Genomic DNA, 114,443 nt, shown 5'->3' with positions numbered 1-114,443 from the left:
GCAGGGCGGTGTCGCGGTCGCTGTCGCCGGTCTTGGCGCTGGCGAGGTCGACGGTGACGTCGAACTTCGAGGCGTCGAGATGGGCCGGGTCGTAGGCGATGGCCGCATCGAACTTCTCGAAGTGGCCGTCGAAGCCGGCGCCCTGGAAGGTGCCGTGGAAGGCCAGCGTGCTGCCGGCGGGCTGCACGGTGTAGTCGGTGGCGCTGGCCAGTGCCGGCAGGGCCAGCGCGAGGACGATCAGGGCGAGACGTTTCATCGGGGAGGCTCCTTGCGGGGATTCAATTGCGCGGACGGCCGAACGGCAGCATCCGGCGCAGCACGTTGTCGTTGTCGAACACGTGGTGCTTGATGGCCGCACCGACATGCGCCACCAGCACCAGCAGCAGCGCCCAGAACAGGAGCTCGTGGGCCTCGTGCGCGACCTTGGCGAGGTCTTCGTTCTTGGCGGCGATCGCCGGCAGGTTGAACCACTTGAAGTACTGCAGCGGAAAGCCGCGCAGCGAATTGAACCACCAGCCGGTGAGCGGCAGCGCCGCGATCATCAGGTACAGCACGCCGTGCACCGCGTGGGCGGCGAGTTGCTGCCAGCGCGGGCCGGGCTCGTCCTTCGGGCGACGATCGAACGCACGCCATGCCAGCCGCAGGGCGAACAGCGCCAGCACGGTGAGGCCGATCGACTTGTGCCAGGCGTACACGCTGATCTTGCTCATCGACGGCGTCATGTCGGTCATCAGCAGGCCCCACACGCCGTTGACCAGGATCGCCAGTGCCATGATCCAGTGGAAGAACCGGGCGACGCTGCCCCACTGGCGGTCGGTGCTGCGAAGACTCATGGTGTGTTCCTGGCGGAAGTGGAAGAAGCGGGCTGGGCGCCGTCGTCGCGGATCGCCTCGATCTCCAGCCGCACCAGCACCTGGTCGCCGATGGAGTTCTTGAAAGCGGTGATGCCGAAGTCGCGGCGGTCCAGCGCGGCGGTGGCGGAGAAGCCGGCGACGGTATGCAGGCCGAAAATGGTGCGGGCGAGCCGGTTGAACTGGAACGGCACGTCCACCGGCTTGGTGATGCCGCGCAGGGTGAGCTGGCCGTGGATCACGCCGTGGCTGGCATCGGTGCGCTCCACCGAGGTGCTGGCGAAGTGCGCGTAGCGGTGGCCGGCGGCATCGAGCAGGGACGGCTTGAGCACGGCCTTGTTCCAGTCGGCGTCGCCCATGTCCAGGCTGTTGAGATCAATGTCCAGCGCGGTGGCCGAGCGCTCCCAGTGGTCCGGGTCGAAGCGCAGCCAGCCGCGGGCGATGTGGAATCGGCCCCAAGGGCGCGAGTAGCCGTCGTGGGTGATGTTGAACAGCACCTGGCTGTGCACGGTATCGAAGCGGTAGCTGTCGGTGGCGGCATACGCCGAGGTGGCGAAAGCCAGGGCGAGGCCGGCGAGCAGCGTCGGGACGGTCAGGCGCGTAGACATGCAATGAGTCTGGCCGAGAAACCGTTACCGTTCCAGCGCTCCGGCCGGAACGGAGTGTTCGGCCAGCGCGCTGGATCGTCCCTGCGCGCGGCCCGGCCTCTCAGCAGAAGCAGAGAAAGGCGGCGCCGAGCAGGCCGCGCTGATTGGCATCGCCGCCGCTTGTCGATGCGAGGCGTTGGCCGGCCGCATTTAGGATGTCGTTGCCGCGTACTTCCAACAGCGCCGTGCCGCCCCGATACACCTTGCCGTCGCGTACTTCGGCCAGCTCCTGCCCCTGCAAGTTGCTCAGCACGTTGTCGCGGATGCGGCCGACGGTCTGGCCCATCAGGTTGCGGATCTCCGCGCCCTCGAGCCGGAGCAGGACCTGACCCGAGCCGTTCTTCAATTCGATCATTGCCTTGTCTCCGATGGGAAAGACGATCTGCCAGCGGGCCTCAGGTGAAGCCTTTGCGGATCGACTGGGTCGCGCTGACCACGAGGTACACCGCCATCAGCACCACCAGCGCATCCCACAGGCTGGCGCTCGGCAGCAGTCCGAGTTTCTCGCCTGCGGCCCAGAACAGCAGTGCTGACTGCAGCACCCAGAAGCAGATGATCGCCGTGTCGGCGATGAGCGCACGCAGGAACTCGTCCGCGCGGCGCCAGATGCCGATGTTCCACCATGTCTGCAGTGCGAACAGCACTACCAGCGTGCCCATCGCAGCGACGCGCACGTCGGTCGATGCGGCCGGCAGCAAGCCGGCCAGCACAGGCAGGGCCAGCAGCAGCCCGGCGAGGATCAGCACGAAGGCCTGTGCGCGGTAGAAGCGCATCTGCTCCGGCGTGGCCGGGCGCGGTTCGCCCGGGTCGACCATCCGCCCGGCCAGGCGGCGGTGCGAACCGGCGGTGGCGATGAAGATGCCCGACACCAGCATCCACAGGCTGATCGCGAGTGCGCCGATGTCCGACCACCCCAAGTGTGCGCCGGCGGGCACGCCGTGTTTGAGGAATCGACCGAGTCCGAATCCGGCGGCGGCGCCCACCAGCATGCCGGCGAAGGACAGCGCAGCGATGTTGCGGATCTTTCTCGACTTGATGGCAGCATCGTCAGTCATGGGGAAGGGCTCCCGTGGTGGTTTTGAGGTCCGGTCGGAACACCGCTTCGACCGTCAGTCCGAATACGTCGGCGATGCGGAATGCCAGCAGCAGGCTGGGGTCGTGCTTGCCGGTCTCGATCGCGTTCACGGCCTGCCGCGAGACGCCGATGCGGTCGCCCAGCTCGGCCTGGCTCCAGCCCTGTTCCGCGCGCAGCACGCGCAGTCTGTTTTCCATGAAGCGTCCTCCGGATGGGGCGGCGGGTGGATGCCATCGCCCCGGGGGCGGGTGCTACTGCACCCGCTCGATGGTGTAACCGCGTCGGGCCAGCAGCGTCTGCACGCTGTCCGGGCCGACCAGGTGTGCGGTACCGACGGCGACGAAGCTGGTGCCGGCTCCCCTCAGCCGCTCGTCCAGTTGGGTTGCCCATTGGCGGTTGCGTCGAACGATCAGGTTCTCGTACAGCGTGGGCGTCTGGCTTGCCATCTCCTGCGCGGTGATCCGGGCGATGCCGTCCAGGTCGCCGGCTTCCCAGGCGGTGACCAGCGCGTCGAGCCGCTTCGGGCCGGCGTCCACCTCGGCCAGCGTGGCGCGCAGCATGGCAACCTGGGTGGTCTGCGGCATGTCGGCGAAGAAGTGCAGTTGCTGGGTCAGCGTCTCCAGCCCGCGCACCGGTTTGCCCATGGCCTGCGAGCGCGCCTTGAGCCGGATCTCCACGCCGCTCTTCGGGTCGTAGCCGGCCTGCATCAGGGGCAGCGTCGCCAGCGAGAGGCTGGCCAGCCACGGCTGCATCGGCTCCAGCGCCTGCTCGCCGACCGGGATGCCGGCGCTTCGCGCGGCGGCGTCCACGCGCGCCACGTCGGCCTTGTCCAGCTTGGAGGAGAGTGGATGCGCGGGGTCCATGCCCAGCGTCCTGATCAGCGGCTGCATCTTCGCCGCGTTGTCGGCGTCGGGGACCTCCAGCCACAGGTCCTGGCTGGCGGCGAGCGCCTTGTCGAGTGCCGGGGTTTCCCACGGCTGGTTCGGGCGCAGCACGTGCACCGTGCCATACAGGTACAGGCTGGCGTGCGGTCCCTTGACCAGCCACAGCGCCGGATCGGCCAGTGCCGCGCCGGAGCAGAGCAGGGCGCACAGGCCGAGTGCGAGACGCAGCCGGCGCCGGACGGATTCCTTCGAGGCATGCATGGCGACAACTCCTGGTCAGATGGAAGCGAAGGCGGAGTCAGGTGTCGCGCCCAGCACGATGGAAGGTAGGCGCGACAGAATGACAAGTAAACCTTACACATCGCCCTAACGAGATGTCAAGCAAACCTGACAAATTGTCGTGTGAAGTTGACTTGTCGGCGATCTGCCCGGGGCTTCAGGCGCCCGGCGACGCGTCCGCGCCGGAGCGCTCGCCGATCGCTTCCATCGTCAAGGAGGCGAGCCGGCGCAGCCGGCTGCTGCTGGCGTCGGCCAGCATCGATTTCAGCCGCTCGCCGGCGTCGTGCTGGTCCAGCGCGTGGCGCTCGGCCAGCGAGCCGGCCAGGGCGCGTCCCATCGCATCGAAGATCAGCGCGTAGGCGAAGGCGTGCAGCACGCCGCCGCCCAGCGTGCCCAGGCCGGGGAAGGCCTTCAGCGCGTTGCCGGCAATGGCCAGCACGATGGAGCTGCCTGTGCGCACGGTGAGTTTGGCCTGGCGCACGAAGTCGTCGATCTGCACCTCGCTCACGCGCACGCCGTACAGCTGCGCCAGCTCGCGGGTCAGCGCGGTGGCCAGCGCGCCCTGGATCAGCAGATCGCTGCCGGGAGCCACCGCCGCCATTGCGCCGACCACGGCACGGCGGGCGTAGCGTTTGACGATACGTTCAGCCGCCTCGGCGCGGGTGCTCGCCTCCAGCGTGCCGGTGCGCTGGTGCAGTTCGGCCAGCACGGCGTTGGCACGGTCGCCTTCCAGCGCCTCGGCGCCCGGCGCGGTGAGCCGCGAGAGCGACTCGAGCAGCGGCGCGATGGCCGGTGCGCGGGCGCGTTCCACCTGCTCGCTGCCGCCGTCGGGAAGGGCGCGCACGAAGCGCTCGCGGCCGCCGGCGCTGATCGCCACCACGGCCGCGGCGGCGCCGTCGGCGGTGCGGCGCAGGCGCGCGAGCAGCGCCTGCAGGTCGTCCGCCGGCCACTGGTCGGCCTTGTTCAATGCCAGCACCAGCGGCTTGCCGAAATGCGCCAGCCAGCGCACCTCCTCGGCCTGGCTGCGGGTGAGGTCGCCGGCGCAGAGGTAGATCACCGCATGGGCGCGCAGCGCTTCGGCGCGGGCCAGCGCCTCGTGTGCCTCACCACCCGCCTCGCGGCTGCCGGGCACGTCGGCCAGCACCAGCGCGCGGCCGTCGGGCAGGTTGCCGTCGACGTGCTGCACCTGGCGCGTGGTGCCGCCGCGCACGTCGCTGGCCGCATCGGCATGCGGCGCCAGCGCACGCATCAGGCTGGACTTGCCGGTGGAGATCTCGCCGAACAGCGCCACGTAGACGCGCCCGCCGGCGCGGCGGCGGTCCAGCTCGCCCAGTTCGGCGCGCAGTGCGCCGGTGTCGGCGCCGCGTTCGTCCAGGGTGGCGATGCGCTGCTCCAGGCTGGCGCGGTCCGGCGCGGCGACCGGGCGTCGCTTGCGCGGTGGCCGCAGCAGCCACCACAGCACGGCGGCGCCGAGCAGGGCGAAGAACACCAGCACTGCACCCAGCGTCCACTGCAGCCAGGTCGGCAGGGCGAGAAAGCGCTGCGCCAGTGCCAGCGCGCGTTCGGCGGCGCCGAACAGCAGCCACAGCAGGGCGGCGACGGCGAGGGCGGAGAGCAGCAGGCGCAGGCGATGTGACATGTGCCCGATTCTAGGCGCACGCGCCGTCCTGGCGTGTCCCGACCGTGCCCGTCGGCCCGGACGGACATTTTTTGGCATCATTCCGGGCTTGCGCCGGTGATGAAGCGTGGCTCGTCCGCGTTGTCGGGGAGCCGGAAAGCGCCGCGCGCCAGCAGGGGATGCTCATGGTGTCGTTGTTGTTCGGATGGATGCTCGCCCTGGCCGCGACCGCGGGAAGCGCGCCAGCCACTGCCCGCCCGGCGGCTCCGCCGCTGGCTACGCCACAGTTCCGTCGCTACGGCATCGCCGACGGCTTGCCGGGAGCGGCGGTGAACGCGGTGATGCAGGACCGCGACGGCATGATGTGGTTCGGCGGCTCGGGCGGTGTGAGCCGCTACGACGGCGTCGGCTTCACCACCTGGGTGCACGAGCCGGACGATCCGGCTTCGCTGGGCAGCCAGGACGTCACCCAGCTGGTGGACGCGGGCGACGGCACGGTGTGGATCGGCACCGGCGATGCCGGCCTGGACCGGCTCGATCCGGCGACCGGTCGGGTGCGCCACTGGCGTCACGATGACAGGCGCGCGGACAGCCTGTCCGACGACGTCATCTATTCCCTCGCGCTGGCGCCGGACCGCAGCCTGTGGATCGGTACCGCGTCGGGGCTGGATCACCTTTCGGCCGATGGCCGCTCGCTGGCCCACGTATCTTACCTGGCGGCGTTCGACGGCAAGCCGGGTACCCGCGATACGGTGGTCGGCGCGCTGCGCGCGCAAGCGGACGGCACGCTGTGGATCGGCACCTGGTCCGGCGTGTTGCTGAAGCGCTCGCCGGACGGGCACATCGAGCGCGTGCCGGTGCACAACCCCAGCGACAAGCCGAACCAGATCTGGCGCATCGAGGGCAGCGGTGCCGACCTGCGCATCGGCACCAAGTTCGGCCTGTACCGGATCGTCGACGGCGTGGCGCAGCCGGCCTACACCGCGGCGCAGATGGCGCCGAGCTACGTGTTCGCCAGCACGCGCGATCGCGCCGGCCGCCTGTGGATGGCCACCCTGCACGGCGTGGTGCTGGACGATCCGCGCAGCGGACTGCACGCGTTCCACCGCCAGCCGCTGCTGGTCGGCGGCCTGCCCGGGGAGTGGACCTGGCGTGTGCTGGCCGATCGCGAGGGCGGCCTGTGGCTGACCTTCTACGACGGCGGCGTGGCCTATCTGCCGCCGAACTGGCAGAACTTCGCGCGCTTCACCCATGTGCCGGACGACCCGGACAGCCTCAGCGACAGCCTGGCCTCCGGCGTGGCTCCGGCGGCCGACGGCACGCTGTGGATCGGCGAGCCCGGACGCATCGACCGGCTCGATCCGGTCACCGGCAAGGTCGAGCACGTGCTGTCGGATCTGAAGACCGATCCGGTCGCGATGGTCGAGCAGGACGGCGCGCTGTGGTTCACCCTGCGCGGCCTGCTTGAGCGCTATGCGGACGGCCGCAGGCAGGTGGTCGATCCGCAGCGGCGCTGGCTGAAGCGGCCGGAGATCCTCGCCAGCGGCGGGCCGGGCGTGCTTTATGCCACGGTGTCCGGCGCGGCGATCGTGCGCATCGACACGCGGACGCAGGCGATCACGCCGGTGCCGATGCCGCCGGATGCGAACCAGCCCGACCTGCGCCCGGCCGCGCTGGGCCTGGCCGACGGCGTACTCTGGTACGCCAATCACGAGGGCGTGATGCACTGGGATGCGGCGCTGGGCCGGATGGCTTTCGTGCCCGGTGTGCCGCGCGGCGAGGACGTGCAGGGCCTGTCGTTCGACACGGCCGGCTTCTGGCTGATCCGGCAGGATCGGCTCGAGCATTACCGCTGGAACGATCACCGCGCCACCCGCGATCGCGTGGTCGATGCATCGAACGGCTGGCGGGCGCCGGTGGTGCGCGACGTGTACGAGGACGCCAGCGGCGCGCTGTGGATCTTCACCGAGACCGGCCTGTGGCGACTGGAGCCCGGCGCGACCCGGCTGCATCGTCTCGGCGCCGAGGACGGCCTGATGAACGGCGAGTTCCTCGGCGGCGTCGCACAGCCGGTGGCGGGCGGGCCGGTGTACGCCCCCACGCACGGCGGCGTGGTCGGCTTCGATCCGGAGCAACTGGACAGCCGCAGCGTGCCGACGCAGGCGCCGCCGGTATCGCTGGCGGCGATCAGCGTCCGCGGGCGGGATCCCCGCACGCTTTCCGGCGAGGGCCTGCGGCAGCTCGACCTGGGCTGGCGCGACCGCGACCTGCGCGTGCAGGCGCGGGTCGCCTCGTTCGTGAATCCGGCGGGTAACCGCTATCACTTCCGCCTGGTCGGGCTCGATCACGACTGGGTGGATGTCGGTGCGCACGGCGAGCGCGAATTCGCCGGCCTGCGCCCGGGCGACTACACCCTGCAGGTGATGGCGGCCGGGCCGGACGGGCCGTGGGGCCGGCTCACCGTGCCGCTGGCGATCCATGTGCAGGCACCGCCTTGGGACCGGTGGTGGGCCTGGGCGGGCTACGCCCTCGTCGCGGTGGCTGGCGCGGTGGCGCTGGCACTGGCCTGGCGGCGGCGCGAGGCGCAGCGGCACCGCATGCAGATGGCCGAGCAGCAGCGATTGCTGGCCGAGCAGGCGAACGCGGCCAAGACGCAGTTCCTGGCCACGCTGAGCCACGAGATCCGCACCCCGATGACCGGCGTGATCGGCATGGCCGAGCTGCTGCTGGCCACGCCGTTGCAACCCGGCCAGCGCGAGTACGCGCAGGCCATGCAGCGTTCCGGCACGATGCTGCTGAAGCTGCTCAACGACGCGCTGGATCTGGCCCGCATCGAGGCCGGCCGTTTCGAGCTCGAGCCGGCACCCTTCGCGCCGCGCCAGCTGCTGGACGACGTGGCGCGACTGGTCGATGGGCAGGCGCGTGCCAAGGACATCGATTTCCGGCTGGAGATCGCCGCCGACCTGCCGGCCTCGCTGATGGGCGACATGCTGCGCATCGAGCAGATCCTGCTGAACCTGGCGACCAACGCAGTGAAGTTCACCGAGCACGGCAGCATCACGCTGCGCGGGCAGCGCATCGCCGGCGGCGTGATGTTCAGCGTCAGCGATACCGGCCCGGGCATTCCCGAGGCCAGCCAGTCGCGCCTGTTCGGTCGCTTCGAGCAGGCCGAAGGGCCGCAGCGACGCGCGGGCAGCGGTCTGGGGCTGGCGATCTGCCGCGAGCTGGTGACCCTGATGGGCGGCTCGATCGAGCTGGAGTCGCGGCTGGGCCAGGGCAGCACGTTCCGCGTGCGCCTGCCGCTGGCCGAGCTGGCGCCGGGCGCGGCCGCGCCTGCGCCGGCGGCGTCGCCATCCCCGGCGTGGCGGGTCCTGCTGGTCGAGGACGACATCACCGTGGCGGCCGTGATCCGCGGACTGCTGGAGCGACAGGGGCACGCCGTGGTGCATGTGGCGAATGGTTTGTCCGCGCTTGCCGAACTCGAGCGCGGCCCGCCCGACGTGCTGCTGCTGGACCTGGACCTGCCCGGCCTCGACGGCTTCCAGCTGGCACGGCTGATCCGCCAACGCGAGCGTGACCGGGAGCATCTGGCGATCGTGGCGATCACCGCGCGTTCCGGCGGCGACGAGGAGCTGCGTGCTCGCCAGGCCGGGATGGACGGGTTTCTGCGCAAGCCGCTGTCCGGCGCCCAACTGGCCCGGGCGATGGAGGCGGCGATGGCCAGCGCGGCGGTGCCGGCGTGATCCCGGAGGCGGGTAAGGGAGCGCGCAATTTGGCATGATCGCGGTTGCGTCCCGGTCGTCCCGGGCGCAAGGGGATCGCATGTTCTTGTCGTTGCTGATGTCGATCGGTCTGCTCGCCGGTGGGGGTGTCACGCCACCGCACACGGCCGCGCCGGAGACATCGGTCGATGCGGGCGGGGCGTTGCCCACCCCGCAATTCCGTCGTTTCGGTACCGCCGACGGCCTGCCGAGCAGCAGCGTGTACGCGGTCGTGCAGGACCATGACGGCGCGATGTGGTTCGGCACCAAGGGCGGCCTGGCGCGGTACGACGGCGTCGGCTTCCAGGTGTTCCACCACGTCGCCGGCGACCCGACCTCGTTGCCGGACAACACCGTGGGCGCGCTGCTGGTGGATCATGCCGGCCGGCTGTGGACCAGCGGCCTGGAGGCGGGCCTCAACCGCTACGATCCCACCACCGGCGGCTTTCTGCACTGGCGGCACGACCCGGCCGATCCGGCCAGCCTGTCGATCGACAAGGTGTGGACCATCGCCGAATGCTCCGGCGGCACGATCTGGGTCGGCACCGAGGCGGGGCTGGACCGCATGCGTGCGGACGGACGCCATTTCGACCACATCCGGCCGCCCCAGGTCGATGGCCACCCCGGCAGGTTCGGAGCGGTGGGCGCGCTGTACGTGGATCGCCACGACCGGCTGTGGATCGGCAGCGCGAACGGCGTGTTCCGGCGCGATCCGGACGGCCGCATCCGCGCCATCAAAGGCCTGGATCCGGGGCTGCTGATCGATGCCTGGTCGATCGAGGGTGATGCCGACGACGACGAGATCCGCATTTCCTCGACCCGCGGCCTGTTCTTCGTCGGCGACGACGACGTGGCGCGTCCGCTCGATGTGCCGGGCCTGCCCGACACCAACATCATGACCAGCGCGCGCGACCGGGCCGGTCGCCTGTGGATCGGCACGCAGAAGGGGCTGTTCCTGCAGCCGGCACCGCACCAGCCGCTGATTCCGGTGATCGACCGGCCGGTGATGTACGGCAACCTTCCGGGCAGCTGGGTGTGGAAGATCCTGGCCGACCGCGAGGGCGGATTGTGGTTCGCGCTGTACGACGGCGGCGTCGGCTACCTCGCGCCGGGCTGGTCCGGCATGAGCCGCTACACGCACATCCCGGACGATCCGGACAGCCTGCGCGATTCGATGGCCACGGCGATGGCGCATGCCCGCGACGAGCAGGTGTGGGTGGGCGAGCGCGGCGGCCGGGTGGACAAGCTCGATCCGTCCACCGGACGGGTGCAGCACGTGATCTCCGGCCTGCATGGCGACGTGGTCGGCATGACCGAGGATGTCGATCACAACCTGTGGATCGCCACCAAGGGCTCGTTCTACCGCTACCGCGACGGCCACGTCGACCAGGTCGATCCGGAGCAGCGCGTCCTCAAGAATCCGCTGGAGGTGGAGGCCGGGCCGGACGGCCGCCTGTACGTGCGCACTTTCAACCAGGGCCTGTTCCGCATCGATCCGAAGACGCTGGCGGTCAGCCCGGTGGCGATCGTCGGCGGCGACGACCGCGCGCGCTGGGGCAGCCAGATGACGCTGCGTTTCGGCGTGTTCTGGTACGCCGGCGACGGCGGTCTGTACCGTCTCGACGCCAGCCACGACCACTTCGAGCCGGTGCCCGGCGTGGACAACAGCCAGGCGGTGAATGCCTTCGACACCTCGCCCGACGGCTTCTGGCTGGCCCGGCCCGATGGCCTGGAGCATTACCAGCTGGCCCGCGACGGCTTGCGGCTGGACCGGCGCGTGCTGGCCGACCAGGGCTGGCCGTCGATCAACGTGGTGGACCTGCGCATCGACGCGCATCGCCGCGTGTGGATCTTCGGCAGCGACGGCCTGTGGCGCTACAACCCCGATACCGGTCGCTTCCGCCAGATGGGCCTGCAGGACGGACTGGCCAACGGCGAGTTCTTCCGCGGCTACAGCCGCCTGGCCGACGGCACCATCTACGCGCCGACCTTCGGCGGCGTGGTGGGGTTCAACCCCGACCGCATCACCGAACAGGACGGCGCCGCACCGTTGCAGATCACCGGGGTGCACGTGCGCCGCAACGGTCGTCTGGTCGATCTGCCGGTGTCGGGCGTGCTCCATGTGGGCTGGCACGACCGCGAGCTTGGCGTGGTCGCGCGGCTCTATTCCTACATCGATCCGGCGGCCAATCACTACCGCTTCCGCCTGTCCGGGCTGGACGGCAACTGGGTCGACGTGGGCAATCGCGGCGAGCGCGAGTTTGCCGCGCTGGAGCCGGGCAACTACACGCTGGACGTGATGGGAGCCGGGGCGAACGGTCGCTGGACCGAGCTGTCCGCGCCGTTGAACATCCGGGTCGACGCGCCGCCGTGGGAGCGCTGGTGGGCCTGGTTCGGCTACGCCATCGGACTGCTGCTGTTGGCGATGCTGACGCTGAAGCTGTGGCAGCGTCGAGTGGACCAGCGTCATCGGCTGGACCTCTCCGAGCAGCAGCGTCAGCTGGCCGAGCAGGCCAGCGCGGCGAAGACCCGCTTCCTCGCCACGCTGAGCCACGAGATCCGCACGCCGATGACCGGGGTGATGGGCATGGCCGAGCTGTTGCTGTCCACTCCGCTCAAGCCCGAGCAGAGCGAGTACGCCCAGGCCATGCAGCGCTCCGGCGCGATGCTGTTGAAGCTGCTCAACGACGCGCTGGACCTGGCGCGCATCGAGGCCGGGCGGCTGGAACTGGAGCTGGCGCCGTTCGATCCCTACGAGCTGCTGCAGGATGTGGCCCGCATGACTGCGGCGCAGGCGCGCGGCAAGGGCATCGGTTTCACCCTGGAGGCAGCGGCGGGTTTGCCGGGCCGCCTGGTGGGCGACGCGATGCGGATCAAGCAGATCCTGCTCAACCTCACCGGCAACGCGGTGAAGTTCACCGAGCGCGGGCGCGTCACGCTGGCCGCGCGACCGCTGCCCGGGGGCGTGGAGTTCAGCGTGCGCGATACCGGCCCGGGCATTCCCGAAGCGAGCCAGTCGCGGCTGTTCCAGCGCTTCGAGCAGGCCGAGGGGCCGCTGCGCCGTGCCGGCAGTGGGCTGGGTCTGGCGATCTGCCGCGAACTGGTCACCCTGATGGGCGGCGCCATCGATCTCGAGTCGCGGCTGACCATCGGCAGCGTGTTCAGCGTGCGGCTGCCGTTGCCGTTGCCCGAGGATGAGCTGGCGGAACCGGTGATGCCGGTCGTCGACGCCGGCGGCCGGCCGTCCTGCCGGGTGTTGCTGGTGGAGGACGATGCAATCGTCGCGTCGGTGATCCGTGGCCTGCTGGAAGCGCAGGGTCATCGCGTGACCGGCGTGGCGCACGGCCTTGCCGCGCTGGCCGAGCTGAGCACGGCCAGCTTCGACCTGATGCTGCTCGATCTTGACCTGCCCGGCGTCGACGGTTTCCAGGTGGCCCGGCTGGTGCGCCAGCGCGAGCCGGTGGGCGCCTATCTTCCGATCGTGGCGATCACCGCACGCTCGGTGGCCGGCGACGAAGCCCGCACGCGTGCGGCGGGCATGGACGGATTCGTGCGCAAGCCGGTGTCCGGCGCCCAGCTGGCGCGGGCCATCGAGGACACCCTGGCGGCGGTGGCACTGCGCGCAGGCCGTGCCGATCAGCCGACCGCCTGAGGCGGCCGGCCGGTCACATGTCGAACTTGTTGACGGTGAAGCCCAGCCCGGCGTACTCGCGCCAGCGCTGCCGCGATCCCTCGCGTTCGGCCGGATCGGCTGCCACCACTTCCAGCACGCGCTCGTAGCGTCCTTCCGCACGCTGTTCGCGCAGGTTGATCAGCAGCGGGCGATCCGGTGTCTCGATACCCGGCGGCACCAGCAGCACCGCGGTCTGCGCGTCGTCGTCGTCACCGGCGAGCTGGTGCGGGATGAACGCGTCCTCGTCGAAATCCCACAGCAGCTCGTCCAGCGCCTCAGCCTGTTCGAAGTCCCGGCACAGCACCAGCGCCGGCTGCTGTGCCGCGTACGCGCGCTTGGCCAGCTCGCACACCAGCAACAGCGGCTGCTCGCGGAAGCGCGGCTTGTCGATCAGGTAGAAGTCGGCGCGGGGCATAGGGGCGAGGAGTGAGTAACTAGGAGTGAGAAGTGAGAGAAGAGCAGCGTGCGGCGAGCATGGGGCTTTGGGTCCGCAGCCTCGCTGCGTGGCGCGATGAAAGGGAGTGAGGCGTGGGACTGGCGTGCTGCTCTACGCCGTTCTCTCACTCCTCACTCCTCTCCACTCACTTCTCGCTGCGGTCCAGCAGCCACTGCGCCAGCAGCGGTACCGGGCGGCCGGTGGCCAGGCCCTTGCGACCCTCGTCCCATGCAGTGCCGGCGATGTCCAGGTGCGCCCAGCGCTGGCCCTCGGTGAAGCGCGAGAGGAAGCAGCCGGCGGTGATCGCACCGGCGCTCTTGCCGCCGATGTTGGCGACGTCGGCGAAGCCGGACTCGAGCTGGGTCTGGTAGTCGTCCCACAGCGGCAGGCGCCAGGCGCGGTCGAGCGTGGCTTCGCCGGCGGCGAGCAGCTCGGCGGCGAGGTCGTCGTGCTTGCTCATCAGGCCGGTGGCGTGCTTGCCCAGCGCGATCACGCAGGCGCCGGTGAGGGTGGCCGCGTCGACGATCGCCTGCGGCTGGTAGGTCTGCACGGTCCAGGTCAGTGCGTCGCAGAGGATCAGGCGGCCCTCGGCGTCGGTGTTGAGCACCTCGATGGTGAGGCCGGACAGGCTGGTCAGCACGTCGCTGGGACGGTAGCTGTCGCCGTCGGGCATGTTCTCCGCCGCCGGCACCACGCAGACCAGGTTGAGCTTCACGCCCAGCTTCACCGCCGCGACGAAGCCGCCGAGCACGCCGGCGGCGCCGCCCATGTCGAACTTCATCTCTTCCATGCCGGCACCGGGCTTGAGGCTGATGCCGCCGGAGTCGAAGGTGATGCCCTTGCCGACGAAGGCGTAGGGCTTGTCGCCCTCGGCGCCGCCGGCGTACTCCAGTGCCACCAGCTTGGGCCGGTTGGTCGAGCCGCGGCCGACCGCGAGCAGCGAGCCGAAGCCGAGCTTTTCCATCTCCTCGTGGTCGAGCACGCGGCAGCTCACCGTGTCGGCGTGCTCGGCCGCGAAGGCCTGCGCCTGGCTGGCGATGTAGGCCGGGTTGCAGATGTTCGGCGGCAGGTTGGCCAGCTCGCGGGCGAAGCGCACGCCCTCGGCGATCGCCACGCCCTGGTCCAGGCCGGCCTGTGCGTCGGCGTTGCCGGCGAACGCCATGCTGGCCAGTTCCGGCTGCGCGCTCTTCTCGCGCGGCTTGAACGTCGCGGTGTAGCGGTAGCTGGCGTGGTCGGTGGCCAGCACGGCGGTGCGCAGGCGCCAGGTCGCATCGCGACCGGGCACGTCGATCTCGCTCAGGTAGGACACTGCGCTGTCCACCGGCAGCCGGCCCAGCGCACGGGCCGCGTCGGCGTGGACGCGCTGGAAGCGGGCGGCATCGAAGGCCTTCTGCTGGCCCAGCCCGACCACCAGCACGCGCCGGGCGGTCACGCCGGCCGGCGCGAACAGCACGGCGGCACTGCCGCCCTTGCCGGTGATGTCGCCGCTCTCCACCTGCCGCTTGATCGCACCCTCGGCCGCGCTGTCGATACGCGCCGCGGCGCTGGTGAGCACGCCGCCTTCGTATACGCCGACCACCACGCAGGCGGTTTCGACGGTTTCGGGGGAGGCGGAGGCAAGGCTGAACTGGAGCGTCATGTAAGGGTCCTGCAGTAGGCGCCGGCATCGCCGGACAGGCTAGACTTGCGGTTTGCCGACGCCCCGAAGGACCCCGGCGCAAGCCCCCGATTCTATCGCATGCTGAGCATCCTCGACCGTTACTTCCTGCGTGAGCTGGGCCAGACCATGGCGGCCACCGCCATCGTGCTGGTCACGGTGCTGGCCGGCAGCACCTTCGCCCACGTGCTGCAGCAGGTGGCCAACGGCAGCTATCCGGCCAGCGTGATGTTCCAGGTGCTGGGGCTGAACATGCTCGACGGCCTCTCCAACCTGCTGCCGCTGTCCGGCTACGTCGGCGCGTTGTGGGCGATGGGGCGGATGTATCGCGAGAGCGAGATGCACGTGCTGGCCTCCTCCGGCATGGGCGCCCGCGGCCTGCTCCGTCCGGTGGCGATGCTCGCGGTCGGCATCGCGCTGGCGGTGGGCATGGTGTCGCTGTGGCTGGGGCCGTGGGCCTCGAACACGTCCGCCGCGCTGATCGACGCGGCCAACCGCTCGGTGATCGCCGCCGGCCTCGACGCGGGGCGTTTCACCGAACTGCCGGGCAAGGATGGGGTGATCTTCGTCGATTCGCTCAGCCGCGACGGCAGCCAGCTCGGCCGTACGTTCATCGCCACCGAACGCAAGTCCAGCGACGGCACCGTGCACCTGCGCCTGATCACCGGCAAGCACGGCCAGCTGTTCCAGGAAAGCGACGGCGGGGGCCGCTTCCTCGGCCTGCGCGACGGCTGGCAGTACGACGTGCCGCTGGGCGGCGACAACTGGCGGCGCATCCGCTACCAGGGCAACGATGCCTCGCTGAGCAACGTGCAGGACGACGGCGACGACAACAACCCGATCCACAACGTGGACACCCTGGCACTGACCCGCACCGACTCCAACGAGGCGCGGGCGGAGCTGGCCTGGCGCGTGGGTTCGCCGGTGATGGCGCTGGTGCTGATGATGCTGTCGCTGCCGCTGGCGAAGCAGAACCCGCGCGAGGCGCGCTACGGCCGGCTGCTGCTGGCGGTGCTGGCGTTCTTCCTCTACTACAACCTGCTGGCGCTGTGTAACGGGCAGATCAGCAAGGGTCACTGGCACGGCTCCGGCCCCATGTGGCTGGTCAGCCTGGTCGCCTTCGGCATCGGGGCGTGGATGTTCCGCAACCAGTATCAGCCGCGTCGCGTGCGTGCGGCCGCTGGGGCATCGGCATGAGGGCGCTGCGGTTGCGCCGGGTCGACTGGCTGATCGGCACCACCGTGCTCGGCTCGCTGTTGACGGTGTGGATCCTGATCGCCGGCCTGGACGCGCTGCTGCAGTTTCTGCGCCAGCTCGGCCACGTCGGCAAGAACGGCTTTACCGTGGCCGACGCGGCACTGTACGTGCTGGTGACCTTCCCACGCCGTCTCTACGAGAACTTCGGCTACGCCACGGTGATCGGCGGCCTGCTCGGTCTGGGCAGCCTGGCCGGCAGCGGCGAGCTGACCGCGCTGCGTGCCGCCGGCATGTCGCAGCTGCGCATCGCCGCCTCGGCGGCCGGCGTGGTGGCGGTGCTGATCGTCGGCGTGGTGATCCTGGGCGAGACGGCGGCGCCGTGGGGCGACCAGAAGGCCCAGGCGATGCAGCTGGCGCAGCGTTCCGGCGGACTCGGCATGGCCGGCTCCACCGGACTGTGGGCACGCGATGGCGACCGCGTCATCAACGCCAAGCGCAGCCTGCTCAAGGAGGTGGACGGGCACAACCAGGTGGAACTGGCCGACGTGCGCGTCTTCACTTTCACTCCGGACGGACAACTCACCCGTTTCGACTGGGCGAAGAGCGCGACCCACGACGGCCGCCAGTGGACGCTGTCGCAGGTGCGCAGCACCACGCTGGACGCCACCGGGACCCACACCACCACGGTGGCCAGCGAGCCATGGAGCGTGAGGCTCAACCCGCGCGTGCTGGAGCAGTCGCTGGTGCAGCCACAGTACCTGCCGATGCGCGACCTGCGCCGCAACATGCGTTACCTGGAGAGCAACGGGCAGAGCCCGGGCGTCTACGCGGTGGCGTTCTGGACGCGTGCGCTGTATCCGCTGAACGTGCTGGTGCTGGTGCTGTGCGCGATGCCGTTTGCGTTCGGCAGCCTGCGTTCCGGCGGCCTGGGCAAGCGGATCTTCATCGGCATCCTGATGGCGATCGCCTGGTACTTCCTGCAGCAGGCGCTGATCAATTTCGGCACCGTCTACGGCGTGCCGCCGATGCTGGCCAACCTGCTTCCTGCCCTGGTGCTGGCGTCGATCGCCTGGTTCTACTTCCGCCGGCATCGCTGAGGTCTGCGTCGTCCCGCCGCGCCGGAGCGGCTTGCAGCGGGGCCGCGGCCGTGGCCATGATGGCCTCGCGCGGTTTTCCGCCGATGCCGAGGACACGCCATGCAGACGCCGCTGATCGGTCGCTCGTTCTCCCTCATCGAAAAGGTCGGCCTGCTGGCCATCCTGGCGGCGACGCTGTTCGCCGGCTTCAGCGAGGTCCGGCAGATGGTCGTGGCCGGCCACGCCGGCGTCAGTGATCTGCTGCTGCTGTTCATGTACCTCGAGCTGATCTCGATGGTCGAGGTGTACTGGAGCGCCGGCAAGCTGCCGGTACGCATGCCGCTGTACATCGCGATGGTGGCCCTGGCGCGTCACATGCTGGTCGACCAGCAGCTGCCGGCGCTGGACCTGCTGGGCACCGCGGTGGCGATCCTGTTGCTGGCGGTGGCCGTGGTGGTGGTGCGCTACGGCCACCTCAAGCTGCCGTATCGCGACGCGATCGACTCGCGCCACCTGAGCTGACCGCGCCGGGCGCGCGGCTTGTCGTTGCCCCCGGTCGGCGGCATGCTCGCCGTTCCCTGAACGACATGAGGAGACGCGCCGGTGGCCTGGGTGGATCTGCGCAGTGACACGGTGACGCAACCGACCGCGGCGATGCGCGCGGCGATGGCGGCCGCCCCCGTCGGCGACGACGTCTATGGCGAGGACCCGACGGTCAACGCCCTGCAGGCGCGGCTGGCCGCCGACCTCGGCTTCGAGGCCGGCCTGTTCGTGCCCACCGGCACCCAGTCCAACCTGGTCGGCCTGATGGCGCACTGCGAGCGCGGCGACGAGTACATCGTCGGCGCCGATGCGCACACCTATCGCTGGGAGGGCGGCGGCGCCGCGGTGCTCGGTTCGATCCAGCCGCAGCCGATTCCGCAGGAGGCCGACGGCACGCTGCCACTGGACAAGGTGGCCGCCGCGATCAAGCCGGTCGACCCGCACTTCCCGCGCACGAAGATCCTCGCGCTGGAGAACACCTGGTGGGGCCGCGCGCTGCCGCTGGACTACCTTGCCGCCGCCCGCGTGCTCACCCGCGAGCGCGGCCTCGCGCTGCACCTGGATGGCGCGCGGCTGTTCAACGCGGCGGTCGCCTGCGGCGTGCCGGCGCGGGAGATCGCGAAACACTTCGACAGCGTGTCGGTGTGCCTGTCCAAGGGGCTCGGCGCGCCGGTGGGCTCGGTACTGGTCGGCTCGGCCACGTTGATCGACAAGGCGCGGCGCTGGCGCAAGGTCGCCGGCGGCGGCTGGCGCCAGGCCGGCCTGCTGGCCGCGGCCTGCCAACACGCGCTGGATCATCACGTGGAGCGCCTGGCCGACGACCATGCCCGCGCCGCGCGACTGGCCGAGGGGCTGGCGGCGATCCCGAACGTCAAACTGCTCGGCCACCACACCAACATGGTCTACGTCGACGTGCCGGTGGAGCGGCTGCGCGATCTGGACGTCCATCTGCGCGAGCGCGAGATCCGCATCGGCATCGGCTACACGCCCACGCTGCGGCTGGTGACCCACCTGGACGTGGACGACGAGGGCGTGGCGCGCACGGTGGAGGCGTTCGAGGCGTTCTTCGCCGCATAGGCTTCTGGACGGATGCGACGCAGCGGCTACTCTGGCCGGTGAGTTTTCATGGAAGAGGAATTCCCGATGCGACACCTGCGCACGCTTTGGCTCGGTGGAGCGGTGATGCTGGCCGCGTGCCAGCCGTCGAACGATGCGGCCGACGGGCGCCAGCAGGCGAGCCTGCCGCCGCCCGCGGACGCATCCGCCCACGTGATCGTGGCGCCACCTTCCACCACCACGACAGTCGCTCCTGTCACCGGTTCGCTGCCCGTGCCACCGCCGATCCGTGCGGCGACCACGGACGGAGCGGTCAAGCCGTTCGACTTTGCCGGGGCCTCCGGCGGCGTCGGCCCGGCGGTCTGTCGTTTCGAGGGGCTCCATCTGCCGCCGGGTACCAAGGTCTACGCCGCCGGTGGCTATGGCGGGGCGGCGCAGTCGTTCCAGATCGACCAGAGCGGGCACCAGGCCACCCGCATGGACGTGGCGGTGCACCAGCCGTCGGCACCGGTGGTGCTGATGCTCGGCAGCTACGAACCGACCGTGTGGAACGTGGGCTGGTCACCCGGCACGCGCATCCTCGCGGTGCTGGTCAGCGGCTACCACCGGCAGGTGATCAACGGCCTGCCATCCAGCGTGCCGCGCATCGTCAGCAGCCACGACAACCGCGGGGCCTGTCCGTCGTTCTCGCTGTCGGGCGATCGCCTCAACTCGCTCAACGCGGCCGCCCGGCAAGTCTTCGGACGCAACGTCGACATGGTATTCCCGGCGCGCAGCGGCAAAGCGCTGGTCAGCGAGAGCGGAGCCGAGGCGGGCAGCTGGGTGACCGACCGTGCGGCGCAGTCGACCGAGTCGTTCCGCCTTGCCGATACGCCGCTGGCCGGTGAAGCCGGCCTGGACGATGCGGTGCGCAAGGGCTATCTGCGGGAGGCGACCCCCGCCGATGCACGCGACTGGCAGAGGGCGGCCGCCGCGGCCCGCGGGCCGGGCGATGTGCCGCCGGTCTACGGCGGCACGAAGCCCCGGCCGATCGGGATGTACCACGCCTACGTCGTGCTGAAGCCATTCACCCTGCCGGCCGGCCTGTACGGCGCGCACAGCGCCACGTTTTTCGTGCCCAAGGGCGTGCCGCGCCCGAAGGGCACGCTGGGGCATTCCACCCTGTACGACTTCAACACGCTCAGCTGTGCCGGCGTGGCGTGCTGGCATTAGGCGAGCCGGTCGGCGGTCGAGCTGGCGGATGAGCTTGCGCGCCTGCGGTTGACCGTCTCGTGCCAGCTCCAGCCGATCAGAAGATCGACAGCCCGGTCAGGCTGGTGAAGCGCTCCAGCGCGAGGCTGCCGGCCAGCGAGTTGCCCTTGGCGTTGAGCGCGGGCGACCACACCGCGATCGCCAGCTTGCCGGGGATTACCGCCACGATGCCGCCGCCCACGCCGCTCTTGGCCGGCATGCCCACGTGGTAGGCGAAATCGCCGGCCGCATCGTAGGTGCCGCAGGTCAGCATCAGTGCGTTGATGCGCTTGGCCAGGTCCGGCGACAGCAGTGCCTTGCCCGACCACGGGCAGCGGCCCTGGTTGGCCAGGAACAGGAAGCCGCGGGCGAGATCCGTGCAGCTCATCGCCAGCGAGCACTGGTAGAAGTAGAAATCGAGTACCGCGTCGATCGGCTGGGCGAGGTTGTCGAAGCTGCGGATGAAGTTCGCCAGTGCCGCGTTGCGGTAGCCGTGCGCCTGTTCGGAGGCGGCCACTTCGGGGTCGTCGCGCAGGTCGGGGTTGGCAGCGCAGCCGCGCACCGTGGCCAGCAGGTCGGCCCGCGCGTCGGCGTGGCTGCCCAGCACCACGTCGGCCACCACCAGCGCGCCTGCGTTGATGAACGGGTTGCGTGGCACGCCGTGCTCCACTTCCAACTGCACCAGCGAGTTGAACGCGCTGCCGGACGGCTCGCGGCCGACCCGCTCCCACAGCCGCTCGCCGACCGACTGCAGGGCGAGGGTCAGCGTGTAGACCTTGGAGATGCTCTGGATCGAGAACGCCTCGTCGGCATCGCCGGTGCGGTACAGCTGGCCATCCAGCGTGACCACCGCCATGCCGAACTTGTCGCGCGGCACGCTGGCCAGGCGCGGGATGTAGTCGGCCACCTCGCCCTGCGCCAGTGCCGGGCGCAGCTCCTCGCGGATGACGTCGAGGATGCGCTGGTAATCCGGCGTGCTCATGCGCGTCGCGCCGTGCCGTGCGTGCGACGCGGCATCACGCCTTGCGCGGGTCGAACCGGCGGATGAAGTCGCGCACCTGCGGGTAGACCGTCTCGCGCCAGCGGCGGCCGCTGAAGATGCCGTAGTGGCCGGCGCCCTCGATCACCCGATGCGCCCGCGACTTCGCCGGGATGCCGCTGCACAGGTCGTGCGCGGCTTCGGTCTGGCCCAGGCCGGAGATGTCGTCCAGCTCGCCCTCGATGGTCAACAGCGCGGTGCGCTTGATCGCCGACGGATCGACCCGCTCGCCGGCCACGTCCCACACGCCGCGCGGCAGAAGGAACTGCTGGAACACCTTGGCGATGGTGTCGAGATAGAACTGCGCGGGCATGTCGAGCACCGCGTTGTATTCGTCGTAGAACTTGCGATGCGACTCGGCGTCGTCGAGGTCGCCGCGCACCAGGTCCTGGTAGAAATCCCAGTGCGAGTTGAGGTGGCGGCTGGGGTTCATCGCGATGAAGCCGGCGTGCTGCAGGAAGCCCGGATACACCTCGCGCCCGGCCCCCGGGTAGTTCGTAGGCACGGTGTGGATCACGTTGCCCTTGAACCAGGACAGCGGCTGGCGCGTGGCCAGGTTGTTGACGCTGGTGGGGCTGCGCCGGGGATCGATCGGACCGCCCATCATGGTCATCGAGCGCGGGGTGGTCTCGCCGCGCGAGGCCATCAGCGAGATCGCCGCCAGCACCGGCACGGTCGGCTGGCACACCGAGATCACGTGCAGCGATTCGGCGCCGATGTGGCGGATGAACTCCTGCACGTAGGCGACGTAGTCGTCCAGCCCGAACGTGCCCTGGTCCACCGGCACCATCCGCGCGTCGACCCAGTCGGTGATGTAGACCTTGTGGTCGCGCAGCAGCGTGCGCACGGTGTCGCGCAGCAGGGTGGAGTGATGCCCCGACAGCGGCGCCACCACCAGTACCACCGGGTCGTTCTTCATCTTTTCGATGGTCGCCGGGTCGTCGCTGAAGCGCTTGAACCGCTTGAGCTGGCAGAACGGCTTGTCCAGCGCCACGCGCTCGACGATGGCGATCTCGTGGTCGTGCGCGATCGCCTGGTGGATGCCGAATTCCGGCTTCTCGTAATCCTTGCCGATGCGGTGCATCAACTCGAAGCCGGCCGCCCAGCGCTCGATGCCCGGCCACTGCGCGAGCGGGCTGGAGGGATCGTTGAGCATCTTGGCGTTGGCGTCGGCGAAGTGGCTGAGCGGGCCCAGAAAGGCGCGCTGCCACTCGTGGATCTGGTAAAGCATGGGCAGGACCGTCGAACTCTAAAGTCCTGATCTTAGTTCCTTTCAAGCTGAATTGTGTTGCGGTGCCGCAAGAACTTGCACGGGCGGCCGGCACACAGGCTCAGCCGACGCGGCGTACCTCGGTGCCGGCGATGAGGTCGTGCAGGGCGCGGCGGCGCGGATCGACCAGGGCGACGGCGAACCAGACCGCCCAGATCGCGAGCATCGCCAGCGCGGCATCCCGCAGGCCGATCGCCGGCGACAGCCCCAGCGCCAGCAGCGGCAGCGCGGCGACGGCCAGGCGCAGCAGCAGGTGCGCCGTCGGCACCGTGGCGCCGACGGCGGACACCACGCGCAAGCGCCACGGACGCATGCCCACGGTCTGACCGCCGCGCCGCCAGGACGCCACGAAGTAGCCGCCCACGCAGGCCGCCTCGAAGAACGGGAACCACCATGCCGCCAGGTGCTGGTGCTCATCCAGCAGATGGCCGCCGGTCAGGGCCAGGCCGAGCATGTTCGCCACCAGCATGATCGCCACCACGATCAGCAGGTCGTAGACCAGCGCGATGAGGCGCAACCAGAGCGGAGCAGGCAGGGAATCGGCGGTGTCGGTCATCGGCAGCTTGCGTGATGTGCGCGCCACGTCGAGCATGGCGTGCATGAGAGAACAGGAATCGCCCCCCAGTATCGCCGAAGCCGACCAGCGCAGCATCGCCGCCTTCCTCGAGGGGGTGTGGTCGGAGGATGGCCTGTCCGACCGCACGCTGGACGCCTATCGGCGCGACCTGGAAGGCCTGGCGCGCTGGCTGGCCACGCGCGGGCGCAGCCTGCGCAATGCCCGGCGCGAGGACCTGTCCGCCTACCACGGTGCGCAGCCGGTGGCGGTGCGCTCGCTGGCGCGGCGGCAATCGGCGTTCCGCCGTTTCTATGGTCATCTCGCCCGGCACGAGCCCGGCTTCGAGGATCCGACCCGGCTGATCGAGCGGCCGAAGATGCCGCGCAGCCTGCCCAAGGCGCTGGCCGAGCGGGAGATCGAGGCGCTGCTGGAGGCGCCGGATACCGGGACCACCCTCGGCCTGCGCGACAAGGCGATGCTGGAGCTGATGTACGCCTGCGGCCTGCGCGTGTCCGAACTGGTGGAGTTGCCGTTGAGCGGACTCAACCCGCGCCAGGGGGTGTTGCGCGTTACTGGCAAGGGCGGCAAGGACCGGCTGGTGCCGGTCGGCGAGGTGGCGCTGGAGCGCATCGAGGCCTACCTGCGCGAGGCGCGGCCGGTGCTCGCTCGCGGCCGCCAGCCGGCGGCGCTGTTTCTCAGCCGCCGTGGCGAGGGCATGACCCGCCAGATGTTCTGGACCCTGGTCAAGCGCTATGCCGTGCGGGTCGGCATCACGCCCAAGCGCATCTCGCCGCACGTGCTCAGGCACTCCTTCGCCACTCATCTGCTCAACCACGGAGCCGACCTGCGCGCATTGCAGATGCTGCTCGGCCACAGTGCGCTGAGCACCACGCAGATCTACACCCTGGTGGCAAAGGAAGGGCTCAAGCGCCTGCACGCGCAGCACCACCCGCGAGGGTGAAGAGGCGTCGTCGCCGCATGACGCGGTCGCCGGAACGGTTCAGGCGGCTGTGCGAGAATCCGGGCTCTTTTCGGCGGCGCCCCGGGCCGTCGCATGCATGACGAGGTTGGCGCGATGTGGAAACAGCTGGTCCTGGCCCTGGGCTTGGGCGCGATGTCGGTGGCGGTCGCGGCGGCCGACGGCGGACGTGGCACCGGCGTGTCGCCGCAGGCGGAGCGCGCGGTCCGCGCAGCGATCGCCAGTTTCGGGCCGGGCGTGAAGATCGAGCGCATCGCGCCGGCGGAGGTCCCCGGCTTCTACCGCGTGATCGCCGCCGGCCAGATGGTCTACGTCAGCGACGATGGCAAATACATGCTCAACGGCGACCTGGTGCAGGTCGACGGCCACAAGAGCCTGGGTGATGCGGCCTGGGCCAGCTTCCGCAAGGCCCAGCTGGCCTCGGTGCCGGCGTCGCAGCGGATCGTCTTCGCGCCGCCGCATCCGAAAACCACGCTGACCGTGTTCACCGACGTCAACTGCGGCTTCTGCCGCCAGCTGCACGAGCACATCGGGGACTTCATGAAAGCCGGCATCGCGGTCGAATACCTGGCCTGGCCGCGCGAGGGGGTCGCCACCACCGCGGGTCGGCCCACGCCGACCTATACCGAGATGGTCTCGGTCTGGTGCGCCGCCGACCGCAAGCAGGCGTTCGCCGAGGCCAAGGAAGGGCACGAGCCCAAGCCAGCCACCTGCAACAACCCGGTCAAGGCCCAGTACGAGCTCGGCCAGCGGATCGGCGTCAGCGGCACGCCTGCGATCTTCACCCCGGACGGCCGCGAGCTGGGTGGTTACGTGACCGCCCAGCAGGTGCTGGACGACCTGGCCCGGCACCCCGGTTCCGGCAGCTGACCCGGGACGCCCCGGGGGGCAGGGCGATGCGGTGGTGCAGCATCGGGTAGAATGGCGGTTTTCCCGTACAGCGCCATTCCCCCTCGCATGATCGCTTTCGACGGGCAAAACGCCCTTTCGCCGTTCCGCCTCGACCGCCTCAACGCCCGCCTCGATGTGCTGCATCGCGGTGCCCGTGTGCAGGCATCCTGGTTCGTCTACTTCCTCGACGCCGACCACCTGCCTGAAGGCGAGCAGCGCAAGCGCCTGCTCGAGGTGCTCGAGGCGAAGGACGCCGAGCCGGAGGAAGCCACGCTGTGGGTGGTGCCGCGGCTGGGCACCATCTCGCCGTGGTCGAGCAAGGCCACCGACATCCTGCATGGCGCCGGCTTCGACGTGCGCCGCGTCGAACGCGGCATGGCGTGGCTGGCGGTCGGCCTGCCCGAGGCCGGTGCGCCGGACCACGAAGCAGTGATGGGCGTGCTGCACGACGCGATGACGCAGTCGGTGCTGACCGACCTTTCCCGGGCGCAGGGTCTGTTCCTCGCCGGTACCCCGGGCGACCTGGTGCACATCACGCTGGGCGGCGATCCGCTGGCGGCGCTGGCCGAAGCCAATGCGCGGCTCGGCCTGGCGCTGGCCGAGGACGAGATCGAGTACCTGGCCGCCCGCTACGGCGACCTGGGCCGCGACCCGACCGACGCCGAGCTGTTCATGTTCGCCCAGGCCAATTCGGAGCACTGCCGCCACAAGGTGTTCAACGCCAGCTGGACGGTCGACGGCGAAGCGCAGGACAAGAGCCTGTTCGCCATGATCAAGAACACCCACCAGCACTCGCCCGCGCACACGCTGTCGGCCTACAAGGACAACGCGGCGGTGATCCAGGGCAATGAAGGCAAGCGCTTCTTCACCGACGACGACGGCATCTGGCGTGCGCACGACGAGCGCATCGACTACGCGATCAAGGTCGAGACGCACAACCATCCCACCGCGATCGCGCCGTGGCCGGGCGCCGCCACCGGTGCCGGAGGCGAGATCCGCGACGAGGGCGCGACCGGCCGCGGAGCCAAGCCCAAGGCCGGCCTGACCGGTTTCTCGGTATCCGACCTGCGCATCCCCGGCCACTGGCAGCCGTGGGAGGTGGAGCGTCCGCTGCCGCCGCGCATGGCCACCGCGTTCGAGATCATGCGCGACGGCCCGCTCGGCGCCGCCGCGTTCAACAACGAATTCGGCCGCCCCTGCCTGGGCGGCTACTTCCGCACCTACGAGAACGAGCTGCCCGGTCAGGTCGGCTTCCGCCGCGGCTACGACAAGCCGATCATGATCGCCGGCGGCCTGGCCAACATCCGCGCCGACCACGTGCAGAAGCGCGAACTCAAGCCCGGTCACAAGGTGATCGTGCTGGGCGGCCCGGCGATGCTGATCGGTCTGGGCGGTGGCGCCGCCTCGTCGGTGGCCTCGGGCACCTCCAGCGCGGAGCTGGACTTCGCCTCGGTGCAGCGCGACAACGCCGAGATGGAACGTCGCTGCCAGCAGGTGATCGATGCCTGCTGGTCGCGCGGCGACAAGAACCCGATCGTCAGCATCCACGATGTCGGCGCCGGCGGCCTGTCCAACGCGATCCCCGAGCTGCTCAACGACGCCGGTGTCGGTGGCGAGATCGATCTGTCGACGGTGCCCTGCGACGACCCCTCGCTGTCGCCGATGCAGGTGTGGAGCAACGAGTCGCAGGAGCGCTACGTGCTCGGCATCGCCGCCGAGGACCTGCCCGAGTTCGAGGCCTACTGTGCCCGCGAGCGCTGCCCGTACGCGGTGGTCGGCACGGCCACCGAAGAGCGCCTGCTGAAGGTGATCGACCCGCGTCGCGACCTCACCGTGATCGACCTGCCGATGGACGTGCTGTTCGGCAAGCCGCCGCGCATGCATCGCGACGCCACGCGCATCAAGGCGCGCATCGACCTGGTGCCGGACCTGTCCGGCGTGGGCATGGACGAGGCGGTGCTGCGCGTGCTGCGCCTGCCGACGGTGGGTTCGAAGAACTTCCTCATCACCATCGGCGACCGCACCGTCGGCGGCCTCAACCATCGCGATCCGATGGTCGGTCCGTGGCAGGTGCCGGTGGCCGACTGCGCGGTGACCATCGCCGACTTCGACGGCTACGCCGGCGAGGCGATGGCGATGGCCGAGCGCGCCCCGGTGGCGCTGCTCAACAGCGCCGACGCGGCGCGGCTGGCGGTGGGCGAGGCGATCACCAACCTGGCTGCCGCGGCGATCGATTCGCTGGGCGAAGTGCGCCTGTCGGCCAACTGGATGGCCGCGGTGAACACGCCGGGCGAGGATGCCGCGCTGTTCGACGCGGTCAAGGCAGTGGGCATGGAGCTGTGCCCGACGCTGGATATCTCGATTCCGGTCGGCAAGGACTCGCTGTCGATGCAGACGGTCTGGATGGACGGCGAGCAGCGCCAGTCCACCGTGTCGCCGGTGTCGCTGGTGATCACCGGCTTCGCCCGCGTCAGCGACGTGCGCCGTACGCTCACGCCGCAGATCAAGCTCGACCGCGGTCCGTCCGACCTGTGGCTGGTCGACCTCGGCGGAGGCCGTGACCGCCTCGGCGGTTCGGCGCTGACCCAGGTGTTCAACCGCGCCGGCGGCGTGCCGCCGGACCTGGAGGACGCCAAGCGCCTGAAGGGCCTGTTCGACCTGGTGCAGGAGGCCAACCGCGCCGGGCTGCTGCTCGCCTACCACGACCGTTCCGATGGCGGCGTCATCGTGACCCTGCTGGAGATGGCCTTTGCCGGTCACTGCGGTCTGGAGATCCATCTGGACGGCTGGGCCGAGGCGACCCTGCGCGCGCTGTTCAACGAGGAACTCGGTGCCGTGCTGCAGGTGGCCGACGCCAACCGCGAGGCGTTCGAGGCGCTGCTGGTCAAGCACGGGCTGGCCGGGCTGAGCCATCGCATCGGCCGGCCGAAGGAAAAGCTCGGCATCAAGCTGTTCCTCGGCAACGAAGCCGCCTTCAAGTGGCAGTGGTCCACGCTGTACAAGGCGTGGAACGAGACCAGCCACGCGATGCAGCGGCTGCGCGACAACCCGCTCAGCGCCGATGCCGAGCTGGAGTGGCGGCTGGACGACACCGACCCGGGCATCACGCCGAAGCTCACCTTCGACATCGCCAAGGACGTCGCCGCGTCGTACCTGGAAAGCGGCGCGCCGCGCCCGCGCGTGGCGATCCTGCGCGAGCAGGGCGTCAATGGTCAGGTGGAGATGGCCGCCGCGTTCACCCGCGCCGGCTTCGACGCGGTGGACGTGCACATGTCCGACCTGGCCTCGGGCCGGATGAAGCTGGCCGATTTCCGCGGCTTCGCCGCCTGCGGCGGCTTCTCCTACGGCGACGTGCTGGGCGCCGGCCGTGGCTGGGCCACGTCGATCCTCTACAACGCCGATCTGCGCGCGCAGTTCGAGGCGTTCTTCGCCGATCCGTCGAAGTTCGCCCTCGGCGTGTGCAACGGCTGCCAGATGCTCAGCCAGCTGAAGGACATCATCCCCGGTGCGCAGCACTGGCCGAAGTTCCTGCGCAACGCCTCCGAGCAGTACGAGGCGCGCGTGGCGACGCTGGAGATCCTCGATTCGCCCAGCCTGTTCTTCAAGGGCATGACCGGCTCGCGCATCCCGGTGGCGGTGGCGCACGGCGAAGGCCGCGTGCATTTCCCCAATGTCTGCAGCCCGTCCAAGGCGCAGGCGGCGGTGCGCTTCGTCGACAACCGCGGCAAGCCGACCGAGAACTACCCGTTGAACCCGAACGGCTCGCCGGGCGGCCTGGCCGGCTTCACCGCGGCCGAGGGCCGGGTGACCATCCTGATGCCGCATCCCGAGCGGGTGTTCCGCAGCGCCCAGCTGAGCTGGTGCCCGGACAGCTGGGGCGAGGACTCGCCGTGGATGCGCATGTTCCGCAACGCGCGGGCATGGTGCGGCTGAGCGGCAGCGGATCCTCCCGCGCCGCCGCGATCCGCGGCGGCTGAGCCATGCGCGGCCTCGCCCTGCGCCGCACCTGGCCATTCGCGCTCTGGCTGATCGCGCTGGCGCTGGTGCCGTGGTGGCTGGGGCTGCCGCTGCTGCTCGGCATCGCTGCGGCACTGCTGGTGCAGGTGGAGCGCCTGCATGCCTGGCAGGGACGTCTGCGGCTGTCGCTGCGCTGGGGCTTGCCCGGCGTATCGTTCGCGCTGGGTCATGGCTTCGCCGAGGCGGCGCTCGGCTGGACCGTGGCCGCGGTGGCCGCGCTGGCAGGATTCACCCTGCTGGCCGGGCTCGAGGCCTGGCTGGACCGCCATCGCCGTGCGGAACGGGAGGCCGCCGGGACTCCGTCTGCCGGAGACGAATGGCCGGAGCGCGTGTTGGCGCCGGCGCCGGTGGGCAGCGGCATCATCGAGCTGGCGCCGCCGAGCTGGCATGCCTGCTCGGCAGGATTGCCGGCGTCCCCTGCGGGCCAGCCTGGCGGCCAGTTGCACTACGTGCGGGAGGCGGGTTTTGCCGGCTTCCGTTTCGATGACGGCAGCGACGTCGAGGCACCGCCCGGACGTTGCGCGATCGATCCCGGCGGCGGCTGGCTGGCAGTGGAGATACCACCGGGCGTCCTGCTCTGGGATCGTCGGGGCGGGCGCGTGCACCGGCTGCGCCGGCGCAGCCTGTGCGGCTGGTATGCGGGCCGTCCCTGGCTGCAGTCGGGCCCGGGCGAGATGCCGGTGCCGCTGGACGAGGCGCTGCGGCGCGAGCCGGCCGACTGAGCCGTTTTCCAATCGCCGCCACGCGCGCATACTTGTGCAGGTGAGCACCCCTTCTTCCCCTCCTGCGCATGCCGCGGGCGTGCCCGACGTGAGTGTCATCGTGGTCTCGGCCGACAGTGGCCCGGGGCTGCACGAGTGCGTGCGGCGCGCGCTGGCCTGTCCCGGCGTGCGCGAAGTGCTGCTGATCGACAACGGCTCGCGCGATGGCATGCCCGAGGCCATCGCCCGCGCACACGAGCAGGACCTGCGGCTCACCCTCATCTACAACCACGCCAACCTCGGCTTTGGACCGGCAGTGAACCGAGCGGCGAAACGTGCGAGCGGGCAGCGGCTGCTGATACTCAATCCGGACTGCCTGCTCGAGCCGGACACGGTGCCGCGGCTGGTCGCCGCCTTCGACGCACAGTCGCGCACCGGCCTGGTCGGTGCGGTGGTCTGCGATGCCGCGGGCCATCCCGATCCCGCCTCGTACCGGCGCGACCCGCTGCTCGAACGCTCGCTCAACACGATGTTCGACCGCCCCGGCGAGGGCGTGAACATCGACGGACCGATCCCCGACCATGCGGTCGAGGCGGAGGCCGTCTCCGGTGCGTTGATGCTGGTCTCGCGCCGCGTGTTCGAGTACCTGGGCGGCTTCGACGAAGGCTACTTCCTGCATTGCGAGGACCTGGACCTGTGCCGCCGCGTGCGGGACGCCGGCTACCGCGTGATGCTCGCCGGAGACGTGCGCGTGCTGCACGGCAAGGGCGGCTCCAGCCGTCACCGGCCGGTGTTCGTCAGCCGTCACAAGCATCGCGGCATGTGGCGCTGGTTCCGCAAGTTCGATCCGGCGGCACGCAAGCCGCACGTGGCCGCACTGGTCTGGCTCAGCATCTGGGTGCATTTCGCGCTGCAGGTGCCCGGGCAGCTGCTGCGTCGTCGGCGCAGCTCCACCATGGCCCCCGCATGAGCACCTCCCCTGCGCGCACCGGCGCGCTCGCCACCCTGGCGCTGGTCGTGGTCACTGCGGTGTGGGGTTCCACCTTTTTTCTCATCAAGGATGTCGTGCAGCGCGTGGCAGTGGCCGATTTCCTGGCCGTGCGCTTCGTGATCGCCGCGCTGGCCATGGCGCTGATGTTCGCCCGTCCGCTGATGCGCCTGCCCCGGCGGCAGTGGCTGCAGGCGCTGGCGCTGGGCGTGGTGTATGGCGTGGCACAGCTGCTGCAGACCACCGGGCAGATCTACGCGTCGGCCAGCGTCAGCGGCTTCGTCACCGGCATGTACGTGGTGTTCACCCCGCTGCTCGGCACCGTGCTGCTGCGCCAGCGTCTGCCATCGGTCACCTGGATCGCGGTGCTGCTGGCTACCGGAGGGCTGGCACTGCTGTCGCTGCAGGGCTTCAGCGTGAACCGCGGCGTGGTACTGGTGCTGCTCTCGGCGGCGTTGTACGGCCTGCACATCGTCGGGCTGGGGCAGTGGTCGCGGCCGGGCGATGCGTTCGCGCTGTCCACCGTGCAGATGCTGGCGATCGCCGTGGTCTGCCTGCTGGCCACGTTGCCGCATGGGCCGAAGCTGCCGCCGGACCGCGGCGTGTGGTTCGCGCTGATCTACATGGCACTGGCCGCCGGTGCCGGCGCGATGCTGGTGCAGACCTGGGCGCAGGCGCACATGCCGGCCACCCGCGCGGCGATCGTGATGACACTGGAGCCGGTGTTCGCCGCCGGCTTCGCGGTGGCTTTCGGCGGTGAGTCGCTGAGCTGGCGCATGCTCGGCGGCGGCGCGCTGGTGCTGGCGGCGATGTACCTGGTGGAGCTGGCGCCGCGACGCAGCGCGCGCAGGGCCGAGGCGATGCCGGCCGAGGCGATCCACCACGAGGTGTGACGGACAGCCGGGTAGGAGCCCGCTCGCGGGCGATGCCCCTGCTCCTGATCCGCATCGAAGCAAAAGGCAAAAGCATCGCCCGCGAGCGGGCTCCTACGCGGCCGCCTGCAGTACGCCCAGCACGGCGTCTTCGGCCACGCCGCTGACGATCTCCGCCCGGCCGATGCCGCGCCACAGGATCAACCGCAGCGTGCCTGCGGTGTTCTTCTTGTCCAGCCGCATCAGTGCGAGCAGCTGTTGCGGATCCATGCCTTCGGGGATGTCGGTGGGCAGGCCCAGCATGTCGAGCAGGCGCTGCAGGCGCAGGGTATCGTCCAGCGTGGCCATGCCGAGCTGCTGCGAGAGCTGCGCGGCCAGCACCATGCCGACCGCCACCGCCTCGCCGTGCAGCAGGGCGGTGTAGCGGCCGGCGGTCTCCAGCGCATGGCCGAAGGTGTGGCCGAGGTTGAGCAGGGCGCGCTCGCCCTGTTCGGTCTCGTCGCGGGCGACCACGCCGGCCTTGTAGGCGACCTTGCGCGCGATCGCCTCGCTCACCGTCGCCGGATCGCGCGCGGCCAGCGCACCGGCGTGCGCCTCCAGCCAGGCGAAGAAATCCGCATCGCCGATCGCCGCGCCCTTGACCACCTCGGCCAGGCCGGCGCGATATTCGCGCGCGGGCAGGGTAGCCAGGGTGTCGATGTCGGCGAACACGCCGCGCGGCTGGTGGAACGCGCCGACCAGGTTCTTGCCGGCCGGGAGGTTCACGCCGGTCTTGCCGCCGACCGAGGAGTCGACCATCGCCAGCAGCGTGGTCGGCAGCTGGATGAAGTCGATGCCGCGCATCCAGCAGGCCGCGGTGAAACCGGCCAGGTCGCCGACCACGCCGCCGCCCAGCGCGATGATGCAGGCGTCGCGGGTGGCGCCGAGCTTGGCCAGCGCGGCCAGCGCGCGGCCGACGTTGTCGAAGGTCTTGTGGGCCTCGCCGTCCTCGATGAGGAAGCGATCCCAGGTCAGACCCTCCAGCCCCTTCGCCACCGTGTCCAGGTACAGCGGCGCCACCGTGGTGTTGCTGATCACCAGCACGTGTCGACCGCGGATCGCGGCGCGCCAGGCGGCGCTGTCGGCGAGCAGGCCCGGACCGATGCGCACCGCGTAGCTGCGGTGGCCGAGGGCGACGTCGATGGAGCGGAGGGCAGGGGTGTTCATGCGGCTCGGGTACGGTTCCAGTGGGTGTCGATCAGGGCGATGGCGCGCTGGGTGGCCGCGTGCACGCTCTCGTGCTCGTCCGGCAGCACCAGGTCGGCCAGTTCGCGGTACAGCGGTTCGCGTGCCTCGCGCATCGCGGCGAGCTTCGCGCGGCGATCCTCCCCCGCCAGCAGTGGCCGCTTGGTGTCGCGGGCGAGCCGCTCGAGCTGCTGCTCGATGCCGGCCTGCAGCCACAGCACGTAGCCGCGCGCGGCCAGGCGCTGGCGATTGACCGGATCGAGCACGGCGCCGGCACCGGTGGCCAGTACGATGCCCTGCGGCTGCGTGCAGTGGTCGAGCATGTCGCTCTCGCGGCGGCGGAAGCCGGCCTCGCCTTCCAGCTCGAACACCGTACCCACCGGCACGCCGCAATGCCGCTCGATCTCCTGGTCGAGGTCGACGAAGGCGAGCTGGTAATGTTCGGCGAGGCGTCGGCCGATCGAGGTCTTGCCGGCTCCGGTCGGTCCGACGATGAACAGGTTGCACGACGGATTCATGCGCGCATGCTAGCAGGGCCGATCCGGCGTCAGAGGGGAATTCCAGGGCCATGAGCGAGCGTGTGTTGCTGTCCGGCTGCGGCGACCTGGGCATGCGTGTGGCCCGAAGCCTGCAGGCCCGCGGCGACACGGTTTTCGCGCTGCGCCGGCATCCGCCGCAAGGCGTGGCCGAGGGCATCGCCTGGCTGGCCGGCGACCTGTCGCGCGACGACGGTTTGCCAGCGCTGCCACCCGGCATCACGCAGCTGGTGCATCTGCCGACACCGGGCGCGCGCACGGAGGCGGCGTATCGCGCGGTGTTCGTCGACGGCCTGCGCCGGGTGATGGCGGCGCTGGATCCGTCGGCGCTGCGCCGCGTGCTGTTCGTCTCCTCCAGCGCCGTCCACGGCGACCACGACGGTGACTGGGTGGACGAGGACACGCCCGCCGACCCGCCGGGATTCAACGGCGCGGTGCTGCTCGAGGCCGAGCGCTGGCTGGCCGCGCAACCGGTGCGATCGATCGCGCTGCGGCTGGCCGGCCTGTACGGCCCCGGGCGCCTGCAACTGCTCGAGCGCGTGCGCACCGGGCAGGCCCGCGTGCCGAGGCGACAGCCGCACTGGGCCAACCGCATCCACGTCGAGGATGCAGCCGGGGCCATCGCCCATCTGCTCGCCGTACCCGATCCGCACCCGGTGTACCTTGGCGCCGACGACACGCCGCTGCCGCTGGACGTGCTGTACGACCATCTCGCCACGCTGGTCGGGGCGCCGGTACCGGCGGACGGCCCGGCACCGGCCGGCATCGGCAGCAAGCGCCTCTCCAATGCGCGCCTGCGCGCCAGCGGCTGGGCGCCGCGCTGGCCGGATGCCCGTTCCGGCTACACGGCATTGTGGGACGATGCCCAACCGCAGTCTTGAACCGGCTGTCTTCGCGCAGCCACCTACCTCAAGGAGCCTGTCATGCCGACCCCGGTTTCCCGCCACATGGTCAGCACCACCAACGACGTTCCCGGCTATCGCGTGGTGCGTCCGCTCGGCATCGTGCGCGGCATCACCGTGCGCTCACGCAGCATCGTCGGCAACGTCGGCGCAGCGCTGCAGACCCTGGTCGGTGGCAACATCACGCTGTACACCGAGCTGTGCGAGAAGGCCCGCGTCGAGGCGTTCGAGCTGATGCTCGACCATGCCGCGGCACTGGGCGCGAACGCCGTGATCGGCATGCGCTACGACGCCAATGAAGTGGCGCAGGGCGTCACCGAGGTGCTGGCCTATGGCACCGCCGTGCAGGTTGAACCAGGCGGTTGAGAGCGGGGGCGGGCGTCAGTTGTGATTGAGTCCGATCACGTGGCGCTCGGTGTCGTATTCGACCCAGCTGTCGGCGAGGTTCGGCAGGGTGGCCAGCGCGTGGCGGCTGAGCCGCTCGAAGTGCGCCAGGAAACGCTGCATAGCTTCGCCGTCCATCGCCAGCGGGGCATGGCGGGCGATCAGCCGCTGCTCCTGCTCGCTGCGCCAGCGGCGCACCACATCCCAGTTCGGCGCCTGCAGCACGATCAGCGCATCGAGCTTGCGCCACAGCGGCTGGTAGCCGCGCAGCTGCTTGTTGACCCAGCGACGCCAGGCGCCGTCGGGATCCTCGGTGCGTTCCAGTCCGTTCACCGGTGCGGCCAGCGCGGCGACGGTCTGCGGACGGATACCCAGCGCCCAGCCTTCCAGGATCACCAGCTTCGGCGGCCGGGTGACCTTCGGCCAGCGTGACGGAGGCAGTCGCGTGTCGCGACCCTTGTCGAAGCGCGGGTAGGGCACCGGCAGTTTGTCCGACGCCTTGGGCAGGCCGGCAAGCACCGACATCAGCAGCTCGATCTCGTGCGTGCCCGGCACGCCGCGGGTGCGCAGCAGCGGGTGGATCTCGCGCGCCATCAGCTCGCGGTCCGAACGCGAATAGTAGAAGTCGTCCAGCGACAGCACTTCGGTGGGGATGCCGCGCGATTCGGCCTGCGTCCGGATGACGCGGGCCAGCGTGCTCTTGCCGCTGCCCTGCAGGCCGGACAGGCCCATCAGGTAGGTGCGCCGCGCCCGGGCGATGCGACCGGCGTAGTGGTCGAGCAGAAGCACGGCCAGCGCCTGATTCTGCGTGCTAGGATCGTTGTTCATCCGCGCCATGATGACGCGCCCCGGCCACGATTCAAGACCTATGCTCAATCGCGAGATTCTGGACACCTTCACGCAGCTGCTGGAGGAGGCCAAGGCCAGCGGCGACCGCGAGCCCACAGCCATGAACCTGGCCACCGTGGATGCGGCCGGGCGGGTGAGTTCCCGCGTGGTGCTGCTGAAGGATGTGGAGGAGCGCGGTTTCCGCTTCTTCACCAACTACGACAGCGACAAGGGCAGCCAGATCGAGGCGCATCCGCAGGTGGCGCTCAACTTCCACTGGAAGGGGGTGCGCGAGGGCGTGCAGGTTCGGATCGAGGGTGCGGCGCGCAAGCTGATGCCGGAGGAATCCGACGCCTATTTCGCCACCCGGCCGCGCGGCAGCCAGGTCGGCGCCTGGGCCTCGCTGCAGTCGCAGACGTTGCCTGACCGCGAGACCTTCGAGCAGCGCGTGGCGCGCTACGAGCAGGAGTTCGAGGGGCGCGACGTGCCACGCCCGGCGCACTGGGGTGGCTACGTGGTCGAGCCGGACACGGTGGAGTTCTGGTACGGCGCGCAGTTCCGGTTGCACGAGCGCGTGCGCTGGAGCCGCCACGGCCAGACCTGGACCCATCGCCTGCTGTATCCCTGAGGAGGCCGCCGAGGTGCGTCGCCAGGCTGTCGATCACGTTGCGCAGGGCGGGTTCACCGTACACACGCGCGGTCGCGGTTTCAGCGAGATCACCGACGAGGTGGCCAACGCGATCGCCTCCAGCGGCGTGCAGACCGGGTTGGCCCACGTGTTCACCGCACACACCAGCTGCTCGCTGCTGATCGGCGAGAACGCCGACCCCACCGTGCGCGAGGACCTGGAGCGCTGGTTCGCCCGTGCCGTTCCCGATGGCGACCCGTTGTTCCGCCACGACGATGAGGGTCCGGACGACATGCCTGCCCACGTACGCTCCATCCTCACCGGCGTCAGCCTCACCGTACCGGTGCACGGCGGCCGGCTGGCGCTCGGCACGTGGCAGGGCCTGTACCTGTGGGAGCACCGTATCGATGCGCACCAGCGCAAGGTGCAGGTGACGGTGATCGGCGCCGGCTGAGCGCGCCGTTACCATGGGCGATTCCGTTCCAGTGATCGCCCACCATGACCGACGCCTTCCCGCAGCGCATCGTCTGCCTCACCGAAGAACCGACCGAGGTGCTCTACGCGCTGGGCGAGGAGCACCGCATCGTCGGCATCTCCGGGTTCACCGTGCGCCCGCCGCGCGCGCGCAGGGAAAAGCCCAAGGTGTCGGCGTTCACCAGCGCGAAGATCGGCGAGATCCTCGCGCTGGAGCCGGACCTGGCGATCGGCTTCTCCGATATCCAGGCCGACATCGCGCGCGAGCTGATCAAGGCGGGCGTGGAGGTGTGGATCTCCAACCATCGCAGTGTCGAGGGCATCGTCGCCTACATCCGCCGGCTCGGCGCGATGGTCGGTGCGCACGACAAGGCCGAGGCCTACGCGCAACGCGCCGAGGCGCACATCACCGCCGTGCGCGAGGCCGCCGACGCGCTGCCGCGCCGGCCCAGGGTGTATTTCGAGGAATGGGACGAGCCGCTGATCACCGGCATCCGCTGGGTCGCCGAGCTGATCAACATCGCCGGCGGCGACGACATTTTTCCCGAGCGGGCGCGCGAGCCGCTGGCCAAGCAGCGCATCCTCGCCGATGGTGCCCCGGTGATCGAGCGGGCACCGGACATCATCCTCGGCTCCTGGTGCGGCAAGCGCTTCCGGCCGGAGAAGGTTGCGGCCCGGCCCGGCTGGCAGGCCATTCCGGCAGTGCGCGACGGGCAGCTGTTCGAGGTGAAGTCGCGGATCATCCTGCAGCCGGGGCCGGCCGCGCTGTTCGATGGCCTCGACGCGCTGCACCGGATCATCGCGGCATGGGCAGCACGGTGACCTGAGTGAGGAACAAGGGCGTTGACTTGTAAATGAGAATGCTTATCATCTGAGTCGTAACCCCTTGTGGAGAAAGCCGCAATGAATCGACCCCTGCACATGACTCCGGACGAGGCGACGGCCCTGCCGGTCGGCAGCCTGAGCCTGCCGCTGGCCGCGCGAGAGGTTCCCAGCGTGAGCAGCGACACCCTGCTGCGAGGCGCCCGCGAGCTGGTGATCCGCCATCAGGGAGGCGAGTACCGCCTGCGCCTGACCCGCAACGACAAGCTGATCCTCACCAAGTGATTCCCGGGGCGCTGGCTGCTGTCGCCGCGCCCTTCTCCCCACCGGCCCACCGCCAGCACCGTCCCGCACGGTCAGCCAGGCCCCACCGCAATGGAGGCATGGTCATGCCGTTGCCGAGTGCGCGTTTCCTGGTCGCCGCAAACCCCGTCGAGACACCACCCAGCTGGCTCGCCCCCGATCCGCGGTGCTTCGCCCGCGACCTGGCCGCCCTGGGGCCGGTGTTCTGCGCCTGGGCCGGGCCGGCCGCCGACCTGTCCGCAGGAGCGCCGGACATTGCGTCGGGGAGCCCGGACGGGCTGGTGCTTGCGCATCCCGGGCTGCTCGCCCATGCCTGCGCGGTCACGATCGACGGACCGCGCGAATGGATCACCGTGCACGACCGCGCCGGCAAACCCCGCTGCCGCCTGTATCTGCTGCCAGATACCGACTATCTCGCCTGGGATGCCTTGCTGGCTCATGCCGACGCGACCGTGGCGCCCGCGGCGCGGCCGCGCTGGCGGGCCCACCGCGGGCGTCGTCTGCGCTTCGAGGTGGAGTCGATCGGGCCATGGTCGCTGGTGTGCACCAGCACGGCGCTGCCGGACTGCGTGCTGAGTTGGCGGACGGTGCGCGAGCTGGTACGCACCGAGGGCGTGGCGCTGGTCGCCTGATCGCCGTGTCCGGGGTCTTGTCCGGCTGTCCGTCCGGGTGTCCGCGGACACCGTCCGGCAACAGGCAGGGTTTCTGTATATCGTTGTTATCAAGGTGTTTTTAGGCGATATCCGGCGTTGGCACGGCCATTGCTGAAAGGTCTACGTGGCTGCACCTGTCCGCAGCCGTTGGGGACCGAGCGATGATCCGTGACACCTCCGCCCAAGACCGCCTGGTCGAGGTCAAATCCAACCGCAAGCGCCGGATGCTGCTGATCGGCGTGGGCGTCGCCGTGGTCGCCGTGCTGGCGCTGGCGTTGCCCGGGGTGATGCGGATGTTCTCCGCCGACGCCTCGGTCAGCGCCTCGCGCCTGGCTTTCGCCACGGTGACCCGCGGTCCGTTCGTGCGCGACATCGCCGCCGAGGGCAAGGTGGTGGCGGCGAACAGCCCCACGCTCTACGCGACCTCGGGTGGCGCGGTCACGCTGAAGGTGCACGCCGGCGACACCGTGAAGAAGGGCCAGGTACTGGCGACCATCGTCAGTCCCGAACTGACCAACAAGCTGGCGCAGGAACAGTCCAACGCCGATGCGATGGAAGTCGACTACAAGCGCGCCCAGATCGACGCGAAGAAGCAGCGCGCGGCGCTGCAACAGGCCTACGACAATGCGCAGATCGACGCCCAGGCCGCCAAGCGCACGGTCGATCGCAACGAGGCCGCCTACGCCAAGGGCGCCGTGTCCAAGACCGATGTCGACACCGCCCACGACACCCTGGAGAAGGCGCAGATCGCCGAGCGCCACGCCAAGGCCAACCTCGGCCTGGACAACGACAGCCTGAACTTCAACATCGAATCGAAGAAGCTCGCCTATGAGCGGCAGAAGCTGCTGGTGCAGGACCTGCAACGCCAGGTCGACGACCTCAACGTGAAGTCGCCGGTGGACGGCCAGGTCGGCCAGCTGTTCATCGCCGAGCGCGCCACCGTGGCCAAGGACGCCCAATTGCTCAGCGTGATCGACCTGACCGCGCTGCAGGTGGAGATGCAGGTGCCGGAGAGCTTTGCCCGCGACCTGGGCATCGGCATGCCCGGCGAAATCACCGGCAACGGCCAGACCTGGCACGGCAAGGTCAGCGCCATCTCGCCGGAAGTGGTCAATGGCGAGGTCGCCGCGCGGCTGGCCTTCGATGGCGCCACGCCCAAGCAGCTGCGCCAGAGCCAGCGTCTGTCGGTGCGCGTGCTGCTGGACAAGCGCGACAACGTGCTGACCGTGCAGCGCGGCTCGTTCGTCGACGAGTCCGGTGGCAACTATGCCTACGTGGTGCGCGACGGCATCGCCGTGAAGACGCCGATCCGCGTGGGCGCCAGCAGCATCGACAAGGTGGAGATCCTCGACGGCCTGAAGGAAGGCGACAAGATCGTGATCTCCGGTACCGACAGCTTCAAGGGCGCCCAGCGCGTCGCCATCAGCAGTTGAAGACGCGCGGGGAACGGGGGATGGAGAGTCGGGAAATCAGATCCGCCGCCGCAGTTTGCCGTGACTGCCGGACGACGGGACCGCGAGGTGCTCTCCCCAGATCAGCGAATGCGGTGTTCCCGACTCTCCATCCCCCGTTCCCCGCCACCACCCTCCAGACCACCAACGAGTAAGGAAAAGCCATGCTCAAGATGACCCACCTGTCCAAGGTCTACCGCACCGAAGTGGTGGAAACCTATGCGCTGCGCGATTTCAACATCGACGTGAAGGAAGGCGAATTCGTCGCCGTGACCGGCCCGTCCGGTTCGGGCAAGACGACCTTCCTCACCATCGCCGGCCTGCTGGAGACCTTCACCGGTGGTCAATACCACCTGGATGGCATCGAGGTGAGCCAGCTCGACGACAACGCCCGCTCGAAGATCCGCAACGAGAAAATCGGCTTCATCTTCCAGGCGTTCAACCTGATCCCCGACCTCAACGTGTTCGACAACGTCGAGGTGCCGCTGCGCTACCGCGGCATGAAGGCGCCCGAGCGCAAGGAGCGCATCATGGGTGCGCTCGAGCGCGTCGGCCTGGCCTCGCGTGCCAAGCACTATCCGGCGGAACTGTCGGGCGGTCAGCAGCAGCGCGTGGCGATCGCCCGGGCGCTGGCCGGCTCCCCCCGCCTGCTGCTGGCGGACGAACCGACCGGCAACCTGGACACCCAGATGGCCCGCGGCGTGATGGAACTGCTGGAGGAGATCCATCGCGAGGGCGCGACCATCGTGATGGTGACGCACGATCCGGAGCTGGCGGCGCGCGCGCAGCGCAACGTGCACATCATCGACGGCCAGGTGGTCGACCTCGCCGAAGACCCGCGCTTCCACGCGCACGTCGTCGAGGCCCGCCAGGGGCAGGGACGCAGCTGAGCGTCTGCGGCGGCCACGGCCGCCGCGTCATGCAGGGGAAAGGTCCGCGGCAGCGATGCCGCGCGTCCCCGGTCGTGCAAGTCATTCCGAGGATCGGCTCATGTTTGCCTACTATTTCGAACTGGCGTTGCGAAGCCTCAAGCGCAGCCGCGGCCTGACCCTGCTGATGGTGCTGGCGATCGGTTTCGGCGTCGCCGCGTCGATGACCACCTATTCGGTGTTCCGCGCGGTATCGGGCGATCCGATTCCGTGGAAATCCTCCAAGCTTTTCGTGCCGCAGATCGACATGTGGGGACCGAAGGCGCGCGACCCGAACGGCGACCCGCCGGACGCGATGGACTACACCGATGCGATGGCGCTGATGCGCGCGCACCGCGCCAGGTACCAGTCGGCGATGTACCAGATCTCGCCGTCGGTGGTCCCGGCCAACGCCAGCAAGCATCCCATCAACGTCAGCGGGCATGCGGTGTTCAGTGAGTTCTTCCCGATGGTCGACGTGCCGTTCAAGTACGGCGCCGGCTGGACCGCGGACGACGACACCCAGCGCTCGGCGGTGGCAGTGATCAGCAGCAAGCTCAACGACAAGCTGTTCGGTGGGCAGAACAGCGTCGGCCGCACGCTGGACATCGAGGGCAAGGACTACCGCGTGGTCGGCGTGACCGACCACTGGAACCCGCAGCCGCGCTTCTTCGACGTGGTCAACACCGGCGGCTTCACCGACGGCGCCGAGGACGTGTTCCTGCCGTTCAATCGCGCCATCGACGTGGGCATGCCGAACAACGGCAACACCAACTGCAACGAAGTGCCGAAGGAGTCCGGCTTCGTCGGCCTGCAGCATTCGAGCTGCGTGTGGATGGCCTACATGGTGCAGCTGGACGATGCCGCGGCGGTGCAGGCCTATCGCGAGTACCTCGACGGCTACGCGCGGGACCAGCAGAAGGCCGGGCGTTTCGGCTGGGCACCCAACAATCGTCTGCGCGACGTGCCGGCCTGGCTCGACGCCGAGCACGTGGTGCCCAGCGACACCAAGGTCTCGCTGCTGGTCGCCCTGGGCCTGCTGGTGGTCTGCCTGGTCAACACCGCCGGCCTGCTGCTGGCCAAGTTCCTGCGTCGCAGCAGCGAGATCGGCGTGCGCCGCGCCCTGGGCGCGCAGCGCAGCGCGATCTACGCGCAGTTCCTCACCGAGGCCGGCATCGTCGGCCTGGCCGGTGGCGTGCTGGGACTGCTGCTGACCGGCGTCGGCGTGGCCAGCGTGGGCTGGGTGATGCCCAAGGACATCGCCTCGCTGGCGCGGCTGGACGTCTCGCTGCTGGCCATCACCCTGCTCGTCGCCGTGGTCGCCACGATGCTGGCCGGTCTCTATCCCACCTTCCGGGCCTCGCGCGTGCAGCCCGCCTGGCAGCTGAAGTCGAACTGAGGATCACGCCATGAAGCTCCATCCCATGATCGCGGCCCTGCGCCGGCACAAGGCGGGCGTGGTGCTGATCGCCCTGCAGATCGCACTGACCCTGGCCATCGTCTGCAACGCGGTGTTCATCATCGGCCAGCGCATCGAGCGCGTGAACCGGCCCACCGGCCTGGTGGAAGACAACCTGATGCTGGTCACCCAGAGTTGGGTCGGTGCACCCAGCGGCGACCAGCCCGGAGACGTGGAGAAGCTCGACAGCCTGCTGCAGGCCGACCTCGCCGCCCTGCGCGCGATGCCGGACGTGGAATCGGTGGTGCCGATCAATTCGCTGCCGCTGCTCAACTCGTCGTGGACCGGCTCGGTGGCGCTCAAGCCCGGCAGCGACCTGCGCGCGGGCAACGCCCGCAGCGTCTACTACTTCGGCGACGAGCACCTGCTCAAGACGCTGGGCCTGAAGCTGGTGGCCGGGCGCGGCTTCACTGCGGCCGACGTGCGCAACCGCGGCTTCCGCGACAGCGGCACGCCGGCGGTGATCATCGTGACCAAGGCGCTGGCCGACAAGCTGTATCCGAAGGGCGACGCGCTGGGCAAGGCGATCTACCTGGACGGCGGCAGCTCGCCCAGCACCATCATCGGCGAGGTGGAGCGCTTGCAGGCTCCGTCCACCGGCAGCTGGGTCAACGGTTTCCTCTGGAACGCGACGATCGAGCCGTTCCGCCTGAACGCCAACTTCTCGCGCTACGCGATCCGCACCAAGCCGGGGCGTCTGCAGGCGGTGATGCACGCCGTGCCCGACGTGCTGTACGGGGTGAGCCGCATGCGCGTACTGGACGACGACAGCGTCAAGTCGTTCGCGCAGATCCGCCAGGAGGCCTACCGCTCCGACGTCGGCATGGCGATCCTGATGGGCGTGGTCTGCCTGATCCTGCTGGGCGTCACCGCCGCCGGCATCGTCGGCCTGACCAGCTTCTGGGTCGGCCAGCGCCACCGTCAGATCGGTGTGCGGCGCGCGCTGGGCGCGCGAAAGATCGACATCCTGCACTACTTCCAGATGGAGAACCTGCTGATCTCCGGTGCCGGTGCGCTGATCGGGCTGGGCCTGGCGATCGGACTGAACATGCTGCTGATGAAGCATTTCGAGATGGACCGCCTGCCGGTGCTGTACGTGCTGGCCGGCATCGTGGCGGTGATGGCGCTGGGGCAGGGCGCGGTATTCGCCCCGGCGCGTCGTGCATCGAACGTGCCGCCGGTGGTGGCTACGCGGTCGGCATGACGCACCGCTCGCCACCACCCGTCCATCGGCACCTGCCGCGCGGAGTCCATCCATGGTGATGCTCGACTACTACTTCCGGCTGGGATTGCGCAGCCTGCGGCGCAACCCGATGCTCACCGCCCTGATGGTGATGGCGATTGGCTTCGGCGTGGCCGCATCGATGACCACCTACTCGGTGTTTCGCGCGGTGTCGGGCAACCCGATTCCGGACAAGTCGGCGCGGCTGTTCACGCCGCAGATCGACGGTTGGGGGCCGCAGCAGAACCTGCAGAACAACGAGCCGGGCGAAGCGCTGGGCTACATCGACGCGATGGCTTTGATGACAGCGCATAAGGCTAGGCGCCAGACGGTGCTCTACAAGGTGCAGCTCTCGGTGATACCGGGCGGCAACCGCGATCTGCCTCTGAACGCCAATGGTTATGCCGTCACCAGCGATTTCTTCACCATGTTCGAGGTTCCTTTCCGCTATGGCGGGGGCTGGAGCACTCGGGATGACGACGCGCGTGCCAGTGGGATCGTCATCAGCGACGTGCTCAACCAGAAGCTGTTCGGGGGCGCCGACAGCGTGGGTCGCACCCTCGACCTCGGCGGCCACGACTACCAGATCGTGGGTGTCACGAGTCACTGGAACCCGCGTCCTCGTTTCTATGACCTGTTCAGCACCAACGGCTTCGGGAAGGAGCCGGACATCTACATGGTGTTCAACCGCGCGATGGATCTGGAGATGCGTCCGGGCGGTCGGAACAGTTGCCGCGGTTCGCTCAGCTACACCACTTGGCAGGAGTACCTGCAAAGCAACTGCGTATGGATCACGCCGTGGGTGGAGCTGGACAGTCCCGCCGAAGTCGCGGGCTATCGTCGCTTCCTGACCAACTACGCCGCCGAGCAGCAGCATGCCGGCCGCTTCAACTGGGCGCCGAACGTGCGGTTGCGTGACGTGATGCAGTGGATGGACTACGAACAGGTGGTGCCGCCGGAGAGCCGCATTTCGCTGGCCGTGGCGCTCGGGTTCTTCCTGATCTGCCTGGTCAACACGATCGGTCTGTTGCTGGCGAAATTCATGCGCCGCGCCGGCGAGATCGGCGTGCGCCGCGCCCTGGGCGCGACCCGCGGCGAGATTTATACGCAATACCTGATCGAGGCCGGCACGGTGGGCCTGGCCGGCGGCCTGCTGGGCCTGTTGTTCACCGCGATAGGCGTGGCTGGTGTTGGCGTGTTGTTCCGCCCGGAAATCGCGAAGCTGGCCAAGCTCGATCCGTCGCTCGTTGCTTTGACGTTCGCTGTGGCCATCGTTGCCACCGTGCTTGCGGCGTTCTACCCGGCGTGGCGTGCCGCGCGCGTGCAGCCAGCTTGGCAATTGAAGTCCAGCTGAGGAGACCGCCATGAATATCCAGATTCGGCCCATCCTCATCGCGCTGCGGCGGCACAAGGCAGGTACCGCGCTGATCGCATTGCAGATCGCGCTGACGTTGGCCATCGTGTGCAACGCGCTGTTCATCATCCACCAGCGGCTGGCCAATCTGTCCCAGGCCAGCGGCGTGGACGAGGCCAACGTGTTCGTCATCAGCAACCAGTGGGCCAACGCCGACGAGTCGACATCGCAGGTCGATGCGCAGGTGCGTGCCGACTTGCTCGCTCTTCGGCAATTGCCTGGCGTGCTGGATGCGGCGCCCGCCAGCGGCTACCCGTTGCAGGGCGGCGGTTGGGACAACTTGGTCACCATGACACTCGACCAGGTCAAGCCGACCACCGACGCGGCGGTATATCTCGGCGACGAGCACTTCATCAATGCACTGGGTCTCAAGCTCGTTGCGGGGCGCAATTTCCGTCCAGACGAAGTGTCGGTGGTGGGTACCCAGCAGAACATCACTCCGGCGACGGTGATCGTGAGCAAAGCGCTGGCCGATCGCCTGTTTCCCGATGGAAAAGCATTGGGCAAGAGCTTCTACGCGATGGGCACCACGCCAAGCACCATCATCGGCATCATCGATCCGCTGCATCGGCAAGGGGTCGATTTGTCGAGCAACAGGTACGCCGGGCAGTCGCTGATCTGGCCGCTGCGGAGCGCCGACGTGCGCGGCATCCATTACATCGTGCGCGCCAAGCCTGGTCAGCTCGCTGCGGCGATGCGCGAGGCGCCGAAGGCACTGCTCGCCCAGAGCCGCATGCGCATCATCGATCCGAAAGACGGCATCCAGGACTACGCTGCCATCCGTCAGAAGGTGTTCGAGACCGATCGCGGCATGGCCGTGCTGATGGCAATCATCTGCGTGGTGCTGCTGGCGGTGACCGCCGCGGGCATCGTGGGCCTGACCAGTTTCTGGGTAGGGCAGCGGCGCAAGCAGATCGGCGTACGCCGGGCGCTCGGTGCCCGTCAGCGCGACATCCTGAGCTACTTCCTTACCGAAAACCTGCTGATCACCGGCGGCGGCGTGCTGCTGGGGCTGCTGCTGGCCATCTGCATGAACCTCTGGCTGATGCTGCGCTTCGCCTCGCAGCCGATGCCGATGGCTTACCTGATCGTCGGCGTACTGCTGCTGTTGGTACTGGGGCAAGGGGCCGTGCTCGCCCCCGCCCTGAAGGCTTCGCGCGTGCCGCCGGTGGAAGCGACGCGCTCGGTGTGAGCTTGGCGGCGGCAACGCCGGGACGATTCCTCAAGGGGCAATGGGATGTTGGTCTACTACCTCGATCTGGCCGTACGCAGTCTCCGGCGCAACCGGGTGCTCACCGTGCTGATGGTGCTGGCGCTGGCGCTGGGCATCGGTGCGTCGATCACCACGCTCACCGTGCTGCGGCTGCTCTCGGGCGACCCGCTGCCGCAGAAGAGTGCGCGGTTGTTCTACCCGCAGCTCGATCCCAGCCCGAAGAACAGCGCGATCGACTCGAACGGCAGGTTGCCGCGGACGATGGGCTACGTGGATGCGATGAACCTGCTGCACGCCCACCGGGCGACGCGCCAGGCGGTGATGGCGCTGACCCAGGCCAAGATCATGCCGCCGCAGGCCCATGCGCATCCGTTCTTCAGCGACGGCGTGATGACCACCGCCGACTTCTTCGCGATGTTCGATGCCGGGTTCCAGTACGGCAGCGGCTGGAGCGCCACGGACGACGAGGGCGGCTCGCAGGTGGTGGTGATCGCCAGCTTCCTCAACGACAAGCTGTTCGATGGCGCCGACAGCGTGGGGCGGATGGTGCGCCTGAACGACCACGACTTCCGGGTGGTCGGCGTGCTCAAGCCGTGGGCGCCGCAGCCGCGCTTCTACACACTGGGACTGGGTGGCGACCACTACGGCGACGGCGACGCGGTATTCCTGCCGCTCAAAGCCGCGCGCGCATTGAAGATGGGGCCGCAGGACACCGAGTGCTATCAGGCCGTCGACGATTTCACCCATCTGGAAACGGCCCCCTGCCAATGGCTCGGCCTGTGGGTGGAACTGGACGACTCCTCCGCCGTGGCCAGTTACCGCCGCTTCCTCGATGGCTATGTGAAGGAGCAGGTCGCCCTCGGCCGCTTCCAGCGCACCGATAGTTCCCTGCTCGACCTGATGGGCTGGTTGCGCGACCAGCACGTGGTGCCGGACGACGTGCGCCTGCAGGTCTACCTTGCCTTCGGCTTCCTGCTGATCTGCGTGGTGAACACTGTCGGCCTGCTGCTGGCCAAGTGCCTCAGGCGCTCGCAGGAAATCGGCGTGCGTCGTGCCCTGGGCGCCACGCGGCGCGAGATCTTCGTGCAGTTCATGGTGGAGGCCTCCATCGTCGGCCTCGCCGGGGGCGCGCTGGGGCTGGCGTTCGCCGAGCTGGGCCTGTTCGGCATCCGCCACCAGCCGGCGCAGTACGCGCACCTGGCGCATCTGGACCCGGCGATGTTCGCATTCACGTTCGTGGTGGCACTGGTGGCCAGCCTGATCGCCGGCCTGCTGCCGGCCTGGCGCGCCTGCCTGCTGGCGCCCGCTCCCCAGCTCAAGGCGATGTGAGGCCGACCATGGATATCCGACCGATTCTCGCCAGCCTTCGCCGGCATCGCATCCCGGCCCTGCTGATCGTGCTGGAGATCGCGCTCGCCTGCGCGGTGCTGTGCAACGCCGTGTTCATGATCAGCCAGCGCGTGGCCTCGATCCACCTGCCCAATGCCATCGACGAGGCCGGCATTGCCGAGGTCACGCTCAATGGCACCGACCCCGAACTGGCCGGCAGCGACATCCCGCGCAATCTGGCGGCCCTGCGTGGCCTGCCGGGCGTGCAGGCCGCCGCCGTGGTGAGCACCCTGCCGCTGAGCCAGAACAACTGGGGCTGGGGTTTCGGCACCAAGCCGGGTGACGCGCTCACCGACCGCAGCAGCCGCAACGTATCGATGTACTTCCTTGGCAGCGGTGGCGATGCGGCGCTCGGCCTGCAGGTGCTCGAGGGTCGCTCCTTCAACGACGGCGACTACGCCGACAGCCACTTTGACAAGTCGCCGCTGCCGGAAACCCACGTGGTGCTGGTCACCCGCAGCCTGGCCGGGAAAATGTGGCCGGGGCAGCCGGCCGTGGGCAAGACGCTGTATGCCACGCCGCACTACTACACGGTGATCGGCGTCGTGGCCGACGTGCTGCGTCCGTACATCGGCGACGCGAACTCTCCGGCCAACTACGACGCGGCGTTCTTCCCGATGAGCGCGGCCGGCTCCAAGGGGGCGCTGTCCCATTACGTGGTGCGCAGCGCGCCACGCGACCGCGACCGGCTGGTGCGCGAAGCCGAGCAGAAGATCGCCGACCTCAATCCCGGCGGCGTGGCGCACGGACGCGGCTATCCGGAGATCCGCCGTCGCTACTTCGCCGACATGAGCTCGATGGCCTGGATGCTGGTGCTGGTGTGCGTGGTGATGCTGGCGGTCACCGCGTTCGGCATCGTCGGCCTGACCAGCTTCTGGGTGAACCAGCGACGCCGGCAGATCGGCATCCGCCGCGCGGTCGGCGCCAGCCGCGCGCACATCCTGCAGTACTTCCAGACCGAGAACTTCCTGCTCAGCACCGGCGGCGTGGCACTGGGCATGGCGCTCGCCTTCGGCATCAACGTGTACCTGATGCACCGCTACGAGATGGCCCGCATGCCCTGGTTCTACCTGCCCGCCGGCGCCATCGCGCTGTGGCTGATAGGCCAGGCCTCGGTACTCGGCCCGGCACTGCGCGCCGCCGCGGTGCCGCCGGTGGTGGCGACGAGGTCGGCATGACAGTCCCGATGACGAGCCTGCCTGTAGGAGCCCGCTTGCGGGCGATGCCCTTGCTCTGGTTTCGCATCGAAGCCAAGAGCATCGCCCGCAAGCGGGCTCCTACGGGAAATTCGACGATGAGCGCGGAGTAACCCCATGTTCCAGTACTACCTCGATCTCGCGCTGCGCAGCCTTAAGCGCAACAAGGCGCTCACCGCGCTGATGGTGTTCGCCGTCGCGCTCGGCATCGGCGCCAGCATGACCACGCTCACCGTGTTCCACGTGCTGTCGGGCGACCCGATTCCCGGGGCCAGCGGAACGCTGTTCTATCCGCAGCTCGATCCGCAGGACATGGACGGTTACCAGCCGGGCAAGGAGCCGCCGGCGCAGGTCACCTGGATCGACGGCATGAACCTGCTCCGGGCCCATCGCGGCGTTCGTCAGGCGCTGATGACCGGCGGCGCGGTGCCGGTGCAGCCGGCGCAATCGGATCTGGACCCGTTCTTCAGCGATGCGCGCTACACCACGGCCGATTTCTTCGCCATGTTCCAGGCGCCGTTCCTGTACGGCCACGGCTGGAATGCGGCAGACGACGATGCCAAGGCGCGCGTGGCGGTGATCACCCGCAAGCTCAACGACAAGCTGTTCGGCGGCAAGGACAGTACCGGACAGACGCTGCGCATCAAGGACACCGCGTTCCGGGTCATCGGCGTGCTCGGCGACTGGCGTCCCAACCCGCACTTCTACGATCTCAACACAGGCGGCTATCGCGGCGTGGAAGACGCGTTCCTGCCGTTGACCACGTTCCGCGACCTGCGGCTGGACCGCAACGGCTCGATGGATTGCTGGGGCCGCGGCGGTGGCGACGAGGATCACCTGGAAACGGCCACCTGCGTCTGGCTGCAGTTCTGGGTGCAACTGGACGACGCCAGCCAGGCCGCCGCCTACAAGCAGTTCCTGGTCAACTACTCGCGCGAGCAGCACGACCTGGGCCGCTTCCAGCGCCCGCCCAACGTGCGGCTGCGCAGCCTGATGCAGTGGCTGGACTACAACAAGGTGGTGCCGAGCGACGTGCGGCTGCAGGTGTACCTGGCGTTCGGCTTCCTGCTGGTGTGCCTGGTGAACACGGTGGGCCTGATGCTGGCCAAGTTCATGCGACGCGCCGGCGAGCTCGGCGTGCGCCGGGCGCTGGGTGCCTCGCGCCGCAACGTGTTCGCGCAGCTGCTGGTGGAGTCCGGGGTGATCGGCCTGGCCGGCGGCCTTGGCGGCCTCGGCCTGGCTCTGCTCGGCCTGTGGGCGGTGCGCCACCAACCCTCCGATTACGCCGAGCTGGCGCGCCTGGACCCGACCATGCTGCTGACCACCTTCCTGCTTGCCGTGGGCGCCAGCCTGCTGGCCGGCCTGTTGCCCGCCTGGCGTGCCTGCCAGGTTGCGCCCGCCCTGCAACTGAAGAGCCAGTGAGGTCCGCCGTGGACATCCTTCCGATCCTTGCCACCCTGCGCCGCCACAAGGTGACGGCCACGCTGCTGATCCTGCAGATCGCGCTGACCTGCGCGATCGTCTGCAATGCGGTGTTCCTGATCACCCAGCGCCTGCACCGCATGGACATGCCCAGCGGCGTCGCCGAGCACGAGCTGGTGCACCTGCGGCTGGCCGACATCGGCCGCCGCGACGACGAAAAGGCGCGTACGGCCGAAGACCTGGCGCTGCTGCGGCAGATCCCCGGGGTAACCGAGGTGGCCTCGGTGAACCAGGTGCCGTTCGGCAACTCGTCCAACAACAGCGGCATCAAGCTCGATCCCAAGCAGAGCCAGTCCACGCTGAACATGACCACGTACTTCGGCGAGAACCTCGCCCAGGCGTTCGGCGTGCAACTGGTGTCGGGCCGGATGCTGCAGCCGGACGACTACATGGACTTCGACGCGGTGGTGCACGCGGCGCAGGCGGGCGACCTGAAGCACCTGCCCAGCGTCATCGTGATCACCCAGGCACTGGCCGAGCGCCTGTGGCCGGGGCAGAGCGCCCTGGGCAAGCAGATCTACCTGGGCAGTGAGGTGCCGCTGCGGGTGGTCGGGGTGGTTAGGGGGCTGGTGCGCCCCTCGATCTGGGACGACGCCATGGCCCAGTACACCGGCATCCTCCCGGTGCGCGTGTTCGACGGCAACTACATCCTGCGCACGGCGCCCGGCGAGCGCGATCGCGTGCTCAAGGCGGCCATCGCCGCACTGAAGAAGAGCGACCCGCACCGGGTGGTGATCGCGCAGCACATCTGGGACGACATGCGCAGCGATTTCTTCCGCCAGGACCGTGCGATGGCCGTGCTGCTGGTGGGGGTATGCATCGCGCTATTGGTGGTGACCGCGCTGGGCATCGTCGGGCTGGGCAGTTTCTGGGTGGCACAGCGTCGCCGGCAGATCGGCGTGCGGCGGGCGCTGGGCGCCACCCGCGCCAACATCCTGCACTACTTCCAGACCGAGAACTTCCTGCTCGCCACCATCGGCATCGGCCTCGGCATGGTGCTGGCCTACGGCATCAACCTGTTCCTGATGCAGCACTACGAGCTGCCGCGCCTGCCCGCGATCTACTTCCCGGTCGGCGCCGTCGCGTTGTGGCTGATCGGCCAGGTCGCCGTGCTGGGACCGGCGCTGCGCGCGGCTGCCGTGCCGCCGGTAGTGGCGACGCGATCGGTGTGAGGCGACCCATGGCGATGCAGGAGTGCAGCGAGCGTACAGGGCGGAGGAGTCCCCGATGATCAGTTACTACCTCGATCTGGCCCTGCGCAGCCTGAAACGCAACAAGGTTCTCACCGCCCTGATGGTGTTGGCCATCGCGGTGGGTATCGGTACCAGCATGACCACGTTGACGGTCATGCACGTGCTGTCGGGTGATCCGATCCCGCAGAAGAGCGCGGACCTGTTCCGCGTGGGCCTGAACGTGTTTCCGGACGACAATTTCAGGCCCGGCGACAAGGTGCCGGACAACCTGACCCGTCGGGATGCCGAGGCGCTGCTGCGCGACGCCCGTGCCGATCGCCAGGCGATGATGTCGGCCGGCACCATGGTGGTGACGCCGGCACAGGGCGATCCGTTGAGCCTGGAGGCGCGCTACACCACGGCGGATTTCTTCGCGATGTTCGCCGTGCCGTTTCGCTTCGGTCACGGCTGGGATCGTGGCGACGACGGTCACCACGCCCGGGTGGCGGTGATCTCGGCCGCGTTGAACGATCAGCTGTTCGGCGGTCGCGACAGCACCGGCTCGATGCTGCAGGTGGGAGGCCAGTCGCTGCGGATCGTCGGCGTGCTGGACGACTGGAGCATGAATCCCCGCTTCTACGATCTCAGCAACGGCCGGTTCGGTGACAGCGAGCAGGTGTTCGTCCCGCTGGCTACGGCGCTGGATCTGCATCTGGCGACCAGCGGCACGATGAATTGCTGGGGCAATGTTCCCGACGAGCACGCCGCGGATGCGCCTTGTCTGTGGCTGCAGTACTGGGCCGAGCTCGACGCCCCGTCGACACGACGGGCTTACCGGCAATACCTGCAAAACTACATGGCCCAGCAGCGACAGGCCGGACGCTTCACCCACCCCGGACAGATCCGCCTGCTGGACGTGATGCAGTGGCTGGACGCCAAGGGCGTGGTGCCTTCGGACGTGCGGTTGCAGGTGTGGCTGGCACTGGGCTTTCTCGGCATCTGCCTGCTCAACACCGTGGGCCTGTTGCTGGCCAAGTTCCTGCGTCGCAGCGGCGAGATCAGCGTGCGGCGCGCGCTGGGTGCGTCGCGTCGCGCGATCTTCATGCAGTGCCTGGTCGAGGCCGGAGTGGTCGGACTGGCCGGTGGCGTGTGCGGGCTGGCGCTGGCCGGCCTGGGCCTGGTGCTGGTACGCCATCAGCCGACCGACTACGCCGGCTTGATCCGCATGGATCCGAGCATGCTGCTGGCGACCTTCGTGCTGGCCCTGCTCAGCAGCCTGCTGGCCGGACTCCTGCCCGCCTGGAGGGCCATGCACGTCGCCCCGGCCGTGGCCCTGAAGTCGAACTAGGACACCCACGATGCATCTACGCCACATTCTTCGTGCCTTGGGACGCCACCGGATCGCGGCGGGGCTGCTGGTGCTGGAGATCGCCTTTTCCTGTGCTGTGGTCTGCAACGCGCTGTTCCTCATCGGTACCCGGCTGGAGCGGATGCAGCGGCCGAGCGGTGTCGACGAGACGCACCTGGTCGAGGTGGGTGTCCGCAGCGTCACGCCAGGCACCCCGGAGGCGGTGATGGCACAGACCCGCACCGATCTGGCACGCCTGCGCGCCCTGCCCGGGGTGAGTGACGCGGTGGTCGCGAGCCCGATCCCGTTTGGTGATTCGGTGAGCTTCAGCGGCGTGAGCCTGAGCGACGACGCGAAAGCGCCGAGCATGCCGGTGGCGCAGTATTTCGGCGGCGTCCAGCTGGCTCGCACCCTGGGCCTGAAGCTGGCGAGCGGACGCTGGTTCACCCCCGACGAGTTCGTCAGCTACGACGCCCTGCAGGGCGGCGCTTCCGGCGTGCCGGTGATCATCAGTCGCGCGCTCGCCCAGCACCTTTTCCCCGGTCAGGACGCCGCTGGCCGGACCATCTACGCCTTTGGAGCCAATCGCGTGGTGGGGGTGGTGGACCGGCTGGTGCAGCCGCGGGACTACGGTGCGGCCGGGGACTACCGGTACGCCATGATGTTTCCGGTCGACCTGCCGTATTCGCGCGGCACCTACCTGATGCGCGTCGATGACCCGGCCCGGCGGCAGGCGGTGATCGGTCAGGCGCTGCAGGCACTGAAAGCCGATGGCCCGCTGCGGCTGATCTCACCCAGGTACGCCACCACCCTGGAAGCGGCTCGCGCGAAGTATTACGTCAACGACCGCGCCATGGCCTGGTTGCTGGTGGGCGTGAGCCTGTTGCTGCTGCTGGTCACCGCGCTGGGCATCGTGGGCTTGAGCAGCTTCTGGGTGGGACAGCGGCGCCGGCAGATCGGCATCCGGCGCGCCATCGGCGCCTCGCGCCGCGATATCCGGACCTATTTCCAGGCCGAGAACTTCCTGATCGCCACCGGCGGCATCGTGCTCGGCATGGCGCTGGCCTATGGCATCAACCTGGTGCTGATGCGGCACTACGAACTCGGTCGGCTGCCGGGCTACTACCTGCCCCTCGGCGCAATTGTCCTGTGGACGCTGGGGCAACTTGCAGTGCTCGGTCCGGCGCTGCGTGCCGCGGCGGTACCGCCGGTGGTGGCGACACGCTCCACGTGAAGCGAACGACTCAAGGGAACCGATTCATGTTCACTTACTACCTCGACCTCGCCCTGCGCAGCCTCAAGCGCAACAAGGTGCTGACGGCACTGATGGTGCTGGCCATCGCCGTCGGCATCGGCGCCAGCATGACCACGCTGACCATCGTGCATCTGCTGTCCGGCGACCCGCTGCCGGGCAGGAGCAGCGTGCTGTTTTTCCCGCAGCTGGACCCGGAGTCACCGGTGTCGCAAGGGCATACCCAGCCTTATCCGATGATGGACTACCGCTCGGCCGTGGATCTGTGGAGCGCGCACCGCGCCGACCGCCAGGCGATCATCACCAGCAGCTCGGCGAAGGTGCGCCTGCCGGACAGCGGGCAGCCGCCATTGATGCTGGGCCTGCTCTCCACCTCGGCGGATTTCTTTCCGATGTTCGACGTGCCGTTCCAGTACGGCTCGGGCTGGAGCGCGGACGACGATGCGCACCGCGCGCGGGTGGCGGTGATTTCCGCCGGCCTCAACCAGAAGCTGTTCGGCGGTGCCGACAGCGTGGGGCGCATCCTGCGGGTGCGCGATACCGACGTGCGTATCGTCGGCGTGCTCAAGCCCTGGCGCCCCACGCCCCTGTTCTACGATCCGTGGAGCCAGAACTTCAGCAAGACCGAGGATGTCTTCGCGCCCTTCACCAGCAGCCTGGAAATCAACCAGGGCAATTTCCAGCCGTACACCTGCTGGCACGTGCCGAAGGATCCGCGCGACATGGTGCACGCCGATTGTGTCTGGGTGTGGCTCTGGGTCGAGCTGGGCAGCCCGGCCAAGGTACGCGATTACGCGCGTTTCCTGGACCACTACGCGGACACGCAGAAGGCGGCGGGCCGCTTCGCCGTGGGCAGCGAGCGCGTGCGCCTGCGCGACCTGATGACCTGGCTGACCGCGCGCGGCCAGGTGCCGGACGACGTGCGCTTGCAGGCATGGCTGGCGCTGGCGTTCCTGGTCATCTGCCTGTTCAACGCCGTGGGGCTCTTGTTGGCGAAGTTTCTGCGCCGCAGCGGCGAGATCGGCGTGCGCCGCGCACTGGGTGCCAGCCGCGGCGCGATCTTCGCGCAGTGCCTGGTCGAGGCGGGCGTGATCGGCTTGCTCGGCGGTTTCTTCGGTTGGGTTCTGACCCTGCTCGGCCTGTGGCTGGTGCGTCATCAGCCAGTGGACTACGCCCACCTTGCACGACTGGACACCACCATGTTCCTCGCCACGTTCGCACTGGCGGTATGCACCAGCCTGCTCGCCGGATTTATCCCGGCGCTGCGCGCCAGCCGCGTGGTTCCCGGTTGGCAGCTCAAGGCGCTGTGAGGAGATCGGTCATGCAGATTCAACCCATCGTCGCGGCGCTACGCCGCCATCGCCTCGCCACCCTGCTGATCGCGATGGAGATCGCGCTGGCCTGTGCGGTGCTTTGCAACGCCTTCTTCCTGGTCGCGCAGCGCATGGAGATGATCCACACCAACAGTGGCATCGATGAGCGTTCCCTCGCGGTATTGAGCGTCAACGGCTTCGAGCCGAGCCAGGCTGCGGACGTCAACGCGCGCATGCTGGCCGGCCTGCAGGCCATCCCCGGCGTGCAGTCGGCCACCCTGATCAACCAGGTGCCATTCGGGCCGCAGCGAGCGGCCGCCGGCGTGACGCACGATCCGGGTGGTTACAAGAAGCTGATCGGGGTGGTGGATTTCGTGCTGGGAGGGCCGGGCACCTTCAAGGCGCTGGGTCTCAAGCTGGTCGAGGGAAGGCTGCCGCAGGCGGACGACTACCAGCCTGCGGTCAGCTTCGTCCCCAACGATGCGCAGGTGCTCGTCACGCGCGCGCTGGCGGAACATGCGTGGCCTGGCGAGAGTCCGCTCGGCAAGGATTTCTGGTGCGACAAGTTCCACTTTCGCGTCATCGGCGTGGTGGATCACTTTGCACGCGCGCAGCCGCACCAGTACGACATGGCGCAGGCCGAGTGGACGGTGTTCACACCCACCGCGCCGGGAGGTTCGCTCTCCGGGACCTACCTGTTGCGGGCACGACCGCAGGATGTGCAGCGGGTGCTGCGCGATGCCAAGGCTGCGGTGGCGAAGATCGCTCCCGACGTGGTGCTGGACCAGGAGGACAGCAAGACGCTGGGCGACCTGCGCACGGACTACTTCGAGACCGACCGCATCATGATCGGCCTGCTGCTCGGGGTGGTCGTCCTCATGCTCGGCGTCACCGCGCTTGGCATCGTCGGGCTCACGAGCTTCTGGGTGGGTCAGCGCCGGCGCACCATCGGCGTGCGTCGTGCGCTGGGGGCCACGCGCGGAGACATCCTGCGCTACTTCCAGACCGAGAACCTGCTGATCGTCACCATCGGCATCACGCTGGGCATGTTGCTGGCCTATCTGCTCAACGCCGTGCTGATGAAGTTCTACGAGCTGCCACACCTGCCGCTCTACTACCTGCCGATCGGCGCGTTGGCGCTGTGGGGGCTCGGCCAGCTCGCCGTGCTCGGTCCGGCCCTGCGTGCATCGCATGTCCCGCCAGTGGTGGCGACACGAAGCGTCTAGAAGGCGAGCGCGCGGCCCGCCCAACGTCGAGAAAAGGGAGTTTTCGAATGATTGCCTATTACGTGGATCTGGCGCTGCGCAGCCTGCGCCGCAGCCCCGTCCTGACCGGACTGATGGTGCTGGCGATCGGCCTGGGCATCGGCGCCAGCATGACGATGATCACCGTGCTGCACGTGATGACCGACGATCCGCTGCCTGGCCGCAGTGCGCATCTGTACACACCGCATCTCGATCCCCTGCCACGGGACTATCACCGTGGCGAGAACAGCCCCGATCCATCCGACAACCTCACCTGGCCGGATGCGATGGGACTGCTTAAGGCGAAACGCGCGGTGCGGCAGGCGGCGATGGCCGGTGGCACTCTGCTCGCGCGTCCCGCGCAGGACGGGTTGCAGCCTTTCTACGTCGGCGGGCGGTATGCCACCGCGGACATCTTCGCGCTGTTCGGTCTCCGCTTCGAATACGGCGGTGGTTGGAGCTCCGCCGACGATGCCGCGGGTGCGCACGTGGTGGTGCTGGCGGACATGCTGGCACGCAAGCTGTTCGGTCGCGCCGACGTGGTGGGGCGCACCGCGCATCTCGGGGAGCTGGACTACCGGGTGATCGGCGTGGTGGCCGACTGGTCGCCCGCGCCGCAGTTCTACGCCGACAACACGGGTACCCAGTACAGCGATACCGATCGCTTCTTCCTGCCGCTGTCGGTGGCGATAGACAAGGATCTGCCGGTCAATGGCAACCAGTCGGGCTGGGGTAGCGACGACAAGGCGGGTTCCGGCAAGCGTGGTGCCGAGATGAGCTGGCTGCAGTTCTGGGTGGAACTGGACACGCCGGCGCAGGTGGCCGCCTATCGCCAGTACCTGGTCGACTACTCGGTAGAGCAGAAGGCACTGGGCCGCTTCGAACGGCCGCCGACGGACGCGAAGCTTTACAGCCTGATGGGCTGGCTGGCGCACGAGAACCTGGTGCCGGACGACGTCCAGCTGCAGCTGTGGCTGGCGCTGGGTTTCCTGTTCGTGTGCATGCTGAACATCGTTGCCCTGCTGCTGGCGAAGTTCCTGCGCCGTGGCGGCGAGATCAGCGTGCGACGCGCGCTGGGCGCGCGGCGGCGCGACATCTTCGCGCAACTGGCGATCGAGTCGGCGCTGATCGGTATCGCCGGCGGTGCGCTGGGCCTTGCCATCGCCCAGCTCGGCCTGTGGAGCGTGCGCCACCGGCCGGACGACTATGCGCGACTGGCCCAGATGGACCCGACGATGCTCGCCGGCACCTTTGTGCTGGCCGTGCTGGCCAGCGTGCTGGCCAGCCTGTTGCCGGCGTGGCGTGCCTGCCGCATAGCGCCTGCCCTTCAGCTCAAGGCCCAGTAGCGGCCATCGGAGTACGACATGGAATTTCGTCCCATCCTGTCCAGCCTGCGTCGACACAAACTCACCGCCAGCCTGCTGATGCTGCAGGTGGCTTTCACCTGCGCCATCGTCTGCAACGTGGTGTTCATGGTCGCCCAGCGGATCCAGCGGGTCAGCGTGTCGACCGGCATTGCCGAGTCCGAGCTGTCGGTGATCCACAGCAGCGGCATCGGTAAAGACGAGAGCCCGCAGGCCCGGCATGCGGCCGATCTGGCGGCGCTGCGCGCCATTCCCGGGGTGCGCTCCGCGGTGGCGGTGAGTTATTCGCTGCCGCTGAACCGGAGCGAGTCGTCCCGTGGCTTCTGTCCCAGCAAGGAGGCGCTGGATCGCGCGATGCAGCGCAATTCGATCGAAGGTAGCGGGTGCATGCAACCTGCCGTATACGACGGCACGCCTGGCCTGGTCGATACCCTGGGCCTGCGTCTTGTCGCGGGGCGCGATTTCCTGCCCGACGAGTACGTCGACAAGGGCAAGCCGGCGGTCGCGATCATCACGCAAGCCTTGGCGAAGGCCATGTATCCAGGGCGTTCGGCGCTCGGACAGAGCATGTACGACGGCCACGACTTCATCCGCGTCGTCGGCATCGTGGATACCCTGCTGCGGCCAGCTCCGAACCAGCCGGGCGTCGCCGGCCAGAGCATGATCTGGCCGCAGCGTCCCGTGGATGCCGGCGTGCTCTATGTGCTGCGCAGCGCACCGCAGGACCGCGCACGGATACTGCGGGCGGGCCGGGCGGCCCTGTTGGCGGCCAGCCCGAGCCGCCTGGTCGACCCGCAACGGATGAAGACCTACACGCAGATACGCGCGCGCTATTTCCAGCGCGATATCACCATGATCGGTCTGCTGATCGCCGCTGGCCTGGGCCTGCTGTTCGTCACCGCGCTCGGCATTGCCGGCCTGGCCAATTTCTGGGTACAGCAACGCACGCGGACGATCGGCATCCGCCGGGCGATCGGCGCCACGCGCGGCGACATCCTGCGCTATTTCCAGGCCGAGAATTTCCTGATCGTAGGCGCTGGCGTCGTGATCGGGGCGGTGCTCGCGGTGGCACTCAACCTGCTGCTGATGAGTCGCTACGAACTGCCGCGACTGCCGTTGTGGTACCTGCCGGTTGGCGCTCTGGCGCTGTGGGCGCTGGGACAGCTGTCGGTACTGGCCCCAGCGCTGCGCGCTGCGGCCGTGCCGCCGGTGGTGGCGACGCGGAGTGTGTGATGGTGGATGGCTGGTAGGAAGCTCAAGGAGAACGGAGTGAGACAGATCACCTGGACGACGGCATGCCTTGCCGCACTCGTGTGTAGCGGCTGCGTGATGCACCTGGACCAGCCGACCGAGATTGCCGCGGGACACCTGCCACGCCCGGTCTATTCGGTCGATGGCGGCGTGCATCTGGCCGCCAGGGCGGAGGCGGGCAAGATCCGCAGCGTGGACGGTGGCGTCACGCTGGGCGAAGGGGCGACGGCGAAGACCATCGACACCGTCGATGGTCCGGTTGTGCTGGAGCGTGGCGCGACCTGCCGGCACGACCTGTCCGCGGTGGACGGCCAGGTCTCGCTGGCCTGGGGCGCCCATGTCGGCGGCGACCTGCGGACGCTGGTCGCCGGCCTCGACGCGCAGGACGCCGAGATCGCCGGTGCCATCCACACGGTGTCGGGAAAGATCCTGCTGCATGGCACCACCCATGTCGGCAAGGGCATCTACCTGGACAAGCCGCGCCCCTCCACCGATGCGCAGGACGAGGTGCGGAAGCGACTGCCGCTGGTGGTGATCGGTCCGGGCGTGGTGGTGGACGGCCCGATTGTTGCGGCGCGTGGCGGCACGCTCTGGGTCAGCCGGCAGGCACGCATCGGTGCCGTCGAGGGTATCCGCGCGCAATGGTTCGACGGAGCGACCCCACCGGGCCAGCCCGGCATGAAGTGAGGCGCCGGCCGGCGGATCGGTGGCATGGCGCGTGGATCCATGGCGTGTGAATAACGGCCCATCACCCGTGGCCGGCGTTCGGGCAGAATCGGGGTTCTTTCAAGGGAGTTGTCGACGATGAAGATGTTGCCGCTGATGGTGGCCGTGGGCCTGGTGGTGGGGGGGGCGATGGTGCCGCACGAGGTAGCGGCGGCGTCCGCCCCGGTTGCCGACGTGACGGCACGGGTCGCCGCGCAGAACAAGCTGCTCGACGAGCAGTGGCAGCACACGCTGGAGAATGCGCCGGAGTACGCGACCATCCTCGGCGACCTGCGCTACAACGACCGCTTCAGCGACCTGTCGCTGGCCCACGCACAGGCGGAGTACCGCTGGACCGGCGACTTCCTGCGCCGTTTCCAGGCGATCGACACCCGGGGTTTCAGCGACAACGACAAGCTCAACCACGAGCTGATGGTGCGCCAGCTGAAGGACGCGATGCGCGCGCACGAGCTGAAGCTGGACGAGATGCCGCTGGACCAGATGAACGGCATCCACCTGCAGCTGGCCGGATTCATCAGTTCGATCCCGTTCGACAACACCAAGGAATACGAGGACTACCTGGCGCGGCTGAAGGCGGTGCCGGCGGCGTTCGACCAGGTCGCCGACGTGGCGCGGCAGGGCCTGCGCGACCGCATGATGCCGCCGAAGTACCTGCTCGAGGCGGTGGTCAAGCAGATCGACGCGATCGGCAAGCCGGCCGGCATGGACAGTGTGTTTGCCGAGCCGCTGAAGCATTTTCCCGCCTCGGTGTCGGCGGCCGACCAGGCGCGGCTGAAGCAGGCCATCCTGGCGGCGATCGACCAGGACGTGCGGCCGGCCTACGCCAAGCTGGGCACGTTCGTGGCCAGGGACTACGCCCCGCACGGCCGCCTGCAACCGGGCGTGTGGGACCTGCCCAACGGCGATGCGATCTACCGCTTCGACGTGCAACAGATGACCACCACCGACCAGACGCCCGAGCAGATCCACGAGCTCGGACTGAAGGAGGTCGCCCGCATCGAAGGCGAGATGACGAAGATCGCCCACGCTCAGGGCTACAAGGACCTGGCCGCCTTCCGCGCCGCGCTGAAGACCAACCCGAAGGTGCACGCCACCTCGCGCGAGGACATCCTGAACCGCTACCGCGGCTACCTGGCGCAGATGCAGCCGGAACTGCCCAAGCTGTTCGGCCTGCTGCCCAAGACCAAGGTGGTGGTGGTGCCGGTGGAACCGTTCCGCGAAAAGGAGGCCGCGGCGGCCGAGTATCACCAGGGCACCCCGGATGGCTCGCGGCCGGGACAGATCTTCGTCAACACCGGCGACTTCGCCCATCGCAGCGTGCTGACCATCGAGTCGACCGCGTACCACGAGGGTATCCCGGGCCATCACATGCAGATCTCGATCGCGCAGACCCTGCCCAAGCTGCCGCCGTTCCGGCAGCAGGGCGGTTACACCGCGTACGTCGAGGGCTGGGCGCTGTATGCCGAACAGCTGGGCAAGGACATCGGCTTCTACAAGGACCCGCTGTCCGACTACGGCCGCCTGTCCGACGAGCTGCTGCGCGCCGACCGGCTGGTGCTGGACACAGGCGTGCACTACAAGCACTGGACGCGACAGCAGATGGTGGACTTCTTCCACGCCCATTCCAGCGAGGACGAGCCGGACGTGCAGGCCGAGACCGATCGCTACATCACCTGGCCGGGCCAGGCGCTGGCGTACAAGATGGGCGAGCTGAAGATCCTGCAGCTGCGAGCCCGGGCCAAGCGCGAGCTGGGCAAGCGCTTCGAGATCCGCGCCTTCCACGACGAGATCCTCGATGGCGGCGCGCTGCCGCTGGACGTGCTGGAGCAGCGCGTGGACGGATGGATCGCGGCGCAGAAGGCCAAGGCGTGAGGCTTCCGGCTCCCGCGCTTTCCTCCGGCGCTACCGGTGGAGCGCGCGCCGGGGCCGGTGCTTTGGCGCGGATCCGGTCGGGGGTGGCGTTGACGCCCCCGGCCATGCAACCTTTTCGCATGGAGCTGCATCCATGCCCGCATGTGTAGACGAAAGATGCGCACCGTACTGATCATCGACGACAACCCGTCCGTAGGCGAGGCGCTCTCGCTGGCGCTGTCGCTGCACGAAATCCGCCCGCTGGTGGCGCTCACCCCGGAAGAGGGGCTGGCGGTGCTGGCACGCGAGAACGTCTGCGTGGTGATCCAGGACATGAACTTCACCGCCGATACCACCTCGGGCGAGGAGGGCGTGGCGCTGTTCCGGGCGATCCGCGAGCAGCATCCGGACCTGCCGGTGATCCTGCTGACCGCGTGGACGCACCTGGAAACCGCGGTGGAGCTGGTCAAGGCCGGCGCCGCCGACTACCTCGCCAAGCCGTGGGACGACGCCAAGCTGCTGGCCACGGTGGAGAATCTGCTGGAGCTGTCCGAATCCACCCGCGAGGTGGCGCGTTCGCGCCACGAGCGCCGCCGCCGCCGCGAAAACCTGCGCAGCCGCTACGAACTGGACGGGCTGGTGTTCGCCTCCGATGCCATGGCGCAGACGCTGGAGCTGGCCTGCCAGGTGGCGCGCTCGGAGGTGCCGGTGCTGATCACCGGGCCGAACGGCGCGGGCAAGGAGCGCATCGCGGCGATCATCCACGCCAACTCCGCAGTGAAGCGCGGGCCGTTCGTGGCGGTGAACTGCGGTGCGCTGCCGGGTGAGCTGATCGAGGCCGAACTGTTCGGCGCGGAGGCCGGCGCCTACACCGGCGCGAACAAGGCGCGCGAAGGCCGCTTCGAGCTGGCCGACGGCGGCACGCTGTTCCTGGACGAGATCGGCAACCTGCCGCTCCCGGGCCAGATGAAGCTGTTGCGCGTGCTGGAGACCGGCCAGTTCGAGCGGCTCGGTTCCGGCCGCACGCGCCATGCGAAGGTACGCGTGCTCAGCGCCACCAATGCCGATCTCAAGGCGATGATCAAGACCGGTACGTTCCGCGAGGACCTGTACTACCGGCTCAACGTGATCGACGTGAACCTGCCGCCGCTGTCCGATCGCATCGACGACATCCTGCCGTTGGCCGAGCACTTCCTCGACGGTCGCGCCGAACTGGGCGACACCGCGCGCGAGGCGTTGCTGGCCTACCCCTGGCCGGGCAACGTGCGCGAACTGAAGAACGCGATCGAGCGTGCCGCACTGCTCTCGGGCGGTCGCCCGATCACGCCGGAGCTGCTCAACCTGCCCACGGTGACGGCCAGCCCGTCGCGCAACCTGGACGAGCCCAGCCGGGAATCGGTGGAAGCGGCGCTGGCCAGGGCCGATGGCGTGGTCAGCCGGGCGGCGCAGGCGCTGGGCCTCTCGCGCCAGGCGCTGTACCGTCGCATCGAACGCTACGGCCTGGTGGTGAGTGGTTGAGGCCGTGGCTGCAGGCCGACCGGCAGTGGCCGTCGGCCTCGCGGATGGCGTAAAAAGGGGGCATTCATGCCGACAAGGAGCGATGCCATGACCCTGCGACTGCTGTTCGCCAGCGCCCTGCTGGCTGCTGGCGCCGTCCACGCGCAGACCACTCCGACCGCGGCCAGCGACCGCTGGAGCCAGCCGGCGCCGGCGTCGACGGTGAAGTACGAGGATGCCAATCCGCTGAAGCCGAAATCGGACTCGGACAACCATTTCAAGTTCAAGGAGCGGCGCGGTGCCACGCCGATGCGCAACGACGCGATGGAGGCTGCCGGCAAGGCCCCGGTGATGGGCGGCAACCAGCTCGGGCGCGACGGTCGTCCCACCGTGAACTGCGCCGCCACGCCGATGGATCCTGCATGTCGTTGACCCGCACCGGCCAGCGCGCTGCATGATCCGTCGCCTGCGTTCGCTCGAGGGGCGGCTGAGCCTGTTGCTGATGCTGGCCGGGCTGGCTGGCGTGCTGGTGTACGTCGGTATCACCGACTGGCCGCTGCCGCAGTTGCTTGCACTGCTGCATACCGATACCAAAGGCGTCGCCCCCGGCCCGGTGCACCTGGGTTTCGGGGCGGGCCTGGCGGTCAGCCTTGCCGTGCTGGTGCCACTGGCTTTGTGGATGGCCAGCCTGGCGATGTCGCCGGTCAGCCGCCTGCTGCGCGCGCTGGAGGGCTCGGTGGCGAGCTACCGCGACGGCGACTTCAGCATTTCGCTGGCGGTCAACCGGCGCGACGAGCTGGGCGAGCTGATCGCCATGCACAACGCGCTGGGGCAGACCCTGCGCGACCAGCGCCAGCATCTGGTGCAGCGCGAGCTGTTGCTGGACACGGTGGTACAGAACACGCCGGTGGCGCTGGTACTGACCGATGCCGGTGGGCGCGTCGCTTACGCCAACATTGCCGCGCGGCACCTGTTCAATGACGGCCGCAGCCTGCATGGACTGGTCTTCGCCGACGTGACCGCCGACGCGCCGAAGGCGATGCGCGAGGCGGTCGAGCGGGGCGAGGACGCGCTGCTGACGGTGGAGATGGACAACAGCGAGGAAACCTTCCACATCTCCCAGCGCGCGTTTCGCCTGCAGGGGCGGCCGCACCGCCTGCTGCTGTTCCGACGGATGACGCGTGAACTGTCGCGGCAGGAGGTGGCGAGCTGGAAGCGGGTGATCCGGGTGATCAGCCATGAGCTCAACAACTCGCTGGCGCCGATTTCCTCGCTGGCGCATTCCGGCGCCGAGCTGGCGCGTCGCGGCGAGGTGGAGCGATTGCCCGGCGTATTCGCCACCATCGGCGAGCGCGCGCGGCACCTGCACGGCTTCATTGCCGGCTATGCCAGCTTCGCCAAGCTGCCGGCACCGCGCAAAGCGGAGGTGTCCTGGGCGCCGTTTCTCGAGGGATTGGCCCTGCATTGCCGGTTCCGCCTGCTTGGCGGGGCGCCGGCGCAGCCGGGCTGGTTCGATGCCGCCCAGGTCGAGCAGGTGCTGATCAACCTGATCAAGAACGCCCACGAAGCCGGCGGCCCCGATGACGAGGTCACCCTCGCCCTGCAGGTGCTGGGGCACGAGCTGCGCATCGAAGTGGCCGACCGCGGTCCCGGCATGAGCGAGACCGTGCTGGCGCAGGCATTGCTGCCGTTCTATTCGACCAAGCGCTCGGGTACCGGCCTGGGCCTGGCACTGGCGCGCGAGATCGCCGAGGCCCACGGCGGGCGTATCGCGCTGGCCAACCGCGAGGGCGGCGGCCTGCAGGTGAGCCTGTTGTTGCCGCTGGTCACGCCGCGGGAGGTCTGACCGCCACGGCGCTCGCCTATACTCCGGACTTCATCGGAGGAAGGGGGTTGTAATGGGACAGATACTCGCGCTGGTCATCGTCATCGTGGCGGTGGTCGTGATCACCAAGCTCGTGCGCATCGTGCCGCAGGGCTTCGAATGGACGGTCGAGACTTTCGGCAAGTACACCCGGACCCTGTCGCCCGGCCTGCACCTGCTGGTGCCGGTCTACCAGTCGGTCGGCCGCAAGATCAACATGATGGAGCAGGTGCTGGACGTGCCCAGCCAGGACGTCATCACCAAGGACAACGCGGTGGTGCGGGTGGACGGGGTGGTGTTCTACCAGGTGCTGGACGCCTCCAAGGCCGCCTATGAGGTCTCCAACCTCGAACAGGCCTCGCTGGCGCTGGTGATGACCAACATCCGCACCGTGCTCGGCTCGATGGACCTGGACGAGTCCCTCAGCAAGCGCGACGAGATCAACGCCCGCCTGCTCAGCGTCGTCGACGAGGCCACCCATCCGTGGGGCGTGAAGGTCAATCGCATCGAGATCAAGGACATCGCGCCGCCGCGCGACCTGGTCGACTCGATGGCGCGGCAGATGAAGGCCGAGCGCGAGAAGCGCGCCAACATCCTGGAGGCCGAAGGCTTCAAGCAGGCGGCGATCCTCAAGGCCGACGGCGAGAAGCAGAGCGCGATCCTGGCCGCCGAAGGCAAGCGGGAGGCGGCGTTCCGCGAGGCCGAGGCGCGCGAGCGGCTGGCCGCGGCGGAAGCCAAGGCGACCACCCTGGTTTCCGACGCGATCGCCGGCGGCAACGTCAACGCGTTGAACTACTTCGTCGCCAACAAGTACGTCGAAGCGCTGAAGGAAATGGCCAACTCACCCAACCAGAAGATGCTGCTGCTGCCGATGGAGGCGACCGGCATCCTCGGTTCGCTGGCCGGCATCGCCGAGCTGGCCAAGGAGTCGCTGGGCCAGCAGCAGACCAAGTCCTCCATTCCGCCGCCGCGCTGAGTCGGCCTGGAGAGCGACCATGTGGAATCTATCCGTGTACTACCTGTGGTGGATCCTGGCGCTGCTGCTGATCGGTGGCGAGGTGCTGATCCCGGGCTACTTCCTGCTGTGGATCGGCCTGGCGGCCGCAGCGATGGGGGTTGTGCTGTGGCTGGTGCCGGGCATGGGCCTGTTGCTGCAGGCCGTGCTGTTCGCCGTGCTGGCGCTGGCTGCCTGCGTGTTCTACGCGCGCAAGCTGCGCCCGCGCATCGAACGTAGCGCCCCGGGCAGCGAGCGGCTCAACCGGCGTGCCGAGCAGATGATCGGACAGCGCTACGTGCTCAGCGAGGCTATCGTCAACGGCCGCGGCAAGGCACGCGTGGGCGACGGCCAGTGGCTGGTGGCCGGGCCGGAGTTGCCGGTCGGCGCCACGGTGGAGGTGGTGGCCGTGGACGGCACCACCCTGCAGGTGCGTTCCGCAGCATGAGCCGGTGGAGTCGGCCCGGGACCGGAGCATGCGCCGCATGAGCGCCGTCGCCTCCGTCGCTGTATCGGCCGATTTCTCCACGGCCGCGCTGAACACCCGCATCAGCTTCCTGGTGGAGTTGGCGCGCCGCCTGCACCAGTACGGCACCACCGCGCCCCGGCTGGAGATGGCGATCGCCCGCTCGGCGCAGCAGATGGGACTGGCCGCCGACGTCTGGTCCAGTCCCACGGCGATCATCATTTCGTTCTCCGACCTGGCCCAGGGCGACGAGGGGCTGGCCCAGGTCACCCAGGTGATGCGGCTGCCGCCGGGTGACGTGAACCTGGCGCGGCTGTGCGAGGCGGACGAAATCGCCGACCGCGTGATGTCCGGGGAAATCGAGCTGCGCGAGGGGTTCCGCCTGCTGCGGCTGCTCGGCCTGCCCGACACGCGCCGGGCGCGGGCCGGGGTGGTGGCCAGCTACGGGCTGTCGGCCGCCTGCGTGGTGGGCCTGCTGCTGCACAGCTCGTGGGCGGATCTGCTGGCCTCGGGGCTGATCGGGCTGGTCATCGGTGCGATCACCATCCTGGCCGCCAGCCGGCCGCGGCTGGCGGCGGCCAGCGATGCGATCTGCGCCCTGGTGGCGACCACCATCGCGATCCTGGTCAGTGCCTACGTGGTGCCGCTGGCGGTGAAGTCGGTAGTGCTGGCGGGGCTGATCGTGCTGGTGCCGGGCATGTCGTTGACCACCGCCGTGCGCGAGATCTCCAGCCAGCACCTGGTGTCGGGGGTGGCGCGCATGGGCGGGGCGATTTCCACCCTGCTCAAACTCACCTTCGGCACCGTGGCCGCGACCCAGCTGTGCGGGGCGCTGGGCATCGATCCGGGGACCTATGCATTGCCGCCGCTTCCGGGCTGGGTCGATTATCCGTCACTGCTGCTGGGCGCATTCGGTTTCGCGATCCTGTTCCGCGCCGCGCGCCGCGACTGGCCGGTGGTGATCGGTGCGGTGCTGGTCGGTTATCTGGCCACCCGCTGGGGTGGATTGATTTCCGGCTCCATTCCGGGGGCGCCGTTCGGCGTATTCCTGGGCGGATTCCTGCTGGGCTCGGTCGCCAATCTCTACGCCCGCTGGATGCATCGGCCCGGCGCGGTGATCCGCGAGCCGGGGATTATCCTGCTGGTGCCGGGAAGCGTCGGATTCCGCAGCGTCTCGTATCTGTTCGAACGCGATACCGTGCTCGGACTGGACACCGGCGTGCTGTTGCTGACCCTGCTCGTTTCACTGGTGGCGGGGCTGCTTTTCGGCGACCTGCTGGTGTCGTCGCGGCGTTCGCTTTGAAATCGCCGGCCGCCTGAAGCAAAACGCCGGCGCGAGGCCGGCGTTTCGTGGTCTGCAGCGACCGTGGCGATCAGATCGCCAGGTCCTTTTCCTTCTTGCCGGCCTTCAGCGCATCGTTGAACCAGCGCGGGCGCTTGCCGCGGCCGGACCAGGTCTGCTCGGGGTTGGCAGGGTTGCGGTACTTCGGGGCCACCGTGGTCTTGGCGCGACGCACCTTGCCGCCACGCGCGGAACCGAAGATGTCGTCGAAGGTGTAACCCTCGGCCTTGATCAGCGCGTGGACCTTCTCGCGCAGCTTGCCGACCTTTTCCTTGCGCAGTTCTTCCTGGCGGGTCTGCGCTTTGGCGATCAGGTCGTTGAGCTGGTTGTGGTTGAGATTCTTGATATCGACGGCCATGGACAACTCCGCGTTGGAATATTCAATTGACTGGTTTTGATATCGCCATTAAGGCGATTGCGCCATCCTGATGCGGCACGCATTCTCCCGTAATGGATGGCGATTTGCAAAATATTCGTGCCGGCGTGATGGAATCGTCTTTGCGGACTTTACCTGCCACGTTTGCCAATAAAGCCGATGCTGCAGGATTATCCTGATGCTGCTGCCGGTGTGCCCGGGGATTATCGCGCGGCATTCCCAATACAATAAAAAAGCCGCCCGGAGGCGGCTTTTTTATTTGCGGCGCGGCGGCAATCAGCCAAATAGGCCAAGCAGTTCGTCCTTCGTGACCTGGCGACTCTCGGCCGCGTCGCGCGCGCGGTATTCCAGCGTGCCGGCGGCCACGCCGCGTTCGCTTACCACCACGCGATGCGGAATGCCGATCAGCTCCATGTCGGCGAACATCGCGCCGGGGCGCAGGCCGCGATCGTCCAGCACCACCTCGACACCGCGGGCGGCCAACTCCGAATAGAGCGATTCGGCGGCCGCGGTGACCTCGGCCTGACCCTTGGGATTGATCATGCACACCGCCACGCGCCAGGGCGCCATCGGCTCCGGCCAGAGGATGCCGGCGTCGTCGTGGCGCTGTTCGATCGCGGCGGCCACGATGCGGCTCACGCCGATGCCGTAGCAGCCCATCAGCATCACCTGCGCCTTGCCCTGGTCGTCGAGCACGGTGGCGTCCATCGCCTCGGCGTATTTGGAGCCGAGCTGGAACACGTGGCCGACCTCGATGCCGCGGGCGATCTGCAGCGTGCCCAGGCCATCCGGCGAGGGGTCGCCGGCGACCACCTGGCGGATGTCCTCCACCCGGGTGATGCGTGCGTCGCGCTCCCAGTTGGCACCGGTGTAGTGGGTGTCGTCGGTATTGCCGCCGCAGACGAAGTCGGCCAGCACGGCTGCGCTGCGGTCGACGATCAGCGGGATCGACTCCGGCAGGCCGACCGGGCCGATCGAGCCGGGCTTCGCGCCAATGGCGGCCACGATCTCCTCCTCGGACGCCATCACGATGTCGTCCGTCAGCTCGGGCAGCTTGTTGGCCTTCACCTCGTTGAACGCGTGGTCGCCGCGCAGGCACAGCGCGACCAGACCCTCGCGACCCTTGACGATCAGCGTCTTCACGCACTGCGTCGCCGGCACCTTCAGGAAGGCGGAGACCTCGTCGATGGTCTTCTGCTTCGGCGTGTCGACGCGGGACAGGGGGGCGGACGGCGCCGGGCGTGCGATGGCGGGTGCCAGCGCCTCGGCCTTTTCCACGTTGGCGGCATAGTCCGAGCCGTCGGAGAACGCGATCACGTCCTCGCCGGAGTCGGCGATCACCTGGAACTCGTGGCTGGCGTTGCCGCCGATCGCGCCGGTGTCCGCCTGCACGGCGCGGAACTTCAGGCCGAGCCGGGTGAAGATACGGCCATAGGCGTCGTACATCGCCTGGTAGGTCTGCGCCAGCGACTCCTGGCCGAGGTGGAAGGAGTAGGCGTCCTTCATCAGGAACTCTCGCGCGCGCATCACGCCGAAGCGCGGGCGGATCTCGTCGCGGAACTTGGTCTGGATCTGGTAGAAGTTGACCGGCAGCTGCTTGTAGCTCTTCAGCTCCTGCCGCGCGAAGTCGGTGATCACTTCCTCGGCGGTGGGGGCGTAGCAGAACTCCTGCGCCTTGCGGTCGGCGATCTTCAGCAGCTGCCCGCCGAACTTCTCCCAGCGGCCGGTTTCCTCCCACAGCTCCTTCGGCTGCACCGTGGGCATCAGCATCTCGATCGCGCCGGCGCGATCCATCTCCTCGCGAACCACCGCCTCGACCTTGCGCAGCACGCGCAGGCCGAGCGGTGTCCAGGTGTAGAGGCCGGCCGCGAGCTTGCGGATCATGCCGGCGCGCAGCATCAGCTTGTGGCTGACCAGCTCGGCTTCGGCGGGAACTTCCTTGACGGTGGCCAGGTGGAATTGGCTGAGGCGCATGCGGGCGGTCCGGCGTTCGGGATAAAGGCGCCGATTATGCCAGCCATGGGGCCATCAGGGCGGTCCCCCGCCGGGGGCTATTGCTGCTCGAGGCAATACTGCGAGTACTGCGCCTGGGCCGAGTCGGTCTGCGCCTTGCGCTGGTCGGCGTCGAGCAGTACCTGCTTTCCGTTCTGCTGCATGACGACGGGGCCGTTGCCGTGCAGGGCGGCGAGGTTGGTTTTCAGCGACGTGCAGAGCTTGGCCCGGTTGGCAGGGGTGTCCTGCATGGGCAGGTTCGAGGAAACGGCCTCCGGCCCAGTGTCGGCCGGCTGGCTACCGGTCGGGGCGGCGGCCGGCCTGGCCAGGGGCTCGGCATTGCCGGACAGGGTAATGCGCTTGTATTTCGTGCCCGGAGGAGGCGCGGACTCGGTGTAGTGCACCACGCCATGAGTGTCGACCCATTTGTAAGCCTGGGCCGATACGCTGCAACTGGCGGCCAGCAGCAGGACGAACAGGGGGCGACGGAACATGGTGCTCTCCAGGGGCGCGGGTTCAGGCGCTCTTCGTATCACCGGCGCGGGCCGGACTCAAGCGCCGGTGTTCTACAATGCGCGCCAGCTTCCACTGGACCGGTCGATGAACCCCGACACGCCCGTACGACGCCCGCGCCATCGCGGCATCTACCTGCTGCCGAACCTGTTCACCACCGCGGCCATGTTCTCGGGGTTCTACGCGATCGTGGCCAGCATCGGTGGCCGCTACACCGAGGCGGCGATCGCGGTGTTCGTGGCGGCGCTGCTGGACGGCCTGGATGGCCGCGTGGCGCGCATGACCCACACGCAGAGCGAGTTCGGCGTGCAGTACGACTCGCTGTCCGACCTGGTCAGCTTCGGCCTGGCGCCGGCGCTGGTGATGTACACCTGGTCGCTCTCGGCCCTGCGCGAGTACGGGCCGATGTGGGGCAAGGTGGGCTGGGCGGCGGCGTTCATCTACGCCGCCTGCGGCGCGCTGCGGCTGGCGCGCTTCAACACCCAGGTGGCGGTAGTCGACAAGCGCTATTTCCAGGGTCTGGCCAGTCCGTCGGCCGCGGCCGTCTGCATGTCGTTCGTCTGGACCATGGAGAAGACCGGCGTCGCCGGCAGCACGCTGTGCTTCGTCACGCCGGTACTGGCGGTGGTGACCGGCCTGCTGATGGTCAGCCGATTCCGCTATTTCAGTTTCAAGTCGTTGCCGTGGACCGCTGGCGAAGGCGTGCCATTCGTCTGGATGGTGGTGGCGGTGCTGGTGCTGGTGTTGCTGGCGATCGATCCACCGCGGCTGTTGCTGGCGGTGTTCTCCGCCTACCTGTTGTCCGGTCCTGTGCTGACCCTGTGGGGTCGTGCCACCCATCGCCGCGTCCGGCGGGGCGCCTGAGGAGGGCCGCCGATGCGCGATGCACGCCGCCAGCAGGTTCTGCAGGCCATGGGCATCACCTCGTGGGTGCGACGGGTGCGCGAGCCGGGTGCGCCGCTCGAGGAACTCACGCTGGATGCGCCGGTGTTCGAACCGCCGGTGGCGCGCTGCATCGTGGTGCTGCCGGCGCAGCTGCCGCCGCGGATCATGGACGTGCTGGGGCGGGCGCTGCAGGCGGCGGGCGCCGGGATCGCCCGGGCCGGGCGCGTGCTGGTGGCCGATGGCCAGCCGCAGGCACCCGTACCGCATGCGCCGGCTTATCTGGTGTTCGGGCAGGCCCAGGCGCATGCGCTGGGGCGCGAGCTGCCGGCGGCGGTGATGAGCCAGGCACACATCGCCCTGGTCGACGCGCCGGAGGCACTGTTCGCCGGTGCGCAGGGCAAGCGGCGGCTGTGGGCGGCGCTCAGGCAGTTGCGTCGTGCACTGGCGGTGGCCGGAGCGGGCTAGCGTGGCCGTGGTGAGCCCGCCGGCGAGCGAGATCCGCGCCCTGCAGCCGCAGGATCTCGATGCCGTAGCCGCGCTGGAGGCGGAGTCCTACGAATTCCCCTGGAGCCGCGGCATCTTTTCCGACTGCCTGCGCGCGGGCCATCCGTGCTGGGTGCTGTGGGTGGACGGACAGATCGCCGGCTACGGCATCCTGTCGATCGCCGCCGGCGAGGCCCACGTATTGAATCTCTGCATCGGCCGTCAGTGGCAGGGGCGTGGCCTGGGACGGCGCCTGCTGATGCGTCTGCTCGACGTGATCCGCTGGAGCGGCGCCGAGCGCGTGTTCCTGGAAGTGCGTCCGTCCAATCCGGTGGCGCAGAAGCTGTATCGCACCGCCGGCTTCACCGAGATCGGCCGGCGGCCACGTTATTACCCGGCGCAGGGCGGACGCGAGGATGCGATCGTGATGGAGCTGGTGCTGCGCGAGTCCGACCGATCCTGACTTGCCCCGGCAGGGGGTAGGAGCCCGCTCGCGGGCGATGCTCCTCGTCTTTGATGTGCGTCAGGAGCAAGGGCATCGCCCGCGAGCGGGCTCCTACGGAGGTCGGGACGATCAGCCCAGCTTGGCCTGCTGCTCGCGCAGGGCGGCGAGGGTCGTGTTCCAGTCGACGATGCGCTGGCGTTCCTGCGCCACCACCTCGGCCGGGGCGTTGGCGACGAAGTTGGCGTTGCCCAGCTTGCCCTCGCACTTTTTGATCTCGCCCTCGATGCGGGCGATCTCCTTGGCCAGGCGCGCCTTCTCGGCGGTGAGGTCGATCAGGCCGGCCAGCGGGATCAGCACGCGCAGGGTGCCGACCACCGCGGCGGCGGCGGCCGGTTCGTCGGCGCCGGGTTCGATCCATGCCGGCGCCTCGACACGGGCGAGGAAGGCGATCTGCGTGGCGAACTTGGCCGCGCGGGCGTGATCGCTGGCGTCGCCGTCGGCGAGCAGCAGCGGGATGGTCTTGCCCGGCGCGATGTTCATCTCCGCGCGGATCCTGCGCACGCCGGAGAGCACCGCCTTGAACCACTCGATCTCCGCCGTGGCGGCCTCGTCGGCGGCGATGGCGTCGGCCTGCGGCCAGGGGCGCAGGATCAGCTCGGCCTCGGTCAGGCCCAGCTTCGGTCCCACCGACTGCCAGATCTCCTCGGTGATGAACGGGATGATCGGATGCAGCGCGCGCAGCACCGTCTCCAGCACCACCAGCAGGGTGTGCCGGGTGGACGCCGCGGCGGTGGCGTCGTCGCCGTTGAGCGCCGGCTTGGACAGCTCCAGGAACCAGTCGCAGTACTCGTTCCAGACGAACTCGTACAGCGCCTGCGCCAGCAGGTCGAAGCGGTAGCTGGCGAAGTGCTGCTCGACCTCGCCGAGGGTCTGCTTCAGCCGCGTGAGGATCCAGCGCTCGGCCTCGGTGGCCGGGCCGCCGGCCGGGGCCTCGATGCGGCCTTCAGGAAGGTTCATCAGCACGAAGCGGGCGGCGTTCCACAGCTTGTTGCAGAACGCCTTGTAGCCCTCGGCGCGCTTGATGTCGAAGTTGATCGTGCGGCTGTAGCTGGCCAGTGCGGCGAAGGTGAAGCGCAGCGCGTCGGTGCCGATCGCGGTGATGCCGTTGGGATAATCGCGGCGCACGCGCTTCTCGACCTTCTCGCGCTCCTGCGGCAGCAGCAGGCTCCGGGTCGACTTGGCCACCAGCGGCTCCAGCGCGATGCCGTCGATCAGGTCCAGCGGGTCCAGCGTGTTGCCCTTGGACTTGGACATCTTCTGGCCTTCGGCGTCGCGCACGATGGCGTTGATGTACACCTCGCGGAACGGCACCTTGCCGGTGAAGTACTTGGTCGCCATCACCATGCGGGCGACCCAGAAGAAGATGATGTCGAAGCCGGTGACCAGCACTGCGCTGGGCAGGAAACGCTGGTCGTGCGACCAGTCGGCGACCACCGCGCCGTGCTCGTTCGCCACCGGGCCGTCCAGCGGCCAGCCCAGGGTGGAGAACGGCCACAGCGCCGAGCTGAACCAGGTGTCGAGCACGTCCTCGTCGCGCTTGAGCGCTCCGACCGGCTCGATGTCGGCATGGGCGCGCGCATCGGCCTCGTCCTCGCCGACGAAGATGTTGCCGGCCTCGTCGTACCACGCCGGGATCTGGTGGCCCCACCAGAGCTGGCGGCTGACGCACCAGTCCTGGATGTTCTCCAGCCACTGCGTGTAGGTGGTGCTCCAGTTCTCCGGCACGAACTTGATGTCGCCACCGCGCACGGCCTCGAGCGCCGGCTCGGTGATCGCCTTGCGGCCGCCGGGGCGGCCATCGGGCAGGGTGTCGCGGGTGAGGTCGAGGAACCACTGGTCGGTGAGCAGCGGCTCGATCACCGCGCCCGAGCGCTGGCTCACCGGCACCTTCAGCTTGTGCGGCTTGGTCTCGACCAGCAGGCCTGCGGCTTCCAGGTCGGCCAGCACGGCCTTGCGCGCCTCGTAGCGGTCCAGCCCGCGGTACTTGTCCGGGCCGTTCTCGTTGACCTTGGCGTCCAGCGTGAACACGGTGATCGGCGCGAGCTGGTGCCGCTGGCCGATCGCGTAGTCGTTGAAGTCGTGCGCCGGGGTGATCTTCACGCAGCCGGTGCCGAACTCGCGGTCGACGTAGTCGTCGGCGATCACCGGGATCTGCCGTCCGGTCAGCGGCAGGGTGAGCGTCTTGCCGACCAGGTGCGCGTAGCGCTCATCCTCCGGGTGCACCGCGACGGCGACGTCGCCGAGCATGGTTTCCGGGCGGGTGGTGGCGACCACCAGGCTCTCGTCGCTGCCGGTGACCGGATAGCGGATCGACCACAGGTGGCCGTCGCGCTCGACGTTGTCCACTTCCAGGTCGGACACCGCGGTGCCCAGCGCCGGGTCCCAGTTGACCAGGCGGTTGCCGCGGTAGATCAGGCCGGCGCGGTACCAGTCGACGAACACCTTGCGCACGGCGGCCGACAGGCCCTCGTCCATGGTGAAGCGCTCGCGCGACCAGTCGGCGGCAACGCCGAGGCGGCGCATCTGGTTGGTGATGGTGGAACCGGATTCCTCCTTCCACCGCCACACGCGCTCGACGAACGGCTCGCGGCCCAGGTCGTGGCGGCTCTTGCCCTCGGCGGCGAGCTGGTTCTCGACGATCTTCTGGGTGGCGATGCCGGCGTGGTCGGTGCCGACCTGCCACAGCGTGTCCATGCCGCGCATGCGCTGGTAGCGCACCAGCATGTCCATCACGGTCTGCTGGAAGGCATGGCCCATGTGCAGGGTGCCGGTGACGTTCGGCGGCGGCAGCAGGATGCAGTACGGGTCGCCGTGGCTGGACGGCTTGAACACGCCGCTGGCCTCCCAGCGGGCATACCAGGTGGACTCGATCTGGGCGGGCTCGAAGCTCTTTTCCATGGGGACTCGCTTGCGGCGCGCGGCGGATGCCGCACGCGGGTTGGACGCAAAGGCGGCCATTGTACGGGGCCGGCCCGGGGCTGCCAAAACGCGACCGTTCGCGCCGAAGCGTGCGCTGGATGCGCTTGCCGGAAGGTCCGGAATGCCAGAATCGATCCCACGCGGGTCATCCGCGAGGAGCAGGGTGTGGTTGTGCAGTCAGTGGAACACGGGTGGCGCGTGCCGCGGTCACGGGTCTGGCAGCTGGTTTTGCTGGGGCTGCTGGCGGCTTTGCCCGCCCTGCGGGCGCGGGCGGCGGTACCGTCATTGCCGGGCTGGCAGCCGGTGTTCAGCGACGACTTCGACGGCGCGGCCGGGCAGCGGCCCGATCCGTCGCGGTGGAAGTTCGACCTCGGCCACAACTACCCCGGCGGCCCGCAGCACTGGGGCACCCACGAGGTGCAGCGGTACACCGACGATCCGGCCAACGTCAGCCTGGACGGCCACGGGCACCTGCGCATCACGCCGTTGCGCGACGCCGGGGGCGAATGGACCTCGGCGCGCATCGAGACCTGGCGCGACGACTTCCGTCCGCCCGAAGGCGGCGTGCTGCGGATGGAGGCCCGCCTGCGCATGCCGCAGGTGAGCGGCGAGGCCGCCCTGGGCTACTGGCCGGCGTTCTGGGCGCTGGGCGAGAGCTTCCGCCGCCTCGGCAACTGGCCGCAGGCGGGCGAGTTCGACATCATGGAAAACGTCAACGGACTCAACCTGGTGTGGGGCACCCTGCACTGCGGGGTGCTGCCGAACGGTCCCTGCAACGAGCCCAACGGCATCGGCCAGCACGCCCCCTGCGAGGGCTCGAGCTGCCAGGACGGCTTCCATACCTACACCTTCGAATGGGACCGCAGCGTCGCGCCCGAAGCGCTGCGCTGGTACCTCGACGGCAAACTCTACGGCGTGCTCACCCGCGACCGGCTGCCACCCGTCACCTGGCAGGAGATCACCGGTCAGCGCGGCTACTTCCTGTTGCTGAACGTGGCGATGGGGGGCGACTTTGCCTACGCCGTTTCCGGTGGCCGCGACACCCCGGTGCCGGCTACCCAGCCCGGCCACCCGATGGTGGTGGATTACGTCGCGGTGTGGACCCGCGCCGGCTCGCCCTGATCCGCGGCGACCGTGCCGGCGATCCGTCGCAACAGCGGCGTGGCGTCGAGCAGCAGCACGGTGCCGTGTTCGGGCAGTTCGGCCACTTCGTGCAGGTCGCGCTGCAACTCCGGATGCAGGTGGTGCGACACCAGTGCAGGTACCCGCAGCTTTTCGGCCCGGTCGATGCCCAGGATGCTCTGCACCGAGTCGGCCACCAGGCCGTACTTTGCGCCGGCGTGGTCGACGATGAGGATCTTGCACGCAGCCGGATCGGCCGCCTGCTCCATGCCGTAGAGCGTGCGCAGGTCGACCACGGTGATCAGCTTCTGCCTCAGATTCAGCACGCCGCGCACGAAGGGCGGTGCGCCGGGCGGGCGCATCAGTGACGGGTCGTAGTCGATCACCTCGCACAACTGCTCGATGCGCAGGCCCATCAGGCGGTCGAGCTGGAAGGTCACCCAGGTCTCGCGCAGGCGCCGCTGGCCGGCCTGGGCCGCCGCGGCCTCGTCTGCCGCCACCAGGTAGAGCTCGCGATGTCCCGTGGCCAGGTGGGCCAGGAACGGATCGGCGTGCAGCCCCGGTGCGTCGACCAGGGCCAGGTCGTCCTGGCCACTGTCCTTGCGGCTGATGCAGCCGGCGATCAGCCCGGTCTGCCCCTCGATCGGCGGCATCGGCAGCACCTGGCCGTCGAGGTAGCCCACGATGCTGTCGACCTCATCCACCTGCAGGCCGAGGTAGGACTCGTCCTGCCGCAGCACGAGCACCCGGCGCAAGTCCTCGCCGTCCGCCTCGTCCGGGCCGCCGGAACCGGCAGCCGCCAGTCCGAGGAAGCGGGCGAAGTCGACCACCGGGACGGGGTGGCCGCGCAGGTGCACGCGCCCGAGACAGCGGTCGTCGGCCAGCACCGAATGCTCCAGTGGCGGCAGCCGGATGATTTCGTGGATCGCGCCCATCGGCAGCGCCATGTGGCGCCCGCCGGCGCGGAACGAGACCGCCTGCTGGCGACGCCCCTGGGCCAGGCGGCGCTGGCGCGCCTGTTCGGCCAGATCGGGATTGAGTACCTGCGGCAGGCCGGGTAGCCGGGTCAGTGCGTCGGCCGAAAGCACCTGCAGGATGCGCTCGCCCAGATGGAACGCGCTTTCGATCAGACCCAGCGACTCGCTGCCATGCCGGAACGGCACCACCTGGCCGGCCGGCAACCGCAGCATCTCGCCGGTGCGGTCGAACAGCACGCCCAGCCGCGCCGCGCCGCTGGCCACCACGGCGACGCGCGCGTCGCCGCGGTCGGCGGTTTCGCTCAATCCCATGAACCGGCCCAGGTCGGCCAGCGGGATCAGCATGCCGCGCAGGTTGAACAGGCCCAGCAGATGAGGGGGCGCCAACGGCACCCGGGTGATCGAGGCGGGGAAGGGCACCACCTCCTGCAGCGCGCCGATCGGCAACGCCAGCTCGAATTCGCCCAGATGGAACGAGCCGAACAGCTGCATCGCGTCCTGCGAGGCAGTTGGGGGCGGTGAGGCCGGACTGTCCATGGGCGGGCTTCCTCAGTCGATACGTTCGAAGGTGCGCACCGAGTACTGCCGGCTGCGGCAGTCGATGCTCAGCTGGCGGCCGTGGTTGCCGCCGGTGTCGGTGTGCACGACCCGGATCCCGGCCCGGGCCAGCAGGCGCTGTGCCATCTGGGTGTTCTGCTCGCCGATCAATCCGTAGGGGGCTGGCCGTTCGTGCCTGACCATGCAGGCGCCGCCGGCAACGACGGCCTCAAGCTGGTCGTAGTCGCCCGGTTCGGCGCCGATCAGTTGCAGCAGGGCGGGCAGGGTGTCGGTGACGTACTTTGCCGAAGGCTGCGGCTGGCCGTTGGGCGGTTCGGGCAGCAGGCAGTGCGCCAGGGCGCAGCGGGCGCGCTCGTGCCACAGCAGGCCGATGCCCACACAGGAACCCAGCGTGGTGCGCAGGATCTCGTCGCCGTTGCCGGCGCGCATCTCGCACATCTTCACGTGGACATCCCGCCCGTTCATGCCGGCGGGCGATCGTTGCGGTAGATCAGCGGTTGCTGGTAGGCGAAGCCGGTGCGCAGGCGGTTGAGCGATTCGGACTCGCCCACCAGCAGCACGGCCCTGGGCGACATCGACTGGCGCACGTTCTCCAGCACCGTCTCCTGGCCGGACTCGTCGAAGTAGATCAGCACGTTGCGCAACAGCACCAGGTCGAAGCGGGTCGGCTCCTCCAGTCGCTGGTACAGGTTGTGCGGGCGGAAATTCACCGCCGCGCGGAGCGTGGGCGAGGCGGTATAGACCTCATCGACACCGAGGAAATACTTCTCCAGCATCGCCGGACGCGCCTTGCGCAGGCCGTCGATGTTGCGGCCCAGGTAATGGCCGGCGCGCCCGGTCTCGAGCACGCCGCCAGCGATGTCGGTGCCGAGGATGCGGTAGCGGAAGTCCGGGTGCTTCTCGCGGAACTCCTCGCACAGCATCGCCAGCGAGTAGGCCTCCTCGCCGGTGGAAGCGGCCGCCGACCAGACCTGCAGCACGTTGCCCGGATGGGCGGCGTGCCAGGCCGGCAGGAAGCCGTGCCAGAGGTAGTCCCAGATCCGTGGCGTGCGGAAAAAGGAGGTCTCGTTGGTGGTGACCAGGTCGATGAACCGGCCGACCTCGTCGTTGGAGCTGTCCAGCACGGCGAGATAGTCGCCGTAGCTCGACAGCGACAGTGCCTGCAGCCGCCGCCGCAGGCGGCCCTGCAGCAGGGTCCACTTGCGCTCGGCCATGGCGATGCCGGTGTGCCGGCGGACCCGGGCGAACAGCGCCGCCTGGGTGGCCGGATCGACGGTGACCTCTGTCTCGAGCATCATCGGACTGGCTCCGTTACACCGCGAAATGGTTCACGGTGGTGTTGAGTTCGCCGGCTTCCTGCATCAGCTCGCCGCAGGCGCGGGCGATGTTGTCGCAGGTGGCGGCGGTCTTCTCGGTCTCCTCGGCGATGTGCTGCACGGCATTGGCCACTTCACGGGCGGCCACGGCCTGTTCCTCGGCACCGCAGGAGATCTCCGACATCGCCTGGGTGGTGCGGGCCACGCCGAACACGATCTTGTCGAAGGCCTCCGCCGCTTCCCTGGAGATCTCGCTGCCCTGGGCAACGCGCCGGGTCGACTCGGTGATCAGCTTGGATATCTCCTTGGCGGCCTGGGAGGAGCGCTCGGCCAGCTTGCGCACCTCGTCGGCGACCACCGAGAAGCCCAGCCCGTGCTCGCCGGCGCGGGCCGCCTCGATCGCGGCATTGAAGGCCAGAAGATTGGTCTGGCTGGCGATCTCGCCGATCACCTTGATGATCTCGCCGATATCCTCGGACGATTTGTTGATCAGGCCCATCGCCTCGATCGACTTGTCGATGGCCTTGGCGCCCCGCTCGGCCTCGAGCTGGGTGTCCTTGGCCAGCGCGTCGGCGTTGCGCGCATTGCCGGCAATCGAATTGATCGACGCGGTGAGTTCCTCGATGGTGGCGTTCATCTCCTCCACCGTGGCGCCCAGCAGCTGCGCGCCGCTGGCCATGGAATTGGACTCCCCGGCGATCTCGGTCGAGGCCTGCGAGAAGTGGCTGGCACCGCCGATCACCTTGGCGATCACGTGGCGCAGGTCGCCCATCATCTGGCGGATGCCCGCGGCGAGCTGGTCGATCGGCTCGTCGCCCTCGAGGGTGATCTCGCCGGTGAGATCGCCGGCGGCCGCCTTGCGGACGGTGTCGAGCAACAGGTCGACCTTGCGCTGGTCCTCGGCGGCGCGGCGCTTGACCGATTCCTCCAGTTCCACCTGGGCGGTGATGTCGGTGGCGAACTTGACCACCTTCTGCAGGCGTCCGGCGGAGTCGTGCACCGGGTTGTAGCTGGCCTGCAGCCAGATCGAGCGGCCGCCCTTGCCGACGCGGTGATAACGCCCCGAGTCGAACTCGCCGCTGCGCAGCTTTTCCCAGAAGGCGGTGTATTCGGGGCTGGCCGCATGCGCCTCGTCGCAGAACATGCGGTGATGCTTGCCGGCGATCTCCTTCAGCGTGTAGCCCACGGTGGCCAGGAAGTTGGCGTTGGCGGCAAGCACGTGTCCGGAGGGATCGAACTCGATCACCGCCTGCGACTTGTCCAGCGCCGCCATCTTGCCCTCCACTTCGGCGGCCTGGTTGCGCGACGCGGTGATGTCGGTGGCGAACTTGATCACCTTGAAGGGTTTGCCGTGGCTGTCCAGCACCGGGTTGTAGGAGGCGTTGATCCATACCTCGCGTCCGTCCGCGGCAATGCGCTTGTATTCGCCCTTGTCGAACTTGCCGCTGGCCAGGCGCTCCCAGAATTTCCGGTACTCGGGGCTGACGGCGTGGTCCGGGTCGCAGAACATGCGATGGTGCTTGCCCTGCACGTCGCCCAGCGTGTAGCCCATCAGCGCGAGGAAGTTGTCGTTGGCGTCGAGAATCTTGCCCTTGAGGTCGAACTCGATCACGGCCTGCACGCGGTTCAGCGCGTCGCTGAGCGCGCGCATTTCCTGCAGTTCCAACTGCGGTTCGGGAATTTCCTTGCCCATGGTGTTTTCTCTCGCTTCTGGTCGGTACACCTGAAGGGAAACGGGCTGGATGCCGGCGACGGCCCGTGGCGCGGTGCCCCGAAGCGGTGCACGGGGTCACATCGGCCGGTCGCTGATGCAGTCGGTCCCTCACGGTTGAACATCGCAGGAAGCGAACGGGTGCGCCGCTGCGCCCGCTCGTCCTTCTGACGAGGGGTTATCGACGCGGGCGGCGCCGGACTTGAGGCGGTCCGGGGTGCGGGGTCAGCGGCGTTCTGTGACGCAGATCACCTTGTGCGCAGGGTGCGTCCGTACGCATGCACCTCGTCGACCAGGGCGGCGACGTTCTCGGGGTCCACTTCCGGGGTGATGCCGTGGCCGAGGTTGAACACGTGACCGGGGTGGTTGCCATAGCTGTCCAGCACGGCGCGCGCTTCGCGGCGGACCACGTCCGGGCCGGCGCGAAGGATCGCCGGATCCAGGTTGCCCTGGAGGGCGACCCGGCCGGCCACCGCGCGGCGTGCATCGGCAAGGTCGACGGTCCAGTCCACGCCGAGCGCGGTGCAGCCGGTGTCGGCCATCGCCGCCAGGTGCTGGCCGGCGCCCTTGGAGAACAGGATCGTGGGCAGCTCGCGGGCCACCGGGTCGGCCTTCAGTGTCTCGACCACCTGCTGCATGTATCGCAGCGAGAACTCGCGGAACGGTGCCGGACCGAGCAGGCCGCCCCAGGTGTCGAACACCATCAGCGCCTGCGCACCGGCATGCGCCTGGGCAATCAGATAGGCACCGACCGCGCGGGCCAGCGTGTCGAGCAGGCGATGGGCAACCGCCGGCTCGCTCCAGCACATCGCCTTGAGCGTGGCGAAGTCGCGCGAACCGGAGCCTTCCACCATGTAGCAGGCCAGCGTCCACGGGCTGCCGGAGAAGCCGATCAGCGGCACGCGGCCGTCCAGTTCCTTGCGGATCAGGCGCACCGCATCCATCACGTAGCGCAGCTCGCCGTCCATGTCGGGCACAGCGAGCCGGTCGATCGCGGCGGCGTCGCGCACCGGGTGGGCGAACTGCGGGCCCTCGCCGGCGGCGAAAGACAGGCCCAGCCCCATCGCATCGGGAATGGTCAGGATGTCGGAGAACAGGATCGCCGCGTCCAGGTCGAACCGCGCCAGCGGCTGCAGCGTCACCTCGCAGGCGAACTCCGGGTGCTGCGCCAGCCCCATGAAACTGCCGGCGCGCGCGCGGGTGGCGCGGTACTCGGGCAGGTAGCGGCCGGCCTGGCGCATCACCCAGATCGGCGTGGTGTCGGTCGGTTCGCGGCGCAGCGCGCGCAGGAAGCGGTCGTTCTTCAGGGGAGCGGTCATGGCGGTCACCGGCCGTGGGGGCCGTCGAGGCCCTGGCTGAACATCACGCGGTAGCCGCGCTTGAGTTGTGCATCGCGGGCTTTCTCGAACGCGGCGATGGCCGCCTCACGTTCGAGGAACTGCTCGCGCTTGAGCGAGGCCTTGCCCCCCTGGGTGCCGGTTTCGCGGTACAGCGTCCAGCCGCCGAGCAGATCCTGCTCGAGCACGATCTGGACGTAGCGCGGCGCTTCGGCCGCGGCGGGCGGAGTTTGCAGGTAGAGGCGCATGGCGTAGGAGGATGGAAGTGGCAGCGAAGGGCCGCAAACCCGTCATTCTAGGGGGCAGGGGCGTCGGTAGCGAATTTGCATCACACGCCCGGTGGCGGCACGCGGCGGTGGCGGGTCAGCCGCTCGACCAGCAGCGGCAGCAGCGAGATCAGCGCGATGCCACCGAGCGGCAGCAGCACGTTGCGGTGGAGCAGCATGCCCAGCCCGATGTGATCGGCCTGACTGAGCGCGTCACCGAGGCCGGCGCCGACCAGGGTCTCGAACACCAGGGTCACCGTGCCACCCAGCCAGGTTGCGCCGAGGAACAGCCACAGCCGGCAACGCAGCCAGGCCAGGCACACCGTCACCGCGCCGAACGGCAGCACCGGCACGAAGCGCAGGAACAGCGTGTAGCTCACCGGGTGATGGGCGAAGCCATGACGCAGGCGCTCTACCAGCGCCGGCGGATGCTTGCGCCCGGCGCCGAACGCGTAGCGACTGGCGAGGAACAGGATCAGCGAACCCAGGGTGAGTGCGATCGAGGAGTAGATCGTGCCCTCGACCACACCGAAGGCGAAGCCGCCGGCGAGGATGATCACGATGGTGCCGGGGATGCCGGTCGCCATTCCCAGGGTGAGCAGGCCGATGTAGCTGAGCCTCGCCAGCCATGGGTTCGCCGCGATCTCCTCGCGCATCCTCGCCTGGTGGGCCACCAGGTATTCCGGGCTGAGCTGCGACAACGCACCGGACGCATAGAGCACCACGCCGGCCATGACCAGCAGGAACAGCGGCAGCGCGGCGCGCAGCCGGCTCAATAGTTCGGCCCGGTGGCGCCGTAGGCGGCCAGCACCGCCCGGGCTTCGTGGCGCAGGATGTCGCGGCGCACGGCGATGCCGCGGCGCGCCAGTTCGCCGGTCCAGTCGGCCGGCAGCGGGCCTTCGTCGAACTCGGTGAGCTCCTCCACGTCCTCGGCGCGGGCGCCGATCAGCAGCTCGTCGATGCCGGCCCACACGGTGGCGCCGTAGCACTGGCAGCACGGTTGCGCGCTGGTGGCCAGCACGTAGCGGACGCCGTCCTCGTTGATGCGGAAGCGCTGCAGCCGCTGCTGCGCGGCCATGTAGGCCATCATTTCGGCGTGTGCCACCGAGCAGCTCTGCGGGATCACGCGATTGACCCCGGCGGCGATCAGCCGCCCTTCGTCGTCGAACACCGCGGCACCGAACGGACCGCCTCCACCCATCGCCACGTTCTGGCGGGCCAGCTCGATGGCCAGTCCCACGCGCTCCTCGTCGGTGACGTACAGGCGCGACGCGTCGGCGACGTCGGCGATCCACGGCGGCAGGGTCAGGTGGATCTGCTGCGGCAACAGTCCCATCGCGCTCAGCCCTTCGCCGCCCAGGTGTCGCGCAGGGTCACCACGCGGTTGAACACCGGGTGGTGCTCGCGGTGGTCGAGGCGGTCGGCGACGAAGTAGCCGAGGCGCTCGAACTGGAAGTGCTGCTCCGGCTCGGCCAGCGCGGCGGCGCGCTCCACCCAGGCGGTGACCACGCGCTTGGCCTCCGGGTTGATGTGCTCGATCCAGCTCTTGCCGTCGCTCTCGTCGTCGGGGGCGGCCACGGCGAACAGGCGGTCGTACAGGCGCACCTCGGCGGCCACGCCGTGCGCGGCGCTGACCCAGTGGATGGTGCCCTTCACCTTGCGGTCGGCGCCCGGCAGGCCGTGGCGCGATTCCGGATCGAGCGTGCAGCGCACCTCGGTCACCTGGCCGTCGGCATCCTTGACGATCTCCTCGCATTTGACGATGCCAACGCCGCGCAGGCGTACCTCGCCCTCGGGCTTGAGCCGGTGGAAGCCCTTCGGCGGCACCTCGGCGAAGTCGTCGCGCTCGATCCACACCTCGCGCGAAAAGGGCACGGTGCGGCTGCCGAAGCTCTCGTCCTTCGGGTGGTTGGGGAAGGTGAGGACTTCCTCGTGGCCTTCCGGCAGGTTGGTGATCACCAGCTTCAGCGGATCGAGCACGGCCATCCGGCGCGGCGCGGCGGCGTCGAGGTCCTCGCGCACGCAGCCTTCGAACACGGCATAGTCGATCACGCTGTTCTGCTTACTTACGCCGAGCCGCTCGATCAGCAGGCGGATGCTCGCCGCGGTGAAGCCGCGCCGGCGCAGGCCGCGCAGGGTGTTCATGCGCGGGTCGTCCCAGCCGTCCACGTGGCCTTCGTTCACCAGCTGGGCGAGCTTGCGCTTGGAGGTGATCGAGTAGCTGAGGTTGAGGCGTGAGAACTCGATCTGGCGAGGCTTGCTGGGTTTGGTCTCCAGCCCGGCGTCGACCAGCGGCTGCCACAGCTCGGGGTGGTTGGGCAGGTCGACGTGGTCGACGAACCAGTCGTACAGCGGACGGTGGTCCTCGAACTCCAGCGTGCACAGCGAGTGGGTGATCGACTCCAGCGCGTCGGACAGGCAGTGCGCATAGTCGTACATCGGGTAGATCGGCCAGGCGTCGCCGGTGTTCTGGTGGGTGACCTTGCGCACGCGGTAGATCGCCGGATCGCGCAGGTTGATGTTGCCGGCGGCCATGTCGATCTTCGCGCGCAGCGTCTTGCTGCCGTCTTCGAATTCGCCGGCGCGCATGCGGCGGAACAGGTCGAGGTTCTCTTCCACACTGCGGTCGCGGTAGGGCGAGTTGCGACCCGGCTCGGTCAGCGTGCCGCGGTAGGCGCGCACCTCGTCGGCGTTGAGGTCGTCCACATACGCCTTGCCGTCCTCGATCAGCTTGATCGCGGCGCGGTAGAACACCTCGAAGTAGTCCGAGGCGTGGCGCAGCTCGTGCCAGTCGTAGCCGAGCCAGCGCACGTCCTCCTTGATGCCCTCGACGAACTCGGGGTCTTCCTTGCCGGGGTTGGTGTCGTCCAGGCGCAGGTTGCACCAGCCGCCGGCGAACTCGCGGGCGATGCCGAAGTTCAGGCAGATCGCCTTGGCGTGGCCGATGTGCAGGTAGCCGTTGGGCTCCGGCGGGAAGCGCGTGCGGGTGCTGGCATGCTTGCCGCTGGCCAGGTCGTCGCGAATGATCTGGCGGATGAAGTCGCGCGGGGCATCGGCGGCGGGGCTGGACGGAGCGCTGGGGGTTTCGTTGGACATCGGGCTGATGGCTCGCGGCGCGTGATAGGGGAAAATCCTTGCAGTTTACCCCGTGGCCGCCGACCGGCCACCCCCGTGCGGCGGCTTGCCCGGGATGGCCGCGGCGCTTGCCGGAGTGCCGGTTCCCCACTAGCGTGCAAGCCATGCACATCGCCTATCGCGCCGAATCGCTGATCGATGCCCATCTGGTGAAGGACGCGCTGGAGCGCGCCGGGATCCCCGCATTCGTCAGCGGCGAGTACCTCACTGGCGGTGTCGGCCAGTTGCCGGCGATCGACTACGTGACGGTGATGGTGCCGGAGGCGGCGCGCGAGGAGGCGGCGCCCGTGGTGGCCGAAGTCGAGCGCGCGCTGGCCGTGTCGCGGGCCGAGGGCGCCGCATGGGAGGCCGGCCCGGACCTGGACGGCCCGCTGCCTGCCTGAGTCTCGCGATGCGTACCACCGCTCCAGTCGCGCCGGCACGTCCGGCGGATCATCCGCTGCTGCATCGCGGCGACGTGCTTGCCATGGCGCTGGGCGCCGCGCTGCTGTCGTGCACCAGCATTTTCGTGGTGCTGGCGCAGGTGGCGCCGGGCGTGTCGGCGTTCTATCGCATGCTGTTCGGCGGTACCGCACTGTTCGGCTGGGTGGTGCTGCGCGGCCGCTGGCAGCCGATCCGTGGCCGCGACGCGGCGCTGGCGCTGCTGCCGGCGCTGGGCCTGGCGACCGACCTGATCCTGTGGCACCGCTCGATCCTGTGGGTCGGACCGGGCGTGGCGACCCTGCTCACCAACTTCCAGGTGTTCCTGCTCGCCGTGGTCGGAGTGGTGGCCTACCGCGAGCGACTGGCGCCGGCGTTCTGGCCGGGCATGGCGCTGGCACTTGCCGGGCTGTGGCTGCTGGTGGGGGCGCACTGGTCGCTGTTCGACGTCGAGCATCGCCTCGGCGTGTGGCTGGGTCTGGCCAGCTGCCTGGCCTACACCGTCTACCTGCTCAGCTTCCGCCGAGCGCTGGCCGGGCGCTCGGCGTTGCCGCCGGCACAGTTTCTCGGCCTGATGAGTCTGCTGTGCGCCGGCGTGCTCGCGCTGTGGTGCGTCGCCGACGGCGAGTCGCTGGCGCTGACCACCGTGCGCGGCTGGCTGTCGCTGCTGGCGCTGGGGCTGCTCGGCCAGGTGGTGGCGTGGCTGCTGATCGGGAGCGCGATGCCGCGGCTGCCGGCCTCGCTGGTCGGCCTGCTGCTGTTGCTGCAGCCGGCGCTGGCCTTCGTCGTGGACGTGCTGCTGTTCGGCCGTCCGACCAGCGCGATGGACTGGCTCGGGCTGCTGCTGGCGCTGGCCGGTATCCTGCTCGGCGCGTTGCGCCGTCGTCGGCCGCTGCCGCCCCCTGCTTCCGGATGATCCCGATGACCGACTTCGCTTCCCTGGTTCACGCCGTACCGGACTTTCCCAAACCCGGCATCGTGTTCCGCGACATCACCCCCATGCTCGCCAACGCCGGTGCGTTCGCGCGCTGCATCGACGCGCTGGCCGAGCCGTGGCTGGGGCAGGGCGTGCAGGCGGTGTGCGGGATCGAGTCGCGCGGTTTCATCTTCGGCGCGGCGCTGGCGCAGAAGCTCAAGGCCGGCTTCGTGCCGCTGCGCAAGCCGGGCAAGCTGCCGCCGCCGGTCACCGGCGTGGACTACGAGCTGGAATACGGCCACGACCGGCTGGAGGCACGCAGCGGCGCACTGCGTCCGGGCGAGCGCACGCTGATCGTCGACGACGTGCTGGCCACCGGCGGCACGCTGGCCGCGGCGCGGTCGCTGGTGGTCGAGCTGGGCGCCGAGTTGGTCGGTGCCGCGGTGGTGATCGAGCTGGACGCGCTGGACGGGCGCGCGCGCTGGGATCGCGTGACGCCGCTGCACAGCCTTTTGCATTACTGATCGCCACCGTCGAGGTGAAGGGCCATTCACCCTGCTGAACTCCTGGCTCCGCTGCATGGAGGGTCTTCGCCACCTGTTGACGCGGCAGACACCGCGGGGCTCCGACGCTCACCAGCGACCGTGGCGCCGTCGCCACGCACCGGGAGAACCCACCATGCTCGTCACCATTCTCGTCGTGCTGCTTGTGCTGGCCCTGATCGGTGGCCTGCCGACCTGGGGATATTCGCGCAGTTGGGGCTACGGTCCCTCGGGCGTGCTCGGGGTGATTCTGGCCATCCTGCTGGTGCTGTGGTTGCTTGGCCGGATCTGAGCGCGCGACCTCAGCGATCGATCACCAGCGACTCGACGTACACCAGTTCGCAGGCGCCGTTGCCGGTGTCGTCGCGGGTGAGCGAAGTGTGCCACTGCCAACCGTCGGGTCGTCGCGCGTCGACCAGGAAGCCTTCGATGTGCACCACCTCGCCGGCACGTACCCGCGAAAGCATGCCGCGTACGCCGGCATTGGCCGGGATGATGTGCATGTTGGCGCTGGAGCGCTCGATCTCGCGCCGCGGGATCGGGAAGTCGTCCACATGCCAGTAGTAGAACCGGCTGCCCTGGGTGATGCGGATGCGCTGGAGCACGGCGCTGTCGGACATGCGGCCCCAGCCCAGTGCAAGGTCGGTCGGGGCCAGCGAGGCGCCGGCGTCGAAGCGGTAGTCCTCGCGCGAGAGCACGCGTGCGGTGAGCTCGAAGTGCGCGCGTGTGGTGAGCGTGAGATCGTCGCGGGTCAGTTGGGCCGGCGTATCCAGGTCGACCTGTTCGGGCGGATCCGGCGCGAGCACGCCGGGGGCGTCGTGTACCGGGCGGTCGTGCCGCCACCAGTGCATGCCGCCCCACACGACGAGCAGGGCGGCGAAGGCGAGCCCGAGCTGGCGTCCGTTCATCGCCTGCCCACGGCTGGATGCCGCCTGATCATGCCGCGGAACGTGGTGCGGGCGCCCTCGTCGTCGCGACGGCGGACGGCATGACCGCCGTGCGAGTATCGAGCAGATCCGCCGGCAACCGCTTGAAGACCTCGGCCAGGCGGGTGAGGAAACCATCCATCGCCGAGCTCTTGCGCCACACCATGGCGAGGCGGCGGCTGGGCGGCGGCGCCTTGAACTCGATCAACCGCAGGTTTCCCGACTGGGCCACCGGCGGTTTCACTGCGAGCACCGGCAGCAGGGTGATGCCGACCTCGGCCGAGACCATCTGCCGCAGCGTCTCCAGGCTGGTAGCGCGGAAGCCGTTGCGCTCGCCGGCGCCGGCCAGGTGGCAGACCTCCAGCGCCTGGTCGCGCAGGCAGTGGCCGTCCTCGAGCAGAAGCAGGCTCTCGTTGGACAGGTCCGCCAGCTTCAGCTGGCCGTGGCGGCGCGCCAGCGGATGCGATTGCGGCACCGCCAGCACGAACGGCTCCTCGAACAGGAACTCCACGTGCAGGCTGTCCTCGTGCAGCGGCAGGGCGAGGATGCCGACGTCGAGCTTCCCCTCGCGCAGCAGGCGCAGGATCACTTCGGTCTTCTCCTCCACCAGCAGCAGCTCGAGCTTGGGAAAAGCTTCGCGCACCATCGGCACCGCATGTGGCAGCAGGTAGGGGCCGAGGGTGGGGAAGATGCCCAGTCGCACCGTGCCTGACTCGGGATCGCGGGTGCGTCGGGCCACCGCACGGATCTGATCGACTTCGTTGAGCACCTCGCGGGCGCGGGTGGCGATCTCGCTGCCGACCTCGGTCAGCAGCACCTTGCGGGGCGTGCGCTCGACCAGCGACACGCCGAGTTCGTCCTCCAGCTTCCGGATCTGGGTGGACAGCGTGGGTTGGCTGACGAAGCACGCCTCCGCGGCGCGACCGAAGTGGCGATGCTCGGCCAGCGCCACGAGGTATTGCAGGTCGCGCAGGTTCATGGCCCATCTCCTGTTGAATAGCTTCAGGCTATGACATTGATGGTAACAATCAATTTGTTCGATGCAATGGGGCGGCGTATCTTGCGCTTCGTGGCCCCGCGGCGGACCTCCCCCGGTCCGTCTTCCCCCCGCAAACCGCGCGGCCACGCGAGCACCCCCACGGCGCCGGTTCCCCCCTCCCGACCGGCGCCACGGTCGCTCCCGCCGGTGACCGGGTCCCGTTCCCGCTCACCGGCATTTTTTTGCGTCGTGCCGGTGCGGGGGTGCCTTCTGGCACTGTGTCATAGGTCATGGGCTGCCTAGCGTTCGGGGTTCACTTGCCACCGGACACGCCCCATGCGCCTCCTCCGCCCGCTCCTGTTCACCGCCCTCGCCGCCAGTTGCAGCGCCGCGTTCGCTGCCGGCGGCGACGCCGTGCCGCATGGCCTGCTGCCCACCTGGGCGGTGCCGCAGTCGTACCAGCTCGCCTTCAAGGTCGATCCGCACCAGAAGGACTTCTCCGGCCACACCGTGATCAAGGTGAAGCTGACCCAGGCCTCCGACCACGTCTGGCTGCACGGCGCCGACCTCACCGTGTCGAAGGTCCGCCTGACCGACGCCGCCGGCAAGACCACGATGGCGAAGTACGTGGCGGCCGCGCCGCACGAGGGTGTGGCCCGCGTCGACTTCGGCCACACCGTGAAGCCGCAGGAGATCACCCTCGCGTTCGACTACACCGCGCCGCTGAACCTGCAGCTGCAGGGCCTGTACAAGGTCAGCCACGAGGGCGAACCGTACGCGATGACGCAGATGGAGCCGATCAGCGCGCGCTACGCCTTCCCCGGTTTCGACCAGCCGGACTACAAGACTCCGTTCGACCTCACCCTGACCATTCCCGACAGCGAGAAGGCGGTGGCCAACACCGGCGAAGTGAGCGAGAAGCCGGCCGGCAAGGGCTGGAAGACGATCACCTTCGCGAAGACCCGCCCGCTGCCGACCTACCTGGTCGCCTTCGGCGTCGGTCCGTGGGACATCGTGGCCGGCCCGGACATCTCCCCCGACGCGTACCGCAGCGAGCCGCTGAAGCTGCGCGGCGTGGCCGCCAAGGGCGAGGGCCACCGCATGCAGCACGTGCTCAGCGAGACGCCGAGCATCATCCACACGCTGGAGAACTACTACGGCTTCGGCTACCCGTTCGGCAAGCTCGACCTGCTCGCCGCGCCCGACTTCGCAGCCGGCGCGATGGAGAACCCGGGCCTGGTCACCTTCCGCGACTGGCTGCTGCTGCTCGATCCCGATTCCCCGGCGCGGTACGTGCGCGGCTCGTTCAACGTGACCGCGCACGAGCTGGCCCACCAGTGGACCGGCGACACCGTCACCACCAAATGGTGGAATGACATCTGGCTCAACGAGGCCTTCGCCACCTGGATGCAGCAGAAGGTCACCATGGCGGTGCATCCGGAATACCGCGCCGACCTGGACCGCATCCGCGGTGCGCAGGGTGCGATGAACAACGACAGCCTGGTCAGCGCGCGCAAGATCCGCCAGCCGATCACCGGCAACGGCGACATCATGACCGCGTTCGACGGCATCACCTACCAGAAGGGTGCGGCGGTGCTCGGCATGTTCGAGAACTACGTGACGCCGGCGGTGTTCCAGAAGGGCATGCGCGCCTACATCCAGGACCACAAGTTCGGCAACGCTACCGCCGACGACCTGGTCGACTCGATCGCGCACGCCGCCGACAAGGGCGAGGCGTTCAAGGAAGCGTTCAAGAGCTTCCTCAACCAGTCCGGCGTGCCGTATGTCCAGACGAAGCTGGAGCAGAAGGACGGCCAGACCATCCTGCACCTGAGCCAGAGCCGCTACCTGCCGGTTGGTTCCACCGGCGACAGCCAGCGCGTGTGGGGCGTGCCGGTGTGCGTGCGCTACGGCGTGCCGGGCGGCAGCAAGGTGAGCTGCGAGATGCTCGACAAGGCCGAGGGCTCGATGGTGCTGGCCGGCGCCAGCACGCCGACCTGGGTGATGCCCAACGCCGATGCGCAGGGCTACTACCGCTTCGGCATGACCAAGGCGGGCCTCGCCGCACTGGGCAAGCAGATCGGTTCGCTGGCCGACACCGAGCAGCTGGCCTACGCCGACGCGGTGGGCGCCAGCTTCCGCCACGGCGACATCGATGCGGCCGATGCGCTGGCGGCGCTCAAGCCGCTGGCCGGCTCGAAGACCGACGAGGTGGCTACCGCGCCGCTGAACACCTTCGGCTGGATCTGGCGCCACCTCGCCGACACCGACGCCCAGCGCACGAAGCTCGCCGCCTGGGCGAAGGACGCCTACCTGCCGCGGCTCGAGGCGCTGGGCTACCAGCGCAAGGCCGGCGAGGCTGATGGCGACTCGCTGATGCGCAGCACCCTGGCCGACTTCCTCGGCATGGACGTGAAGCTGCCGGAAGTGCGTGCCGAACTGCTCAAGCAGGGCGACGCGGTGATGAAGCGCAAGCCCGACGGCAGCCTCGACTACGCCGCGGCCGATCCGGACCTGCTCGGCGTGGCGCTGGGCGTGGCCGCGCAGGAGCACGGCAAGCCGGTGGTCGATGCGCTGATCGACACGTTGCCGAAGACCAGCGATCCGGCCACCCGCAACGCGATCCTGGCCGGCCTGGCCAGCGTGGAGGATCCGGCGCTGGTCGAGCGGATCCGCGACTTCGCCCTGAGCAAGGCGGTGAAGGTGGGCGAGATGGCGGCGCTGCTGCGCGGCGGTCGCGACACCCCCGCGCAGCGCGATGCGATGTGGACCTGGTCGGTGGCGCACTACGACCAGATCCTCGCCCGCACCGGCAGCTTCGCCGGTGGCCGCCTGCCCAGCCTGATGGGCGGCGGCGGCTGCTCGCAGGCCGAGGCGGACCGCCTGCAGGCGTTCTTCAAGGATCGGGCGGACCAGGCGCCGGGCGCGGCACGCGGCCTGGCGCAGACCTCCGAATCCACGCTGCTGTGCGCTGCGTTGAAGCAGAAGCAGGACGCTTCGGCAATCATGCGCTGACCGGGATCGCCCTCGCAGGGCAACACCGGAGCGCCGGGCGGGAGACCGCCCGGCGTTTCTTTTTGCGCCGCGACCGGTGCGGTCAGCGCACCCGTGCGGCGGCGGCCATCGCGATGCGGGCCGGGCGCTCGGCGTGGGCGCGGATGAAGGCGGTCACGTCCTCCAGCACCGGGGCGCGCCCGCGCAGCGGCCGTGACATCGCCAGCAGCAGCGCGACGTGGCCCACGCCGGGCACCCGTTCCACCGTCGCGTTGCCACCGGCCTGCCGCACCGCGTCGCCCAGCGCGCTGGCGTTGCGCGGGGCCACCAGGTGGTCGTCGGTGCCTTGCAGCAACAGCATCGGCGGTTCGCGGCCGTCGACGAAGTGCACCGGCTGGGAGGCCAGCTGCTCGGCGTGGTCGTGGCCGAACATGTCGATGAAGTCCGGGTCGGTGAGTGGCAGAAAGTCATACGGCCCGGCCAGGCCGATGAAGCCGCTCAGCTGGCCGGGCCGCAGGCCGACCTGGCGCAGCCAGCGGTCGTCGGTGGCGAGCAGGGCGCCCAGGTGGGCGCCGGCCGAGTGGCCCATCACGAACAGCGCGTCGGGATCGCCACCGTAGTCGCCGGCGTGCACATGCGCCCAGGCCACCGCGTGCGCGGCGTCGCGCATGAAACCGCCCATCCGCACCTGCGGCCACTTGCGGTAATCCGGTATCACCACCACCAGCCCGCGTCGAGCCAGCGCCTCGCCGGCCCAGCGGTACCACTGCCGCTTGCCGGATTTCCAGCTGCCACCGTAGAAGAACACCACCACCGGCACGCCGCGCGCGTCGATCGGTCGGTAGATATCCAGCGCCAGACCGTGCGTGGAGTCGAATTCGATGTCGCGGGTGGCGACCACGCCAGCGTCGCGCGCGGCGGCGTTGAGCCCGGCAAACAGCGTCGCCTGGCAGCCGCCGAGCAGGCTGGCGACGAGCGCGGCCAGCAGCGCGGCGAGGCCACGGGGGCGGCGCGGACGCAGCGGCACCACGCGGTCGCGACGGATGGGCGAGATGGGCATCGGGGACTCTCTTGGGCGGGAAGTCGGGCGCCAGTGCGAGCGTATGGAGCCCGCCCTGACCCCGGTCGTGGCCGGCGGCCGTTTCACCGGTATGCAGCGGTACCTACGGGCGGGCCGCCGCGATCGATGCACCGGGCGCCGCCCACGCCGGCGCATCGCTACACTGCCCGGGCCCACGAAACGGCAAGGGGAGAGGATCATGGAACGTCGTTCACGGAGCGCCTGGTGGGCGCTCGCGCTGCTGGCATTGCTCGTCGTCGCGCCATTGCGGGCGCAGGACATTCCCTCCGCGCTCGAGGGATGGCAGGGCTGGGTGCTGCACGATGTGCCGGATCATGCCTGCCCGCTGCTGGCCAGCCCGGTTGCCGCCGGCAACGCGCGCCAGTGCGTCTGGCCCGGACGGCTGGCCCTGCAGGCCGATGCCGACGGCGCGCGCTTCACGCTGCAGGCGCGCATGGACGCACCGGGCTGGGTCGCGCTGCCGGGTGATGCGCGCGACTGGCCGCAGCAGCTGCGCGTCGATGGCCAGGCGCAGCCGGTGCTGGCGCACCGCGGCGCGCCGTCGGTGTGGTTGGCGGCCGGTGGCCACCGGCTGGAAGGCACCATGGACTGGAGCCATCGCCCGCCCACGCTGGCCGTGCCGCCATCGATCGCGCTGGTCGACCTCACCGTCGACGGCGCGCCGGTGGCGCGGGTCGAACGCAACGGCAACCGCCTCACCCTGGGCGAGGCGGCAGCCTCGGCACGCGCGGCCGACGCGCTGTCGCTGCGCGTCTATCGCCGGCTGGTCGATGGCCTGCCGCCCCGGCTGGAGACCCGGCTGCAGCTCGACGTGGCCGGATCCGCGCGCGAGCAGCTGCTGGGCCCGGCGCTCCCTCCGGGCTTCATCGCCACCGCCCTGTCCGGCGACCTGCCGGCGCGACTGGAAAACGACGGACGGCTGCGCGTGCAGCTGCGGCCGGGCCGATGGACGATCACCCTGGACGCGCGAGCCATCGCGCCGCTCGCCGGCGTGCAGTTCAAGCCGCCGGGCGCGCCGTGGCCGGCGCAGGAAATATGGAGTTACTCCGATGACACCGGCCTGCGCGGCACGCGCGTCGAAGGGCAGGGCGTCGACGCCACGCGTGCCGGCGTGCCCGACGAGTGGAGCAGCCTGCCCGCGTTTGCCGTGGATGCCAGTCACGGACTGAGCGTCGTCGAGGGCAATCGCGGCGATCGTGGAAGCCGGGACGACCGGCTGCATCTGCAGCGCGAGCTGTGGCTGGACTTCGACGGCAACGGTCTGAGCGCGGTCGACCGTCTCACCGGCACCCTGCGCCATCGGCAGCGGCTCGACGTCGCCTCGCCATGGCAGCTGCAGCGGGCCGGACAGGACGGGCAGCCGCTGCTGGTCAGTGCGGGCAAGGACGGCCGCCGCGGCGTCGAGCTGCGCGACCGCGAGCTCGATCTGAGCGCCGGTCTGCGTGCGCCGGCGCACGCGGGCCGCCTGCCGGCCGGTGGCTGGCAGGTGCCGCTGGAGGGCATCGACGCCACCTTGCACCTGCCGCCAGGCTACCGCCTGCTGGGTGCCGATGGCGCGGACCGTTCGCCGGATTCGTGGATCGCGCAGTGGACCCTGCTCGACCTGTTCGTGGTTGCCCTGATCGCCCTGCTCGCAGGGCGCGCGCTGGGCTGGCGTGGCGCGCTGCTGGCGGCGGTGTTCCTTGCGCTGGCGCAGCACGAGGGCGGTGCGCCGCGCTGGACGCTGGCGGCGGCGTTTGCCTTCGCGCTGCTGCTGCGTGCCTTGCCCGAGGGCCGCCTGCGTCTCGCTGCGCGCTTCGTCGCACTGGCCACCTTCGCGCTGGCGGTGTTGTGGACGCTGCCCTTTGCGGCGACGCAGCTGCAGTACGCGCTGCATCCGCAACTGGAGAGCGGGGTGGTGGGCGGTACGCCGCCCGGGTGGGTGCCGGCAAGCATGAAAGTGGCCGGGGGCATCCGACGGCAGCAGAACCGGGCCGTGCCCGCCGAGCCGGAGGCGGCCAGTCTGCCGCCGCCGGCCCCGCCGGCACCACCCTCGGCGCTGGCCGAGATGGCCGCTCCGCCGCCTCCGGTCGCGGCTGCCGACAGCCTGGCATCGGTCGACATGGACACCACCCTCGCCAGCGCACCGCTGGACAGCCGCAGCGTGGCACAGGCCGGCGCAGGCCAGCCGGAGTGGCGGGCTGGCAACAGCTACCGACTGGGCTGGTCGGGCCCGGTCACGGTGAACCAGAGCATGCGGCTGGTGATCGCGCCGGGATGGCTGGTACGTCTGCTGCGTGTGCTGATGGTCGCCCTGCTCGCCGCCTTGCTGGCGCGGATGGTGCCGTTGCTGGTCACGCCACTGCGCGGGCGTTGGGGCGAGTGGAGACGCGGGGCGGCCAGTGCGGCCGTGCTGCTGCTCGCGATGCTCGCCCCGCATGCCGGCCACGCCCGCCAGGCCTTTCCTGACCAGCACCTGCTGGACAGCCTGCGCCAGCGGCTGACCGAGCTGCCGAAGTGCGCGCCGGACTGCGTCGCTATCGCCGACGCCCAGTTGCAGGCCGGCGGCGATGCGCTCGACCTGTCGCTGCAGGCCGATGCCGGGGCCGATGCCGGCCTGCCGCTGCCGCGGGGCGACGAGGCGTTGACCCTGCTCGATGCACGGCTGGACGGCCAGCCGGCTGCGCTGGTGCGTCGCGGCGACGCCCTGGTGCTGCGGCTGGACCGCGGCGTGCACCAGGTGACCCTGCGCTACCGCATCGCGGCCGGTGCCGACAGCGTGCGGCTCGGCTTTCCGCTGCGCCCCGCCCACGTCGGCTTCATCGGCCAGGGCTGGAACGCGAGCGGACTGGACGACGCTCACCTGCCCGGGGACAGCCTCACGCTGAGCCGCATGCGTGCGGCGCCCGACGGCAGCGCGTTGACGGTGGCACAGCGCCTGCCGCCGTACGTGCGGGTGATGCGGCAGCTGGTGTTCGGCGTGGACTGGCAGGTGCGTACCACGGTGGAGCGGCTGGCGCCGGAGCAGGGCGGCTTCAGCGTCGACGTGCCGCTGCTGCCGGGCGAGCACCCGCAGGGCGACGATCTGGTGGTGCACAACGGCTCGGTGCAGGCGAACTTCAGTGCGGACACTCGGCAGGTGGGGTGGTCGAGCCGGCTCGACCATGCGCCCACGCTCTCGCTGACGGCGCCGCCGCTGGCCGAGCGCGCCGAGGTCTGGCAGGTCGATGCCGCCCCGATGTGGCACGTGGAGGCGAGCGGCGTGCCGACCAGCGCCGTGTCCCACGGCCCGCGCTTCCAGCCGTTGCCGGGCGAAACGCTCACGCTCGCATTGAGCGAGCCGTCGGCAGTGCCGGGTTCCAGCATTGCGTTCGATCGCGTGCAGGCAAGCACGACGGCGGGCGAACGTGCCAGCGAGACGACGCTGCTGCTCACGGCGCGAAGCACCCGCGGTGGAGAGCACGCGATCGTCCTGCCGCCCGGCGCCGAACTGCTGCAGGCGCAGCGCGACGACGAGTCGCTCAACCTCGGTGTGCGCGACGGCAAGCTCGCCCTGCCTTTGCTGCCGGGCGTGCACCAGTACCAGGTGACGCTGCGCCAGCCAGAGGGCGCAGCGACCCGCACCCGCACTGCCGCGCTCGACCTGCGCGCTCCGGTGGCCAACATCGCGCTCGACCTGCAGCTGCCGCGCGATCGCTGGGTGCTGTGGGCGTGGGGACCGTCGATGGGGCCGGCGGTGCTGTACTGGTCCCAGCTCGCGGTGCTTCTGGTCGTGGCGTGGCTGCTGGCGCGCTACGCACCGACCGGATTGCGTTTCCACCACTGGCTGCTGCTGGGGCTTGGTTTCTCGGCGTTCGCCTGGAGCGCGTATGCGCTGGTGGTGGCGTGGCTGATCGCGATGGGACTGCGCGCACGGCTGAAGCCGCCTGCCCATCCGGTCGCCTTCAACCTGCTGCAGGTGGCGCTGGCGCTGCTCACCGCGCTGGCGTTGCTGGCACTGGTCGGCGCGGTGCCACGCGGCCTGCTGGGCCTGCCGGACATGCACGTGGCCGGCAATGGATCCAGCGCATGGAGCCTGCGCTGGTTCGCCGACCAGAGCACCGGCGTGCTGCCGCGTGCCGGTGTGCTCAGCGTGTCGTTGTGGGTCTACAAGCTGGCGATGCTGGCCTGGGCGCTGTGGCTGGCCAATGCGCTGATCGGCTGGCTACGCTGGGCGTTTGCGGCATGGAGCGAGGGCGGGTACTGGCGCGCCCGCGAGCGCCGGGCCAGCCCGCCGGACCTGCCGCCGGCCACGGGAGATCACACGACACATGACTGAAGTCCGCCATGCCCTGGGCGACGCCGCGCGTCGTCTCGGCGATCGCGTCGATGCCGAGGTACTGCTGCAGCACGTGCTGCGGCGTCCGCCGAGCTGGCTGATCGCACATGCCGACGACGTGATGTCGCTGGCGGACGAGCAGGCATTCGTCGAACTCGTGCGTCGGCGCCTTGCGGGCGAGCCGGTGGCCTATATCACCGGCCGGCGCGGCTTCTGGTCGCTGGAGCTGGAGGTCACGCCGGCCACGCTGATCCCGCGCCCGGAAACCGAACTGCTGGTGGAGCTGGCGCTGGCCCGACTGCCGGAGGATCGCGCGGCCGGCGTTGTCGACCTCGGCACCGGCAGCGGTGCGATCGCCCTGGCGATCGGTACGGAACGGCCGCATGCGCGGGTGCTCGCCGTGGACGCGAGTGCCGCCGCACTCGAGGTGGCCCGGCGCAACGCGCGAAGGCTGTGCATCCCCAACGTCCGCTTCGTCGAGGGCGACTGGCTGGCGCCGCTGGCGGGCGAGCGCTTTGATCTGGTCGTGTCCAACCCGCCGTACATCGAGGCGGACGATCCGCACCTGGGCCAGGGCGACCTGCGCTTCGAGCCGGCCTCCGCCCTGGCCTCCGGAGCAGATGGCCTGGACGACATCCGACGCATCGTCGCCGACGCCCGCGAGGTGCTGCTGCCCGGCGGCTGGCTGCTTTTCGAGCATGGCTGGAACCAGGGCGAGGCCTGCCGCGCGCTGCTGCAGGCCGCCGGCTACCGCGAGGTGTTCACTGCGCAAGACCTGGAGCAGCGCGACCGCGTCAGCGGCGGCCGCCGCCCCGATTGAGCGTCCGCCGGGGCGGCGAGCCCTCCCCGGCGCTCAGCCCGCGCTGGCGCTGCTGGCGACCAGCTTCGGGAAGCGCGCGCGGATCGCGAGGCGGATCGACGGCAGATCGAGCCCGGCCATGCTCAGCACCTCCTCGCGACTGCCGTGCTCGAGGTACGCGTCGGGCAGGCCCAGGTGCAGGATCGGCAGGGTGATGCCGTGTGCGGCCAGGCACTCGGCGACCGCCGAGCCGGCACCGCCGGCCACCGCGTTGTCTTCCAGCGTGACGAAGGCGTCGTGGGTCTTCGCCAGCTCGACCAGCATCGTCTCGTCGAGCGGCTTGACGAAGCGCATGTTGACCAGCGTGGCGTCCAGTTCGGCGGCGACCACGGCTGCCGGCGCCAGCATCGCGCCGAACGAGAGCAGGGCGAGACCGCGGCCGCGGCGGCGCAGCTCCGCCTTGCCGATCGGCAGCGTGTCCAGCTCGGCCCGCAGCGTCGCACCGGGGCCGCTGCCGCGCGGGTAACGCACGGCGGCCGGGCCCGCGTAGGCGAAGCCGGTGGACAGCATCGTGCGGCACTCGTTCTCGTCTGCCGGAGCCATGATCACCATGTTCGGCAGGCAGCGCAGGAACGACAGGTCGAAGCTGCCGGCGTGGGTGGCGCCGTCCGGGCCGACCACGCCGGCGCGGTCGATCGCGAAGGTCACGTCCAGGTTCTGCAGCGCCACGTCGTGGATCGCCTGGTCATAGGCGCGCTGCAGGAAGGTGGAGTAGATCGCCACCACCGGCTTGGCGCCTTCGCAGGCCATGCCCGCGGCCAGCGTCACCGCATGCTGCTCGGCGATCGCCACGTCGAAGTAGCGCTCGGGGTATTCCTTCGAGAAGCGTACCAGCCCCGAGCCCTCGCGCATTGCCGGGGTGATGCCCATCAGGCGGTCGTCGGCCGCGGCCTGGTCGCACAGCCAGTCGCTGAACACGTCGGTGTAGGTGGGCTTGGCCGGAGCGGACTTCTTCGCCAGGCCGGCCTGCGGGTCGAACGGGCCGACCGCGTGGTATTCGATCTGCGCCTGCTCGGCCGGGGCGTAGCCCTTGCCCTTGGTGGTGATCACGTGCAGCAGCTGCGGGCCGGGCAGGTCCTTCACTGTACGCAGCGCGGCGAGCAGCTGCGGGAGGTTGTGGCCGTCGATCGGACCGGTGTAGTGGAAGCCCAGCTCCTCGAACAGCGTCGAGGGGACGAACATGCCCTTGGCGTGCTCTTCCCAGCGCTTGAAGAAGCGGCCCATCAGCGACTGCTTGGGAATCGCCCGCTTGGCCCGTTCGCGCCAGGCGTTGAGCGTGTGGCTGGCCATGGCGCGCGCCATCATCTTGGTCAGCGCGCCGACGTTCTCGCTGATCGACATGCCGTTGTCGTTGAACACCACCAGCATGTTCGGCTCGACGTCGCCGCCATGGTTGAGCGCCTCGAAGGCCATGCCGGCGGTCATCGCGCCGTCGCCGATCACCGCCACGAACTTGCGGTCGTCGCCGCGCCGCTGCGCGGCGATCGCCATGCCGAGCGCGGCCGAGATGGAGGTGGACGAGTGGCCGACGCCGAAGGTGTCGTATTCGCTCTCCTCGCGACGCGGGAACGGCGCCAGGCCGTCCTTCTTCTTGATCGTGGTGATGCGGTCGCGGCGGCCGGTGAGGATCTTGTGCGGGTAGCACTGGTGGCCGACGTCCCAGACCAGCCGGTCGCGCGGCGTGTCGAACACGTGGTGCAGGGCCACGGTCAGCTCGACCACGCCCAGGCCCGCGCCGAAGTGGCCGCCGGAGCTGGCCACGGCCTCGATCAGGTACTGGCGCAGTTCGTCGGCCACCGCCGGCAACTCGTCGTCGGGGACGCGGCGCAGGTCGGCGGGCGTGGCGATGGGCGCCAGGTGGGGATAGCGGGACAGGTCGATCATCCGCATATTGTTGGCCTGCCGGGGAGGCGGGGCAAGGGCGGAGGGCGGGCCGTGTCGGGCGCCTTCACATTCACCGGCCCGTCCACGACCACCCGGCATGCTGTGCAGCTGCCGACACCCAAGCCCCTCAGGAGCCCGTACATGGCCGATTCCAAGCTGTTCCGCCGGTTCGCCGCGGCCACCTCGCGGGCCGCCGGCAAGCCTGCCGCCTTCATCACGGCCACGCTGATCATCGTGGTCTGGGCCCTCACCGGGCCGCTGTTCGGCTTCGGCGACACCTGGCAACTGGTGATCAACACCGGCACCACGATCATCACCTTCCTGATGGTGTTCCTGATCCAGAACACCCAGAACCGGGACTCGGCGGCGCTGCAGATCAAGCTGGACGAGCTGATCCGCTCCAGTCGGGCGCACAACGCCCTGCTGGCGCTGGAAGAGCTGGACGATGCGACACTCGACCGCATCCGCCGTCACTACAGCCGGCTGGCCGAACGCGACCGCAGCGAGCTGGGCAACGTGGAGGAGGCCCTCGGCGACGAGGACGACGAGATCTGATCGGGACCCGCAGGATCAGGCGTGCGCGGCCCGGCGGTCGCGCGGCAGGTGGTTGACCAGGAATTCCATCTGGTCGGCCAGGATGTTGCGGTTGGACAGGATCAGGTGCTCCACCCAGCTCGGCCGGTAGGGCACCGCCAGCAGCGGCATGTGCGCCTGCTGCGGCGTGCGGTTGGCCTTGCGCAGGTTGCAGGCCAGGCAGGCGCTGACCACGTTTTCCCACTCGTCGCGCCCGCCCTTGGAGACCGGCTGCACGTGGTCGCGGGTCAGCTCGCCGCGGCTGTAGTGGTTGCCGCAGTAAAGGCAAAGGTGGCGGTCGCGGGCGAACAGCGCCGTGTTGGTGAGCGCCGGGGCCGGATCGATGGCGTGGTCGCGGCAGTGTCCGGTGCTGGCGATGATCGGGTGCAGGTCCAGCGTGCTCTGCGTGCCCAGTGCGCGGTTGATGCCGCCGTGGACGGTCAGGCAGGGTTCGCCGAGGGTCCACGCCACGGCCTCGCGGACGTAGAGGCAAGCCGCATCCTGCCAGCTGATCCAGTCGAGGATCCGGCCGGAGGCGTCCAGCGACAGTACCCGGGTCGAATGCAGATCGGCCCGAAGCGGCACTTCCATCAGCATGCAGTCCTTCCTTCGATCAGGGGAAAACGCGCAGCGATGCAACCGTGTACTCCCGCCGAGCATAGCCCATCTTTGTTGCCGTTCGCATGCAAATCCTTGATGCGGCAGGGACAAGGGGGCGCCGCCCGGGCGTTCGCGGGCGGCCGTGGGCGCTGTTATAGTGGCTGTTCGTCTTGAGACCCGGGCCGGGTTTGGGAGGGGGGGCCGACGGTGGCAACCCCGGCGCGGCTGGGCAGAGGTAAACAACGTGGCAGAAGTCTTTTTCTACGAGCGCCCCGTGCCGCTCAACCGCACCGCCCACAAGGACCTGCGCCTGAAGGGCGTGCCGAGCCTGAAGTTCGCGGCCAACGTGCATTCGGTGCCGCTGACCGGCGTCGAGTTTCCCGCCGCAGCCCGCGACATGCCGATCCTGTTCGCCGGCACCGACGTCAAGGAAGCCGGTCCGATGGCCCTGCTTGGCCTGCGCCAGAACGAGAACCTGTTCGTCGACGCGAACGGCCAGTGGATCCCGGGCGCCTACGTGCCTGCCTTCATCCGCCGCTATCCGTTCATCCTGGCGGAGAAGCCGAAAGACCAGGAAGGCGACGATTTCACCGTGTTCCTGGACGAGGCCTATGAAGGCTTCAGCAGTGAAGAGGGCGAGCGCCTGTTCAAGGAAGACGGCACCGATGCGGAGATGCTGACCAACGCCGTGAACTTCCTCGGCGAGTTCCAGCAGCATGTCGCCCGCACGCACTGGTTCATGGACCAGCTGCGCAAGCACGACCTGCTCGAGCCGCGCAACATCCGGCTGGAGAAGGACGGCAAGACGATCAACCTCAATGGCCTGTTCGTGGTCAACGAGGAAAAGCTGCGCCAGCTCGACGAGAAGACCGCGCACGAGTTCCTGAAGGACGGCACGCTGGGCTGGATCTACGCCCACCTGTTGTCGCTGGCCAACATCGATCGCGTGTCGGCCCGCCTGAACGACCGTGAACAGACCGAGGCGCCGACCGGCAGCACTGCAGTCAACTGATCGTCACGGTGATCGATCCGGACCCGCGGCTGCCCGGCAGCCGCGGGTCTTTTTTGCTCAGCCCACCGGCTTGGCCATGCGCAGCAGGTCGGTGCCATAGCCGGCCGCCTCGTACAACGCGCGTGCCCCGTCGTTGCCGGGGAATACGGCCAGTGTGACCAGCGCGCAGCGGTGCTCGCGTGCCCACTCCTCGGCATGCTGCAGCAGGGCGCGTCCGATCCCCTGGCGCTCGTGGCCCGGCGCCACCGCCACGTCGGAGATGTGGCAGTTGGTGCGGCCGGTGAAGAAGTCCTGGGTCTTCTGCAGGTGCAGGAAGCCGACCCGCTCGCCGTCGGCATCCTCGGCCACGAACAGGAAGCTGTTCGGCGGCTGGTCGTCCAGGTGATGTGCGATGTCGCGGCGGATGCCTTCGATGCATTCGTGCCGCCGCCGCCAGGCCGGCAGGTCGAACTGGACGAAGCGCGGGACCAGGCCGAGGATGAAGTCGTCGTCGTCCTCGGCCAGGCGGATCAGGAGGGAGGGCTCGTTCATGCGTTTGGGTCGCAGCCGGTTGAGCCTCCGGTTCTACACCGATGCGCGGGTGCGACGGAAGCCCCGCCCGTGGTCCACCGCTAGAGGCGGAGCTGCACGCCGGCCGACCACAGCCGTCCCGGTTCGATCTGCAGCCCGTTGACGTGCTCGTGCACCGGCACCTGCATGAACACGAAGGCGTCCACGCGACGTCCCAGCTTCACGCCCAGCCCGGGGCTGAGATAGGCCAGCGTGGCGCCGCTGTTGGCGCGGTCGGCGAAGGCGCCGCTCTCGCGCTGCTCGCCATGCAGATTGAGCTGTACCTGCGGCACGAACATGCCGGCGTCGAGATAGCGCAGGCCCAGATTCACGTTGAGCGAATTGCCCGGACGGAAGCCGTCGCGGGCGTTCATCGCCACCTCGCCCATGGCCTGGCCGAAATAGCCGACCGAGTCGCTGAGGTAGCCGAACTTGTAGACGCCGAACAGTGCGTCGGTGGTGCCGGTGCCGCGCTGCAGGCCGCGATCCAGCAGCTCGCCGGCGGCGCTGCCGGCGTCGAAGGTCTGCTTGAACGTGCCGGTGGCCAGCTTCACGCCGAACTGCACGCCCAGGCCCGCATCCGGGCTGAAGCCCTGGTAGCGGGCGACCACGCGGATGTCGCCGATGCCCTGTCCCCTGGAAGACGACAACGTGGTTTCGCCTTCCGGCCAGGTCTCGTGGTACCGGCTGAACCAGGGTAGCTGCACCGACAAGCCCCAGGCCCGGTTGAAGCTGTAGTCCAGGCCGAGCAGGGTATTGCGGTTGATGGTCTTGCGCTGCAGCTCGTCCTCGCTGGGCAGAGGGATGCTGCCGAAGGCGACGCGGTCGGAGCCGGACACCAGCCGGGACTGGTTGAAATAGTCCTGACGCAGGCTCAGGTGCAGCCCGCGCGAGGTGGCATAGCCCTGGCTGGCCCAGTCGGAGTTGAGCGAGCAGCCGCAGGTGGAGCAGGCGGCTGCAACGCCGGGCAGCGTGGCAAGCGCGGCCGCGGCGAAGGAAGCGAGGGAGCGAGACAGGCGATTCATGGCGGATTCCTTGAAATGCGGGGCCAAGGTACGCCTTGCGGCGTACCCGTGGGTCTGATCTGGGTCAGAGGCGGATGGCGAGTTTCATCCAGGCGGTGCGCCCGGGTTCGTTCACGCGCACGGTGTTGACGTAGCCGGCCAGGCCCGCCGGGGCGGCGTTGAGGTGCTCGGCGTAGGTCCTGTCCAGCAGGTTGTCGACACCGGCGCTCAGCGTCAGGTGCCGGCCGAGGCGGTAGCTGCCGTTGAGCGAGAGCACGCCGAAGCCGCCGCTGGTTCCCAGGTCCTGGCCGACGATGTTGCCCTCGCCGACCGCCACCCGATGCTGGGCCGTGGCTATACGCCAGAGCGTGCCCAGCGACCACGCGTCGCGTGCGTAGGTGAGTCCGAAGCGGGCTTCCAGTGGCGGCATCTGCGGCAGCGGGCGATGTTCGGTGCGGTTTTCGCCCCAGGCATAGCTGAGCGAGGCGTCGCCGCTCCAGTGCGGATCGAACGCATAGCTCACGCCGGCTTCGCCGCCGGCGATGCGCGCCTGCACGTTGTTGGCCGTTCCCGTGCCCATGGCACTGGCCGGGTAGTGCATCAGGATGAAGTCCTGCACCACGCCGGCGTAGCCGGAGACCCAGGCCTTCATGCGGCTGTCGTGATACTGCAGGCCGATGTCCAGCTGGGTGGTGCGTTCCGGCTGCAGCTTGCGGAAGCTCGTGATCGAGGTGTCCACATGCCCGCCGAACAGCTCCCAGTAGTCGGGGAAGCGCTCTACATGGCCGATGCCGGCGTAGAACGTGGCCGGTGCGGAGGCGAGGTACTGCTCGTAGCGGACGAAGCCCGACGGCAGGGTGTCGGAGCGATCCGCCGTGACCGTGGTGGTCATGCTGCTGCCCATGCCGCCGCTCATCCCGCCGCTCATTCCACCCCCCATGCCTCCCGTGCCGGAGGAAGGCAGGGTGAGCTGGTAGCCGCGGGCCTGTGCGCGATCCAGCCGGACGCCGCCGATCACGCGCTGGCGGGGCGCGAGAGTCCAGCGCAGTTCGCCGAACGCGCCGACGTCGCGCATGCGGGCGTCGCGCAGGCGCGGCAGGCGGCGGTAGTCGTTCATGCTGTCCGGCGGGCCGCCGTTGCGCACGGTGTGTGCGTTGGTCGAGCCGTCCATGCCGGCGACCAGCTCCAGCACCTCGTCCCAGCGCCAGGTGCCGGCGATGCGCCCGCCGCTGGTGCGCCGGGCCACGTTGGAGGCCATCGCCATCGGCATCATGCTGGCCGGATCGGGCTGGCGCAGCGTGTAGTTGTCCATCACGTGGTCGGCGTAATTGGTGTACGCCTGCATTTCCAGCTTGTCCCAATGATGCGTGAGGTGCTGCTGCACGAGCGTCAGGCCGGCGCTTTCGCGCAGGAACTGCGAGCCATCCATGCCGCTGAAGGCATAGGCGGCCTGGCCGTTGCCCTTGCCGACGGCCAGTTCCAGCCGGGTGTCGTCACTGGGCGTCCAGCCCACGGTAGTGTCGACGTTCCAGCGGTCGTAGCGCGAGTGCACGCGGTGGCCGGCGCCGTCGGCGTAGTCCTGCGAATGGGTGTGGTTGGCGGCAACCCCCAGGTAGCCGGTCGGGGCGCCGGCGCGCAGGTCGAGGTTCTGGTCGTTGCGGCCCCAGGAGCCGCCGAGCACGCTGGCGTCGACGCTGTAACCCGGTTCGGCGTAGCGGCTGAAGTCGCGGTCGAAGCGCACCACGCCAGCCGAGTTGCCGGGCCCGTAGATCACCGTTTCCGGGCCCTTGATCACGGTGACGCGATCGTAGTTTTCCGGCGCGATGTAGGCGGTCGGCGGATCCATGCGTGACGGGCAGCCGCCGGCGATCTGGCCGCCGTCCATCAGGATGCCCAGTCGCGAGCCGCTCATGCCGCGCAGCACCGGATCGCCGTTGCTGCCGCCTTTGCGGATCATCGAGAAGCCGGGAATGCTCCTGAGCAGGTCGGCGCCGTCGCTGGCCGGCACCGGCTGGCGCGGGGCCTTCGGGTCGGTGACCACGGTGAGCGGACTGTCCTGCATCGGTGCGGTAACCACCACCGGAGCCAGCTCGGTGGCCGGTTGCGCGTCGGTGGCGAGTGCGGGGCCGGCGAGTGCCAGCGCGAGGGCGGCGGCGAGTGTGCACGGCGCGGTGCGGGCGTGCGCACGTGCACGCCGGTGAAGCGTTGGGTGAGTCATGGAGATCCCTGGAGTCGGCAGCGACGCACGGCACGCGGGCCATGCGCGATCACGGAGCGGATGTCATCGCCGGCCGTCGATCCGGCAAGGCCGGGGACGGTCGGTCAGCGATCCGCGTGGTGCAGGTTCAGGCGTGCGCGACGACGGGTGGGCCGCGGGGCGCGGCAGCGAGCAGCACGATCGTGCTGCGTTCGGGTGGCCGGACGGCGGTGAGCGACGGACCGGCCAGCGCCAGCCCGGGGATCTGCACCGGCGATGCGTCGGGCAGCATCGAATGCCCGGCCATCATGCCGCAGTAGCCGCACTTTTCCAGCAGGTGACCGGTGGGCGGGGTCTGCGTGCCGTCCGGATGATGCACGCCGCAGGCACCGATGCTGATCAGCGAATCCAGCGGGTTCGCCAGCGTCTGCGACACCACGGGCGCGACGATCGTCAGCCACAGGGCGACGATGGCGAGCCAGGCGACGAAGCCTCGTTGGCGGCGTGGAATGGGCACGGAAAGACGGTCTGTCGATTTCGACGGCCCGGCATCATGTCACGGACGCCGGGGCGGCGGTAAGCCGCTGCGGCAGGGTGTCGCTGTCAGGGCGGGGCGACGGCCTGCTGTTTCATGGCGTCGGCCAGCAGACCGTTGATCTCGGAGAGGATCCCGTCGAGATCGCTCTCGTCATAACCTACGTGCAGATCGGCCAGCGTGCCGTCCGGATGGAAGATCGCCATCACCGGGATGCCGTTGTCGCTGCCGTAGGGACGCCCGACGCTGCCATCCCCGTCGCGGCTCATCAGCAGGCTCGGCAGGATGCGGTGCATGTTGCGCGACACCGCGACGAACGTCCGGAGGCTCTCGCGATGGTTCACCGCGACGATCTGCAGCGGCAGGTGCTTCTGGATCGCCGCCTGCTGGATGCTGCCCAGGGTCGGCATTTCCTTCATGCAGTAGCCGCACCAGGTGGCCCAGAAGCTCACCACCACCACCTTGCCACGCATCGACGAAAGCGTGAGCCGGGTGCCGTCGCGGGTGACGCCCAGTGCGTCCGGTGGTGTGTCGCCGGGTTTCAGCGTTGCCCCGGCGAAGGCATGGGTGCAGGCGAGCAGGCTGGCGAGCAGCACGGCGGTCCGGCGCATGGATTTCCCCCTTGGCGAGTGCCCGCAGCGTAGCAATCGCCCGACGGCGGCGACAGTAGCGGCGCGATCGGCTCCTTCGCCCAGAAAAAGAGACGCCCGGCAGGGCCGGGCGTTTCGGGTGCAGGCAGCAAGGGTGACCTCAGGCGATCGCGGGCAGCGTCGCGACGCCGGCCTCCATCCCGGCCTGATGCATGAGGCAACGGGGCAGGATGCGGGCGAAATAGAACGACGCGGTATCGCGCTTGGCCTGCTTGAACGCCTCCGGCTGGTTGCTCTTGTCTGCCGCGGCCACGCTCCTGGCCCACAGGTAGGCGAGCGTGATGTAGCCGGAGTAGTAGAGATAGTCGTTGGCGGCAGCGCCCAGCTCTTCCGGGTTGGCCTGGATGCGGCCGGCCAGCTTCATGGTCAGCTCGCCCCACTGCTTGGCGTAGACGGCGAGCGGACCGATCATCGCGCGCAGCGACTCGTCGGCGCTGTGCTGCTGGCAGAACGCGCTGATCTCCTCCAGGAAATGCCGGAAGCCCACGCCCTGGAGCTGGAGGATCTTGCGGCCGAGCAGGTCGGCCGCCTGGATGCCGGTGGTGCCCTCGTACAGCGTGGTGATGCGCGCATCGCGGGCGAACTGCTCCATGCCGTTCTCGCCGATGTAGCCGTGGCCGCCATAGATCTGCAGCGCCTCCTTGGTGCACTCGATCGACAGCTCGGTGACCAGTGCCTTGGAGATCGGGATCAGGAACGCGACCAGCTCGCTGGCCTTCTGGCGGGTGGCCTCATCCCTGGCACGCGCCTCGATGTCGGTCTGCAGCGCGTTGTAGAGCACCAGCAGGCGCGAGCCCTCGACGAAGGCGCGCTGGGTCAGCAGCATGCGGCGCACGTCCGGCTGCACCAGCAGGTTGTCGGCCGGCTTTTCCGGGAACTTCGGGCCCGACAGCGCGCGCGACTGCAGGCGCTCGCGGGCGTAGTTCAGGCTGTTCTGCAGCGCCCGCTCCGACAGCGCCAGGCCCTGCACGCCCACCGCCAGGCGGGCGGCATTCATCATGGTGAACATGGCCATCAGGCCCTTGTGCGGCTGGCCGATCAGGTAGCCCTCGGCCTCGTCGAAGTTCATCACGCAGGTGGCCGAACCCTTGATGCCCATCTTGTGCTCGATGGCACCGGCGTAGGCATTGTTGCGTTCGCCCAGCGAGCCGTCGGCGTTCACCTTGAATTTCGGCACGATGAACATCGAGATGCCGCGGCTGCCGGCCGGGGCGTCGGGCAGCCGCGCCAGCACCAGGTGCACGATGTTCTCGGCCAGGTCGTGCTCGCCGGCGCTGATGAAGATCTTGGTGCCGGAGATCTTGTAGGTGGTGGCGTCGTTGAGGCCCTTGCCGGCCGGTTCGGCGCGGGTCTTCAGCAGGCCCAGGTCGGAGCCGGCCTGCGGCTCGGTCAGGCACATCGTGCCGGTCCAGTCGCCGGCGACGATGCGGCTCATGAACAGCTGGCGCTGCCATTCCTCGCCGTGCAGCTCCATCGCGTGGCAGGCGCCTTCGGACAGCAGGGGATACAGGCTCCACGACAGGTTGCCGGACTGGAACAGCTCGGTGGTGGCGGTGCCCAGCACCGCCGGCAGCGCCTGGCCGCCGTAGGCCTCGGGCATGGTCAGGCCGGCCCAGCCGCCTTCGGCGAACGCCTTGAACGCCTCCTTGAAGCCCTTGGGCGTGGTGACCGTGTGGGTCTCCTTGTCGTAGTGGCAGCCTTCCTGGTCGCCCGGCCGGTTGGTCGGGGCGAGCACCTGTTCGGCCAGCTTGCCGGCTTCTTCCAGCACGGCGTCGAGCAGGTCGCGGGTGTGGCCGTCGCCACCTTCCAGCCCGGTCAGCACCGCTTCGGCGCCGAGGACGTCGAAGAGGGCGAAGCGCTGGTCGTCGAGGGGGGCCTTGTAAAGCGTCATGGCGATGTCCTTCGGTGGAATGGGTGGGATGTGAGGAGCGGATCAGCGGAAGGTGCCGGGTATCCCGGGCACGGGCGACAGCCAGTCGTTGCCGCTGAAGTCGAAATCGCGGGCCTGCTTTTCCTGCTCGGGCTTGGCGCGGGCGGTGCCGCTCACCCGGTAGGCGAGCGAACCGGCGCTGCCCTTGGCCGCGACGGCGGCCAGTGCGGCGGTCATCTGTGAGGTCGGCAGCACGTCGATGTCCACCACGTCGCCGGAGAGGGCAGGGATGTCGCGCTTGAAGCTGCCGTGCAGGCGCACCGGCTCGAGCTGGGCCACCTGCAGCGTGCCTTCCAGCGAGGTGAAGTCCATCTCGCCGTAGCTGTTGTTCTGGATGCGCACGGTGAGGTGCCATCCACCGCCGGGCTGGAGCTGCAGCTGCTGGATGCTGACCGCCGGCGGGAACACGCTCTTGCGCGGCGGCCCGCAGGCAACCAGGCCCAGGGCGAGCGCGGCGGGGGCGATCCAGCGGGTCAGGCGCATCACGGCTTCTCCAAACGATCGTTTGAATGACCGATTCTACCCATCTTTGCGTGGCGGCTGAAACCGTCCCCTGCCGGGGAGCCGGGACGGTCGCGGCCAGTCGATCGCCGCGGCGGCGCGGTTTCAACGTTCATGCCGAACGGGCATCATCGTGGTTTCGCCTACCAACGGACTGTCCGCATGCCCGCACGTTTCGTCGCCCGCCGTTCGCCCATCCACGGCAATGGCGTGTTCGCCACCGATGTGATCCGCAAGGGCGAAGAAGTCGTCCAGTACAAGGGCACGCTGATGACCCATGCCGAGGCGGACGAGCTGTACGGCGATGGTGGCGAGACCGGGCACACCTTCCTGTTCACGCTCAACGACGAGTACATCATCGACGCCAACCGCAAGGGCAACACGGCGCGCTGGATCAACCACAGCTGCGATCCGAACTGCCGTGCGGTGGTGGAGGAGAGCGCCAGCGGCGACCCGCGCAGAGACAAGGTGATGATCGAGGCGATCCGTACGATCAAGCCCGGCGAGGAACTCACCTACAACTACGGCATCGTGCTGGAAGTGCCGCACACCGCGCGGCTGAAGAAGCTGTGGAAGTGCCTGTGCGGTTCGCCCAAGTGCACCGGCACGCTGCTGCAGCCCAAGGGCTAGCCGGGCGCCGATGAGCCATTACGACAAGCTCAGGCCATCGGCTGACCTGCAATTCTGCGATTGCAAGGAACTTCGTGAGCTTCTGCTGGTGCACCGGCTCACGGACAACCCGGTGCACTGTTTTGCCTGCAATGGAGCCCTCGATCCTCAGCGGTTAGGTCTCAGCAGCAAGCAGGTCGATATGGTGAGCTCCTGGCATGGCCAGTTTCAGGCGCTCTACAGCCTGTGGCTTGACTGCGGCGAGTACGAGGCCTGGGCCAAGGTCCAGTTGCTCAAGCGGGATGGACAAGTCAACCGCGACGGCCTCGCCGCAGTCGCCGCGTTGAGCGCTTTGCTGCCGACCTACTATTGGTGGTTCCACGACGAGAGCGATCCGGAGCCGCTGTGTTGCCCCGTCTGTGGCGACAAGCTCTCTGCAAGCAGGAAGCACGGACACGGCCAGTGCGACGCTTGCCAAGTGGTCATCTGAAGCCGGCGCGCGGTGGCCTCGCGGTCAGACCCGGAAGCCCAGCGTTGCCTCGACTGCCTGCCGCCAGCCGCGGTAGAGCGCGTCGCGGCGTTCGGCCGGCATGGTGGGTTCGAAGCGTCGCTGCACCGCCCATTGCCGTGCGATCTCCTCGCGGCTGGACCAGAAGCCGGTGGCCAGTCCGGCCAGGTAGGCAGCGCCCAGCGCGGTGGTTTCGGTGACCTCTGGCCGCACCAGCGGCACGCCGAGGATGTCGGCCTGGAAGCCGGCAAGGAAATCGTTGGCGATGGCGCCGCCATCCGCCCGCAGCTCCTTCAGCTCGATGCCGGCGTCGGCCTGCATCGCGGCGAGCACGTCGCGGGTCTGGTAGGCCATCGACTCCAGCGCGGCGCGCACGAAGTGTTCCTTGCTGGTGCCGCGCGACAGGCCGAATACCGCGCCGCGCACGTCGCTGCGCCAGTACGGCGCGCCGAGGCCGACGAAGGCCGGTACGAAGTAGACGCCGTCACTGTCGCCGGCGCGCTCGGCGTAGGCCTGTGAATCGCTGGACTTGCCCAGCATGCGAAGCCCGTCGCGCAGCCACTGCACCACCGAGCCGGCGACGAAGATCGCTCCTTCCAGCGCGTACTCGACCCGGCCGTCGACGTCCAAGGCAATGGTGGTGAGCAAGCCGTGTTCCGAGGCCACGGCCTTGTCGCCGGTATGCATCAGCATGAAGCAGCCGGTGCCGTAGGTGTTCTTGGCCATGCCCGGCTCGAAGCAGGCCTGGCCGAACAGTGCGGCCTGCTGGTCGCCCGCCACGCCGGCGATCGGCACCGCGTGGCCGAAGAACAGCTCCGGCAGGGTGTGGCCGTAGATCTCGCTGGACGAGCGCACCTCGGGCAGCATTGCGCGGGGTACCTCGAGCATCGCCAGCAGCTCGTCGTCCCACTGGCGCGTGTGGATGTCGTACATCAGCGTGCGCGACGCATTGGTGGCATCGGTGACGTGTGCCTTGCCGCCGGTGAGGTTCCAGATCAGCCAGCTGTCGATAGTGCCGAAGGCCAGCTCGCCGCGGCGGGCACGTTCGCGCGCGCCGTCGACGTGGTCGAGGATCCACTTCACCTTGGTGCCGGAGAAATACGCGTCGATCAACAGGCCGGTCCTGGCCCGCACCATCGCTTCGTGGCCGGCAGCCTTCAGTGCGTCGCAGATCCCGCGGGTCTGCCGCGACTGCCACACGATGGCGTTGTGGATCGGCTGGCCGGTGGCCCGGTCCCACACCACCGTGGTCTCGCGCTGGTTGGTGATGCCGATGCCGGCGATCGCGCGTGCGTCGACCTGGGCGTTGTGCATCACCTCGGTGATGGTGCTGAGCACGCTGGACATGATCTCGCGCGGGTGGTGCTCGACCCAGCCAGGCTGCGGGAAATGCTGGGTGAATTCCCGCTGCGCCACGCCGGCGATGCGACCGGCGCGGTCGAACAGGATGGCGCGGGAGCTGGTGGTGCCCTGGTCGATCGCCAGGATGTACTCGGCGCTCATGCGGTCTCGGCGGTGGCGTGGATCGGGTCGCAGAGTGTCGCCCAGTTGCGCGGCCGCGGCACGGCACGCTGCCGCATCGGCCGATCACGCTGGTCTAACGCGGCGACGACGCCCCGGCGATGCCCGACCTGCGACAGTCGCCTTTCCCACTTCCGAGGAGCGCCGCCATGAGCACCACCGACCTGCATGGCCGCCGTATCGCCGTCCTGGCGACCGACGGTTTCGAACACAGCGAACTGACCGAACCCAAGCGCCTGCTGGAGGCGGCCGGGGCACGCGTCGAGGTGGTGGCGCCGGACGGCTCGAAGCAGATCCGCGGCTGGAAGGGCGGCGACTGGGCCGAGCCGGTGAAGGTTGACCTGCCGCTGGCCAAGGCCCACGCCGAGGACTTCGACGCCCTGCTGCTGCCCGGCGGCGTGATCAACCCCGACCAGCTGCGCCTGAAGCACGAGGCGATCGAGCTGATCCGCGACTTCGGCGCGGCCGGCAAGCCGGTGGCGGCGATCTGCCACGGCCCGTGGACGCTGATCGACGCGGGGCTGGTGATGGGCCGCAAGGTCACCTCCTGGCCGTCGCTGCGCCACGATCTGGAGAACGCCGGCGCACAGTGGCAGGACAAGGCGGTGGTGGCCGACGGCACGCTGATCACCAGCCGCAAGCCGGACGACATCCCGGCGTTCACCGAGGCGCTGATCGAACGGCTGGCCGCCTGAGGCCGGCGCCCGAGCGGGCGCCGGCGGTCGGCTCAGTCGTCGTCCGGATGCGGGCGCCACGCCTCGCGCAGCTGCTTCTGCATCGCCGGCGGCGCCGCCTCGTAGTGGCTCAGCTCCATGCCGTAGCGGCCGCGGCCGGCGGTGACCGCGCGCAGTTCGGTGGCGTAGTCGGCCAGCTCGGCCAGCGGCGCCAGGGCGCGGATCAGCAGCTCGCCGCCGCGCTGCAGGTCGGTGCCGAGGATGCGCGCGCGCTTGCCGGCCAGGCTGCCGGTGATGTCGCCCACGTGCGCCTCGGGAATCGCCACCTCCAGCGACACGATCGGCTCCAGCACCACCGGCTGCGCCTTGCCCACCGCGTCGAGGAAGGCCTTGCGCCCGGCGGTGATGAAGGCGACCTCCTTCGAATCGACCGAGTGGTGCTTGCCGTCGAGCACGGTCACGCGCACGTCCTGCAGCGGGAAGCCGGCGACCGCACCATGGTCCATCGCCTGGCGCACGCCCTTCTCGATCGCCGGCAGGAACTGGCCGGGGATCGCGCCGCCCTTCACCGCGTCGACGAAGGCGAAGCCGGCACCGCGCTCCAGCGGTTCGACCCGCAGCAGCACCTCGCCGAACTGGCCGGCGCCGCCGGTCTGCTTCTTGTGCCGGTGGTGGCCGTCGGCGCTGGCGGTGATGGTTTCGCGGTAGGCGATCCGCGGCGGATGCGTGGTGACTTCCACGCCGTAGCGTTCGCGCATGCGTTCAAGCGCGATCGACAGGTGCAGCTCGGAGAGCCCGCGCAGCACGGTTTCGTTGAGCTCGCGCCGGTGCTCCACGCGCAGGCAGGGATCTTCCTCGGCCAGCCGCGCCAGGGCCAGCGCCAGCTTCTGCTCCTGGCCCTTGTGCTTCGGTTCCAGCGCCAGCCCGGCCATCGGTTCCGGATAGGCCATCGGCACGAGGTGGATGCGGTCCTCGTCGTGCGAGTCGTGCAGTACCGCGTCGAAGTGGATCTCCTCGACCTTGGCCACCGCCGCCATGTCGCCGGGCACCGCCTGCTCGATCTCGACGTGGCGGTTGCCCTCGAGCCGCAGCAGGTGGGCGACGCGGAACGGCTTGCGG

At 69.3% G+C, this 114,443-nt stretch carries 102 protein-coding genes and 1 pseudogene (1 of these 103 running past the window's edge); 60 read left to right on the top strand and 43 right to left on the bottom strand.

All coding sequences use genetic code 11. From position 1 onward, the window contains the following. From C693_RS0120080 to C693_RS0120045, 8 genes are all read right to left on the bottom strand, one after another. On the bottom strand, positions 1-256 hold the start of the coding sequence (locus tag C693_RS0120080; protein WP_017464077.1) for a YceI family protein. 293 nt of this gene lie to the left of the window's left edge; 256 of the gene's 549 nt are visible here — the first part of the coding sequence; it begins with the start codon at positions 254-256; the stop codon falls past the left edge of the window. A 22-nt stretch (positions 257-278) separates the two neighbouring features. Continuing rightward, the gene (locus C693_RS0120075) at positions 279-833 is read right to left on the bottom strand and encodes a cytochrome b (RefSeq protein ID WP_017464076.1); all 555 of its coding nucleotides are present in this window, start codon (positions 831-833) and stop codon (positions 279-281) included. Then, complete coding sequence (locus C693_RS0120070) at positions 830-1,459, bottom strand: YceI family protein (RefSeq protein WP_017464075.1); 630 nt, start codon at positions 1,457-1,459, stop codon at positions 830-832. The genes C693_RS0120075 and C693_RS0120070 overlap by 4 nt, the downstream gene beginning before the upstream one ends. A 100-nt stretch (positions 1,460-1,559) precedes the next feature. Then, positions 1,560-1,853 carry a 5-fold beta-flower protein gene (locus tag C693_RS0120065; protein WP_017464074.1) on the bottom strand — a complete coding sequence of 98 codons (294 nt, stop codon included), beginning with the start codon at positions 1,851-1,853 and terminating at the stop codon, positions 1,560-1,562. 40 nt (positions 1,854-1,893) lie between these two features. Continuing rightward, positions 1,894-2,553, bottom strand: a complete 660-nt coding sequence (locus tag C693_RS0120060) for a hypothetical protein (protein ID WP_017464073.1) — start codon at positions 2,551-2,553, stop codon at positions 1,894-1,896. Further along, positions 2,546-2,770 carry a helix-turn-helix transcriptional regulator gene (locus C693_RS22310; RefSeq protein ID WP_017464072.1) on the bottom strand — a complete coding sequence of 75 codons (225 nt, stop codon included), beginning with the start codon at positions 2,768-2,770 and terminating at the stop codon, positions 2,546-2,548. Before C693_RS22310 ends, C693_RS0120060 begins: the two co-directional genes overlap by 8 nt. Positions 2,771-2,824: 54 nt before the next feature. After that, positions 2,825-3,718, bottom strand: coding sequence for a TraB/GumN family protein (locus tag C693_RS0120050; RefSeq protein ID WP_017464071.1), 894 nt, complete (start codon positions 3,716-3,718; stop codon positions 2,825-2,827). A 175-nt stretch (positions 3,719-3,893) separates the two neighbouring features. After that, the gene (locus C693_RS0120045) at positions 3,894-5,375 is read right to left on the bottom strand and encodes a GTPase (RefSeq protein ID WP_017464070.1); all 1,482 of its coding nucleotides are present in this window, start codon (positions 5,373-5,375) and stop codon (positions 3,894-3,896) included. A 164-nt stretch (positions 5,376-5,539) separates the two neighbouring features. Between C693_RS0120045 and C693_RS0120040 the strand changes: the two genes are divergently transcribed. Next, positions 5,540-9,097: a hybrid sensor histidine kinase/response regulator gene (locus tag C693_RS0120040; protein WP_241762713.1), complete on the top strand. Its 3,558-nt coding sequence runs from the start codon at positions 5,540-5,542 to the stop codon at positions 9,095-9,097. Between the two features lie 79 nt (positions 9,098-9,176). After that, positions 9,177-12,767, top strand: coding sequence for a hybrid sensor histidine kinase/response regulator (locus tag C693_RS0120035; protein WP_017464068.1), 3,591 nt, complete (start codon positions 9,177-9,179; stop codon positions 12,765-12,767). A gap of 13 nt (positions 12,768-12,780) precedes the next feature. On the opposite strand, the gene C693_RS0120030 is transcribed toward C693_RS0120035, so the two are convergent. Both C693_RS0120030 and C693_RS0120025 read right to left on the bottom strand, forming a co-directional pair. Further along, positions 12,781-13,203 (bottom strand): DNA polymerase III subunit chi, encoded by a 423-nt coding sequence (locus tag C693_RS0120030; RefSeq protein WP_017464067.1) that lies wholly within the window; start codon positions 13,201-13,203, stop codon positions 12,781-12,783. A gap of 166 nt (positions 13,204-13,369) precedes the next feature. After that, positions 13,370-14,863, bottom strand: a complete 1,494-nt coding sequence (locus tag C693_RS0120025; RefSeq protein WP_017464066.1) for a leucyl aminopeptidase — start codon at positions 14,861-14,863, stop codon at positions 13,370-13,372. A 99-nt stretch (positions 14,864-14,962) separates the two neighbouring features. On the opposite strand from C693_RS0120025, the gene lptF reads away from it, so the two are divergent. The 5 genes from lptF to C693_RS22305 all read left to right on the top strand — a co-directional run bounded on the left by lptF (position 14,963) and on the right by C693_RS22305 (position 19,965). Continuing rightward, positions 14,963-16,078, top strand: a complete 1,116-nt coding sequence (gene lptF / locus C693_RS0120020; RefSeq protein WP_017464065.1) for an LPS export ABC transporter permease LptF — start codon at positions 14,963-14,965, stop codon at positions 16,076-16,078. Then, positions 16,075-17,175 carry an LPS export ABC transporter permease LptG gene (lptG, locus tag C693_RS0120015; RefSeq protein WP_017464064.1) on the top strand — a complete coding sequence of 367 codons (1,101 nt, stop codon included), beginning with the start codon at positions 16,075-16,077 and terminating at the stop codon, positions 17,173-17,175. Before lptF ends, lptG begins: the two co-directional genes overlap by 4 nt. Before the next feature lie 99 nt (positions 17,176-17,274). Then, positions 17,275-17,676 carry a phosphate-starvation-inducible PsiE family protein gene (locus tag C693_RS0120010; protein ID WP_017464063.1) on the top strand — a complete coding sequence of 134 codons (402 nt, stop codon included), beginning with the start codon at positions 17,275-17,277 and terminating at the stop codon, positions 17,674-17,676. An 81-nt stretch (positions 17,677-17,757) separates the two neighbouring features. Next, on the top strand, positions 17,758-18,774 hold the full coding sequence (gene ltaE / locus C693_RS0120005; RefSeq protein ID WP_017464062.1) for a low-specificity L-threonine aldolase: 1,017 nt from the start codon (positions 17,758-17,760) through the stop codon (positions 18,772-18,774). 48 nt (positions 18,775-18,822) lie between these two features. Next, on the top strand, positions 18,823-19,965 hold the full coding sequence (locus C693_RS22305; RefSeq protein WP_017464061.1) for a hypothetical protein: 1,143 nt from the start codon (positions 18,823-18,825) through the stop codon (positions 19,963-19,965). A gap of 76 nt (positions 19,966-20,041) precedes the next feature. Here C693_RS22305 and C693_RS0119995 read toward each other — a convergent pair whose 3' ends face one another. The 3 genes from C693_RS0119995 to C693_RS0119985 form a co-directional block, all read right to left on the bottom strand. Then, entirely contained in the window at positions 20,042-20,965 is a 924-nt protein-coding gene (locus tag C693_RS0119995; protein ID WP_017464060.1) for a glutaminase, read from the bottom strand. Between the two features lie 34 nt (positions 20,966-20,999). Then, on the bottom strand, positions 21,000-22,253 hold the full coding sequence (locus C693_RS0119990; RefSeq protein ID WP_017464059.1) for a polyhydroxyalkanoate depolymerase: 1,254 nt from the start codon (positions 22,251-22,253) through the stop codon (positions 21,000-21,002). Between the two features lie 100 nt (positions 22,254-22,353). Further along, positions 22,354-22,893 (bottom strand): RDD family protein, encoded by a 540-nt coding sequence (locus C693_RS0119985; RefSeq protein WP_017464058.1) that lies wholly within the window; start codon positions 22,891-22,893, stop codon positions 22,354-22,356. Here C693_RS0119985 and xerD point away from each other — a divergent pair. The 6 genes from xerD to C693_RS0119955 all read left to right on the top strand — a co-directional run bounded on the left by xerD (position 22,892) and on the right by C693_RS0119955 (position 31,317). Next, on the top strand, positions 22,892-23,809 hold the full coding sequence (xerD, locus tag C693_RS0119980) for a site-specific tyrosine recombinase XerD (RefSeq protein ID WP_017464057.1): 918 nt from the start codon (positions 22,892-22,894) through the stop codon (positions 23,807-23,809). The genes C693_RS0119985 and xerD overlap by 2 nt on opposite strands. Before the next feature lie 93 nt (positions 23,810-23,902). Next, positions 23,903-24,697 (top strand): DsbC family protein, encoded by a 795-nt coding sequence (locus C693_RS0119975; RefSeq protein ID WP_241762712.1) that lies wholly within the window; start codon positions 23,903-23,905, stop codon positions 24,695-24,697. Positions 24,698-24,784: 87 nt separating this feature from the next. After that, positions 24,785-28,651, top strand: coding sequence for a phosphoribosylformylglycinamidine synthase (purL, locus tag C693_RS0119970; protein WP_017464055.1), 3,867 nt, complete (start codon positions 24,785-24,787; stop codon positions 28,649-28,651). 47 nt (positions 28,652-28,698) lie between these two features. After that, positions 28,699-29,457 (top strand): hypothetical protein, encoded by a 759-nt coding sequence (locus tag C693_RS0119965; RefSeq protein ID WP_017464054.1) that lies wholly within the window; start codon positions 28,699-28,701, stop codon positions 29,455-29,457. Between the two features lie 88 nt (positions 29,458-29,545). Then, positions 29,546-30,406, top strand: coding sequence for a glycosyltransferase family 2 protein (locus tag C693_RS0119960; RefSeq protein ID WP_017464053.1), 861 nt, complete (start codon positions 29,546-29,548; stop codon positions 30,404-30,406). After that, positions 30,403-31,317 carry a DMT family transporter gene (locus C693_RS0119955; protein ID WP_017464052.1) on the top strand — a complete coding sequence of 305 codons (915 nt, stop codon included), beginning with the start codon at positions 30,403-30,405 and terminating at the stop codon, positions 31,315-31,317. Before C693_RS0119960 ends, C693_RS0119955 begins: the two co-directional genes overlap by 4 nt. 93 nt (positions 31,318-31,410) lie before the next feature. On the opposite strand, the gene aroB is transcribed toward C693_RS0119955, so the two are convergent. After that, entirely contained in the window at positions 31,411-32,502 is a 1,092-nt protein-coding gene (aroB, locus tag C693_RS0119950; protein WP_017464051.1) for a 3-dehydroquinate synthase, read from the bottom strand. Continuing rightward, entirely contained in the window at positions 32,499-33,038 is a 540-nt protein-coding gene (locus tag C693_RS0119945; RefSeq protein WP_017464050.1) for a shikimate kinase, read from the bottom strand. The genes aroB and C693_RS0119945 overlap by 4 nt, the downstream gene beginning before the upstream one ends. 50 nt (positions 33,039-33,088) lie before the next feature. Between C693_RS0119945 and C693_RS0119940 the strand changes: the two genes are divergently transcribed. Together C693_RS0119940 and C693_RS0119935 are read left to right on the top strand one after the other, a co-directional pair. After that, entirely contained in the window at positions 33,089-33,937 is an 849-nt protein-coding gene (locus tag C693_RS0119940; RefSeq protein WP_017464049.1) for an NAD-dependent epimerase/dehydratase family protein, read from the top strand. A 42-nt stretch (positions 33,938-33,979) separates the two neighbouring features. After that, positions 33,980-34,324, top strand: coding sequence for a YbjQ family protein (locus C693_RS0119935; RefSeq protein WP_017464048.1), 345 nt, complete (start codon positions 33,980-33,982; stop codon positions 34,322-34,324). 15 nt (positions 34,325-34,339) lie between these two features. Here C693_RS0119935 and C693_RS0119930 read toward each other — a convergent pair whose 3' ends face one another. Then, the gene (locus tag C693_RS0119930) at positions 34,340-35,170 is read right to left on the bottom strand and encodes a kinase (RefSeq protein WP_017464047.1); all 831 of its coding nucleotides are present in this window, start codon (positions 35,168-35,170) and stop codon (positions 34,340-34,342) included. 40 nt (positions 35,171-35,210) lie between these two features. Here C693_RS0119930 and pdxH point away from each other — a divergent pair, with 40 nt between their 5' ends. From pdxH to C693_RS0119780, 29 genes are all read left to right on the top strand, one after another. Next, complete coding sequence (pdxH, locus tag C693_RS0119925) at positions 35,211-35,798, top strand: pyridoxamine 5'-phosphate oxidase (RefSeq protein ID WP_017464046.1); 588 nt, start codon at positions 35,211-35,213, stop codon at positions 35,796-35,798. A gap of 13 nt (positions 35,799-35,811) precedes the next feature. Continuing rightward, positions 35,812-36,252, top strand: coding sequence for a secondary thiamine-phosphate synthase enzyme YjbQ (locus C693_RS0119920; RefSeq protein ID WP_017464045.1), 441 nt, complete (start codon positions 35,812-35,814; stop codon positions 36,250-36,252). A gap of 44 nt (positions 36,253-36,296) precedes the next feature. Continuing rightward, entirely contained in the window at positions 36,297-37,094 is a 798-nt protein-coding gene (locus tag C693_RS0119915) for an ABC transporter substrate-binding protein (RefSeq protein ID WP_017464044.1), read from the top strand. Positions 37,095-37,175: 81 nt separating this feature from the next. After that, complete coding sequence (gene hemP / locus C693_RS0119910) at positions 37,176-37,379, top strand: hemin uptake protein HemP (RefSeq protein ID WP_017464043.1); 204 nt, start codon at positions 37,176-37,178, stop codon at positions 37,377-37,379. A gap of 104 nt (positions 37,380-37,483) precedes the next feature. Continuing rightward, entirely contained in the window at positions 37,484-38,029 is a 546-nt protein-coding gene (locus C693_RS22800; RefSeq protein ID WP_017464042.1) for a hypothetical protein, read from the top strand. A 182-nt stretch (positions 38,030-38,211) separates the two neighbouring features. After that, positions 38,212-39,483: an efflux RND transporter periplasmic adaptor subunit gene (locus C693_RS0119900; protein ID WP_017464041.1), complete on the top strand. Its 1,272-nt coding sequence runs from the start codon at positions 38,212-38,214 to the stop codon at positions 39,481-39,483. 182 nt (positions 39,484-39,665) lie between these two features. Continuing rightward, positions 39,666-40,391: an ABC transporter ATP-binding protein gene (locus C693_RS0119895; RefSeq protein ID WP_017464040.1), complete on the top strand. Its 726-nt coding sequence runs from the start codon at positions 39,666-39,668 to the stop codon at positions 40,389-40,391. Positions 40,392-40,491: 100 nt separating this feature from the next. After that, the gene (locus tag C693_RS0119890) at positions 40,492-41,808 is read left to right on the top strand and encodes an ABC transporter permease (RefSeq protein ID WP_017464039.1); all 1,317 of its coding nucleotides are present in this window, start codon (positions 40,492-40,494) and stop codon (positions 41,806-41,808) included. Positions 41,809-41,818: 10 nt separating this feature from the next. Then, a complete protein-coding gene (locus C693_RS0119885) occupies positions 41,819-43,072 on the top strand; it encodes an ABC transporter permease (RefSeq protein WP_017464038.1) in 1,254 nt (417 codons plus the stop codon). Positions 43,073-43,130: 58 nt separating this feature from the next. Further along, on the top strand, positions 43,131-44,444 hold the full coding sequence (locus C693_RS0119880; RefSeq protein ID WP_026107578.1) for an ABC transporter permease: 1,314 nt from the start codon (positions 43,131-43,133) through the stop codon (positions 44,442-44,444). Positions 44,445-44,454: 10 nt separating this feature from the next. Beyond that, positions 44,455-45,696 carry an ABC transporter permease gene (locus C693_RS0119875; protein ID WP_017464036.1) on the top strand — a complete coding sequence of 414 codons (1,242 nt, stop codon included), beginning with the start codon at positions 44,455-44,457 and terminating at the stop codon, positions 45,694-45,696. Between the two features lie 45 nt (positions 45,697-45,741). After that, positions 45,742-47,046 carry an ABC transporter permease gene (locus C693_RS0119870; protein WP_017464035.1) on the top strand — a complete coding sequence of 435 codons (1,305 nt, stop codon included), beginning with the start codon at positions 45,742-45,744 and terminating at the stop codon, positions 47,044-47,046. Positions 47,047-47,054: 8 nt separating this feature from the next. Beyond that, the gene (locus tag C693_RS0119865) at positions 47,055-48,284 is read left to right on the top strand and encodes an ABC transporter permease (RefSeq protein WP_017464034.1); all 1,230 of its coding nucleotides are present in this window, start codon (positions 47,055-47,057) and stop codon (positions 48,282-48,284) included. 135 nt (positions 48,285-48,419) lie between these two features. Next, the gene (locus C693_RS0119855) at positions 48,420-49,724 is read left to right on the top strand and encodes an ABC transporter permease (RefSeq protein WP_017464032.1); all 1,305 of its coding nucleotides are present in this window, start codon (positions 48,420-48,422) and stop codon (positions 49,722-49,724) included. 8 nt (positions 49,725-49,732) lie between these two features. Further along, the gene (locus C693_RS0119850; RefSeq protein ID WP_026107577.1) at positions 49,733-50,956 is read left to right on the top strand and encodes an ABC transporter permease; all 1,224 of its coding nucleotides are present in this window, start codon (positions 49,733-49,735) and stop codon (positions 50,954-50,956) included. Positions 50,957-51,011: 55 nt separating this feature from the next. Then, complete coding sequence (locus C693_RS0119845; protein WP_017464030.1) at positions 51,012-52,304, top strand: ABC transporter permease; 1,293 nt, start codon at positions 51,012-51,014, stop codon at positions 52,302-52,304. 10 nt (positions 52,305-52,314) lie between these two features. Further along, the gene (locus C693_RS0119840; protein ID WP_026107576.1) at positions 52,315-53,538 is read left to right on the top strand and encodes an ABC transporter permease; all 1,224 of its coding nucleotides are present in this window, start codon (positions 52,315-52,317) and stop codon (positions 53,536-53,538) included. Between the two features lie 26 nt (positions 53,539-53,564). Then, complete coding sequence (locus C693_RS0119835) at positions 53,565-54,866, top strand: ABC transporter permease (RefSeq protein ID WP_017464028.1); 1,302 nt, start codon at positions 53,565-53,567, stop codon at positions 54,864-54,866. 11 nt (positions 54,867-54,877) lie between these two features. Then, complete coding sequence (locus tag C693_RS0119830; RefSeq protein WP_017464027.1) at positions 54,878-56,095, top strand: ABC transporter permease; 1,218 nt, start codon at positions 54,878-54,880, stop codon at positions 56,093-56,095. 47 nt (positions 56,096-56,142) lie between these two features. Beyond that, positions 56,143-57,459, top strand: coding sequence for an ABC transporter permease (locus C693_RS0119825; RefSeq protein ID WP_017464026.1), 1,317 nt, complete (start codon positions 56,143-56,145; stop codon positions 57,457-57,459). An 18-nt stretch (positions 57,460-57,477) separates the two neighbouring features. Continuing rightward, positions 57,478-58,710 carry an ABC transporter permease gene (locus tag C693_RS0119820; RefSeq protein WP_017464025.1) on the top strand — a complete coding sequence of 411 codons (1,233 nt, stop codon included), beginning with the start codon at positions 57,478-57,480 and terminating at the stop codon, positions 58,708-58,710. 36 nt (positions 58,711-58,746) lie between these two features. After that, a complete protein-coding gene (locus tag C693_RS22795) occupies positions 58,747-59,415 on the top strand; it encodes a hypothetical protein (protein WP_157798674.1) in 669 nt (222 codons plus the stop codon). Positions 59,416-59,532: 117 nt separating this feature from the next. Further along, on the top strand, positions 59,533-61,326 hold the full coding sequence (locus C693_RS0119810) for a DUF885 domain-containing protein (RefSeq protein WP_017464023.1): 1,794 nt from the start codon (positions 59,533-59,535) through the stop codon (positions 61,324-61,326). A gap of 156 nt (positions 61,327-61,482) precedes the next feature. Then, on the top strand, positions 61,483-62,823 hold the full coding sequence (locus C693_RS0119805) for a sigma-54-dependent transcriptional regulator (RefSeq protein ID WP_017464022.1): 1,341 nt from the start codon (positions 61,483-61,485) through the stop codon (positions 62,821-62,823). An 87-nt stretch (positions 62,824-62,910) separates the two neighbouring features. Beyond that, positions 62,911-63,234: a hypothetical protein gene (locus C693_RS0119800; protein ID WP_017464021.1), complete on the top strand. Its 324-nt coding sequence runs from the start codon at positions 62,911-62,913 to the stop codon at positions 63,232-63,234. Positions 63,235-63,256: 22 nt separating this feature from the next. Continuing rightward, on the top strand, positions 63,257-64,648 hold the full coding sequence (locus tag C693_RS0119795; protein WP_017464020.1) for a sensor histidine kinase: 1,392 nt from the start codon (positions 63,257-63,259) through the stop codon (positions 64,646-64,648). A gap of 52 nt (positions 64,649-64,700) precedes the next feature. Next, positions 64,701-65,642, top strand: a complete 942-nt coding sequence (locus tag C693_RS0119790; RefSeq protein WP_017464019.1) for an SPFH domain-containing protein — start codon at positions 64,701-64,703, stop codon at positions 65,640-65,642. Positions 65,643-65,661: 19 nt separating this feature from the next. Then, entirely contained in the window at positions 65,662-66,108 is a 447-nt protein-coding gene (locus C693_RS0119785) for an NfeD family protein (RefSeq protein WP_026107575.1), read from the top strand. A 37-nt stretch (positions 66,109-66,145) separates the two neighbouring features. Continuing rightward, complete coding sequence (locus C693_RS0119780; RefSeq protein WP_017464017.1) at positions 66,146-67,429, top strand: threonine/serine ThrE exporter family protein; 1,284 nt, start codon at positions 66,146-66,148, stop codon at positions 67,427-67,429. A gap of 70 nt (positions 67,430-67,499) precedes the next feature. Here C693_RS0119780 and C693_RS0119775 read toward each other — a convergent pair whose 3' ends face one another. The 3 genes from C693_RS0119775 to C693_RS0119765 all read right to left on the bottom strand — a co-directional run bounded on the left by C693_RS0119775 (position 67,500) and on the right by C693_RS0119765 (position 70,330). Then, positions 67,500-67,826: an H-NS family nucleoid-associated regulatory protein gene (locus C693_RS0119775; protein WP_017464016.1), complete on the bottom strand. Its 327-nt coding sequence runs from the start codon at positions 67,824-67,826 to the stop codon at positions 67,500-67,502. Positions 67,827-68,120: 294 nt separating this feature from the next. Beyond that, complete coding sequence (locus C693_RS0119770) at positions 68,121-69,818, bottom strand: proline--tRNA ligase (protein ID WP_017464015.1); 1,698 nt, start codon at positions 69,816-69,818, stop codon at positions 68,121-68,123. Between the two features lie 77 nt (positions 69,819-69,895). Continuing rightward, a complete protein-coding gene (locus C693_RS0119765; RefSeq protein ID WP_017464014.1) occupies positions 69,896-70,330 on the bottom strand; it encodes a DUF4124 domain-containing protein in 435 nt (144 codons plus the stop codon). A gap of 106 nt (positions 70,331-70,436) precedes the next feature. Between C693_RS0119765 and pssA the strand changes: the two genes are divergently transcribed. From pssA to rimI, 3 genes are read left to right on the top strand one after another with little or no spacing between them, the layout of a single operon-like run. Beyond that, entirely contained in the window at positions 70,437-71,213 is a 777-nt protein-coding gene (pssA, locus tag C693_RS0119760) for a CDP-diacylglycerol--serine O-phosphatidyltransferase (RefSeq protein WP_026107573.1), read from the top strand. Between the two features lie 12 nt (positions 71,214-71,225). Beyond that, on the top strand, positions 71,226-71,699 hold the full coding sequence (locus C693_RS0119755) for a hypothetical protein (RefSeq protein ID WP_017464012.1): 474 nt from the start codon (positions 71,226-71,228) through the stop codon (positions 71,697-71,699). Between the two features lies 1 nt (position 71,700). Continuing rightward, complete coding sequence (gene rimI / locus C693_RS0119750; protein ID WP_017464011.1) at positions 71,701-72,180, top strand: ribosomal protein S18-alanine N-acetyltransferase; 480 nt, start codon at positions 71,701-71,703, stop codon at positions 72,178-72,180. A 111-nt stretch (positions 72,181-72,291) separates the two neighbouring features. On the opposite strand, the gene C693_RS0119745 is transcribed toward rimI, so the two are convergent. Next, the gene (locus C693_RS0119745; RefSeq protein WP_017464010.1) at positions 72,292-75,120 is read right to left on the bottom strand and encodes a valine--tRNA ligase; all 2,829 of its coding nucleotides are present in this window, start codon (positions 75,118-75,120) and stop codon (positions 72,292-72,294) included. Positions 75,121-75,306: 186 nt separating this feature from the next. On the opposite strand from C693_RS0119745, the gene C693_RS0119740 reads away from it, so the two are divergent. Continuing rightward, the gene (locus tag C693_RS0119740) at positions 75,307-76,263 is read left to right on the top strand and encodes a glycoside hydrolase family 16 protein (RefSeq protein ID WP_100243759.1); all 957 of its coding nucleotides are present in this window, start codon (positions 75,307-75,309) and stop codon (positions 76,261-76,263) included. Here the strand turns inward: C693_RS0119740 and C693_RS0119735 are convergent. The 9 genes from C693_RS0119735 to C693_RS0119695 form a co-directional block, all read right to left on the bottom strand. Beyond that, the gene (locus tag C693_RS0119735; RefSeq protein WP_017464008.1) at positions 76,227-77,777 is read right to left on the bottom strand and encodes a chemotaxis protein CheW; all 1,551 of its coding nucleotides are present in this window, start codon (positions 77,775-77,777) and stop codon (positions 76,227-76,229) included. The genes C693_RS0119740 and C693_RS0119735 overlap by 37 nt on opposite strands. Positions 77,778-77,789: 12 nt before the next feature. Next, positions 77,790-78,263 (bottom strand): chemotaxis protein CheD, encoded by a 474-nt coding sequence (locus C693_RS0119730; RefSeq protein ID WP_017464007.1) that lies wholly within the window; start codon positions 78,261-78,263, stop codon positions 77,790-77,792. After that, on the bottom strand, positions 78,260-79,096 hold the full coding sequence (locus C693_RS0119725; RefSeq protein ID WP_017464006.1) for a CheR family methyltransferase: 837 nt from the start codon (positions 79,094-79,096) through the stop codon (positions 78,260-78,262). Before C693_RS0119725 ends, C693_RS0119730 begins: the two co-directional genes overlap by 4 nt. Before the next feature lie 13 nt (positions 79,097-79,109). Further along, positions 79,110-80,807 carry a methyl-accepting chemotaxis protein gene (locus C693_RS0119720; RefSeq protein ID WP_017464005.1) on the bottom strand — a complete coding sequence of 566 codons (1,698 nt, stop codon included), beginning with the start codon at positions 80,805-80,807 and terminating at the stop codon, positions 79,110-79,112. Positions 80,808-81,073: 266 nt separating this feature from the next. Beyond that, positions 81,074-82,144, bottom strand: a complete 1,071-nt coding sequence (gene hemE, locus C693_RS0119715) for a uroporphyrinogen decarboxylase (protein ID WP_017464004.1) — start codon at positions 82,142-82,144, stop codon at positions 81,074-81,076. A gap of 5 nt (positions 82,145-82,149) precedes the next feature. Next, on the bottom strand, positions 82,150-82,410 hold the full coding sequence (locus C693_RS0119710) for a WGR domain-containing protein (RefSeq protein ID WP_017464003.1): 261 nt from the start codon (positions 82,408-82,410) through the stop codon (positions 82,150-82,152). An 80-nt stretch (positions 82,411-82,490) separates the two neighbouring features. Further along, positions 82,491-83,204: a TVP38/TMEM64 family protein gene (locus C693_RS0119705; protein ID WP_017464002.1), complete on the bottom strand. Its 714-nt coding sequence runs from the start codon at positions 83,202-83,204 to the stop codon at positions 82,491-82,493. Then, a complete protein-coding gene (locus C693_RS0119700; RefSeq protein ID WP_026107571.1) occupies positions 83,201-83,758 on the bottom strand; it encodes a nucleoside deaminase in 558 nt (185 codons plus the stop codon). The genes C693_RS0119705 and C693_RS0119700 overlap by 4 nt, the downstream gene beginning before the upstream one ends. A gap of 11 nt (positions 83,759-83,769) precedes the next feature. Next, positions 83,770-85,524: a glutamine--tRNA ligase/YqeY domain fusion protein gene (locus tag C693_RS0119695; protein WP_017464000.1), complete on the bottom strand. Its 1,755-nt coding sequence runs from the start codon at positions 85,522-85,524 to the stop codon at positions 83,770-83,772. Positions 85,525-85,667: 143 nt separating this feature from the next. On the opposite strand from C693_RS0119695, the gene C693_RS0119690 reads away from it, so the two are divergent. The 4 genes from C693_RS0119690 to C693_RS23270 all read left to right on the top strand — a co-directional run bounded on the left by C693_RS0119690 (position 85,668) and on the right by C693_RS23270 (position 87,733). Further along, positions 85,668-85,946, top strand: coding sequence for a DUF2007 domain-containing protein (locus C693_RS0119690; protein WP_017463999.1), 279 nt, complete (start codon positions 85,668-85,670; stop codon positions 85,944-85,946). A gap of 8 nt (positions 85,947-85,954) precedes the next feature. Next, positions 85,955-86,899 (top strand): DMT family transporter, encoded by a 945-nt coding sequence (locus tag C693_RS0119685; protein WP_017463998.1) that lies wholly within the window; start codon positions 85,955-85,957, stop codon positions 86,897-86,899. Between the two features lie 5 nt (positions 86,900-86,904). Next, the gene (locus tag C693_RS0119680; RefSeq protein ID WP_017463997.1) at positions 86,905-87,423 is read left to right on the top strand and encodes an adenine phosphoribosyltransferase; all 519 of its coding nucleotides are present in this window, start codon (positions 86,905-86,907) and stop codon (positions 87,421-87,423) included. Positions 87,424-87,577: 154 nt separating this feature from the next. Further along, a complete protein-coding gene (locus C693_RS23270) occupies positions 87,578-87,733 on the top strand; it encodes a DUF3309 family protein (protein ID WP_017463996.1) in 156 nt (51 codons plus the stop codon). A gap of 10 nt (positions 87,734-87,743) precedes the next feature. On the opposite strand, the gene C693_RS0119670 is transcribed toward C693_RS23270, so the two are convergent. Together C693_RS0119670 and oxyR are read right to left on the bottom strand one after the other, a co-directional pair. After that, a complete protein-coding gene (locus C693_RS0119670) occupies positions 87,744-88,349 on the bottom strand; it encodes a hypothetical protein (protein WP_017463995.1) in 606 nt (201 codons plus the stop codon). Between the two features lie 28 nt (positions 88,350-88,377). Then, a complete protein-coding gene (gene oxyR / locus C693_RS0119665) occupies positions 88,378-89,346 on the bottom strand; it encodes a DNA-binding transcriptional regulator OxyR (RefSeq protein ID WP_017463994.1) in 969 nt (322 codons plus the stop codon). A gap of 336 nt (positions 89,347-89,682) precedes the next feature. Here oxyR and C693_RS0119660 point away from each other — a divergent pair, with 336 nt between their 5' ends. Further along, entirely contained in the window at positions 89,683-92,361 is a 2,679-nt protein-coding gene (locus tag C693_RS0119660) for a M1 family metallopeptidase (RefSeq protein WP_017463993.1), read from the top strand. Positions 92,362-92,443: 82 nt separating this feature from the next. On the opposite strand, the gene C693_RS22290 is transcribed toward C693_RS0119660, so the two are convergent. Then, positions 92,444-93,400 (bottom strand): alpha/beta hydrolase, encoded by a 957-nt coding sequence (locus C693_RS22290; protein ID WP_017463992.1) that lies wholly within the window; start codon positions 93,398-93,400, stop codon positions 92,444-92,446. 199 nt (positions 93,401-93,599) lie between these two features. Here C693_RS22290 and C693_RS0119650 point away from each other — a divergent pair, with 199 nt between their 5' ends. Continuing rightward, positions 93,600-97,718, top strand: coding sequence for a hypothetical protein (locus C693_RS0119650; protein WP_017463991.1), 4,119 nt, complete (start codon positions 93,600-93,602; stop codon positions 97,716-97,718). Further along, a complete protein-coding gene (gene prmC / locus C693_RS0119645) occupies positions 97,711-98,538 on the top strand; it encodes a peptide chain release factor N(5)-glutamine methyltransferase (protein WP_017463990.1) in 828 nt (275 codons plus the stop codon). Before C693_RS0119650 ends, prmC begins: the two co-directional genes overlap by 8 nt. 33 nt (positions 98,539-98,571) lie before the next feature. Here the strand turns inward: prmC and dxs are convergent, their stop codons facing one another. Then, positions 98,572-100,461: a 1-deoxy-D-xylulose-5-phosphate synthase gene (gene dxs / locus C693_RS0119640; protein WP_017463989.1), complete on the bottom strand. Its 1,890-nt coding sequence runs from the start codon at positions 100,459-100,461 to the stop codon at positions 98,572-98,574. Between the two features lie 141 nt (positions 100,462-100,602). Between dxs and C693_RS0119635 the strand changes: the two genes are divergently transcribed. Continuing rightward, positions 100,603-101,016 carry a low affinity iron permease family protein gene (locus C693_RS0119635; protein WP_017463988.1) on the top strand — a complete coding sequence of 138 codons (414 nt, stop codon included), beginning with the start codon at positions 100,603-100,605 and terminating at the stop codon, positions 101,014-101,016. Between the two features lie 15 nt (positions 101,017-101,031). On the opposite strand, the gene C693_RS0119630 is transcribed toward C693_RS0119635, so the two are convergent. Beyond that, entirely contained in the window at positions 101,032-101,631 is a 600-nt protein-coding gene (locus C693_RS0119630) for an HNH endonuclease (protein ID WP_017463987.1), read from the bottom strand. A gap of 247 nt (positions 101,632-101,878) precedes the next feature. Between C693_RS0119630 and C693_RS0119625 the strand changes: the two genes are divergently transcribed. Beyond that, on the top strand, positions 101,879-102,646 hold the full coding sequence (locus C693_RS0119625; protein ID WP_017463986.1) for a SapC family protein: 768 nt from the start codon (positions 101,879-101,881) through the stop codon (positions 102,644-102,646). A gap of 57 nt (positions 102,647-102,703) precedes the next feature. Here the strand turns inward: C693_RS0119625 and C693_RS0119620 are convergent, their stop codons facing one another. The 7 genes from C693_RS0119620 to C693_RS0119590 all read right to left on the bottom strand — a co-directional run bounded on the left by C693_RS0119620 (position 102,704) and on the right by C693_RS0119590 (position 109,994). Next, entirely contained in the window at positions 102,704-103,177 is a 474-nt protein-coding gene (locus tag C693_RS0119620; RefSeq protein WP_017463985.1) for a GNAT family N-acetyltransferase, read from the bottom strand. Between the two features lie 80 nt (positions 103,178-103,257). Continuing rightward, the gene (locus C693_RS0119615; RefSeq protein ID WP_017463984.1) at positions 103,258-104,220 is read right to left on the bottom strand and encodes a hypothetical protein; all 963 of its coding nucleotides are present in this window, start codon (positions 104,218-104,220) and stop codon (positions 103,258-103,260) included. A gap of 64 nt (positions 104,221-104,284) precedes the next feature. Further along, positions 104,285-106,417 carry a TonB-dependent copper receptor gene (locus C693_RS0119610; protein ID WP_017463983.1) on the bottom strand — a complete coding sequence of 711 codons (2,133 nt, stop codon included), beginning with the start codon at positions 106,415-106,417 and terminating at the stop codon, positions 104,285-104,287. Positions 106,418-106,544: 127 nt separating this feature from the next. After that, positions 106,545-106,913 (bottom strand): DUF2946 domain-containing protein, encoded by a 369-nt coding sequence (locus C693_RS22790; protein ID WP_017463982.1) that lies wholly within the window; start codon positions 106,911-106,913, stop codon positions 106,545-106,547. A gap of 86 nt (positions 106,914-106,999) precedes the next feature. Then, on the bottom strand, positions 107,000-107,542 hold the full coding sequence (locus C693_RS0119600; protein ID WP_017463981.1) for a TlpA family protein disulfide reductase: 543 nt from the start codon (positions 107,540-107,542) through the stop codon (positions 107,000-107,002). Between the two features lie 139 nt (positions 107,543-107,681). Continuing rightward, entirely contained in the window at positions 107,682-109,472 is a 1,791-nt protein-coding gene (locus tag C693_RS0119595; RefSeq protein WP_017463980.1) for an acyl-CoA dehydrogenase C-terminal domain-containing protein, read from the bottom strand. Positions 109,473-109,514: 42 nt separating this feature from the next. Continuing rightward, positions 109,515-109,994 (bottom strand): hypothetical protein, encoded by a 480-nt coding sequence (locus tag C693_RS0119590; protein WP_017463979.1) that lies wholly within the window; start codon positions 109,992-109,994, stop codon positions 109,515-109,517. A 180-nt stretch (positions 109,995-110,174) separates the two neighbouring features. On the opposite strand from C693_RS0119590, the gene C693_RS0119585 reads away from it, so the two are divergent. Continuing rightward, positions 110,175-110,642 carry an SET domain-containing protein gene (locus tag C693_RS0119585; RefSeq protein ID WP_017463978.1) on the top strand — a complete coding sequence of 156 codons (468 nt, stop codon included), beginning with the start codon at positions 110,175-110,177 and terminating at the stop codon, positions 110,640-110,642. A gap of 10 nt (positions 110,643-110,652) precedes the next feature. Then, positions 110,653-111,111: a DUF2310 family Zn-ribbon-containing protein gene (locus tag C693_RS0119580; protein ID WP_017463977.1), complete on the top strand. Its 459-nt coding sequence runs from the start codon at positions 110,653-110,655 to the stop codon at positions 111,109-111,111. Between the two features lie 24 nt (positions 111,112-111,135). On the opposite strand, the gene glpK is transcribed toward C693_RS0119580, so the two are convergent. Continuing rightward, positions 111,136-112,632 carry a glycerol kinase GlpK gene (gene glpK, locus C693_RS0119575; protein ID WP_017463976.1) on the bottom strand — a complete coding sequence of 499 codons (1,497 nt, stop codon included), beginning with the start codon at positions 112,630-112,632 and terminating at the stop codon, positions 111,136-111,138. 167 nt (positions 112,633-112,799) lie between these two features. Between glpK and C693_RS0119570 the strand changes: the two genes are divergently transcribed. Beyond that, the gene (locus C693_RS0119570; protein WP_017463975.1) at positions 112,800-113,345 is read left to right on the top strand and encodes a type 1 glutamine amidotransferase domain-containing protein; all 546 of its coding nucleotides are present in this window, start codon (positions 112,800-112,802) and stop codon (positions 113,343-113,345) included. Between the two features lie 32 nt (positions 113,346-113,377). On the opposite strand, the pseudogene fusA reads toward C693_RS0119570, so the two are convergent. Further along, positions 113,378-114,443 (bottom strand): annotated as a pseudogene (gene fusA, locus C693_RS0119565) (elongation factor G); the annotation flags it as partial.

The organism is Dyella ginsengisoli LA-4 (assembly GCF_000334915.1).
GTDB lineage: Bacteria > Pseudomonadota > Gammaproteobacteria > Xanthomonadales > Rhodanobacteraceae > Dyella_A > Dyella_A ginsengisoli_A.
Note: the sequence above shows the minus strand (reverse complement) of the source record. Positions and strands in the feature narration are given on the sequence as shown.

Bases quoted from the DNA above. Each gene is read 5' to 3' on its own strand.
- C693_RS0119585 (WP_017463978.1), top strand. From the start codon at position 110,175: ATGCCCGCACGTTTCGTCGCCCGCCGTTCGCCCATCCACGGCAATGGC.
- C693_RS0119630 (WP_017463987.1), bottom strand. From the start codon at position 101,631: ATGCTGATGGAAGTGCCGCTTCGGGCCGATCTGCATTCGACCCGGGTA.
- C693_RS0119670 (WP_017463995.1), bottom strand. From the start codon at position 88,349: ATGAACGGACGCCAGCTCGGGCTCGCCTTCGCCGCCCTGCTCGTCGTG.
- C693_RS0119755 (WP_017464012.1), top strand. From the start codon at position 71,226: ATGCGCGATGCACGCCGCCAGCAGGTTCTGCAGGCCATGGGCATCACC.
- C693_RS0120025 (WP_017464066.1), bottom strand. From the start codon at position 14,863: ATGACGCTCCAGTTCAGCCTTGCCTCCGCCTCCCCCGAAACCGTCGAA.
- purL (WP_017464055.1), top strand. From the start codon at position 24,785: ATGATCGCTTTCGACGGGCAAAACGCCCTTTCGCCGTTCCGCCTCGAC.
- pdxH (WP_017464046.1), top strand. From the start codon at position 35,211: ATGCTCAATCGCGAGATTCTGGACACCTTCACGCAGCTGCTGGAGGAG.
- C693_RS0119735 (WP_017464008.1), bottom strand. From the start codon at position 77,777: ATGGACAGTCCGGCCTCACCGCCCCCAACTGCCTCGCAGGACGCGATG.
- C693_RS0119965 (WP_017464054.1), top strand. From the start codon at position 28,699: ATGCGCGGCCTCGCCCTGCGCCGCACCTGGCCATTCGCGCTCTGGCTG.
- C693_RS0120070 (WP_017464075.1), bottom strand. From the start codon at position 1,459: ATGTCTACGCGCCTGACCGTCCCGACGCTGCTCGCCGGCCTCGCCCTG.
- lptF (WP_017464065.1), top strand. From the start codon at position 14,963: ATGCTGAGCATCCTCGACCGTTACTTCCTGCGTGAGCTGGGCCAGACC.
- C693_RS0119820 (WP_017464025.1), top strand. From the start codon at position 57,478: ATGGAATTTCGTCCCATCCTGTCCAGCCTGCGTCGACACAAACTCACC.
- hemP (WP_017464043.1), top strand. From the start codon at position 37,176: ATGAATCGACCCCTGCACATGACTCCGGACGAGGCGACGGCCCTGCCG.
- C693_RS0119885 (WP_017464038.1), top strand. From the start codon at position 41,819: ATGAAGCTCCATCCCATGATCGCGGCCCTGCGCCGGCACAAGGCGGGC.
- prmC (WP_017463990.1), top strand. From the start codon at position 97,711: ATGACTGAAGTCCGCCATGCCCTGGGCGACGCCGCGCGTCGTCTCGGC.
- C693_RS0119660 (WP_017463993.1), top strand. From the start codon at position 89,683: ATGCGCCTCCTCCGCCCGCTCCTGTTCACCGCCCTCGCCGCCAGTTGC.
- pssA (WP_026107573.1), top strand. From the start codon at position 70,437: ATGAACCCCGACACGCCCGTACGACGCCCGCGCCATCGCGGCATCTAC.
- C693_RS0119915 (WP_017464044.1), top strand. From the start codon at position 36,297: ATGACCGACGCCTTCCCGCAGCGCATCGTCTGCCTCACCGAAGAACCG.
- C693_RS0119900 (WP_017464041.1), top strand. From the start codon at position 38,212: ATGATCCGTGACACCTCCGCCCAAGACCGCCTGGTCGAGGTCAAATCC.
- C693_RS0119570 (WP_017463975.1), top strand. From the start codon at position 112,800: ATGAGCACCACCGACCTGCATGGCCGCCGTATCGCCGTCCTGGCGACC.
- C693_RS0119775 (WP_017464016.1), bottom strand. From the start codon at position 67,826: ATGGCCGTCGATATCAAGAATCTCAACCACAACCAGCTCAACGACCTG.
- C693_RS0119610 (WP_017463983.1), bottom strand. From the start codon at position 106,417: ATGACTCACCCAACGCTTCACCGGCGTGCACGTGCGCACGCCCGCACC.
- C693_RS0120050 (WP_017464071.1), bottom strand. From the start codon at position 3,718: ATGCATGCCTCGAAGGAATCCGTCCGGCGCCGGCTGCGTCTCGCACTC.
- C693_RS22305 (WP_017464061.1), top strand. From the start codon at position 18,823: ATGGAAGAGGAATTCCCGATGCGACACCTGCGCACGCTTTGGCTCGGT.
- C693_RS0119680 (WP_017463997.1), top strand. From the start codon at position 86,905: ATGACCGACTTCGCTTCCCTGGTTCACGCCGTACCGGACTTTCCCAAA.
- C693_RS0119990 (WP_017464059.1), bottom strand. From the start codon at position 22,253: ATGCTTTACCAGATCCACGAGTGGCAGCGCGCCTTTCTGGGCCCGCTC.
- C693_RS0119995 (WP_017464060.1), bottom strand. From the start codon at position 20,965: ATGAGCACGCCGGATTACCAGCGCATCCTCGACGTCATCCGCGAGGAG.
- C693_RS0120065 (WP_017464074.1), bottom strand. From the start codon at position 1,853: ATGATCGAATTGAAGAACGGCTCGGGTCAGGTCCTGCTCCGGCTCGAG.
- aroB (WP_017464051.1), bottom strand. From the start codon at position 32,502: ATGAACACCCCTGCCCTCCGCTCCATCGACGTCGCCCTCGGCCACCGC.
- C693_RS0119870 (WP_017464035.1), top strand. From the start codon at position 45,742: ATGTTGGTCTACTACCTCGATCTGGCCGTACGCAGTCTCCGGCGCAAC.
- lptG (WP_017464064.1), top strand. From the start codon at position 16,075: ATGAGGGCGCTGCGGTTGCGCCGGGTCGACTGGCTGATCGGCACCACC.
- C693_RS22310 (WP_017464072.1), bottom strand. From the start codon at position 2,770: ATGGAAAACAGACTGCGCGTGCTGCGCGCGGAACAGGGCTGGAGCCAG.
- C693_RS0119945 (WP_017464050.1), bottom strand. From the start codon at position 33,038: ATGAATCCGTCGTGCAACCTGTTCATCGTCGGACCGACCGGAGCCGGC.
- C693_RS0119890 (WP_017464039.1), top strand. From the start codon at position 40,492: ATGTTTGCCTACTATTTCGAACTGGCGTTGCGAAGCCTCAAGCGCAGC.
- C693_RS0119725 (WP_017464006.1), bottom strand. From the start codon at position 79,096: ATGATGCTCGAGACAGAGGTCACCGTCGATCCGGCCACCCAGGCGGCG.
- C693_RS0119880 (WP_026107578.1), top strand. From the start codon at position 43,131: ATGCTCGACTACTACTTCCGGCTGGGATTGCGCAGCCTGCGGCGCAAC.
- C693_RS0119855 (WP_017464032.1), top strand. From the start codon at position 48,420: ATGTTCCAGTACTACCTCGATCTCGCGCTGCGCAGCCTTAAGCGCAAC.
- C693_RS0119620 (WP_017463985.1), bottom strand. From the start codon at position 103,177: ATGAACGAGCCCTCCCTCCTGATCCGCCTGGCCGAGGACGACGACGAC.
- C693_RS0119865 (WP_017464034.1), top strand. From the start codon at position 47,055: ATGGATATCCGACCGATTCTCGCCAGCCTTCGCCGGCATCGCATCCCG.
- C693_RS0119805 (WP_017464022.1), top strand. From the start codon at position 61,483: ATGCGCACCGTACTGATCATCGACGACAACCCGTCCGTAGGCGAGGCG.
- C693_RS0120040 (WP_241762713.1), top strand. From the start codon at position 5,540: ATGGTGTCGTTGTTGTTCGGATGGATGCTCGCCCTGGCCGCGACCGCG.
- glpK (WP_017463976.1), bottom strand. From the start codon at position 112,632: ATGAGCGCCGAGTACATCCTGGCGATCGACCAGGGCACCACCAGCTCC.
- C693_RS0120030 (WP_017464067.1), bottom strand. From the start codon at position 13,203: ATGCCCCGCGCCGACTTCTACCTGATCGACAAGCCGCGCTTCCGCGAG.
- C693_RS0120035 (WP_017464068.1), top strand. From the start codon at position 9,177: ATGTTCTTGTCGTTGCTGATGTCGATCGGTCTGCTCGCCGGTGGGGGT.
- C693_RS0119685 (WP_017463998.1), top strand. From the start codon at position 85,955: ATGCGTACCACCGCTCCAGTCGCGCCGGCACGTCCGGCGGATCATCCG.
- C693_RS23270 (WP_017463996.1), top strand. From the start codon at position 87,578: ATGCTCGTCACCATTCTCGTCGTGCTGCTTGTGCTGGCCCTGATCGGT.
- C693_RS0119845 (WP_017464030.1), top strand. From the start codon at position 51,012: ATGATCAGTTACTACCTCGATCTGGCCCTGCGCAGCCTGAAACGCAAC.
- C693_RS0120060 (WP_017464073.1), bottom strand. From the start codon at position 2,553: ATGACTGACGATGCTGCCATCAAGTCGAGAAAGATCCGCAACATCGCT.
- C693_RS0119835 (WP_017464028.1), top strand. From the start codon at position 53,565: ATGTTCACTTACTACCTCGACCTCGCCCTGCGCAGCCTCAAGCGCAAC.
- C693_RS0119875 (WP_017464036.1), top strand. From the start codon at position 44,455: ATGAATATCCAGATTCGGCCCATCCTCATCGCGCTGCGGCGGCACAAG.
- C693_RS0119690 (WP_017463999.1), top strand. From the start codon at position 85,668: ATGCACATCGCCTATCGCGCCGAATCGCTGATCGATGCCCATCTGGTG.
- C693_RS0119935 (WP_017464048.1), top strand. From the start codon at position 33,980: ATGCCGACCCCGGTTTCCCGCCACATGGTCAGCACCACCAACGACGTT.
- C693_RS0119930 (WP_017464047.1), bottom strand. From the start codon at position 35,170: ATGAACAACGATCCTAGCACGCAGAATCAGGCGCTGGCCGTGCTTCTG.
- oxyR (WP_017463994.1), bottom strand. From the start codon at position 89,346: ATGAACCTGCGCGACCTGCAATACCTCGTGGCGCTGGCCGAGCATCGC.
- C693_RS0119955 (WP_017464052.1), top strand. From the start codon at position 30,403: ATGAGCACCTCCCCTGCGCGCACCGGCGCGCTCGCCACCCTGGCGCTG.
- C693_RS0119730 (WP_017464007.1), bottom strand. From the start codon at position 78,263: ATGAACGGGCGGGATGTCCACGTGAAGATGTGCGAGATGCGCGCCGGC.
- C693_RS0119785 (WP_026107575.1), top strand. From the start codon at position 65,662: ATGTGGAATCTATCCGTGTACTACCTGTGGTGGATCCTGGCGCTGCTG.
- C693_RS0119635 (WP_017463988.1), top strand. From the start codon at position 100,603: ATGGCCGATTCCAAGCTGTTCCGCCGGTTCGCCGCGGCCACCTCGCGG.
- C693_RS0119810 (WP_017464023.1), top strand. From the start codon at position 59,533: ATGAAGATGTTGCCGCTGATGGTGGCCGTGGGCCTGGTGGTGGGGGGG.
- C693_RS0119720 (WP_017464005.1), bottom strand. From the start codon at position 80,807: ATGGGCAAGGAAATTCCCGAACCGCAGTTGGAACTGCAGGAAATGCGC.
- C693_RS0119985 (WP_017464058.1), bottom strand. From the start codon at position 22,893: ATGCACGCCATGCTCGACGTGGCGCGCACATCACGCAAGCTGCCGATG.
- C693_RS22290 (WP_017463992.1), bottom strand. From the start codon at position 93,400: ATGCCCATCTCGCCCATCCGTCGCGACCGCGTGGTGCCGCTGCGTCCG.
- C693_RS0119780 (WP_017464017.1), top strand. From the start codon at position 66,146: ATGAGCGCCGTCGCCTCCGTCGCTGTATCGGCCGATTTCTCCACGGCC.
- C693_RS0119595 (WP_017463980.1), bottom strand. From the start codon at position 109,472: ATGACGCTTTACAAGGCCCCCCTCGACGACCAGCGCTTCGCCCTCTTC.
- C693_RS0119600 (WP_017463981.1), bottom strand. From the start codon at position 107,542: ATGCGCCGGACCGCCGTGCTGCTCGCCAGCCTGCTCGCCTGCACCCAT.
- hemE (WP_017464004.1), bottom strand. From the start codon at position 82,144: ATGACCGCTCCCCTGAAGAACGACCGCTTCCTGCGCGCGCTGCGCCGC.
- C693_RS0120010 (WP_017464063.1), top strand. From the start codon at position 17,275: ATGCAGACGCCGCTGATCGGTCGCTCGTTCTCCCTCATCGAAAAGGTC.
- C693_RS0119795 (WP_017464020.1), top strand. From the start codon at position 63,257: ATGATCCGTCGCCTGCGTTCGCTCGAGGGGCGGCTGAGCCTGTTGCTG.
- C693_RS0119580 (WP_017463977.1), top strand. From the start codon at position 110,653: ATGAGCCATTACGACAAGCTCAGGCCATCGGCTGACCTGCAATTCTGC.
- C693_RS0119940 (WP_017464049.1), top strand. From the start codon at position 33,089: ATGAGCGAGCGTGTGTTGCTGTCCGGCTGCGGCGACCTGGGCATGCGT.
- C693_RS0120075 (WP_017464076.1), bottom strand. From the start codon at position 833: ATGAGTCTTCGCAGCACCGACCGCCAGTGGGGCAGCGTCGCCCGGTTC.
- C693_RS0119975 (WP_241762712.1), top strand. From the start codon at position 23,903: ATGCATGACGAGGTTGGCGCGATGTGGAAACAGCTGGTCCTGGCCCTG.
- C693_RS0120045 (WP_017464070.1), bottom strand. From the start codon at position 5,375: ATGTCACATCGCCTGCGCCTGCTGCTCTCCGCCCTCGCCGTCGCCGCC.
- dxs (WP_017463989.1), bottom strand. From the start codon at position 100,461: ATGATCGACCTGTCCCGCTATCCCCACCTGGCGCCCATCGCCACGCCC.
- C693_RS0119710 (WP_017464003.1), bottom strand. From the start codon at position 82,410: ATGCGCCTCTACCTGCAAACTCCGCCCGCCGCGGCCGAAGCGCCGCGC.
- C693_RS0119825 (WP_017464026.1), top strand. From the start codon at position 56,143: ATGATTGCCTATTACGTGGATCTGGCGCTGCGCAGCCTGCGCCGCAGC.
- C693_RS0119745 (WP_017464010.1), bottom strand. From the start codon at position 75,120: ATGGAAAAGAGCTTCGAGCCCGCCCAGATCGAGTCCACCTGGTATGCC.
- C693_RS0119895 (WP_017464040.1), top strand. From the start codon at position 39,666: ATGCTCAAGATGACCCACCTGTCCAAGGTCTACCGCACCGAAGTGGTG.
- C693_RS0119765 (WP_017464014.1), bottom strand. From the start codon at position 70,330: ATGTTCCGTCGCCCCCTGTTCGTCCTGCTGCTGGCCGCCAGTTGCAGC.
- C693_RS0119615 (WP_017463984.1), bottom strand. From the start codon at position 104,220: ATGAATCGCCTGTCTCGCTCCCTCGCTTCCTTCGCCGCGGCCGCGCTT.
- C693_RS0119770 (WP_017464015.1), bottom strand. From the start codon at position 69,818: ATGCGCCTCAGCCAATTCCACCTGGCCACCGTCAAGGAAGTTCCCGCC.
- C693_RS22800 (WP_017464042.1), top strand. From the start codon at position 37,484: ATGCCGTTGCCGAGTGCGCGTTTCCTGGTCGCCGCAAACCCCGTCGAG.
- C693_RS0119790 (WP_017464019.1), top strand. From the start codon at position 64,701: ATGGGACAGATACTCGCGCTGGTCATCGTCATCGTGGCGGTGGTCGTG.
- C693_RS0119840 (WP_026107576.1), top strand. From the start codon at position 52,315: ATGCATCTACGCCACATTCTTCGTGCCTTGGGACGCCACCGGATCGCG.
- C693_RS0119695 (WP_017464000.1), bottom strand. From the start codon at position 85,524: ATGTCCAACGAAACCCCCAGCGCTCCGTCCAGCCCCGCCGCCGATGCC.
- xerD (WP_017464057.1), top strand. From the start codon at position 22,892: ATGAGAGAACAGGAATCGCCCCCCAGTATCGCCGAAGCCGACCAGCGC.
- C693_RS0119590 (WP_017463979.1), bottom strand. From the start codon at position 109,994: ATGCGCCTGACCCGCTGGATCGCCCCCGCCGCGCTCGCCCTGGGCCTG.
- C693_RS0119830 (WP_017464027.1), top strand. From the start codon at position 54,878: ATGCAGATTCAACCCATCGTCGCGGCGCTACGCCGCCATCGCCTCGCC.
- C693_RS0119650 (WP_017463991.1), top strand. From the start codon at position 93,600: ATGGAACGTCGTTCACGGAGCGCCTGGTGGGCGCTCGCGCTGCTGGCA.
- C693_RS0119800 (WP_017464021.1), top strand. From the start codon at position 62,911: ATGACCCTGCGACTGCTGTTCGCCAGCGCCCTGCTGGCTGCTGGCGCC.